Below are 115,343 nucleotides of genomic sequence, written 5' to 3'. Positions count from 1 at the left end.
GCAGGCGGTACGCTGGCCGCGGCCTGCGATGAAGTCTGGGCCTATGGTCTGCGCAACCCCTGGCGCTACAGCTTCGACCGCGAGACCGGCGACCTGTGGATCGGCGATGTCGGCCAGGGCACGCGCGAGGAGATCAACTTCGAGCCCTCGGGCGCGGGCGGCCGCAACTACGGCTGGCGCTGCCGCGAAGGCACGGTCCAGCACGCCAGCTGCAGCGCGCCGCTGGTGGCCTTCACCCCGCCTGCGCTGGACTATGCCCGCAGCTCGCCGCAGTGTTCGGTGACCGGTGGCTTCCGCTACCGCGGCCCCGTGGTGGCGGCGCAGGGGCAGTACTTCTATGGTGACTACTGCAGCGGTGACGTCTGGGTCGCCGCTGAGAATTCCCCGGGCGTGTTCTCGCATCCGCCCAGCCCGCGGCAGAACGTGGCCTTCGGCATCACCAGCTTTGGCGAGGGCGAGGACGGCGAGCTCTACCTGGTGAAGTCCGGCGGCAGCCTCCAGCGCCTGAACGGCGCGCGCGTCGCCCCCGACGAGATTTTCGAGAACGGCTTCGAGGCCACCCGCTGACGCCGGATCTGTCGACCGCCCTCAAGTTCCGGGGGCGGTCGGCCGATATCCTGCCGACGACACCGATCCGGCAGACCCCATGAGCGACATCGCCAGCATTGCCCGCTCCGGCATGGCCGCCGCGCAGACACGCCTGACGGCGGCAGCCAGCAACATCGCCAATCGCGACAGCGCCGACTTCCGCCGCTTCCAGGTCGACAGCCGCGAGCAGCTCGGCGGCGGCGTCAGCGCCGCGCTCGTCCGCGATGCCGAGCCCCAGAGCGGCGACGGCCTGGGCACCGACCTCGTCTACGCGCTCGAAGCGCGACAGGCCTTCCAGGCCAATCTCAAGGTGCTGAAGACGCAGGACCAGCTGCTCGGCAGCCTGCTCGACACCCGCGCCTGAGGGCCTTTCAGCCCTGCTTCCCGGTGCCGGTGTGTCTGGAGTGATGTAGCGGCGAACGATCTGCTTCCGAAGTGCTGGCGCGGGCCCAGATTCCACTGCCGATGCCGCCACGTGCCCGCGGAAGCGCTTATCGACGTCGCATGACGTCGCATGACGTCGCATGGGGCGGGCCCTGGCCCACCGAAGCTCGAAGCCTGCCGCGGTGTATGCGTTAGCACAGATGAGCCGCGCCGTATCCCGTGCATGCGCTGGCTTGCAGGAGACGCCGGCAAACGGGGCGTGACGCATACCCGAACTCATGGTGGGCCAGGGCCCACCCTATGCAAAGCCTACGACGCCGTTTCGACGCCGCCCCTCCGCCGCGCCAGCAGCGCCTGCCGGCCCTGCGCACGGGCGCGGGCACGTTCGGCGGCGGTTTCGGCGGGCTCACTGTTGCCCAGGAAGCGCGCCAGCGATTCCACCGTCGTGTGGCGGAACAGATCGGTCATCTGGATCGGCCTGTCGAAGCGCTGGCGCAGCTCGCCCAGCAGCTGCACCACCAGCAGCGAATGGCCGCCGAGATCGAAGAAATTGTCGCGGCTGCCGACCTGGCTGCGGCCGAGCGCGCGGCACCACAGCTCGGCGACGATGGCCTCGGTGCCGTGGAGTGCAGCGGTCGGACCAACGGTATCAGCATGCGCCGCGGGCGCAGGCAGCGCGCGGCGATCCAGCTTGCCATTGGGCGTGCGCGGCAGTTCGGCAACCCCGACGATCGCGGCCGGGCGCATGAACTCCGGCAGCTGCGCGCCCAGCGCTTCGCGCCGCTGTTCAAGCGCTGGCGCATCCAGACCCGGCGCACGTACGTAGGCGATCAGCCGCTGGTCGCCGGGCCTGTCCTCGCGCAGCACCACGGCGGCTTCGGCGATGCCGGGCAGGGCGCAGAGCCGGGCCTCGATCTCGCCCAGTTCGATGCGATAGCCGCGGATCTTCACCTGCGAATCGACGCGGCCCAGGCACTCGTAGCGGCCGTCCTCGCGCAGGCGGCCGAGGTCGCCCGTGCGGTACATCCATGCCGCTGCCGACAGCGGTCGGAAGGGATCGGGCAGGAAGCGCTCGCGGGTCAGCTCGGGCCGCTGCCAGTAGCCGCCCGTGACGCCACCGCCGCCGATGACCAGCTCACCGGTGAGGCCCGGTGGCAGCGGCTGCTGGCGCGGATCGAGCACATACAGGCTCTGGCCGCGCAGCGGCCGGCCGATCGGCGTGCTGGCCTGAAGCGCATCGGCATCGACGCGATCGGCTGTCGACCACACCGTGGTTTCGGTGGGCCCGTACACATTGCTGATGCAGCGGACGCCGAGCGCGGCGAGCCGCTGGGCCAGTGCGGGCGGCAGCGCTTCGCCGCCGAGCAGCAGATGATCGAGTTTCGCGAGTCCCGCCGCGCAGGCAGGATCCTCGACCAGCATGGCCGCCATCGAGGGCGTGCACTGCAGATGGGTGATGCCCTCGCGGTCGAGCAGGGCGGGCAGGCTGTGGTCTTCGCGTGCGCCTGCGGCCTGGAGACCGCGCTCCGCACTGAGCGCACGCAGGCGGTCGAGGTGGGGCAGGTGGTCCAGCACGGTCTGCGCGTCGATGCCGAAGTCGATCAGGCAGGCGATCTCGTCGACGTCGGCAGCGGCCACGCGTTCGACCATCGCGAGCGCGTCCTCGGGCGTGCCGAACAGGCCGCTCTCGCCGAAGTAGCGCTGGAAGGCGAACTCCAGCAGGGCGTCCATGTCGGCCTCGTTGGCCTCGGCGAAGAAGGCGTCGAGGCTCTTGCCCTGCTCGGCATTCAGCTGTTGCCTGAAGGTCGGGAAGTGCCAGGCGGCGGCCTTCACCAGGGCCATGGCGCTGCGCAGGTAGTCCTTCATCGGACCGCGCACCGCGGCCTCGACGGCCGCGCGGCTGTCGCCGATGAAGCTGTGCAGCATCAGGGTCACGGTGCCGCGCCCGGCGTGCCCGGCCTCGCGGCGGGCGCGGCGGTAGGCGGCGATCTTGGCGCGCACTTCTTCCACCGTCTGGCCGAGCAGGTGGGTGAGCACGTTCGCGCCCAGCCGACCGGCTTCGGCAAAGGTCTCGGGATTGCCGGCGGTGGTCACCCACAGCGGCAGCTCGGCCTGCACCGGCCGCGGCAGCGTGCGCACCTCGACCTCGCCCTGCGGGCCGGGAAAGCGCAGGGTTTCGCCGCGCCACAGGCGCTGCACCTGCTCGGCCGACTCGAACATCACCTGCTTGGCGCGGGCGTGGTTCTCGGGGCGCAGCGCGAAGTCGGGCGCGGCCCAGCCGGCGGCGATCGACAGGCCGACGCGGCCGTTCGAGAGGTTGTCCACCACCGCCCACTCCTCGGCGATGCGAATCGGATGGTGCAGGGGCACCACGCAGCTGCCGGCGCGCAGGGCCACGCGCTCGGTGATGGTGGCCAACGCAGCCGAGGTGACGGCCGGGTTCGGGTAGAGTCCGCCGAAGCTGGCGAAGTGGCGCTCCGGCGTCCATACCGCGCTGAAGCCGTGGGTATCGGCGAAGCGCGCGGCGTCCAGCAGCAGCCGGTACTTGTCGCGGGCCTGCAGCTCGGCCTCGCTGGCGACGTTCCAGAAGAACAGGCCGAACTCAATGGGCTTGGTCTGGGCTGGATGAGCCGCCTGCTGCGATTTCTGCCGGCGTCCATCTGCATAGAGCACCACGCGATAGCCGCGCGCCAGCGTCCACAGCAGCTCCAGCACCGAGATGTCGAAGCTGATGCTGGTCACCGCCAGCCAGGTGCCTGTGCCTTCACCCAGCACCGCATCCATGCCGTCGAAGAAGCGCAGCACGTTCGAGTGGTGAACCATCACGCCCTTGGGTTGGCCGGTGCTGCCCGAGGTGTAGATCAGATAGGCCAGCGCATCGGGAACCGGCGCGCGCGGCGGCAGCTCGGCCTCGGCGCTGTCGGCGTTGATGTCGAGCGTGCTGGCGTGCGCGATCAGCGGCGCGGAGTCGGCGTCGGTCAGCAGCAGGGCGATCTGCGCGTCCTCGGCCATGTAGCGCAGGCGCTCGGCAGGGTAGAGCGGATCCAGCGGCACATAGGCCGCGCCCGTCTTGAGTATCGCGATCAGGCCGACGACCAACTCGACGCCGCGCGGCAGCAGCAGGCCGACGCGGTCGCCGGGCTTGACTTCCGCGGCCGCGAGTCGCCGCGCCAGCCGTGCGGCGCGCGCCTCCAGCTCGGCATAGCTGAGGCGTTGGCCTTCGAAGCACAGGGCCTCACGCTCCGGCGTGGCGGCCGCCTGTGCAGAGAGCAGGGCGTCAATGCGCGTGTGCTGGAGCGGACCCCGCGCGTCGCTGGCATAGGGCTCGCCCTGCGCGAGCTCGAACAGGCGCGCACGCGCTTCGGGCGACAGCAGGCTCAACTGGCCGGCGGCGAGACCCGGCTGCGACTCGGCCTCGGTGTGCTGGGCTTCGATCGCGTCCGCCAGACGACGCAGCGCGGAGGCGCTGAGCTGGCTGCCGTCGCTGGCCAGCGCGAGCTGTCCGTCCTCGGCCCAGAGCAGGGTGAGCGCGGCGGCTGCGGGCGCTGAGCCCGTATCCGAGTCGGCGCGCTCCATGTGCGGATCGATCGACGCGACCCGCTGCAGGCGCAGGGGCAGGCGCTGCGATGGCGCCCGACCACGCAGGCTGGGCTCGCGCGCAAACAGATCGCTGAACACGCCGCCGACGCTGTCTGCGCGCGCAATCGCGGCCTGCAGCTGTTCGGTGAAGTTCGACAGCGGGGCTTGGTAGTCGGGCCGAAGCAGGGCAGGCCACAGTGGCGTCACCAGGCGCGCATCGGGCGCCGGCGTGGTGGCGATGGCCAGGGGCAGGGCATCGACGCAGGCGCAGCGGGTGATCGCCAGCAGGGCTGCAGACACGCCGTCGATGCCGCGGGCGCGCAGGGCGATGCGGCAAGGCTGCGAAGACCAAGCCACGCCTTGATGGCTGCTCGCTGCGGGCGCTGACGCGGTGGCTGAGCCTGAAGCGAGGGGCATAGTCGAAGTCGAAGCTGGAATTGAGCCCGAAGTCGAAGTCGAAGTCGAAGTCGAAGCCGGGACCGTCGCCGGGACCGTAGAGGACGTGGCTTCCGCCGCGAGCGTCGAGGCCACATCCGCAAACGGCAGCCGCAGCGGTTCAATCGCCTGCAGCGTCGCGATCGCCTCACGCTCACCGCGCGCCACGGCGCGCGCATAGGGTGGGCCCTGGCCCACCGTGGCCTGAACATTCCCGGCTGACGATGCCGATGCCGATGAGGGCAAGGACAAGGACGAGGACGTACCGGGGTGGGATTCGGCCCATGGTGGGCCAGGGCCCACCCTATGGGTGGCGGGTGCTGATTCGATGCAGGCCGGAAGATTTGCCGCCAAGGTGAGGAGGTCGATCGGTCCCCCCTCCAGACAGCTCAGCGCCTCGATGCACAGCGCGCCCTCGCTGCAGGCGATCACCAGACCCTGCGCGTCGCAGCGAAGCACGCTGCCTGGCCGCACGCTGCTTGCCCCGAGCCCATCTGATGTTCCGTCGCTTCGGCTCGCCTCACCCAGAGCGCGCGCGCGCCGCACCAGCAGATCGCCTGCCGACAGACGCAGCCGCGGCAGCAGCAGCGGGTTGGCATAGGGCCCGAAGTCCAGCGCCCGCACCTGCCGCTCGAGTTCGGCGGCCGGCGCACGGAAGTCGAGCACGGCCGCAGCCAGCGGCCGCGCATGCGCGCCGAAGTAGCTGCGCTGGCCTAAGTCCTGCGCGATCGGTGTGAGCTGGCCGCTCTCCAGCGCCTCCAGCAGGCGTTCGAAGCCGTTGAGTCCGGCCTCGTAGCAGCGGGTGTTGAGCTCGAAAGCGGTGCTACCCGCGGGGATGTCGAAATGCTCCTGCACCAGCAGCTCGCCGGCGTCGGCGCGCGTGGCCATGCGGTGCCAGCTCACGCCGTGGCGCGACTCGCCGTGCAGCAGCGCCCACGCCGGCGCGTTCAGGCCGGCATAGCGCGGCAGCGGACCGTCGTGGAAATTGATCGCGGCGATCTGCGGGCGCTCAAGCAGCTTGGGCGGCAGCATGCGCAGCCAGGTGATGTTGAGCAGCAGATCGAACTCGCCGAGGTCTTCCGCCGCCAGCGCGTCGTGGTGATCGAACAGCGGCAGATCGTGCTCGCGCGCCCACGCGCGTGGTCGGGCGGCATCGCTGACCACCGCGATCACGCCGTGGCCGCGGGCGCGCAGGCGCTCACCGCATTCGATCATCAGGGACTGCTCGCCCAGCAGGACGCAGCGGAAGCTCGGGCTTGTCGACACGGTGGGGCTCGCTTCGGGTTGGAGGGGCCGCGCTTGCTGGGCAGGGCATCAGCGGACCGACGGCGTGTGCGCGATCGCCGGCCGAGTCGCCCCGGCTCGGCAAGGTTCGGGAGTCGGGCCAACAAGCCGAGGAAATTCAGAGGCTTGCATACCTGCGTCCGAACGCTGCGCGCGATTCGCAGCGCGAACCGCGCCTCGCCCTGTCGCCAGCAAGTGCGAATCTAATCACACTTTCACGCCGTTTTGCCTTAGATTTGTGATGCGCAGCACGTTGCGTCAAGCCCTTGACCCATGAGCGACCTCGATCCCAACGCCCACATCGCCATCGTCGGCCTGGCCTGCGATTTCCCGCAGGCGGCCACGCCCCAGCAGTTCTGGTCCAACCTCATCGAGGGACGCTGTGCGGTCGCCGATCTCGACGAAGCCGCGCTGCGCGCCGCAGGCGCAAGCGAGTCCGATCTCGCCCAGCCGAACTACGTGCGCGCCGGCATCCGGCTGGACGGCCACGATGAATTCGACGCTGCCTTCTTCGGCCTCTCGCCGCGCGAGGCCGCGGTGATGGACCCGCAGCACCGCCGCTTTCTGCAGTGCGCCTGGAACGCGCTGGAAGACGCCGGCTACCGGCCGGATGCGCATGACCGCCAGACCGGCGTGTTCGCGGGTTCGGGCATGCACTGGTATCTGCTGCGCAACCTGATCGGGCACCGCGAGCTGGTCAGCGACATGGGCGAGTTCCTGGTGCGTCACCTGTCGAACGACAAGGATTTCCTGTCGACGCGGGTGTCCTACCAGCTCGATCTGCGTGGGCCCAGCCTGAACGTGCAGACCGCCTGCTCGACCTCGCTGGTGGCGGTGCACCTGGCCTGCCAGAGCCTGCTGGCTGGCGAGTGCGACATGGCGCTGGCCGGCGGCTCGACCATCGAGGTGCCGCAGGGCCAGGGCTATCTGCATCGCGAGGAAGAAGTGCGCTCGCTGGACGGTCGCTGTCGCGCCTTCGACGCCGATTCCAGCGGCACGGTGTTCGGCAGCGGCTGCGGCCTGGTCGTGCTGCGACGCCTGGGCGACGCCCTGCGCGACGGCGACCACATCGTCGCGGTCATCCGCGCCACCGCGATCAACAACGACGGCGCCGGCAAGGCCGGCTACCTCGCGCCCAGCGTCGATGGCCAGGCCGAGGCGATCGCGACGGCGCTGACGCTCGCGGGCGTGGACGCCGACAGCATCGGCCATGTCGAGGCGCACGGCACCGGCACGCGGCTGGGCGATCCGATCGAGGTCGCGGCGCTCAGCCAGGCCTTCGATGGTGCGGCCACGCAGGGCTGCGCGCTGGGCTCGGTCAAGACCAACATCGGCCACCTCGACACCGCCGCCGGCGTCGCCGGCCTGATCAAGACCGCGCTGTGTCTGCAGCACGGCGAGCTGCCGCCCTCGCTGTTCTATCGCCGGCCGAACCCGGAGATCGACTTCGCGCGCAGCCCTTTCTTCGTCGTCTCCGAGCGCCGCGCGTGGCCGAAGACATCGGGCCCGCGCCGGGCCGCGCTGAACTCGCTGGGCGTGGGTGGCACCAATGCCTTCGCGGTGCTGGAGCAGGCGCCGCCTCGCGCGGCCTCTGCGCCGGTGGACAGCGAGGTGCCCGCGACCTTGGTGCTGTCGGCGCGCACGCCCGAAGCCCTGCGTCATCGCGCTGCCGAACTCGCCCAGCATTTGCGCCGGCAGGCGCCGGCCCTCAGCGATGTCGCCTACACCCTGCGCGAGGGCCGCGTGCCGATGGGCCAGCGTCTGGCGCTGTCCGCCCGCACGGCGCTTGAGGCCGCGGATCAGCTGGCGGCGCTCGCCGCCGATGCGCGTGCGATCAGCACTGCGGCCAAGGCGCCGCTGCCGGTCGTGTTCGCTTTCCCGGGCCAGGGCGCGCAGCGCGTCGGCATGGCGCGGGCGGTGGCCGCGCTGGACCCCGGCGTCGCGGCGGCCCTGCAGGACTGCGTCGCGGTGCTGCGCAGCCTTGGCCGCGAGGACGTGATCGAGCTGCTGCTGAGTGCGGAGGACACGCCCGAAAACAGCGCGCGCCTGCGTCGCACCGAACTGACCCAGCCTGTGCTGTTCTGCGTCGAATATGCGCTGGCCCGCGGCCTGCTCGCGCGCGGCCTTGCGCCGGCGGCCCTGGTCGGACATTCGCTGGGCGAGTACGTGGCGGCGACGCTGGCCGGTGTGTTCGCGCTGCCGGCCGCGATCGAACTGGTCTGCACGCGCGGTCGGTTGTGCTCAGAGGCCGGCGCCGGCGCGATGCTGGCGGTCAATGCCGGGATGGACGCCCTGCGCCCGCTGCTCGACGACAGCGTCGACATCGCCGGGCTCAACTCGCCGCAGCAGACCGTGCTGGCCGGCAGCGTCGAAGCGATTGAAGCGATCGCGGTGAAGCTCGAAGCCGCCGGTCACGGCCTGCGAAAACTCCAGACTTCGGGCGCCTTCCATTCGCGCCTGCTGGATCCGCTGCTCGACGCCTTCCGCGTGGCGGTGGCCGCCGCAAGTCCACGTGCGCCGTCAAGCGGCCTGCGCATCGTCTCCAGCCTGAGCGGCGACTGGCTCGGCGCCGAACAGGCCGCCAGCGTCGACTACTGGGTGCAGCACCTGCGTCGCCCGGTGGACTTCATCGCAGCCCTGTCGAGGCTTTCGGAACTGGGCGAGCACGTCCTGCTGGAGCTGGGCCCCGGACGGACGCTGATCCGCTTCGCCGAAGCGGCCGCTCCGCAGACCCGCGGCGTGGCAACGCTGGAAGCGCCGGGCGGCGACGAGGCCTGCGCCTGGTTCGCCCTGCCGGGCGCGCTGTGGGCGCAGGGGCATGTGCTGGATACGCAGCGCTGGCCGCAGCCCTCCGGGCGTCGCCTGCCGCTGCCGACCTATCCCTTCGCGCGGGTGCGGCACTGGATCGAGCCGGCGCGAGCACAGCAGGAACCGCCGCGCGCGGTCGAGACCGGCTTCGGCGACTGGCTGCAGGCGCAGGACTGGCAGAGCGCGCCGCTGTCGACTGCGGACGCGGCGCTCAGCGGCGCGGTGCTGATCCTCGTGGATCGCCACGGCGTCGGTCTCGCCCTGGCCGAGTCGCTGCGCGCGCGGGGGCTGTCGGTGCGCAGCCTGCAGCGCGGCGCCGAGCTGCAGCTTGAAGGCGAGGCCCTGCGGATCGATCCCGAGCAGGATGCGCACTGGCAGGCGCTGGCGGCGCTGCCTGCGCCAGGCCATCTCATCGATCTGTGGTCGCTGGATGCGCTCGATGCGTCCGCGCCTGAACAGCAGCGCCTGTGCTTCCAATGGCCGCTGCGGATGGCGCAGGCGCTCGGCCCCTGGTGCGAGCGCGAGGGCGGATTGCAGCTGCTCGGCGCCAGCGTGCTCGCGCAGGCCGCGGGCGATCCCGCCGCCGTGCAGCCGCTGCAGGCGCTGCGCGCCGGCGTGCTGCGCACCTGGCCGCAGGAAACGAGCGGGCTTCGCGCAGCCTGGATCGACCTCGACGCCTCCCATCTCCGACAGCCGCAGTCCAGCGCGCGTCTGCTGCTGGCGGAGCTTGCCGCAGGCCTGCCGGACGATACGGTCGCGCTGCGCGGTCGGCGTCGGCTGCGGCCGGTGTGGACGCCGTTGCAGCTGCCGCGCGGCGCGCCGCAGGCCGCGTTCAAGGCCGGTGGCCGCTATCTCGTCACCGGCGCGTTTGGCGGTGCCGGACAGGCCCTGGTCGAACATCTCGCGCGCTTGCCCGATGTGCATCTGTGGCTGGTCGCTCGGTCGGCGCTGCCGACCGAGGCCACGCATCCGCGCCAGCGCTGGTTGGCGACGCTGCGCGGCTTCGGCGCGCGCATCGAAGTCTGCGTGGCCGATGTCTGCGACGGCGCGGCCTTCGCCGCCGCTACCGCGCACATCGAGGTGCTGGACGGCGTCTTCCATGCCGCTGGCGTGCTCGACGACGGCCTTATCGCACGCAAGTCGATCGAGGCGGCGCGGCGCGTGCTGGCGCCCAAGCTCGAGGGCGCCCAGGCGGTCGCGGAACTGGCCGAGCGCAGCGGCGCCGGCTTCGCGCTGTACTTCTCTTCGCTCAGCGCACAGATGGGCGCCTCGGGCCAGGTCGACTACACCGCGGCCAATGCCGCACTCGATGCTTTCGCTGCCCGCGCCGATGCGCTGAGCGCGCACACCCGGCACGTGGCGCTGGCCTTCAGCATATGGCGTGAGGCGGGCATGGCCGCGCGTCTGGCCGCCGAGCTGGGGCTGGCGCCAGCACCACTTGCCGATGCGGTACCGACGACGCATCCGCTGCTGTCGCGGCGACTGGATGAAGCCGGCGGTCGCGTGCGCTTTGCCGGCGTGCTGGAGGCTCAAAGCCACTGGGTGCTGGACCAGCACCGGCTGGCCAGCGGCGAGGCCCTGCTGCCGGGCACCGGCTATCTCGACCTGCTGGCCTGGGCGCTGGCCGAATACACCGGTGCCTTCCAGGGCTTCGAGCTGCGCGAGCTGCGCTTTGCTGCCGCCTTCAAGCTCGGGCCTGACGAGCAGCGCCGGCTGGAGCTGAGTCTGCAGCCGCTGGCCGAGTCGGTGTTCGAGGTCTGCATCGAAAGCCAGGGCGCGGCCGCCGACGATCGCATCGAGCACCTGCGCGTGCGCGTCGACTGTGCCGTGCTGGCGGAAGCCCCGGTGCTCCTGCTGGCGCGGCCGCGCAGCGCGCGCGAACCGCGCTACGCGCATCCGCAGCTGCGCTTCGGCCCGCGCTGGGATTGCCTGCAGCGTTTCGAGGTGGGCGAGGGCGAGGCCGAGCTGGAGCTGCGCCGCACGGACGATGCAAGCGGCGAGCTGCACCCCCTGCATCCGGCCCTGTTCGACATGGCGATCGGCGCCGCCCAGGCTGCGCTCGCGCCCGAAGGCATCGATGCCGCGCGCCTGCTGCCCTTCCGCTACGGCAGCCTGCAGGTGTTCGCGCCGCTGCCCGAGCGCGTGGTCAGCCGCCAGCGCGCGCGCGCCGAGGGCGCCGATCTCGTGCTCGACATCGACCTGCTGGATGCGGATGGCCGGCGCGTGCTGGCCCTGCGCGACTTCGTGCTGAAGCCTGCGCGCGCCTTGACGGCAAGCCCTGCGCCCGTCGGGATGAGGAAGCCCGCTGCGGGCAATCGCCTGCTCGAGGTCGGCTTCCGCGAGGGCTTCAGCCATGCCGATGCGCTGGCGGCGATCGAGGCCGTGCTGCGCCAGCCCGGTCCTGCGCAGATCGCGCTGGCGCGTCGCCCCGTCGCCGATCTGGTTGCCGCCACCCGCGCGCCGGTGGTCGAGGACACCGCAAGCCCCGATGCTGCGCTGGCGACTACGCCGGTGCAGCGCCTGCCCGGCGGCACGCCCTTCGTGGCCGCCGAGGGCGAGCTGCAGCAGCAGCTGGTCGCGCTGTGGGAAAGCCTGCTCGACCTGTCCGGCATCGGCAGCGCCGACGACTTCTTCGCGCTCGGCGGCCACAGCCTGCTGCTGACGCGCGCGCTGTCGCGGCTGAAGCGCGAGCGCGGCCTGGTACTGCCCGTCGAGGCGGCTTTCGAGACCCCGACCATCGCCGCCTGGTCGGCGCTGGCGCCAGCGGCTGCCGCACCCGTCGGGCCCGCGCTGAAGCGCGTCGATCGCAGCCGCTTCCGCGCCTGAGCGGCTGCCTGCGTTCCCCACTCCCAATCCTCTTCGATGACCCCCACCATGCCCGAAGCGCCCGCGCTGTACCGTTTCCCCACCACCTTCAGCCAGCGCCAGCTCTGGTACGTGCAGGCCACCGCACCGGGCAACACCGCCTACAACATTCCCTTCGCCTTCACCTTGCGCGGCACGCTCGATGTGGCGGCGCTGGAGCGCGCGGTGGCCGAGCTGGTGGCCCGCCACGACGCCCTGCGCACGGTCTTCGAGGTCCACGGCGAAGAGGTGCGGCAGGTGGTCGACATGGGGCTGGCGGTGCCGATCGAGCACCTCGATCTGAGCGCACTCGCAGCCGATGCGCGCGCGCAGGCGCTGGCCGAGCAGCGCGCGCGCATCGCCTGCCATGCGTTCGATCTCGCGCGCCCGCCGCTGCTCGTGCTGCGCCTGCTCAAGCTGGGCGAGTGCGAGCACGTGCTGTTGCTCTGCGTGCACCACATCGTGATGGATCACCTGTCGGTGCTGGCCTTCGGCCAGGAGCTCGGCGCGCTGTATGCGGACTACCGCTGCGGCCGCACGCCGGCGCCGCCGGCCGAGGGCCTTCAGTATCCGGACTACGCAGTCTGGCAGGCGGAAGCGCTGGACACGCCTGCGATCGAGAGCCGGCTGCCGCACTGGATCGAATCCCTGGCCGGCTTTCCGCATCAGCTGGAGCTGCCCACCGACCGACCGCGTCCGCCCCTGCAGAGCTTCGAGGGCGAGGAGCTGCGCGTGGCCTTCAGCCCTGAGCTGAGCCGTGCGCTGCGGGCGTTCGCGCAGGCCGAGCAGCAGACCCTGTTCACCGTGGTGCTGGCCGGCTTGGGCCTGCTGCTGCGTGGCTACACCGGCCAGGACCGCGTCATTGTCGGCTGCCCGTTCGCCAACCGGGGCGCCGAGGAGCTGGAGCCGGTCATGGGCCTGTTCATGAACCTGCTGCCGGTGGGCCTGGCGATCGATCCGCAGCAGGGCTTCAGTGCATTGGTGCGCGATGCGCGTCGGCAGATGATGAAGGCGCAGGGCGTGCAGGACACGCCCTTCGAGAAGATCGTGCAGGCGCTGGGCGTGCAGCGCGATGCCGCGCGCAATCCGCTGGTGCAGGCCTGGTACACCTTCCAGGACGCGCCGATGGCGCTGGCGCTGGACGGGCTTGAAGTCGACAGCGAGCCGCTGCCCAACGGCGGCGCCAAGCTCGACCTTTCGTTCTGGTTCTGGGACGACGGCGCGCGCATCCAGGGCCTGATCGAGTTCGACAGCGCGCTGTTCGAGCGCGACAGCGTCGAGCGACTCGCGGCGCGTCTTGAGCGCGTGTTGGCCCAGGCCGTGGCCGCGCCGCAGCAGCCGGTCGCGCGGATCAGCCTGATTGCGGAGACCGAGCGTGCGAAGCTCGATGCGATGAGCACGGGGCCGGCGCCGGCTCGCGATTGGCGCAGCCCGCACGCCGCCTTCTTCGAGCGTGCGCAGCGCGAGCCGGATGCCTTGGTGCTGGAGGCCCTCGACGGTCGCCTCAGCGCGGCCCAGCTCGCTGCACGCGCCGATGCGATCGCCGAAGCGCTGGTCGCCCGCGGCATCGGCGCGGGCGATGTCGTCGGCGTGGCTCTGGCGCGGCGCCGCGATCTGCTCGCCGCCCTGCTCGGCATACAGCGTGCAGGTGCCGCCTGGCTGCCACTGGATCCCGATCTGCCAGTCGAGCGCCTCGGCTACATGCGCGAAGACGCCGGCGCGCGCCTCGCGCTGGTGGATGCCGACAGCGCCGGGCTGTTCGATGCCGGCGAATCGCTGTCGGTCGATACGCTGCCGCGCGCGCCCAGTGGCGGTTTCGCACCAGCGCCGGAAGCGCCGGACAGCCTGGCCTATGTCATCTACACCTCGGGCAGCACCGGTCGGCCCAAGGGCGTGCGCATTCCGCGCCGTGCGGTCGGCAATTTCCTTGCCTCGATGGCCGAAGCGCCGGGCTTTGCACCGGGTCAGCGTTTGCTGGCGCTGACCACCTATGCCTTCGACATCAGCGTGCTCGAACTGCTGCTGCCGCTGGCGGCCGGCGGCTGCGTGGTGCTGGGCGAGCGCGCCCTGCTGGAGGCGCCGGGGCGCTTGGCCACGGCCCTGCGCGAGCAGCGCATCGATGTCTTCCAGGCCACGCCTTCGACCTGGCGCCTGCTGCGCGCGGAGGACTGGGCGGGGCAAGCGGATCTGGTGGCGCTCACCGGCGGTGAGGCGCTGACGCCGGAGCTCGCGCAGTGGCTGCGCCCGCGCGTCGGCGCGCTCTGGAACCTGTACGGGCCGACCGAGACGACGGTCTGGTCCAGCCTGCAGCGCATCGAGTCGACCGCGCCTGGGCGCTGCCCGATCGGCCGGCCGATCGCCAGCACCGGCCTGCATGTGGTCGATGCCCAACTTCAGCGGCTGCCCTGTGGCCTGCCGGGCGAGCTGCTGATCACCGGCGCAGGCCTGGCCGAGGGCTATCACGTGCGACCCGAGCTCACGGCCGAGAAGTTCGTGACCCTGCCTGAGACCGGCGAGCGCGCGTACCGCACCGGCGACGTCGCCCTGCGCCTGCCGACCGGCGAACTGCTGCACCTCGGTCGTCGCGACCATCAGGTCAAGCTGCGCGGCTATCGCATCGAACTGGGCGAGATCGAGGCCGCGCTGTGCGCGCACCCGCAGGTGGAATCCGCGGTGGTCGCGGTGCACGGCAGCGAGGACGACCAGCGCCTGCTGGCCTGGGTGGTCGGCACACCGCCGGAGCCCACGGCGGCGGAGCTGCGTGCGCACCTGGCCAGCCGGCTGCCGGCCTACATGCTGCCCCAGCATTTCCTGAGCCTGGCAGCGCTGCCGCTGCTGCCGAACGGCAAGCTGGACCGCGTGCGGCTGCCGCTGCCTTCCGCGCACACGTCCGCAGCGGAGTCGCCGCAGTCGGGCGAGGCCGTCGCGGTGTCGGCGGCCGCGAGCACCGTGCTGGCGCTCGCCCGCGAGCTGCTCGGCAGCAGCGAGGTGCAGCTCGGCGACAACTTCTTCGACGCCGGCGGCCACTCGCTGCTGGCCCTGACCCTGGCCACCCGCATCGAGAAGCAGCTCGGCGTGAAGCTGTCCCTGCTGGCAATCGCGCATGGCAGTCTCGGCGCGCTGGCGGCGCAGATCGAGACTGCGGAGCAGGGTGGGGCAGGTGCAGCTTCAGCAGCAGAGGCGCAGCGTTCCCAGCGCCTGGGCGCGCGCGTGGCGCGATTGTTCGGATTCGGACGTTGAGCTGAGGCCCTGGACGTTCCCGGCCTGCGCCCAGCTCCAGCGAGACCGGTGTCGGCGTACGCTCTTCCCGAATCCCGAATCCCAAATCCCGAATCCCGAATCCCGAATCCCGAATCCCGAATCCCGGCTCTTGCTGCAGGCGACCGCAGCCTGCGCCTTGCGTCAGCTCTGCGGGTCGCGAGCAAGCTCGCTCCTACAAACAGCCAGTCATCGTACGGGTGACGGGGACAGGGGGCGGGGTGAGCGTTCTCTTCCGTGAGCGGCGCACACCGTTCGGCGCTGCGATGCGGCCGGGCTAGACTGTGGGCCGCGCCGATCCGGTCGCAGGCCTGGTGTCGCTCCGGACATGTTTCGCTTCCTACTGTTCGTTTCTCTGCTGCTGCCCTGTCTGCCTGCTTCCGCGCAGTCCTTCTGCGCGCCTCTGCAGGCCGAGCCCATCGCCGGCGCCGTGGTGGTGGGCAACGGCAGCCCCGGCAGCATCAGTGCCGCAGCACTGCAGGCCGCGCTGGATGCCGGCGGCCCGATCCTGCTGGATCAAGGACCGGCGCCCAGCACGGTGCTGCTCAGCCAGACCCTGGTGGCGCGCCGTGCGGTGGTGCTCGACGGCGGCGGCCGGGTGACCCTGTCGGGCGGCAATGCGCGGCGCATCCTCAGCCTGGTCAATCCGGATCCGCGTCCGGATGCGCCGCCGTTCACCGTGACCCTGCAGAACATCGGCCTGCGCGATGCGCGGGTCAGCGACGGCCGCGGCGCGGCGATCTACAAGCAGCACGACTTCGAGTTCCCGCACAAGCTCAGTCTCAAGCTGGTCAACTGCCTGTTCGAGAACAACCACGCGCCGCTGGACGGCACGCCGCAGGACGATGGCGGCGGTGCCTTCTACGGCGAGCTGCTGCAGCGTGTCGAGATCGCCGGCTGCACCTTCCGCGGCAATTCCGGCAGCAATGGCGGCGCGGTCTACTCGCTGGGCAGCCGCGAGCTCACCGTCATCGACAGCCGCTTCGAGGACAATGCCGCGATCGGCAGCGGCGGCAATCCCGGCAACGGCGGCAATGCCGGCGCGCTGGGCGTGGACGGCGCCGACCGCCGCGTCGACATCTGCCGCACGCGCTTCGTGGACAACACCAGCAATGCCTTCGGCGGCGGTTTCTTCAGCGTGATGTACGACGCCAGCAGCCGCACGCGCTTCGAGGACGTCGAGTTCCGCGGCAACGCGCAGCTCGGCGCCGGCCAGCACAGCGGCGGTGCCTACCTGCAGGACGGGCCCTGGGCGATGGAGCGGGTCAGCTTCATCGACAACGAGGCGCGCGGCTTCGGTGGGCTGTTCGTGGCCGGCAACGCGCCGGGCGTGATCCGCAACGGCAGCTTCGTCGGCAATGTCGCCCGCGAGGGCCTGGGCGGTGCGATGGGCCTGTCGAGCACGGCGCCGATCGAGATCATCAACTCCACCATCGCCCACAACCTCGCCACTGCGGCCTTCGCCGGCGGCATCAGCATCGGCAGTCCGAACCAGCTGCGCCTGGCCAATACCGTGTTCGCCTACAACCGCGGCGGCAATGTGTTCGTCAACTGGGCGATGAACAATCCGGCCGCGTTCGATGGTGGCGGCAACCTGCAGTGGCCGCCGCAGCGGCAGTCCGGCAACACCAATGGCGGCGCGGAGACGCCGGTCAGCAGCGGCGCCAGCTTCGCCGATCCCCTGCTGCCGCTGCTGGCGACCGACAACGGCGGCCATGTGCCGACCCTGGCCTTGCCGGAGAACAGCCCGGCGCGCGACAGCGGTGTGTCCAGCGTCGCCGGCTCGGCGACGCCGGTGCCGTCGACTGACGCCCGCGGCGAGCCGCGTTTCGGCGCGGTCGATCGCGGCAGCTTCGAGTTCGGCAACGCGGCGCGGATCTTCGGCAATGGCTTCGAGCCCTGAGGTTCAGGTGTTGAACAGGTATCGCAGACGCTCGGGAGGCAGGGCATGAGCAGGCCGGTGTTTTTTCGCCGATGCCGCGGCCTTCCGCCGCTGGCTGGAAGCGCACGCCGCCAGCGCCAGCGAGCTGCTGGTCGGTTTCCACAAGGTCGACAGCGGCCGCCCGAGCATGACCTGGCCGGAGTCTGTCGACGAGGCCCTGTGCTTTGGCTGGATCGATGGTGTGCGTCGGCGCATCGACGAGTCGAGCTACTCGATACGCTTCACGCCGCGCAAGGCGAACTCGATCTGGAGTGCGGTGAACATCGCCAAGGTCGAGACCCTGCGCGCGCAAGGCCACATGCGTCCCGCCGGCGAGGCCGCCTTCGCCCGCCGCAGCGAGGCACGCTCGGCCGTGTACTCCTTCGAGCAGGCCACGGTCGCCGAGCTCAGCGCCGAGGAACTGCACAGATTCCAGCGCAACCACGCCGCCTGGACCTACTTCGAGTCCACGCCGCCGGGCTATCGCAAGACGCTGCTGCACTGGGTGACGACGGCGAAGAAGGCGGAGACGCGCGCCGAGCGCTTGGCCAAGTTGATCGAGGCCTGCGCCGAAGGGCGAAGGCTGCGCTAGCGTGTTCCAACCGCGTCCTGCGGGCGGAGCGCGATCGGGGCGCTGTGCGCGCCTGTGCGCAGCGCCTTGCCGTATGCGTTCGCGCGCCGCGCGCCGCGAAGGCGAGTTGGCTGCGGATTCCCTTGGCGGCCGGGCGGCTACAGCAGCGCGTGCGGAATATCGTCGTAGCGCTTGGAGTAGCTCAGGCGTTCGGCGCGGCAGAAGCCGCTGCCCATGGTGAAGGTTCGACAGATGCTGGGCCGCTGGCTGTAGATGCTGCAGCACATCTGCATGCGGTCCACCGCCACACACCAGCCGTCCTCGTCGCGCGCCATCACCTCCAGCCCTTCGGGCGTGTGCTCGGTGAGGTGACGCGGCACGATGTCATCCGGCATCACCACCACGGTCAGCCGGCAGCACACGGCTTCGCAGTCGTCGCACTGCACCTTGGGGTCGACCAGATGGTCATCGGGGAGGATTTCGAAAGGCACGCGCGGCTCCGTGGTGGGGTATCGCACCCGGCGCTGGCCGAACACGGCGTGCAGGGTCGCACGTTGAGGCGCCTCGCAGGTGAACGCGGGCCGCGCTTCGGACGGCTCAGCGCGCGGCGACGTCGAGCGCGGCGGACTGCATCGACACCTGCTTGCCGTTCGCCATCTGGCGACCGACTTCGACGAAGCCGAAGCGCGCGTGGAAGGCGGCCGAGACCGGATTCGGCGGATCGAGGTCGTATTCGCAGACCACCGAGTCGAACCCGGCTTCGCGGGCGTAGTCGAACAGCGCCGCGTAGAGCTGACGTCCGCAGCCCTTGCCCTGCGCGGACGCCGCCACCACGACGCGGTCGATGTAGAGGAAGCGTCCACCGCGCGCTTCGAACCAGCGGTAGTTGGGGCTGTCGTAGTGGGCGCCGGGCGCAAACGCGAGCAGGAAGGCGCAGACGCCGGTGTCGTCTTCGATCACCTGATGCCAGGCGGATTCGGCGTGCAGATGCGCGAGTCGAGCCGCATCCAGCGGGCTCAGGAACCGCACCTGCTCGGCGTTCAGCGCGAGCAGGGCGGGGAAATCCTCGTGCGTTGCGGGGCGCAGCCGCACGCAGCGCCTACTTGACCTGCGCGCCGGCCCGGGCGCCGGCATCCACATCAAGCAGGAACAGATCGTCGCCGCCGGTGCCGGCGGACAGGATCATGCCCTCGCTCACACCGAAGCGCATCTTGCGCGGTGCGAGGTTGGCGATGAACACGACGCTGCGGCCGACGAGCTTCTCCGGATCGGCGTAGGCGGCGCGGATGCCGCTGAAGATCTGGCGCTCGCCCAGATCACCGGCGTCGAGCTTGAAGCGCAGCAGCTTGTCGCTGCCGTCGACGAAGCCGCACTCCAGCACCTTGCCGATGCGCAGGTCGAGCTTGGCGAAGTCGTCGATGGAGATGGGATTCGGGATTGGGGATTCGGGATTCGTGGGCGGCGGTGTGGGGGTCGCGGGCGTGGACTCAGCCTTCGCGGGTTCAGCGGCGGGGGCGAGGCTTTCCTTGCTGTTCTCGATCATGGTTTCGATGTGCTTGGGGTCGATGCGGGTGGCGAGCGCGGCATAGGGCGCGATCGCGTGGTGCAGCAGGGGCTGGGCCAGCGCGTCGAAGGCAGCCAGCGGGCTCTGCAGGAAGGTTTCGATCTTGGCCACGGTGGCCGGCAGCACCGGCGCCAGGAAGCCGGCCAGCAGGCGGAACATGTTGATCGCCAGGGTGCAGATGGCGTGGAGCTCGGCCTCGCGGCCGTCCTGCTTGGCCAGCGCCCAGGGCGCTTTTCCGGCAATCAGTTCGTTGGTGGCGTCGGCCTCGGCCATGATCCGGCGCAGCGCGGCGTTGAAGTCGCCGCTGGCGAAGGCGCCGTGCTCGCCCAGGCAGGCCTGCGAGAGTCGATCCCAGGCGCCGAGGTAGTGTTCGAGGTCGGCATCGCTCATCGCCTCGGCCAGCTGGCCGCCGAAGCGCTTCTCGATGAAGCCCGCGCAGCGGCTGGCGATGTTGACGAACTTGCCGACGATATCGGCGTTCACGCGCTGGGCGAAGTCTTCGAGGTTCAGATCGAGATCATCGACGCCGCCCGAGCTCTTGGCGGCGAAGTAGTAGCGCAGGTATTCGGGGTTCAAGCCGGCGTCGAGGTAGGTGCGGGCCTGGATGAAGGTGCCGCGCGACTTCGACATCTTGGCGCCGTTGACGGTCAGGTAGCCGTTGACGTGCAGTCTGTGAGGCGTCAGCAGCCCCGCGCCCTTCAGGGTCGACGGCCAGAACAGGCCGTGGAAGTTGATGATGTCCTTGCCGATGAAGTGGTGCATGCGCACGCCGCTGTCGGCCGCGATCAGGGCGTTGAAGTCCATGCCGCGCTGGTCGCACAGGGCCTTGAAGCTGGCCAGGTAGCCGATCGGCGCGTCCAGCCAGACGTAGAAGAACTTGCCGGGTGCGTCGGGAATGGCGAAGCCGAAGTAGGGCGCGTCGCGCGAGATGTCCCAGTCGCGCAGGCCGCCATCCAGCCACTCGGCCAGCTTGGCGCGCACGCCCGAGTGGGCTACGTCGCCGGCCAGCCATTCGCGCAGGAAGGCCTCGAACTTAGGCAGCTCGAAGAAGTAGTGCTCGCTCTCGCGCAGCTCGGGCACCGCCCCCGAGACCACCGAACGCGGGTTCTTGAGGTCAGTCGGCGCGTAGGTGGCGCCGCAGACCTCGCAGTTGTCGCCGTACTGGTCCTGCGCGCCGCACTTCGGGCAGTCGCCCTTGATGTAGCGGTCGGGCAGGAACATCTGCCGCTCGGGGTCGAACAGCTGCTGGATGCTGCGGCGGGCGATGTAGTCGCCCTTGATGCGGCCGTAGATCATCTCGGCCAGCGCGCGGTTCTCGTCGGAATGCGTGCTGTGGTAGTGGTCGAAGGCCACGCCGAACTCGGCGAAGTCACGCTCGTGGCTCTGCTGGATGCCGCGGATGAAGTCCTCGGGCGCCATGCCGGCCTTCTCGGCGGCCAGCATGATCGGCGTGCCGTGGGCATCGTCGGCGCAGACGAACCAGGCCTCGCGGCCCTGCATGCGCTGCGCGCGCACCCAGATGTCGGCCTGGATGTAGCCGACCAGATGGCCGAGATGCAGGTGGCCATTGGCATAGGGCAGGGCGCAGGTGACGAGCAGTGGGGCGTGGTCGGACATGGATTCGGTGCGGCCAGGACAAACGGCCGCGGATTATCCCATGCGGGGGCGGGGCGCAGAGAAAGGAGGAATGCGGCGGTGTTCCGGGACTGTCGCCCGCAGGCGGGTTCCAACAGGGCGCCGGGCGGCGATTCCACAGCGGGGCCTGTGCTGACGCAGGCTCTTTGCGAATCCCGAGCCCCGGCTCTCGAAGCGATCGCGGCCAGAGCGGAGCCCATGGTGGGCCAGGGCCCACCCTATGCGGGTTCGAGGTTGGGGAGCGAGCAGCGCGCGGCCGCAGCACGGTAGGCGTTGGTGCACGCTCTTCGCGAATCCCGAATCCCGAATCCCGGCTCCGCTCGCAGCGCCCGCAAATCGCCAGAACCCGCGCGTCGCCATGCCACTGCGCAGGCGCGCAATGCAGGCTCCCCCTTCCGCGGAGCGCGCCATGCGACTCGGTTTCAAGATCCCCCTGATCGGCTTCACCATGCTCGTCCTGCTGGTGCCGATCCTGTTGTTGAACGGGCTGGTGTACGAGCGCCAGCAGCGCGCGGCCGAGGTGCGCGCCGAAGTGGCCCAGAGCAGCAGCCGGGCGCAGCGCATCACCGGCCCGCTGCTGCGCATCGAAGTCGAGCGCGCCGTGCCCGAGCGCCGGCTGGTGATGGAAGAGGGCGTACAGCGCGAAGTGGTCGAGACCAAGACCGTGCGCGAGGCGCGCCTGCTGCTGCCGGCGCGGTTGGGCTACGAAGCGGGGTTCACCAGCGAGCGCCGCGGCCGTTCGCTGTTCCTGGCCCTGCTCTACCACCTGAAGCTGAAGGCCGGCGCCGAGTTCGACACCACCGGCCTGCTCGCCGAGGGCGAGCGCGCGATTCGTGCCGATCTGCTGCTGGGCCTGGGCGACAACCGCGGCATTCGCAGCCTCGGTCTGAGCGTCGGTGGCAAACCGCTCAGCGTGGAGCCGGGAGCCCGGCTGCCCTGGCTCGAAGCCGGCGTGCAGGCTTCGCTGCCCTTGGCGGAACTCCAGGCGCAACAGCTCAGCGTGCAGCTCGACGCCGAGATCAGCGGCACCGAGGCGCTCGACTTCGTGCCCGTGGGTGCCGATACCGAAGTGCGTCTCGGCGGCGACTGGCCGCATCCGTCGTTCGGCGGCGACCTGCTGCCGCAGGCGCCCGAGCTGCGTGCGGACGGCTTCAGCGCGCAGTGGAAGGTCTCGCGCCTCGCCAGCCAGGCCCAGCAGGCGGTGCGCCAGTGCGGGCTGGAGGCGACCCACTGCGCGGGGCTGTCCGCGCACGCGTTCGGGCTGCGCCTGGTCGATCCCGTGGACCGGTATCTGATGACCGAGCGGGCCATGAAGTACGCCCTGCTGGTGCTGGTGCTGGTGTTCGGCGCGGTGTTCTTCGTCGAGGTGGTCGGCGGCGACGAGCTGCACCCGCTGCACTACGGCCTGATCGGCCTGGCGCTGGCGATGTTCTTCCTGCTGCTGCTGGCGCTGAGCGAGCACATCGGCTTCGGCCTTGCCTATCTGCTGGCGGCGCTGGCCTGTATCGCGCTGATCGCGGTCTACCTGGCCGGCGTGCTCGAAAGTCGCGCCAAGGGCTGGGCCAGCGCCGGACTGCTGGCCGGCCTGTATGCGTTGCTCTATGCGCTGCTGAAGGCGGAGGACTATGCCCTGCTGGGCGGCGCGCTGGTGCTGTTCGGCTGTCTTGCGGTGTTCATGCTGGCGACGCGGCGGGTGCGCTGGGCGGCGCTGGGCCGGGCGGGCACGCAGCAGCCGTGACGGAAACGGAAAGGGCGGCCCGAGGGCCGCCCTTTCCTTCAGTCGAGATCGCCGCGCAGTGATCAGGCGGGCTTGCGCAGCTTGCTGTGGCGGTAGCCGTAGAAGAGGTAGATCAGCACGCCGAGGAAGGTCCAGCCGACCATCAGGGTCCAGTGGGCCTTGAAGGGCTGCCAGAACAGGTACAGGCAGGCGGCCGCGCCGGCAATGCAGACGAACCAGGCGAAGGGCACGCGGAAGGGGCGGGGCAGATCCGGGCGCGTGCGGCGCAGCACCAGCACGCCGATGCAGACGGTGGCGAAGGCCAGCAGGGTGCCCATCGACACCAGCTCGCCGAGCAGGCCGATCGGCAGGAAGCCGGCGAGGCAGGCGGCGAACACGCCCACAATGATCGTGCCGACGTGCGGGGTCTGGAACTTCGGGTGGACCTTGGCGAAGAACTTCGGCAGCAGGCCGTCCTTCGACATCGAGTAGAAGATGCGCGGCTGGCCCATCAGCATGACCAGGATCACCGAGGACAGGCCGGCGATGGCGCCGATCTCGATCAGCGTCTTCAGCCACAGCAGGCTCGGGTAGGCCTCGAGTGCGGTGGCCACCGGCTTGGGCGTGCCCAGCTCGGTGTAGGGCAGCATGCCGGTCAGCACGCCGGAGACGATGATGTAGATCAGCGTGCAGAAGAACAGCGAGCCGAGGATGCCGATCGGCATGTCGCGCTGCGGGTTCTTTGCCTCGCCGGCGGCGGTCGAGACCGCATCGAAGCCGATGTAGGCGAAGAACACCACCGCCGCACCGCGGACCACGCCGTCCATGCCGAACTGGCCCGGGCCGGTGTTCTCGGGGATGAAGGGGATCCAGTTCTCGGGGTTGATGAACTGCACGCCGAAGGCCACGAACAGCAGGATCACGACGACCTTGATCGCCACGATCACCGCATTGACCCAGGCCGACTGGGTGATGCCGACGTAACAGAGGCCGCTGACCGCGGCGACGATGGCCACGGCCGGCAGGTTCAGGAAGCCGCCGGTGTAGACGATGCTGCCGTTGACCACATTGAGTGGCGCCGAGGCGAGCGCCGCCGGCAGGCCGATGCCCATGCTGGTCAGCAGGCTGTTGAAATAGCCCGACCAGCCCACCGCCACGGTGGAGGCGGCGAACATGTACTCCAACACCAGGTTCCAGCCGATGAACCAGGCCACGCCCTCACCAAGGGTGGCGTAGGCATAGGAGTAAGCGCTGCCCGATACCGGCATCATCGCCGCGAACTCGGCGTAGCACAGGCCGGCGAAGGCGCAGGCGATGCCGGCCAGCACGAAGCTCAGCACGATCGCAGGCCCGGCATGCGCCGCTGCCGCCTGTCCGGTCAGCACGAAGATGCCGGCGCCGATCACCGCGCCGATGCCTAGCATGACCAGCTGGCGCGCGCCGAGCACACGCTTCAACGAGGCCTCGCCTCCCAGCGAGCCCTCGACGGGTTCGCCGGCGTCGACGTGTGGTGCCGGCGCCACGGGTTTGGTTTGCAGCAGTGCCTTCAACATGGGTGCTTCCCCGCAATGGATGTGAGTGGACGGCGGTCCGGTCGCCGTCGATGCCTGCCTTGGCCCTGGATCGGGCACCACACGTGCAGGCACGGCCGGCGCGCATCGTGCGCGCCGGCCGCGTTTCACAGGAGTGCAGGAAGTGCAGGGGCCCCCCGGCCGCCGCGGATTCTAGGGCAAAGACCCGCGCCACCGGCGGGGCCATGCGGCAGGGCGAACCGCACCGCCCGGGTGGGGTGGTGGTGCGTGGGACGGCGCGCGGGATCCTGCGCGCAAGCGCCGACGGCAATCGGTGCATTGCCAGGGCGCTGCGGCGTGACGGGGTGTCGAGCCGCGAGCCGAGCGGACGCGTTGGTGCGCGGACAGGTCCTTGCGGGCGCCTCGGCCGGCGACGCGCCTTCAGTCGCCGAGGCTGCTGCTGGCGTCGCGCTTCTCGCGGGCTTCGAGCGGGGTCTCGCCGTGCTCGATGAACCAGACGTTCTCGGCGATGTTGGTGGCGTGGTCGCCGATGCGCTCGATGTTCTTGGCGATGAACAGCAGGTGCGTGCCGCCGCCGATGTGGCTGCTGTCCTCGGCCATCCAGGCGAGCAGGGCACGGAACAGCTCGGTGTGCAGTCGATCGAGCTCGGCGTCGCGCTCGCGCACGGCGATGGCCAGCGCCACGTCGCGCTGCACGTAGGCGCGCAGCACGTCGCGCAGCTGGCGGATCGCGAAGTCGGCCATGGGCCGCAGACCGGCCGCGGCCGGCACCGCCGGCTGGGTGTTCAGTACGCGGCAGCGCTTGGCGAGGTTGGCGGCGAGGTCGCCGACGCGCTCGATGTCGCTGGCGATGCGCAGGGCCGCCAGCACCTCGCGCAGGTCGCGGGCGACCGGCTGGCGCAGGGCGAGCAGGCGCAGCACGTCGTGGCTGAGCTCGCTCTCGCGGGCGTCGATGCCGGCATCGGCCGCGATCACCCGTTCGGCGGCCGCATCATCGCGCTGCTCCAGCGCACGCAGGGCGGCCTCGAGCTGGGCGGCCGCGGCGGCGCCCATGGCTTCGAGCTCCTGACCCAGCCGGGCCAGCTCGGCGTCGTAGTTCTTGAGGATGTGCGATTCGTGCATGGCGCGCCCCGATCAGCCGAAGCGGCCGGTGATGTAGCCCTCGGTCTGCGGGTTCGAGGGGTTGGTGAAGATGCGCTCGGTCTCGCCGTGCTCGATCAGCTGGCCCAGGTACATGAAGGCGGTGTGGTCGGAGCAGCGTCCGGCCTGCTGCATGTTGTGGGTCACGATGACGATGGTGAACTGCTGCTTGAGCTCGGCGATCAGCTGCTCGATCTTGCCGGTGGCGATCGGGTCGAGCGCCGAGGTCGGCTCGTCCAGCAGGATGACCTCCGGCTTCAGCGCCACCGCCCGGGCGATGCACAGGCGCTGCTGCTGGCCGCCGGACAGGCCCAGGGCGTTCTGCTTGAGCTTGTCCTTGACCTCCTCCCACAGCGCGGCCTGGCGCAGCGCAGCCTCGACGCGGTCGTCGAGCTCGGTGCGCGACAGCGTCTCGTGGTGCTGGATCGCCCAGGCCACGTTCTGGTGGATGCTCATCGGAAACGGCACGGGCTTCTGGAAGACCATGCCGACCTTGCTGCGCAGGCGGTTCAGCGGGTACTTCGGGTCGAGAATGTTCTCGCCGTCGAGGCGCACCTCGCCGCTGGCCACCAGACCCGGATACAGCGAGTAGATCCGGTTCAGGCAGCGCAGCAGGGTCGACTTGCCGCAGCCCGAGGGGCCGATCAGCGCGGTCACCTGCTTCTCCGGGATGGGCAGGTGGATGTCGCGCAGCGCGTGGTAGCCGTTGTAGTGGAAGTTCAGGCCGCGCACGTCCATCTTGAGCGCGGGTGCCGCTGCGGGGCTGTCAGTCATGGCCTTGGGACTTGCGGAGCAGGAAGGTGCGCGCCGCCAGACTCAGCAGCAGCACGAACAGGGTGATGACCAGCGCGCCGGACCAGGCCAGGGCCTGCCAGGCGGGGAAGGGGCTCATCGCGAACTGGAAGACCACCACCGGCACGTTCGCCATGGCGCCGGTCAGGTCGGTGCTCCAGTACTGGTTGGAGAACGCGGTGAACAGCAGCGGCGCGGTCTCGCCGGAGATGCGCGCCAGCGCGAGCAGGACGCCGGTGAGGATGCCCGGCGCGGCGGCGCGGTAGAGCACGTGCACGGTCACCTTCCACTGCGGGATGCCGAGGCTGAGCGCGGCCTCGCGCATCTGCGAGGGCACCAGGCGCAGCATCTCGTCGGTGGTGCGCACCACCACCGGCAGCACGATGAAGGCCAGGGCCAGCGCACCGGCGAGGGCCGAGAAGCGCGTGTGCTGCACGACCAGGGCGTAGACGAACAGGCCGATCACGATCGACGGCGCCGACAGCAGGATGTCGTTGACGAAGCGGATCACCTCGCCCAGCAGACGCTTGTTGACGAACTCGGCGAGGAAGGTGCCGGCGGCGATGCCGACCGGCGCGCCGATCAGGATCGCCAAGAGGCTCATCACCACGCTGCCGAACAGGGCATTGGCCATGCCGCCTTCCTGTCCGGGCGGCGGGGTCATCTGGGTGAACAGATTCAGGTCCAGCGCGGCGATGCCGCGGCCGAGCGTGGTCCACAGGATCCAGACCAGGAAGAACAGGCCGAACAGGGTGGCCGCACCGGCCAGGATCAGGGCCAGGGTGTTCTTGATCCGGCGCCGCAGGTAGAGGGCGTTGGACATCACTGGCCCTCCCGGCGCTTCAGGCTGAGCAGCATGAGCTTGGCGATGCTGAGCACGACGAAGGTGATCAGGAACAGGGTGAAGCCGAGCATCAGCAGCGAGCCCATGTGCAGCGGGTCACGCGCTTCGGCGAACTCGTTGGCGATGGTCGCGGTGATCGAGTTGCCCGGCTCCAGCAGGCTGGCGCTGATGCGGTTGGCGTTGCCGAGCACGAAGGTCACCGCCATGGTCTCACCGAGCGCGCGGCCCAAGCCCAGGAAGATGCCGCCGATCACCGCCGAGCGCGTGTAGGGCAGCACGATGTGCCAGGCGACTTCCCAGGTGGTCGAGCCCAGCGCGTAGGCGGACTCCTTGAGCCGGGTCGGCACGGTCAGGAACACCTCGCGCATCACCGAGCTGATGAAGGGGATGATCATGATCGCCAGCACCAGGCCGGCGGTCAGCGTGCCCAGGCCCAGCGGCGGGCCGGAGAACAGATGCCCGATCAGCGGCAGCTCGCCGAGCGTCGCATCCAGCCAGGGGTTGACGTACTTGGCCATCACCGGCACCAGCACGAACAGGCCCCACATGCCGTAGATGATCGAAGGAATGCCGGCGAGCAGCTCGATGGCCGAAGACACCGGCGCGCGCAGCCAGGGCGGCGCCACTTCGGTCAGGAACAGGGCGATGCCGAAGCTCACCGGCACCGCGATCAGGATCGCGATGCCCGAGGTCACGAGCGTGCCGTAGATCGCCACGCCGGCGCCGAACTGGCGCTCGACGGGGTTCCATTCGGTCGAGGTGAAGAAGCCCGGGCCAAAGGCCTGCAGGGCGTTCAGGCCGCCCCAGAGCATCGAGGCGGCGATGCCGACGAGCGCCAGCAGCACGAAGCCGCCGGCGGCCGCCACGCTCCAGCGGAACAGGCGATCAAAGCGCGCATCCGCGCGGGCGCGCTGCTCGGCAACGTGCCCGGCGGAAGAAGCCAGTGGGGTCTGCATTGGGGTGGGCTCGGGCGACCGCGATCAACCTTCGGCGGCCGGGAACTGCGCCTGCCAGTAGGCCTTGACCTGCTCGGCCAGCGGCTGCGGCAGGGGCACGTAGTCCAGTTCGGTGGCCATCGGCTGGCCGTTTTCCAGCACCCAGCCGAAGAAGTCCAGCACGCCCTTGCGCGCCTCGGGCTTGCCGTTCCTGGGCATCAGCACGAACACCGAGGCCGCGATCGGCCACGAGGCCTCGCCCGGGGCGTTGGTGATCACCAGGTTGAAGTCCTGGGCATTGGCCCAGTCGGCGCTGGCGGCGGCGGCCTGGAAGCTCTGGTCGTTCGGCTGCACGAACTGGCCGGCGGCGTTCTGCATGGCGACATAGACACCGCCGGTCTGCAGGGCATAGCTCAGTTCGACGTAGCCGATCGAGTTCGGCAGCTGCTGGATGAAGGCAGCAACGCCCTCGTTGCCGCGGCCACCCACGCCCTTGGGCCAGGACAGGGCGGTGCCCTCGCCGACCTTGGCCGCCCACTCCGGGCTGACCTTGTTGAGGTAGTTGCTGAAGTTGAAGGTGGTGCCCGAGCCGTCGCTGCGGTAGACGATCTGGATCTCGGCGTCCGGCAGGCTCAGCTCCGGGTTGATCTCGGCGATGCGGGGGTCGTTCCAGCGCGTCACCGTGCCGAGGTAGATGTCGGCCAGCAGCGGGCCGGTGAACTTGATCTGGCCCGGCTGCACGCCGGCGAGGTTGACCACCGGCACCACGCCGCCAATCACGATCGGGAACTGCACGAGGTTCGATTCGGTGAGCTCGGCGGTGGCCAGCGGCTTGTCGCTGGCGCCGAAATCGACGGTGCCGGCCTTGACCTGGGCGATGCCGCCGCCTGAGCCGATCGACTGGTAGTTGACCTGGGCGCCGGTCAGGCGGTTGTGCTCGGCCGACCAGCGCGAGAGCACCGGGAACACGAAGGTCGAGCCGGCACCGGTGATCTGCTGGGCCTTGCTCGCCGGCGCGGCAGCGGGGGCGTCGGCAGCACCGGCGGCAGCGCCGGTGGCCGGCTGCTGGGAGCCGCCGCAGGCGGCGAGCAGGGCGGTGGCCAGGGACAGGGTCAGCAGGCGGGGCAGGGCGTGGCGGCGCATGGGCGGGCTCGTTCAGGTGGTCGGAGAAAAATGCTGCATTTTCGTGACAGCTGTATGACAGCGCCTCGGGCATGGGCCTTGAGGGGCAGGCGCAGCTGCAAAGTGTGCGCTTCGGCGGCGCGCTCGACGACAGCCTGCGCCTGCCGGTGGCTCAGCCCGACGCGGACAGTGCCGCCTTGTGGCGGAAGTTGCACAGATCGCGCACCACGCAGCGCCCGCAGTCCGGCTTCTGCGCCTTGCAGACATAGCGGCCGTGCAGGATCAGCCAGTGGTGGGCGTCCATCAGGAACTCTGCCGGCACGCGCTTCAGCAGGGCGTCCTCGACCGCGCGTACGTCCTTGCCCGGCGCCAGGCCGGTTCGGTTGGCGACGCGGAAGATATGGGTGTCGACCGCCATCGCCGGCTGCCGGAACCAGGTGTTCAGCACCACATTCGCGGTTTTGCGCCCCACCCCCGGCAGCTGCTCGAGGGATTCACGGTCGCCGGGCACTTCGCCGCCGTGGCGTTCGAGCAGAAGCCGGCAGGTGGCGAGGGTGTTGGCGGCTTTCGCCTTGTACAGACCGATCGTCGAAATCCGTTCGCGCAGGCCTTCCTCGCCCAGATCCAGCAGGGCCTGCGGGGTGTTGGCGATGGGAAACAGCTTGCGCGTGGCTTTGTTGACGCTGACGTCGGTGGCCTGGGCCGACAGCAGCACGGCGATCAGCAGCTCGAAGGCCGTGCTGTATTCGAGCTCGGTCTTGGGCTCGGGGTTGAGCTCGCGCAGGCGGCGGAAGAATTCGAAGCGCGCCGCCGGCGCCATCGGCCGGCTGGGCGGGGTGTCGGCGGTCTTGGGCAGGGCGGGTTTCTTCGCGGCCTTCGTCGCGACCTTGGCTTTGCCCGCGCGGGTCGAGGTCTTGTTCGCGGCGGGCGCGCGGGGCTTCGTGCTCGTGGGGCGCAGAGTCATGGGCGGTCGAGGAGTGAGGCAGGTGGGGGAGCTCACGGTGGGCCAGGGCCCACCCTATGCGCGGTCGCGCGGCGGTGCGAGTGGCCGCGTTCGTCGTTGGAGCCAGGCCTGGCGGGCAGCGATCAGCAGGCCGAGCAGGACGAAGGCGCCGGGCGGCAGTGCGGCAATCAGGAACCGATGCGTGCTGAAGTCGAGCTCCAGCCAGGGCAGGCCGAGCAGGCGGCCGGCGTCGGCGAACAGGCTGCCCTGGCCGATCCCTTCGCGCAGCAGGCCGAGCAGCAGCAGCACGCCGAGGAAGCCCAAGCCCATGGCGAAGCCGTCGAGCGCGGCGCGCGCGGGATCGGTGCGGCTGGCCAGCGCCTCGGCACGGCCCAGGATGGCGCAGTTGGTGACGATCAGCGGCAGGAAAATGCCCAGCACCGCGTGCAGGGCCGGCAGGAAGGCGTGCATGGCCAGCTCGATCGAGGTCACCACCGCAGCGATCACCATCACGAAGGCGGGAATGCGCACTTCGGCGCTCGTGAGCCGGCGGATCAGCGCGATCGCGGTGTTGGTGGCGGTGAGCGCAACCAGCGTGGCCAGGCCGAGGCCGAGGGCGTTGACCGCGGTGCTGCTGACCGCCAGCAGCGGGCACAGGCCGAGCAGCTGGACCAGACCCACGTTCTGGCTCCAGAGGCCGGCTTCGAGCGTGGCCGAGGCTTCGGCGCGGTCGGGCAGGTTGAAGCCTGGTGAGTCCACCGGTACGGCGCTGGTGGAGTCCAGCGGTGCAGGAACCGACGGGGCCTGCGCCGAGTGCTTGGCCGCGGGCGAGGCGCCCGATGCAGCGATGGGCGCCGTCACCTGCTGCACCCGCTCAAGGAGCAGAAAGCGCCGCACAGCATTCGTCGTCGTCGCCCCCGCGAAGGCGGGGGCCCAGCGACCTCGCCCCGAAAGCTGGAACTCCGCGTGCGCGTCGATGACGATGCATGTCCAAGGACACCTTCGCCTCGACGCGGAGCTGAGTCGCCTTCAGGCGACACGGACGCAGCGGCTGTGCGATCGACGACAGTCGCCTGCATGTGTCGTCGCCCCCGCGAAGGCGGGGGCCCAGCGACCTCGCCCCGAAAGCTGGATCCCCGCCTACGCGGTGATGACGATGGATGTCCAAGGACGCCTGCGCCTCGACGCGGCGCCAAGTTGCCTTGAGGCGACGTTGACGCAGCAGCTGTGCGCTTGACTTCAATCGCGCGCATCGGGGGCATCCTCGAAGTGCAGGCGTGCGCCGGGCTCGGCGGCCCAGATCGCCGCGCCGTGGCGCTGCAGGAAGGCCAGCGTGCGGCCCAAGCCACGGGCGACCGCGCGCGGGGTGATGGTGGCGCCGCTGAAGCTGTCGAAGTCGCCGCCCTCGCGGCGCACGGTCCAGCGCGGCGGCGGCGTGTTGGCGAGGCTGCGCCCGGCGAAGCCCTCGATCCAGTCGCTGCGCTCGCGTTCGATGGGGTCGCCCAGGCCCGGCGTTTCGGCATGGCGGGTGACGCGCGCGGCGATCACCTCACCCGCGGCATCCACGCCCAGCAGCAGTTCGATGGCGCCGCTGTAGCCCTCGGGCGCCGTGGTCTCCATCGCCAGTGCGCTGGGCGCATCGCCGAGGCGGCCGCGCCACACCTGGACTGGCGTGTCGCGGCCCAGCCACTGCGGGGCGAGCACCCGCACCGAATCCTGGAGCGGATCGTTGTCGTATCGCGCGGGCGGCAGCACTTCGGCCAGGGCAGCACGCTGCAGTTCGGCGCGAACGCGGGCGATTGGCGTCTGGGTCGCGTAGTCGACCACGGTCAGCGCGCCGATCGCGATCAGCGCGCAGGCGCCCAGCAGCAGGGCGGCGCGACGCAGGCCGGCGGCGCTCATCGCGGCGCTCCGTACACCCGCGGCCGGGTGTAGCGGTCGATGAAGGGCGCGGCGCAGTTCATCAGCAGCACGGCAAACGCGATCGCGTCCGGATAGCTGCCCCAGCGGCGGATGGCGAGCGTCAGCACGCCGACGCCGGCGCCGAAGATCAGCCGCCCGCGCGGCGTGCTGCAGCCCGAGACCGGGTCGGTGACGATGAAGAAGGCGGCCAGCACCAGCGCACCCGAGAACACGTGCTGCAGCGGAAACGGATGCAGGTCGGGCTCCATCGCCCAGAACGGCAGGCTGAGCAGGATCACGCTGCCCAGCGTCGCCGCTGGCGTCTGCCAGGGGATCTTGCGGCGGATCAGCAGCCACAGGCCGCCGAGGGCGAAGAAGTTGGCGACCCACTCCCAGCCGCGACCACCGAAGTCGCCGAAGCGCGGATCGCTGCGGATCTCGACCAGCGTCTGGCCTTGCGCAGTGAGCTGGCGCACGGTGTCCAGCGGCGTGGCCATGCTGATCGCATCCCAGCCGGCGCCGGGTGCTGCACCCACAAGAATGATCCGCAGGCTCTCGATCAGGCCCGGCGCCTCGCTGCCCAGGCCGCGCGGCGCGAGCCACTGGCTCAGCTCCAGCGGAAAGCTGACCAGCACCACGGCGTAGCCGACCATGGCCGGATTGAACAGGTTGTAGCCCAGCCCGCCGTAGGCGTGCTTGGCGAGGCCAATGCCGACCGCCATGCCCAGCGCCGACACCCACCACGGCGCCAGCGGCGGCAGGCAGAGCGCGAACAGCACGGCCGCCAGCACCGCGCTGCCATCGCCGAGGAAGGTCAGCAGCGCGCGCCCGCGCAGCTTGAGGCAGGCGGCTTCGACGAGCAGCGCGAACAGCACGGCCAGCGCGATCTGCACCAGCAGGCCGGGGCCGAAGAAGTACACGTAGGCCAGCACGCCTGGGACCAGCGCGATCAGCACTTCCAGCATCAGCGCGCGCACGCTGGCGCGTGGCGGCAGGTGCGGCGCGGGTGCGGTCTCGAAGGTCCTCACGGCGCCTCGTCCTCGCGCGCGGATTCGGCTGGCTTGGCCGAACTGCGCGCCTTGGCCTTGGCGATGGCGGCGGCAATCGCGGCGCGACTGGCGGCCTGCTTGCCGGCTTCAGCGCGGCGTGCGGCGAGCTCTTCCTTCTCGCGTTCAAGTCGGTCTGTGCGAGCTTCGTAGCGCTCGCGCGCCTGCTGCGCCTCCAGCGTCTTGCGTCGGACCAGCTTCAAGCGTGTCTTGCCGGAGCGGAAACCCTGCACCAGCGGGATGTGCGAAGGACAGGCGAAGTCGCAGAGGCCGCACTCGATGCAGGCCTCAAGCCCGAGCCCCGCGGCATCCTCGATGTCGTCCGAGCGCAGGCTCTCGTGCAGGAGCTGAGGCAGCAGGCGCGGTGGGCAGACCTCGGCGCAGTCGCCGCAGCGGATGCAGGGCAGGGGGTCCTCGACGGGGCGTGCGCTCGCCGCATCCAGCACCAGCACGCAGGTGCTGGCCTTGACGATGGGGAAGCCATCGTCGGGCAGGCTGACGCCCATCATGCCGCCGCCCATCACCAGACGCTGCGCGCTGTCGGTGTAGTCGCCGCTCGCAGCAATCACATCGGCGATGGGAGTACCGATCGCCACCCGCCAGTTGGCCGGCACGGCCACGCCGGGGCCGGTGACGCTGACGACGCGCTCGACCAGGGCTTCGCCGTGCACCACCGCGCGCCAGGCGGCGGCCGCGGTGCCGACGTTGTGGACGACGATGCCGAGGTCCTGCGGCAGCCCGCCCAGCGGCACCTCGCGGCCGGTCAGCACCTCGATCAGCTGGCGCTCGCCACCCTGCGGGTAGCGGGTCGGGACCTCGACAAGTTCCAGCGCGTCCGATTCGATGCAAGCGAGTGCGGCAATGAGCGCCTCGCGCGCTGGCGTCATGCTGTCCTCGATCGCGACCCGCACGCGCTGCGCGCCGAGCACATGGCGCAGCAGCAGGCCGCCGCGCAGCACGTCTTCCGCGCACTCGGCCAGCAGGCGCTCATCGCAGGCGATCCAGGGCTCGCATTCGGCGCCGTTCAGGATCAGCGTGTCGCAGGGCTGGGCCAGCTTGTCGGCGGTCGGGAACACCGCGCCGCCCAGGCCCGCCACGCCGGCCTCGACGAGCCTCGTACGCAATTCAGCGGGGCTGCGCTCGGGCCAATCCGCGATCGGCGTAAAGGGCAGGGCGGCCAGCGGATGCTCGGCATCCACGCGCAGCAGGATCGCAAGATCGACCTCGCCGGGCGCATGCGGCAGGCCGCGTGGCTCGATGGCTTCGATCACGCCCGCCGCCGGCGCATTCAGACACGCACCGCCGCGGTCCTCGGGCCGCGCCAGCACCTCGAAGCGGCGCACGCGCTGGCCTGGGACCACGCAGGGCGCAAGCCGGCCGCGCGCGTGCATGCGCAGCGGCAGGCACAGCAGGGCAGGCAGCGGAGCCTGGCGGATCGGCTCGAATGGCAGCCGGCCCTTGCGGCCGTCCAGCGGCAGCCCACCGTGGAAGCGGTAGAGCTGCGCCATGGCTTAAGCGTCGCGCGCCCAGCCCAGCCGCTGGCCGACCCGCACCGGGTTCTCGGGGAACAGGCCGTCGTCCAGCTCGAAGCCCTGCTTGGGCAGGCAGACGATCACCGTCGAGCCCATGTTGAAGCGCGCCATTTCGGCAAAGCGCTCCAGCGTGATGTTCTTCGCGCGCAGGTCGCGGCGAACGATGCCCGAGCCGTAGGGCGGAATCTCGACGCCGCCCCAGACCGTTTCGACGCCGGACACCAGCATGGCGCCAACCATCACCACCGCCATCGGCCCGCGGTCGGTCTCGAAGCGGCAGACCAGGCGTTCGTTGCGGGCGAACAGCCGCGGGATGCCGGCCACCGCGAAAGGCGCGACGCTGAACAGTCGGCCGGGGATGTGCACCGTCTCGATCAATCGCCCGGTCCAGGGCATGTGGGCGCGGTGGTAGTCGCGCGGCGACAGATAGACGGTAATGAACCAGCCGTCGGCAAACGGTGCGGCGGCTTCCTCGCTGCCCAGCAGCTCGGCGGCGGTGAAGCTCTGGCCCTTGGCCTGGAAGATGCGCCCGCGCTCGATCCGGCCGAGCTGGCTGATGCGGCCGTCGGCGGGCATCAGCAGGCTGTCGGCGGCCGGGTCCGGCTGGCGCGCACCGGCCTTCAGGCGACGGGTGAAGAAGGCATTGAAGTGCGGGTAGTCGTCGAGATTGGCCGAATCGGCCTCGTCCCAGTTGACCGCGAAGCGCGTGCTGATCTGGCGGATCAGGAAGTTCTTCCAGGCGCGCAGGCGCACGCGGGTCGCCCACATCACCAGGCGCGACAGGAGACGATGGGGCAGCAGGTACTGCAGCAGCAGGGAGGGCGACATCCGCTCAGCTCCCCGCGACGCGATGTGCCGCCAGCGCACGCAGGTCGGCAGCGATCTTCATCGGGTCCAGCGGCGGCCGCACCAGGCCCACCTGCAGGCCCTCGGGGTTGATGATCGCCACGGACGCGCTGTGGTCGACCGTGTAGCCGCCTTCCTCCAGCGGGCTCTGCATGTAGACCATGCCGAGGCTGCGGGTGAAGGGCTGCAGGGCGCTGTGATCGGCGGTGACGCCGCGGGCGCTGGGGTCGAAGTATTTGGCGTAGTCGCCGGCCAGCTTGGGGCTGTCGCGCTCGGGGTCGACGCTGACGAAGACGATCTGCGGGCGATCGATCTCGGGCAGGTCTTCCATCGCCTTGCGCGCCTTGGCGAGGTCGGCCAGCGTGGTCGGGCAGATGTCCGGGCAGTGGGTGAAGCCGATGAAGACCAGACTCCAGCGGCCCTTGAGGTCGGCCTGGGTGAAGGCGCGGCCGTCCTCGGCGGTCAGGCTGAAGTCCGGAATCTGCTTGAACTGCGGGTACAGCAGGCTGTTCTGCATCTGCGGGAGGTCGGCCGGCGCAAAGAAGCGCTGGCCGGCGTAGAGGCCTACGCCGGCGGCGAGCGCGGCGATCAGCACGGCGATGACGGGCAGCTTGCCGCTGCTGCTGGGGGCGGGCGTATTCATGGAGCGGGAGTATACGGCGGGCTCCGCGGTGGCCGGGCCTGGAACCGCCGATCGACGGCGAAGGCCAGGGCAAAGCGTGGCGCGCGCATCGTCACCCCGGCTTCGCGAAAGCTGCATCCGCGCTTCATGCCCTCGCGCGCACCCTGCGCGCCCCTCACGAGCGTCAAGGTCCATCCATGCAGGGCACGTACGACACCGCGCTGGTGCTGCTGTCGGTTCTGATCGCAGCGCTGGCGAGCTATGTCGCCATCGAATTCGCCGGCCGCGTCGATGGCCCCGCGGGGCGTCGGCGAGGCTGGCTGTTGGCCGGCGCAGTGGCGATGGGCAGCGGCATCTGGTCCATGCATTTCGTCGGCATGACCGCCTTCGAGCTGCCGGTGGCGATCAGTTTTGGTCTGACGTTGACGGTGTTGTCCTGGGTGGCGGCGGTGGCCGTGTCGGCCATCGCCCTGGTGCTGGTGACCGGCAGCGGCCTGAGCGGCGCGCGCATCGCCTATGGCGCACTTGCGATGGGCGCGGGCATCTGCCTGATGCACTACGGCGGCATGTGGGCCATGCGCATGGAGCCGGGCATTGGCTACGACCCGCTGTGGTTCGCCATCTCGGTGCTGATCGCCGTGTCGGCGTCGGCAGCGGCCCTGTTCGTGGTGGCCCAGCTGAAGGTGGTGCAGAGCTGGCGCGATATCGGCCTGCGTCTGGGCGCCGCCGGCATCATGGGCCTGGCCGTCGCCGGCATGCACTACAGCGGCATGGCCGCCGCGCGCTTCGACGCGAACGCCTTCTGCGCCAGCAGCAACGCGCTGAGCGCCGACTTCATGGCGACGCCGGTGGTGATCGTCAGCGTGCTCGGTCTGGTCATCGCCATCGCGTTCGCGGTGGCCGATGCGCGCGAGGTGCTGCGGCGCGAAGGCGAAGCCCGCGCCGAGGCCGCGCGGGTCAAGGACCTCGCTTTCGTCGACGGGCTGACGGGACTGGCCAATCGGCCTCGCCTCAGCCAGTGGGTGAGCGAGCGCCTGGGGCGCGGTGAGCGCTTCACTCTGCTGAGCATTGGCATCGAGCCCGGTGCGGGGCGCGGCGAGCAGGAGCTCAAGGTCCTGGCAGCGGCGCTGCAGCGTGCGCTCGGCAGCGTGGCCCAGCTTGCCCGCAGCGGCGGTGAGCAGATCACCCTGCTGCTGGAGACCGACGATGCCGACGCGCTGCTGGGCTGGAGCCGCGCCGAGCTGCTGCCCCTGCTGGCTCCGCTCGGCGCGGCCGGGCTGCGCTTCGAGTTCGGACTGGCGATGGCGCCCGCCGATGGCAGCAATGCGCAGATGCTGCTCCTGCGCGCAGGCGCGCGCGCCGGGTCGCTCGAGTGGCTGATCGAGCAGGCCGGCGAGGTGGATGGGCTGACGGTTGCTGCCTGAGCATGACGGTGCCCGGGGCCGGCGCAGGCCGAAGCCAAGGGCGCCGCGGAGAGCAGCGGCTATACTCCGCGGCCGATTCCAAGCGCCGTACACGCCATGCCCGCCGAACTCCGCAGCCTCATCGACTTCATCCGCTACGGCGCGACGCGCTTCGGCCAGGCCGGCCTGACGTTTGGCCACAGCTACGACAACGCCCTGGACGAGGCCACCCAGCTGGTGCTGCACGCCCTGCACCTGCCGCATGACCTGTCGCCGGCTTACGGCGCCGCGCGACTGACCGCCGACGAGCGCGATCTGGTGTTGAGCCTGTTCGAGCGCCGCATCCGCGAGCGCATCCCGGCCTGCTACATCACCGGCGAGGCCTGGTTTGCAGGCCTCGCCTTCAAGACCGACCCGCGCGCGCTGGTGCCGCGCTCGCCGATCGCCGAGCTGATCGAGTCCGGCTTCGAGCCCTGGCTGGGCGGCCGCTGGGTGCAGCGCGCGCTGGACCTGTGCACGGGCTCGGGCTGCATCGGCATCGCCACCGCCGTGCACAACCCCGAGTGGCAGGTGGATCTCGTGGACATCAGCGAGGACGCGCTGGACCTCGCGCGCGAGAACATCGCCCGCTTCGAGGTGGGCGAGCGCGTGCGCGCGATCCGCAGCGACCTGTTCGCGGGGCTCGCGGGCGAGCAGTACGACCTGATTGTCAGCAACCCGCCCTATGTCACCCACGCCGAGGTTGACGCGCTGCCGGCCGAGTACGCCCACGAGCCCGAACTCGGCCTGCGCGCCGGCGACGACGGCCTGGACCTCGCGCTCAAGATCCTGCGCGATGCGCCCGCGCACCTGACCGAGAACGGACTGCTGATCGTCGAAGTCGGCGAAAGCGAGCGCGCGCTGGTGCGCCTGCTGCCCGAAGTGCCCTTCGCCTGGGTCGAGTTCAAGGTAGGACAGATGGGCGTATTCGTGGTCGAGCGCGGCGACCTGGTGGCCCACGCCGCTACGATCCGGGCGCTGGCAGACGCGCGCTGAGGCGTGATGGGTTGCAGAACCCCCATAGGGTGGGCCCCGGCCCACCCGAGCACGATTCCGCCTCGGTGCAGGTGACTGTCTCAATTGCTCGCGGGCGATCCCGGATTTCGCCTCGGCGGCTGGTCAGGGTTCATGACTCCTTGCTCGAGGTCGACCTTCAAACCTTGACCGGGGCGCATGGATTGCCACGGTGGGCCGGGCCCCACCCTATGCCCGCTCCGGAAGGAGCGCGCTCTCAATCGTCGGAAGCCTCATGTCCCACAACACCTTCGGCCACCTGCTGCGCGTCACCACCTTCGGCGAGAGCCACGGCCCGGCCATCGGCTGCGTGATCGACGGTCTGCCGCCGGGCATCGCGATCGCGCCCGAGGATTTCCGTCAGGACATCGAGCGCCGCGCCACCGGCAAGTCGCGGCACACCTCGCAGCGCCGCGAGGCCGACGAGGTCGAGATCCTGTCCGGCGTGTTCGAGGGTGTCACCACCGGCACCTCGCTGGCGCTGCTGATCCGCAACGTGGATGCGCGCAGCAAGGACTACGGCAACCTGGTCGATGTGTTCCGGCCGGCGCATGCCGACTACACCTACCTGCAGAAGTACGGCGTTCGCGACCACCGCGGCGGCGGCCGCTCGTCGGCGCGCGAAACCACCGTGCGCGTTGCCGCAGGCGTGATCGCCAAGCGCTGGCTGGCGGATCGTTTCGGCGTGCGCGTGCGCGGCTACGTCTCCAAGCTGGGCTCGCATGTGCCCGCAAAGCTCGACTGGGATGCGGTCGAGGGCAATCCCTTCTTCTGGCCCGATGGCGACTTCGTGCCGACGCTGGAGGCCTACATGGATGCCTTGCGCAAGGCCGGCGATTCGGTGGGCGCGCGCGTCACCGTGGTCGCAGAGGGCGTGCCGCCGGGCTGGGGCGCGCCGCTGTACGCCAAGCTCGATGCCGAGCTGGCCTCGGCCCTGATGGGCATCAATGCGGTCAAGGGGGTGGAGATCGGCGACGGCATGGCGGTCGCGGGCCAACTCGGCACCGAGCACCGCGATGAAATGACGCCGGAAGGTTTTTTGAGCAATCACGCGGGCGGCGTGCTGGGTGGCATCAGCACCGGTCAGGACCTCGTTTGCCATCTGGCGCTGAAGCCCACCTCCAGCCTGCGTCTGCCGGGTCGCAGCGTCGATCGCCACGGCAATGCTGCTGAAGTGGTGACCCATGGTCGCCATGATCCCTGCGTCGGCATCCGCGCCACGCCGATCGCCGAGGCCATGGTGGCCCTGGTGCTGATGGATCAGGCCTTGTTGCATCGCGCGCAGTGTGGCGATGTCGAGCCGCCGCCGCGGGTGCCGGGGCAGGTCGCGGAGTAGCCGCAGCGTTCTTCCCGATTGCGCCCGCAGTTCGCCCGCGGGCGACATGAACATCTGTCAGCGCAGCGCCTGCTGCGTTGCATCAGCCGCCGCGCACGCTAGAGTGCGCGGCCTGTCCCATCATCCCAGACGACGGAATTCCCTCGATGTCCAAGCCCCTGAAGATCGCAATGGTCGGCGCCACCGGCGCTGTCGGTGAGACCCTTCTGGAGATCCTGGCCGAGCGCAAATTCCCGTTCACCGAGCTGATCCCCCTGGCTTCGGAGCGTTCGGCCGGTGATCTGGTCCGCTGCGGCGAGCGCAGCTATACCGTGCGCGATCTGGCCAGCTTCGACTTCGCTGGCGTCGACATCGCCTTCTTCTCGGCCGGCGGCAGCGTCTCCGCCGAGCACGCGCCGCGCGCTGCGGCGGCCGGCGCGGTGGTGATCGACAACACCTCGCACTTCCGTCGCGATGCCGATGTGCCGCTGGTGGTGAGCGAGGTCAATCCCGAGGCGATCGCAAATCGCCCGCGCGGGATCATCGCCAACCCCAATTGCTCGACCATGCAGATGCTGGTGGCGCTGGCGCCGATCCATCGAAAGTACGGCATCACCCGCATCAACGTGGCGACCTACCAGTCGGTGTCTGGCGCAGGCCGCTCCGCGCTGGAGGAACTGGGCAAGCAGACCGCGGCGATGCTGGCCTTCCAGGATCCCGAACCCAAGCGCTTCCCGGTGCAGATCGCCTTCAACCTGATTCCGCACATCGATGACTTTCTGGACAACGGCTACACCAAGGAAGAGATGAAGCTGGTGTGGGAGACGCGCAAGATCCTCGGCGACGACAGCGTCGAGGTGAATCCGACGGCGGTGCGCGTGCCGGTCTTCTTCGGCCACTCCGAGGCCGTGCACATCGAGACCCGCGAAAAGGTCACCGCCGAAGCCGCGCGCGCGTTGCTGGAGCAGAGCCGCGGCGTGGTCGTGGTCGATGAGCGCGCCAAGGGCGGCTATCCGACCCCGGTGACGCACGCGGCCGGCAAGGATCCGGTCTTCGTCGGCCGCATCCGCGAGGACATCAGCCATCCGCGCGGATTGAACCTGTGGATCGTCGCCGACAACATCCGCAAGGGGGCGGCGCTGAATGCCGTTCAGATCGCCGAGCTGCTGCTGGCGGAGCGCGATTGAGTGCGCGGCGGGCGTCGCTCCGGCGCCCAATGTCAAAAAGTGTGATGCAATTCACCCACAGGCCCGCGACGAGGTCTTCCGGCGCGGGCTTAATTGTTGGTGAATTGTCACCGTTGACCTATAGTTAGCGCGCCGTTGTCATGTCGTTTCTAGGTTAGGGCCGTTCAGCCGGAGTTCGGCGGGGGCGGTTCGGGGTGCGTGTCAGGCGCGAACAGCCGGCCCGAACCCCAGTGCGGCATCCACCAGACATCCGCTGCGGATGGGGGACAGAGTCAAATGAACAAAATGCTCAGACTGCCGGTTGCGCTCGCTTTCGCGCTCGGTGCCTCCAATGCCTTCGCGCTCGGCCTGGGCCAGGTGCAGGTCAAGTCCAGCCTGAATCAGCCCTTGCTGGCCGAGATTCCGGTGCTGGAGAACGCGCCCGGCGAAGCTGCGGACCTGCAGATCCGGCTCGCCTCCTCCGAAGCCTTTGCGCGCATCGGCCTGGAGCGCCCCAGCGCCGCGCTGCTGACCTCGCTCAGTTTCGAGATCGTGCAGGGTGCGGCCGGCAAGCCGGTGATCCGCATCACCACGCCCAACCGGGTCAACGATCCCTTCGTCAGCCTGCTGATCGAGGCCGAGTGGGCGCGCGGCAAGCTGCTCCGCGAGTACACCCTGCTGCTGGATCCGCCGGTCGCGGTGCCCTCGCGCGCGACACCTTCCGAAACCCAGGCGCTGCCGCAGGGCGATGTGCGTCCGGCGCCGTCGGAATCGCTGTCGACGCCGCCGCCGATGGCGACGCCGCGCGCTGCGGCGCCCACCGCGGCCCCCAGCTTCGCCCCGGGCGAGAGCTATGGCCCGGTCAACTCGGGCGACTCGCTGTGGAAGATCGCCAGCCAGTCGATTCCCGACAGCTCGGTGAACATCAACCAGATGATGGTGGCGATCCAGCGCGCCAATCCGGATGCCTTCATCGGCGGCAACATCAACCGCCTGCGTACCGGCGCGGTGCTGCGCATTCCCTCGCGGGACGAGATCTCCGCCGTCGGCGCGCGCGAGGCCTCGCAGTTCGTGCGCGAGCAGACCTCGGGCGACACCCCGCTGCAGCCGATCGAGGCCGATCGCAGCGCGGCCCGCCCGGCCAGCACGTCGACGTCTGCGGCGTCGGCGGACTCGCGTCTTGCGATCGTGCCGCCGCGCGGCGACCAGCCGGCCACGGCGGCTCAGAGCGGTGCCGCCTCCGGTGCCGAGGGCCGCGAGCTGCGCGCCGACCTGGCCCGCGCCCGCGAGCAGGGCGAGGCGCTGAGCCAGGAGAACCGCGAGCTCAAGTCGCGCGTGCAGGAACTGGAGAAGATCCGCGGCGACAGCGAACGCCTGCTGGAGCTGCGCAACAGCGAGCTGCAGGCCCTGCAGCAGCGCCTCGCCGAACTTGAGGCCCAGCGCGCCGCCACCGCCGCTACGGAAGCGGCCGCGAGCAGCGCGCCTGCCGCCGCACCGACGGTTGAGGCCCCTGCCGCTGCGCCGAGTTCATCGCTGCCGCCGCTCGACCCGGTTGAGGAGTCCGCCGCGTCCTCGGCAGCGCCAGCGGACGCCGGCGCTGATCTCAGCGACAGCAGCGAGGCTGCGGCCGAGCCTGCCGATGCCGATGCGACGGTTTCCGAGCCGGCCGCCAGCGCGCCCGCAAGCCCGACGCCCGCGCCTGCACAGGCCGAGCCGGCAGCGCCGCCCGCTGCCGACACCCTGCCGCCGCGTCCGCCGCGCCAGGAGTGGTATGAGAACCCGCTGGTGCTGGGGGGCGGTGGCGCGCTCCTGATCGGCCTGCTGGCCCTGCTCGGTCTGCGCGGGCGTGGTCGCAAGAAGGCTGCAGCGGCAGGTGCTGTCGCCAGCTCGCGCTTCGAAGGGACGGATTTCGGCGTCCCGGCAGCCAGCGCCGAGGCCGAGCACGATGCCGCCGCCTACGAGGACGCCGAGGAGCGCGAGCTGCTCGACCGCGTGGCCGAACAGCCCGATGACCTCGAACGCCACATCGATCTGGTTCGCTACTACTACGGCATCAATGACCCGGCGCGCTTCGAGGGCGCGGTCGAGGCCATGTACGCCCAGGTCTACGACCCGGACGACGCGCACTGGCAGCAGGCCCTGCAGATGGGGCGCGAGATCCTGCCGGACCATCCGCTGTTCATGGACCTGCCGGCGCAGGACGCCGCCGTGGGCGGCTGGGAACCCGCAGCCGAGCCCCAGGTGCCGGCCCACGACACGGGCGCTTATCGCGCGGATGCCGCTCTGCCGCCGCAGCCCGGCACGGCCCAGCGCATCGATGACGAACCCGAGTTCCGCATCGACCTCGCCGAGCCCGAGTTCGTGGTGCCGGAAGTGGAGCGCACCGTCGCCGCCGAAGCCCCGGCCTACGCCCCCGCACCCGAGTTCTCGCGCAGCGACGCGGCCGCGACGGCCAGCGATGCCGGCCTGAGCGCCGACGCCATCGAAGCTGCGGCGACCAAGCTCGAGCTGGCCCGCGCCTACCTCGACATGGGCGACGTCGAAGGCGCCCGCGGCATGCTGGAAGAGGTCACCCAGGAAGGCACGTCCGAGCAGCGTCAGGACGCACGTCGCCTGCTCGACGAGATCCGCTGATCGCTCCAAAGCGGTGATTGAACAGGGGCCGGCTTGCCGGCCCTTGTTCGTTTACGGGCTGCGAAACGCGCAGACGCGACCGTTCCCCGTTACCTTTGCGCGCTCAGCGGACGTGAGCTGCCTGGCTTTGAATCCCGAATCCCCACTCCCCAATTCCGAGTCGCCACCCAGCACCCGCTACGCCGCGGCGGTGGAGTACGACGGCGGCGCCTTCCTCGGCTGGCAGCGGCTGTCGCATGGTCGCACCGTGCAGGCCTCGGTCGAGGAGGCGCTGAGCTATGTCTGCGACGCGCCGGTCGAAGTCACCTGCGCGGGACGCACCGACAGCGGCGTGCACGGCCGCGGCCAGATCATCCACTTCGACATCGCCGCCGAGCGCAGCGCGCGCGCGCTGATGATGGGGACCACCTCGCGCCTGCCGCCCGCCGCGGCCCTGCTGTGGGTGCAGCCGGTGGCAGCCGACTTCCATGCGCGCTATTCGGCGCTGGCGCGGCGCTACCGCTATCGCATCCTCAACCGCCCGGTGCGGCCGGCGCTGGACCGCCACCACGCGGCTTGGGAGCGACTTCCGCTGGATGCCGAAGCCATGCACCGCGCCGCCCAGGCCCTGGTCGGTGAGCACGACTTCAGCGCCTTCCGCACCACGGCCTGCCAGGCCAAGCACCCGAACCGCCATCTGCACCGCATCGAAGTGGTGCGCGAGGGCGCCTGGGTCGAGATCCGCGTGCAGGCCAATGCCTTCCTGCATCACATGGTGCGCAACATCGTCGGCAGCCTCCTGCCGATCGGCCGCGGCGAGCGGCCCGAGGCCTGGCTCGGTGAGCTGCTGGCCGGCCGCGATCGCAGCGTGGCCGGCCCCACTGCACAGCCGCAGGGCCTGGTGTTCGAGGGTCCGCTCTATCCGGCGTGCTTCGCGCTACCGCCAGAATTCACATGGTCGGATCTGTCCTGACGCGCCGCTTGGATGCGCGCCTTTGACGTGTCGGCCTGCGCGATGCCTCACACTACGCGCCTGATGACGGATTCGATCCACCAGCGCACGCGCATCAAGTTCTGCGGCATGAAACGCGCCGCCGACGTCCGCGCCGCGGTGCAGCTCGGCGTCGATGCGATCGGTCTGATTGTTGTCCCAGGCGCGAAGCGTGGCCTCGCCATCGATGAGGCAGCGGCGCTGCGACGCGAGGTCCCTGCGCTGGTGACCGCCGTTCTGCTGCTGATGGATGCCGAGCCCGACTTTGCACGCGCGGCCGTCGAGGCCGTCCAGCCCGACCTGCTGCAGTTCCACGGCTCTGAAGAACCGGCCCTCTGCGCCAGCCTGGGCCGGCCGTGGATCAAAGCGGTGCCGATGGGCGGCATCGCTGATCCGCTGGCTTACCAGCGCCGCTATGCGGGGGCATCGGGCTTCGTGTTCGACAGCCACGGCGCGGGCGCGCAGGGCGGCAGTGGGCACGCCTTCGATTGGGCGCGGCTCCCGGTCGAGCGTCCGGCACCCCTGCTGTTGGCGGGCGGGCTGAAGCCGGACAACGTATTCGAGGCCGTGTGCATGGTGCGCCCGCATGCGGTGGATGTATCCAGTGGCATCGAAGATGCGCCGGGCGAGAAAAGCCTTGCGCGCATGCAGGCATTTGTCAGCGAGGTGGAACGTGCAGACCGCGGCCAAGCGAATTGAACCCATCGAAGTCAGCGACTTCTCCCAGTACCCCGACGCTCGCGGCCACTTCGGCCAGTTCGGCGGCAGCTTCGTCAGCGAGACCCTGATCGAGCCCCTGCGCGAGCTCGAAGCCGCCTATGAGCGCTACCGCAAGGACCCGGAGTTCATCGCCGAGCTCGAGTACGACTTGAAGCATTACGTCGGCCGGCCTTCGCCGATCTACTTCGCCGAGCGCCTCACCGCGCATGTGGGTGGGGCCAAGATCCTGCTCAAGCGCGAAGACCTGAACCACACCGGCGCGCACAAGATCAACAACACCATCGGCCAGGCGCTGCTGGCCAGCCGCATGGGCAAGACCCGGATCATCGCCGAGACCGGCGCCGGCCAGCACGGCGTGGCCTCGGCGACGGTGGCTGCGAGGCTGGGCCTGAAGTGCGTGGTCTACATGGGCGCCACCGACATCGAGCGGCAGGCCATCAACGTGTTCCGCATGAAGCTGCTGGGCGCCGAAGTGGTCGGCGTGACCTCGGGCTCGAAGACGCTGAAGGACGCGCTCAACGAGGCGATGCGCGACTGGGTCAGCAATGTGCACGACACCTTCTACATCATCGGCACGGTGGCCGGCCCCAGCCCGTATCCGCGCATGGTCCGCGACTTCAACGCGGTGGTCGGCCGCGAGTCCCGCGCGCAGATGCTGGAGCAGTACGGCCGCCTGCCGGACGCCCTGGTCGCCTGCGTGGGCGGCGGCAGCAATGCGATCGGCCTGTTCCATCCTTTCCTGAACGATCGCGAGGTGCGGATCTTCGGCGCCGAAGCCGCCGGTGACGGCATCGAAACCGGCCGCCATTCCGCCTCGCTGGCCGCCGGCCGCCCCGGCGTGCTGCACGGCAACCGCACCTACCTGCTGTGCGACGACGACGGCCAGATCATCGAGACCCACTCGATCTCGGCCGGCCTCGACTACCCCGGCGTCGGCCCCGAGCATGCCTTCCTGAAAGACAGCGGTCGCGCCGAGTACGAGGGCATCACCGACACCGAGTGCATGGAGGCCTTCCACCTGCTGGCCCGCACCGAGGGCATCCTCGCTGCGCTGGAGTCCAGCCATGCGATCGCGCTGGCGATCAAGAAGGCGAAGCAGATGCCCAAGGACGCCTTGATCCTCTGCAATCTCTCTGGCCGCGGCGACAAGGACATGTACACGATCGCCAAGCGGGAGGGCATTTCGTTGTGATGCCGGGATTGGGGGTTCGGGATTCGGGATTCGCAAGAGCAAGAGCCTTCCTCCTTCCCTGCGTAGCAAGTTGTCACGTATCAACACGAAGCTCTTCTCCCCTCTCCCCTTGTGGGAGAGGGGGCGGGGGAGAGGGGTAGACCGCTCGCCGCAAGCTGTTTCCCCCTCTCCCCAACCTGCCTTCGCTTCGCTCGGGCTATAGAGAGCGTCGGCTGCCACAGGCAGCCGACAAGCGCTCTCCTCCGCTTCCCACGAGGGGAGAGGAGCTCTACTCGATCCATCGAGTTTCGATTGAGGAACGGTATCCGAGCAGATGCTCGAGGCGCCCATCCAGGTGTTCCAAAACCCGCTCTTCAACAAATCCCCAATCCCGGCTCCGCACCACTCGCCCTCTCACTCAATCCCACAAGCCCCATGCCTACCCGCATAGACACCCGCCTCGACCAGCTCGCCGCCGCCAAGCGCACCGGCCTGATCCCTTTCATCACTGCCGGTGATCCCTCCGACGCCGCCACCGTGCCGGTGATGCACGCACTGGTGCGCGCGGGTGCGGATGTGATCGAGCTGGGCGTGCCGTTTTCCGACCCCATGGCCGACGGTCCGGTCATCCAGCAGAGCAGCGAGCGCGCGCTCAGCCGCAAGGTCGGCCTGCGGCGAGTGCTGGCGATGGTGGCCGAATTCCGCCTGCAGGATGCGGACACACCCATCGTGCTCATGGGCTATCTCAATCCGGTCGAGATGTTCGGACTCGAAGCCTTCTCCAAGGCGGCGCGCGAGGCCGGTGTCGACGGCGTGCTGCTGGTCGACTGCCCGCCCGAGGAATCCGCGCCAGTGCGCGAGGCCCTGAACGCCGAGAACCTCGCCCTGGTGCCACTTGCGGCGCCGACCAGTGCGGGCGAGCGTCTCACCACGCTGGCGCAAAGCGCGCAGGGCTATCTGTACTACGTGTCCTTCGCCGGCGTGACCGGCGCCGGCAAGCTCGACACCGCCGAGGTCAAGCAGAAGGTGGCCGCGATCCGCGCGCTCACTGCCAACCGCATCGCGGTGGGCTTCGGCGTGCGTGATGCCGACAGCGCGCGCGCCATCGCCGAGTTCGCCGATGCCGTGGTGATCGGCAGTGCGTTGGTGAGCACGCTCGCGGAGGCCACCGACACGGCAGAGGCCTGCGCGCGCGCCGAAGCCTTCCTGAAGCCGATCCGAGCCGCGCTGGGTTAAGACAACGCTGAAGAATTCAGCGTTGTCGCGCGCCATGGAAGGCGCGCCCGCGGATCGAGCACGCGATGCTCGATCCAGCGTGGCCGAGCGAAGCGAAGGCGTCGCTGCGTAGCGGCCGAACGAGCCCGGACATGTGCCGCATGCGCGACCACTGACCAAGGCCAGGAGGGACTTGATCAGTGTTGCCTGAAATCCCGCTGCCTAGACCAAGGTCCCGGTCGACGCCGCGCCCGGCGCTGCTAAGGTCGTGGGACTGAGCACAGGCGGGGAGGGCGGCAATGGCCATCGACACCCAGCGCGCGTCGGTCGCTGCCGATGCGCCCCACGCCCTGCCCATCGCCCAGCGGATTGACTGGCTGCTGGAACGTGCGGAGCTGCACTCGCAGCACTTCAGCGCGCCCGAAGCGGTGCTCGCCCGCGAGCGCTACCGCGCAGTGCATCCGACCGCGCTGGCGGCCATGAAGTGCATGGATGGCCGTCTGAACCTCGCCTATGCCACCGGCACGCCGATCGGCCTGATCCAACCCTTCCGCAATCTGGGCGGGCGATTCGACCTTGGCTGGCCGCATCTGGGCGAGGTGCTGTCGGCCTGGGTGCTGCGGCAGATCCGCGAAGGCCGGCGCGTGCTCCTGCTGCTCACCTACCATTTCGCCCGCGGCAGCCGTGAGCGTGGCTGTGCCGGCTTTGGCTTCGACACCGAGGCGGCGCATGCGCATGTACAGGCCCTGCGTCGTCAGGTGGAGCAGGTCTTCGGGCAGGGCCACGCCGCCGTCTACCCGCTGGTCTGCGGCTTCGAGACCGACGAGGACGCGCTCCGCCTGCACGCGCCCGGCGGCGAGGTGCTCGACCTCGCACGGCTCGACGACGATGACGCGGCGGCACTGCCGCAGCGGCTGCCCAGCCTGTTCCCGGACATGCCTGCACAGGTGCGCGAGGACCTGCTGCCCCTGCTGCGCGGCAACCTCGGTCATATCGCCGCCGTCCGCGCCAGCCAGCGACGCCCCGAGGTCGAGCACCATGAGTGGGTGCTCTGCGTCGGTCGCGGCTTCGACGTGCTGCACATGCCGAACCACGCCCTGATCGTTGGGCCCTACAGCCCGCGACTGGACCAGTCGATCGAGACGGCCGCCAGCATCATCGAGTCGAACATGCGCAGTGGCCGCATTCCCGACGATGGCTTCCTGCTGCTGGCCTCGGTGCCCTACGAGGAGCCCGGGCCCGACCGCGCCCGCGCCGAGCTCAAGGCGCGCTTCCTGTGTGGGTTCTCGCGCGATCTGGTGTTCGAGCGGCATCCCTGGCTCGCCGAGCGCATGCATGTGCGCACGGCCGTGCTCGACTGGCCGCGCCGTCAGCTGCAGCTGCTGAAGGAATGATGCATCACGAGTGTGCCCGGGCTTGATCTCACTCAGGATCTCGCCGGCACGCCCGCGGCAGACTCTGCGAGCCATCGCGCACCCAGCCCCGACCCATGCCGTCCGAGCCCATCCGCCAGGCCCCTGACCCGCTGTTCCGCCTGCGCGGCGTCGGCCGCGTCTACGGCAGTGGTGCGGGCGCGGTGCATGCATTGCGCGGAGTCGACCTCGATCTGCATGCCGGAGAAGTCGTGGTGGTGCTGGGTCCGTCGGGCTCGGGCAAGAGCACCCTGCTGAACATTCTCGGCGGCCTCGACGCACCGAGCACCGGCAGCGTCGAGTTCGAAGGCCAGCGTCTGGATCATGCCGATGAGCGCGCGCTGGGCGAGTATCGCCGCCGCCACGTCGGCTTCGTCTTCCAGTTCTACAACCTGATTCCCAGCCTCACCGCGGCCGAGAACATCGAGCTGGTCACCGATATCGCCGATGACCCGATGCCGGCGGAAGAAGCCCTCGCCCAGCTCGGCCTGGGCGAACGCGGCAACAGCTTTCCTGCGCAGCTGTCCGGCGGCGAACAGCAGCGGGTGGCGATCGCCCGTGCCCTGGCCAAGCGGCCGCGGGTATTGCTCTGCGACGAGCCGACCGGCGCCCTCGATCTCGCCACCGGGGTGCGGGTGCTGGATGCGCTGATGCAGGCCAACGAACGCAGCGGCAGCCTGAGCCTGATCGTCACCCACAACGCCGACATGGCGCGGCTGGGTGATCGCGTGGTGCGCTTCGCCGACGGCGCGATCCGTTCGATCGAGCGCAATGCCGCGCGCGCCCAGCCCTCGGAGCTGCGCTGGTGAAGCGCCGGCCCCTGCTCAACAAGCTTGGCCGCGACCTGCTGCGGCAGCGGGCGCAGGCTTCGGCGATTGCCGGTTTGCTGGCGCTGGGCGTGGCCCTGCTGGTCACCGCCATCGGCACGCGCGCCGCGCTGGAGCGCGCCCGCGACGACTACTACCTGCAGCAGGGGCTCGCTGATCTGCAGCTGATGCTGGTGCGCGCGCCGCGGGCGATGGCGGAGCGTGCCGCCGCGCTGCCGGGCGTTCAGGCGGTCGAAGCGCGGCTGGCGGTGCCGGCCCTGCTGGCACTGCCCAACGTGGATGGCGCGCTCAGCGCGCGCCTGTACTCGCTGGAGGATCCCGAGCGCGTGCAGGTCAATCGCCCCTGGCGGGTCGAAGGCCGCTGGCCGGAGCCGAATGCGCGGCGGGAGGTGGCGCTGAACGAGGCCTTCGCCCAGGCGCAGGGGCTGGGCATCGGTGATGCGCTCGAACTGACGATTCGCGGCTCGCGCGAGCGGCTGCGGATCGTCGGTATCGCCAACTCGCCGGAGTTCGTGTTCGTGAGCCCGCCCGGCGAATTGCTGCCCCAGCCCGAGCGCCATGCCGTGCTGTGGATGCCGCGGCGCGCGCTGGAGCAGGCGGCGGGGCTCGAAGGCGCCTTCAACGAGCTGCTGTTGCGGCTCGGCGAGGGCGTCGCGCCCGAGGTCGTCGCAGCGCAGCTGGAGCCGCTGTTCGCACGCTACGGCGCGGGTCGAGCACAGGACCGCAGCCGCATTCCGTCCTCGCGCCTGCTGGACGACGAGCTTGAGCAGCTCGGCACCATGGCGCGGATCCTGCCGCCGGCCTTTCTCGCGGTCGCGGCCTTCCTGCTGAACCTCAACCTGACGCGGCTGGTCGAGGCCGAGCGCAGCACCTTGGGGCTGATGAAGGCCTTCGGCCTGCGCGCGAGTGAAGTGGCCGGCGGCTATCTCGGCTTCGCGCTGGTGCTCAGCCTGGTGGGCGTGTTGGCCGGGCTCGCGCTCGGTCGCGTCCTGGGTGAACTGATGTGCGGCCTGTATCTGGAGTTCTATCGGCTGCCCGCGCTGCAGTACCGGCTGCAGCCCGGTCTGGTCATCGCCGCGTTCGCGGTCGGCATCGGTGCCGCTCTGGCCGGCAGCAGCCTCGCCCTGCGCCGGGTGCTGGCGCTGCGGCCGGCCGCAGCCCTCGCGCCGCCACCGCCGCCGAGCTTCCGGCATGGCGCCGGCCCGCTGGAGGCCTTGGCCGCGCGCTTCGATCCGCTGACCCGCGTCGCCCTGCGCCGCGTGCTCGGCTTCCCGCGCCGCAGCCTGATCACCGTCGCCGGCTTCTGTGCAGCGCTGATCCTGCTGGTGCTGTCGATGCAGGCGCCGCTGGCCATCGAGCGCCTGCTCGACATCAGCTTCGGCGCGGCCAAGCGCCAGCAGATCACGCTCAGCCTTGCCGAGAACGCGGGCACCGATGCCCTGCGCGCGCTCGTGCGACTGCCCGGCGTCGAGCGCGCCGAGCCCTTCCTTGGGCTGGATGCCGTGTTCTCCGCTGCCGACCGTTCGGTCAACGAACCGCTGCTGGGTCTGACCGCTCAGCCGCTGCTGGAGCGGCTGGTCGATGCCCAGGGCCAGCCGCGCCTGCTGCGCGATGACGGCCTGCTGATCAGCGGCTCATTGGCCCGCCAACTGGGCGTGAGGGCAGGTGACACCGTCGAGGTGCAGCTCACCGGCGGCCTGCGCCGTCGCTTCGTGCTGCCGGTGGCCGAGGTGGTCGAGGTCACCATCGGCAGCGGCGCCTGGCTTGAGATCGACGCGTTGGCTCGATACTCGGGACAGCCCGGCCGGATCAGCGGCGCGCATCTGCGCCTCCGCGCCGACCAGCGCGTGGCCTTCGATGCCGCCGTGCGGGCCACGCCGATGATCGCCGCCAGCAGCGATGTCGAAGCCGCCTGGGGCGCGATGCAGCGCATGTTCGAACAGGGCAGCGGCACCATGACCACCTTGTTCACCGGCTTCGCGGTGCTGATGGCGGTGGGCATTGCCTACGCCACCAGCACCGTGGTGCTGGGCGAGCAGCGCCGCGATCTCGCCACCCTCTGCGTGCTTGGCTATGGGCGCCGCGAGGCCAGCTATGTGCTGCTCGCCGAGTTGGCATTGCTGTGCCTGATCGCCCTGCCGCTGGGCCTGGTGCTGGGCCACTACGCCGCGCAGGCCTTCCTGCGCGCGATGGCGACCGATGTGTTCCAGTTCCCCCGCCTGTTCGAGCCGAGCCTGCACCTGCGGGCCGGCCTGATCCTGCTGGCCTCGGTGGCCGCCACCGCGCTGTGGGTGCGCCGCGGCGTTGACCGCATCGGCCTTGTTGAAAGCCTGAAAGTCCGGGAGTAGCTGCATGAGCACGAGTGCATCCCGCCGCCGCACCCGCCTCGCCTGGGGCGCGCTGCTGCTCGTCCTGCTGCTGTCGGCGCTGGCTGCGCTGTGGCCGCGCGCACGCGAATTCGAACTGGTCGAGGTCGGCGCGGACACCCTGCGCATCGAGCGCAGCGACCGTGGCGTCACACGGATGCGCGAGCTGCATCCGCTGGCGGCACCCACCGCCGGCGTGCTGGAGCGCATCAGCCTGGAGCCCGGCGACGCGGTGGAAGCAGGCCAGGTGCTGGCGCGGCTGCGGCCGCTGCAGTCGATGCCGCTGGATGCACGCAGTGCAGCGACGGCGCGGGCCGAGCTGGCCGCCGCCGAGGCCGGACTGCGCCAGGCCCAGGCGCACGCGGCGTCCGCACGCGACGCGCGGCAGCGGCTGGAGGCCTCGGGCCAGCGCGGACTGGTCAGCGAGCGTGAGCTCACCGCCGCGCGTGCGCTGGATCGCGAAGCAGCCGCGGCCGTGGGTGCGGCACGCGCCGCCGTCGAGCAGGCACGCAGTCGGCTCGCGCTCACGCTGCCTGACGCCGAAGGCCGCATCGAGCTGCATGCACCCGTGGCGGGCGTGCTGCTGAAACGTCACCTGCAGGGCGAACAGCCGGTCGCCGCCGGCCAGCTGCTGCTGGAGATCGGTGAGCCGTCCTCGATCGAGGTGGTCGGCGATTTCCTCTCGCAGGACGCCGTGCTGTTCGCGCCGGGTGCGCCCGCGCGCATCGAGGGCTGGGGCGGCGCTTCGCTGCCGGCGCGGGTCGAACGCGTCGAGCCGCTGGGCGAGCTCAAGGTTTCGGCGCTGGGGGTCGAGGAGCAGCGGGTGCGGGTGATCCTGCAGCTCAACAGCGTGCCGCCGGGCCTGGGCCACGGCTACCAGGTCGAGGCCTTCGTGCAGGTGCGCGAAGCACGCGATGTGCGGGTGCTGCCGATCGAAGCCCTGCGCCGCGAACAGGCCGGCTGGCGGGTCTGGCGCGTCGAGGACGGCCGCCTGCGCGCGTGTGCCGTCGAGGTCGGCGACAGCGACGGTCGCCTGCGCGAGATCGTCTCCGGGCTTGAGCGCGGCGACCGCGTGCTGCGCTACCCACCGCCGGGCGATCTGGAGGGGCAGCGCGTGCGCATCCAGCCTTGATGTTGCGAGCGAGATCAATCAGCCCTGCCCGAGCTCTTCGAGGATCGGACACTCCGGGCGCTGGTCGCCGTGGCAGTGCCGGGCGAGCTGCTGCAGCGTCTGCTGCATCGCCTGCAGGCTGTGGATCTGCGCCTGCAGCGCGTCGATATGCGCCTGCACCTCGCGCCTCACCTCTGCGCTGCTGCGGCCGGGGTCGTCCCACAGGCCGAGCAGGGTGCGGATGCGCGCCATGTCGAAGCCGAGGCTGCGCGCGCGCTGGATGAAGCGCAGGCGGTGCAGGTCGGCTTCGGAGTACAGCCGATAGTTGGCGAGGCTGCGCTGCGCCGAGGGCATCAGGCCGAGGGCCCCGTAGTGGCGGATGCGCTTGGCGCTGACGCCGCTGGCGGCGGCGGCTTCGCCGATCTCCCGCAGGCCCTCGGCTCTGCCTTTGGCGAGCTCGGGGCGCGACTGCCTGGCGGACATGTGCACTCTCCTTCAGCGGCGCGCGCGCGGCGACCAGCGCCGCAGCAGCAGGGTGTTGCCGACCACGCTGAGGCTGGACAGGGCCATCGCGGCGCCCGCCACCACCGGGTTCAGCAGCCCGGCCGCTGCCAGCGGAATGCCGACCACGTTGTAGACGAAGGCCCAGAACAGGTTCTGGTGGATCTTGCGCGTGGTGCGGCGGGAGATGTCGATGGCATCGGCCACCAGCCGCGGGTCGCTGCGCATCAGGGTGATGCCGGCGGCGTGCATGGCCACGTCGGTGCCGCCGCCCATGGCGAAGCCGACGTCGGCGGCGGCCAGCGCCGGTGCGTCGTTGATGCCGTCGCCGACCATGCCGACGCGGCCTTCCGCGGCCAGTGCGCGCACGCGCTCGGCCTTGTCGGCGGGAAGCACCTCGGCCACTACCTCGGCCTCGGCGATGCCGAGCGCACGCGCCACCGCCAGCGCGGCGCCGCGGTTGTCGCCCGACAGCATCAGCGTGCGCAGTCCCATCGCCTGAAGGGCGCGGATCGCCTCGGCGGCTTCCGCCCGCGGTGGATCGCCGAAGGCCAGCAGACCGCGCAGCTGCCAGCCCTGCGCATGCTCCTGGGCCAGCCAGGACACCGAGTGCCCCTGCGCGGCCTCGGATTCGCCGGCCGCAGCCAGCGCATCGAGCGTGACGCCCAGCTCCTGCATCAGGCGCGTGCTGCCGAGCGCAAAGCGCTGGTTCCCGATGCGGCCTTCGATGCCGCGCCCCTGCAGCGCGCGGATCGTTTCGGCTGCCGGCGGCAGCTCGCCGCGCTGCGCCTGTGCCGTGAGCACGGCGCGCGCCAGCGGGTGCTCGCTACCCTGCTGCAGGCCGGCCGCCTGCTGCAGCAGCGCGCGCTCGTCGCCCTCGGCGGCATGCACGGCCGCCAGCTCGGGCCGGCCAGCGGTGAGCGTGCCGGTCTTGTCGAAGGCGATGGTGCGCAGGCTGCGGGTGGTTTCCAGGGCTTCGGCGTCCTTGATCAGGATGCCGGCGCGCGCGGCCACGCCGGTGCCGGCCATGATCGCGGTCGGCGTGGCCAGGCCCAGCGCGCAGGGACAGGCGATCACCAGCACGGCGACGGCGTTGAGCGTGGCCCGGGTCCAGTCGCCGCTGGCGAAGCCCCAGCCGAGCAGGGTAGCGAGCGCGACCAGCACCACCACCGGCACGAACACTGCGCTGACCTTGTCGACGATGCGCTGGATCGGCGCCTTCTTCGCCTGCGCGTCCTCGACCAGGCGGATGATCCGCGCCAGCGCGGTTTCCGCGCCCACTGCCGTGGTGCGCACCAGCAGGCGGCCCTCGGCGTTGACCGCGCCGCCGGTGACGCGATCACCGGGCTGCTTGGCGACGGGCAGCGATTCGCCGCTGAGCAGGGACTCATCGGCATGGCTGCGGCCCTCGATCACCTCGCCATCGACGGCGATGCGCTCGCCGGGCCGCACCACCACCACGTCGCCGACACCGACCTCACCGATCGGCCGCTCGCGCTCGCTGCCGTCGGCGTCGCGCACGCGTGCGGTGGAGGGGCGCAGGGCCTGCAGCGCGCGGATGGCTTCCGTGGCCTGACGCTTGGCCCGCGCCTCCAGCCACTTGCCCATCAGGATCAAGGTGATGATCACCGCCGAGGCTTCGAAATACAGCGGTGGCTCACCGTGGTGCGGGCGGGTGAACAGCAGGTGGTAGACGCTGAGGCCGTAGCCGGCCGAGGTGCCCAGCGCGACCAGCAGGTCCATGTTGCCGGTGCCGGCGCGCAGCGCGCCCCAGCCCGCGCGATAGAAGCGCGCGCCCAGCCAGAACTGCACCGGCGTCGCCAGCGCGAGCTGCCACCCGCCCGGCAGCGACCAGTGCTGGCCGAAGGGCATGCCCAGCATCGGCAGCACCAGCGGCAGCGAGAGCAGGGCCGCCAGGACCAGATGCCGACGTTCGCGCTCGGCGGCCTGCGTCCGCGAGGGCGAAGCGCCTGGCGTGCCGCGAAGCGCGGCGTTCGAAGCCTCGGTCGCGCGCTGCGCGGGCTCGCCTCGATCCGCCGCCACGGCAGTTGAACCCGCGGCTTCGGCGGCAAGCGGCTCGACCGGCAGCTCGGCCCGGTAGCCCGCCTGCCTCACCGCCGCCAGCAGGGATTCGACGGGCGTACCGGCCAGCACCCGCAGGTGCGCGGTCTCGGTGGCGAGATTGACGCTGGCTTCGAGCACGCCGGGCGTGCGCGACAGCGCCTTCTCGATGCGGCCGATGCAGGAGGCGCAGCTCATCCCCAGCACGCTCAATGCGAGCTCATCGACGGCGGTGGCGTAGCCCGCGCGCCGCAGCGCGTCGACCAGCGCCGGCGCCCCGACGCTGCCGTCGGTTTGGACGCTGGCGCTCTCGGTGGCCAGGTTGACGGTGGCGTCGAGCACGCCCGGCACCGCGGCGAGGGCCTTCTCGACCCTGCCCACGCAGGAGGCGCAGCGCATGCCCTCGATCGACAGTCGCAGCCTGGGGGCGGGCGTGGGGTGGGACGTGCTGTCCATTCGGAGAGTCCTGGAGGGCCTGGGCCGCAGGCTGCAGCTTGCCACCGTGGCAAGGTCAAGCGAGCGGCAGCCGGGTGCATCGGCGGGCGGGTAGAATCCGCCACCCTTTGCCGACGCCGGCCGCACGCGTGAGAGATTTCCGCTACTCCTTCCTGGTCACAGCGATCTGCCTGGGGCTGGCCGCCTGGTGGGGCGCGCATACCGCTGACGGCCTGTGGGCCGCCCTGCTGATCACGGTCATCCTCGGCATCCTCGAAGTCAGCCTGTCCTTCGACAACGCGGTGGTGAACGCGCGCGTGCTGCGCGACATGGACGAGTGGTGGCGGCAGATGTTCCTCACCGTCGGCATCCTGATCGCGGTGTTCGGCATGCGGCTCGTGTTCCCGATCGTGATCGTCGCCGTCGCCACCGGCCTGGGCTCGCTCGAAGTGATCGACATGGCGCTGCAGTCGCCCAAGGAGTACTCGCGGCACCTGATGGAAAGCCATGTGCCGATCGCGGCCTTTGGCGGCATGTTCCTGCTGCTGGTGTTCCTGAACTTCCTGATCGACGCCGACAAGCACACCCACTGGTTCGGCCCACTGGAGCGTCGGCTGTCGGCGGTGGGGCGCGCCGACTCGGTCAATGTCGGCCTCGCCATCCTCGCCCTGCTGACCCTGCAGGGCTTCCTGCCGGCGGAGTCGCGCATGGATGCGCTGGTCGCCGGTGCCTGGGGCATCCTGCTCTACGTCGGCGTAGGCAGCCTCGATGTGTTCTTCGAGAATCCCGAGGAGGGCGAAGCGGCCGTGCAGACCGTGCGCCGTTCGGGGGCTGCCGGCTTCATCTACCTCGAAGTGCTCGACGCCTCGTTCTCGTTCGACGGCGTGATCGGCGCGTTCGCGATCACCCAGGACGTGGTGATCATCATGCTGGGGCTCGCGATCGGCGCGATGTTCGTGCGTTCGATGACCGTGCACCTGGTCAACCGCGGCACGCTCGACAAGTTCATCTATCTCGAACACGGCGCGCACTACGCGATCGGCATCCTCGCGGTGCTGATGCTGGTCAGCACCTTCCACCACATCCCCGAGGTGTTCACCGGCCTGGCCGGCGTGGTGCTGATCGCGCTGTCGATCTGGTCCTCGATCCTGCATCGACGGCGCGAGGCGGCGTCGGCCTGAGGCGACCGTCTTCAGGCTGTGCCCTCGGCGGCGCGCGCAGCGCCGCGGCAGCCCCCGCTGCTACAGCAGGATCAGGGTGCCGAGGCCGAGGAAGGCGAAGAAGCCGAACACGTCGGTGACCGTGGTCAGGAAGATGCTGCTGGCCAGCGCGGGATCGAAGCCGAGACGCTTCAGGGTCAGCGGCACGGCGACACCGGCGAGGCTGGCTGCAGTCAGGTTGATGACCAGCGCGGCGAAGATCACGCCTGACAGTGCAGCGTCGCCGAACCACAGCCAGACTGCGCCGCCCAGGACGAGTCCCAGCGCCAGGCCGTTGAGCAGGGCGACGCGGACTTCCTTCCAGACCAGGGTGCGCACGTTGCTGGCGCCGACCTGGCCGAGTGCAAGGCCGCGGATCATCAGCGCCAGCACCTGGGTGCCGGCATTGCCGCCCATGCCGGCGACGATCGGCATCAGCACGGCCAGCGCCACGACCTTCTCGATGGTCTCCTCGAAGCGGCCGACCACGCTGGCCGCCAGGAAGGCCGTGAGCAGGTTGATGCCCAGCCAGATCATGCGCCGCGGGGCCGCGCGCAGGACCGGGCTGAACATGTCCTCGTCCTCGTCGAGGCCGGCCGCCGACAGGGCCTGGTGCTCGGCCTGCTCGCGGATGATGTCGACCACGTCGTCGATGGTGATGCGGCCGACCAGGATGTTGTTCTCATCGACCACCGGGGCCGAGATCCAGTCGTGGTCCTCGAACTGGCGGGCGACCTCGGCGGTCAGCGTGTCCACCGGAATCGCCGGATGGTCGTCCTCGTCCATCAGCTGGTTGATCGGCCGCGAGGGTTCCGACAGCAGCAGCGCGGTGAGCGGAATGCGGCCCAGGTACTGGTGGCGGCGGCTGACCACGTAGAGGTGGTCGGTGTTGTCGGGCATCTCGCCGCGCAGGCGCAGGTAGCGCAGCACCACGTCGATGCTGACGTCGGCGCGCACGGTGATGACGTCCGGGTTCATCAGGCGGCCGGCGCTGTCCTCGGGATACGAGAGCACCTGCTCAAGGCGCTCGCGGTTCTCCCGGTCCATCGACTTCAGGACCTCGTCGATGACCTGGTCCGGCAGGTCCTCCATCAGATCGGCGAGGTCGTCGATGTCCAGCGACTCGGCGGCCGCGACGATCTCGTCGGGGTCCATGGCCGCAAGCAGGCTCTCGCGCACCTCGTCGCCGACGTGGACCAGCACCTCGCCGTCGTCCTCGGCGTCGACCAGCCCCCAGACGATGATGCGCTTGTCCGGCGGCAGCGACTCCAGCAGGTTGCCGATCTCGGCCGGGGTCAGGGTGTTGACCATCCGCCGCACGGGACCGAGGCGGCCGGAATCCAGCGCCTCCGAGAGCAGCCTCAGCTGGCGTGCGGCTTTGTCCTGGCGGCTGTTCTCTGCCATGGCGGGCCTTCAGCGGGAGGAAGCGGGCGCGCTGCGAAACGCGGCGATGTTCAGACGGCCAGTGTCGATTCGCTTGCGGGCCGAGGACGAACGGTGTGAGGAGCGAGGCCGAGGCATGAGGCCGGAAACTGCGAGAGCCGGAAGGACAGCCCCGAGCGACGCCGCAGTGCGCGTCGTCGCCCCCGCGGAGGCGGGGGCCCAGACATCCTCGCCGCGCACGCCGAGGCACTGGATCCCCGCATGCGCGGGGATGACGAACCCAGAACGCCGCAAATCATGCCAGCCACCGTACGCGAGCATGGAAGGAGCTTCGGTTCCGCTCGATCCTCTGCGTTGGAGCCTCACCCTCAAGCCGCTTCGAACCGATTGGCTGCCACATTCTTGCGCACCTTCGCCGGGTCCCAGATGCGCCCGTTCATGGCGATGTAGACGCCCGGCGGCAGGCACTGCACGGCGCCGACCGCGGTGCCGATGTTGAACTCGGCGTCCGAACCGCGGAAGCGCGCCGGGTTCAGCGCGCCGGTCATGACGATGGTCTTGTCCGGGATGTCGGCCAGCACGCGGCCGGTCTCGACCATGCTGTCGGTGCCGTGGGTGACCAGCACGTGCTTCGCCGGCTGCGCGAGGATGGTCTGCTTGACCAGGGCGCGGTCCTCGTTGGTGAGGTGCAGGCTGTCCTTGCGCAGGATCGGGATCACCGAGAAGCGGAAGGTCACGCCCAGCTCTTCGAGGATGCGGCCGATCTGCGGGTCGCCGATCTGGTAGTCCGACTTGTCGTCGAAGTAGATCTTGTCGATCGTGCCGCCGGTGGTGACGATGCAGAGCTGGTCCATGGCGAGGCCGTATGACGCGGGGAGGCCGCGAATTATACGGGCTGGCCTCAGGCTCCTGCCTCTTCGCTCGCGGCGTTCACCAGCTTGCGCCAGTAGATGCGCCGCGACAGGCCGTGCCAGGCCGCGGCACAGCAGACGCCCGCGGCGAGTGCCGCTTCGATCAGCCCCGGCCACAGCGCGGCGGGCACGGTCCAGGCCTCCATCACCCCGTGGGTGAAGTGGAACATGGCGATGAAGCCGGCCCAGAACAGGGCCTTCTTCATCTGCGCCAGCGCGCACAGCGCCGGAATCAGCAGCGGCAGGCCGAGGAAGGCCAGCGGCAGCCAGGGGCTGACCCGCGCCGGCGGCAGCAGCACCAGATACCAGGCCAGCTGCAGGGCGATCAGCGCCCACAGCAGCACCACGCCGATGCGCCAGGCGCTGCGGCCGATGTGGTCGGGCACCGGGCTCGCGTTCTCATCGAACAGGTTGGGGTTGGCGGATTCCAAGGTCATGCGCCGGCTCCGAGCTTGTGCGCGATCAGGGCCACGCGCCGCCCGAGTGCGCGCGCCAGCTGGCGCTCGTCCTCGCTGGGCTGGGTGTGTCCTTCGTGGCCGGTCCAGTGGCTGGCGCCGTAGGGCGTGCCGCCTGTTGTCGTGGTGCTGAGCGCGGCTTCGGTGAAGGGGATGCCGGTGATCAGCATGCCGTGGTGCAGCAGCGGGACCAGCATGCTCAGCAGGGTCGATTCCTGGCCGCCGTGCATCGAGGCGGTCGAGGTGAACACCGCGGCCGGCTTGCCGACGAGCGTGCCCGAGGCCCATTCCGCGCCCAGCGAATCGAGGAAGTGCTTGAGCGGTGCCGCCATGTTGCCGAAGCGGGTGGGGCTGCCGAGGATCAGGCCTGCGCAGTCGGCGAGATCGCTGCGCTCGACGTAGGGCGCGCCGTCTTCGGGTTCGGGCGGGGCGGCCGTCTGCGTGACCGGTGCGACTGGCGGCACCGTGCGCAGGCGCGCGGCCATGCCCGGTACTTCATCGACGCCGCGGGCGATCTGCCGCGCCAGCTGGGCCACGCTGCCGCTGCGGCTGTAGTAGAGGATCAGGATGTCGGGCATGGGCTTTTGTTATCGGTGTGATGCATCAGGGCCGGGTGATGCCGCGAAGATGCAGCTGCGAATCTTCCGTCATCCGACATCAATGCGGAGCGAGCATGTGGCCTCGAAGCGCGGCTTGGGGGCGGTGGAGCGCGGCCGAAGCTGCCGGTGGGCCTTGAGCGCACGGCGGGCGCAGCCCCCCATCCGTGTGGGCCGGCGTTGGAGGACATCGCGACTCGATGTGCAACCAGCGAAGTGAGGCAGGCGCTGGGCTCATGGTGGGCCAGGGCCCACCCTATGGTCTGCGGAAGATCGGATGGGCATTGCCGGCCCAGAATGTGGGCAAACCGGGATGTTCGATGCCCTCCCACATCACCGCGATTCATAGGGTGGGCCCCGGCCCACCATAGGCGTGGATGCCACGCACGCATGGACCAGGCGAGGTTGCAGACCACGGTGGGCCAGGGCCCGCCCTATGACTCGTCGCGCTGCGCCGGCAGCAGTGCCGCCGCGGCGACCGCGCTGGCGCTGATCGCCATCAGCACGCTGCCCAGGAACGGGCCGACGAAGTAGAACAGCAGCAGCGTGTCCAACCCCAGCCACACCACCAGGGCGATGCGCGGGCCGCGGCCGAACAGGCGCGGCGCCAGCGCGCAGGCCGCGCACAGCAGCGAGGCGATCAGCAGGTGCACGGCGTACAGGATCCAGGCCCCGCGCAGCACGTCGAAGCTGGGCAGGGGCTGCTCCGCGCCGACCGCGCTCAAGTCGATCAGGCCCTGGTCCAGTCGCGGATAGGCGAGCAGATGGAAGCCGGCCTGGGCCGCCAGCAGCACGCAGGCCACGGCCAGCAGCCAGAGTTCAGGGCGCAATCGACGCGTCGGCGTGTTCGCGTTCATCAGGGGCGCTCCTCGAAGCCATCGCTGAAACGGCCGCTCAGGGTACACGCGGTGGCCTGCGGCACGCGCTGCGGAAACGGCGTGTTGTCGATGCCGATCGCCCGCACCTCGTCGATTTCCCAGCCCGGCGCGGATACCGCCGCATCGGTGGCGACCAGGAAGCGCAGGCGCACCTGCTGGCCTTCAAGGCTGCGCCCGAAGTCGATGCGATGCGGGGTGAAGGTATTCGGCCAGCCAGGACTGTTGCCGACGAAGGCCGCGCGCCCGGCCAGCGGGTTGTCGCAGCAGTCGGACAGTTCGCCGCCGTAGGCCGGACTGAGCGCGCCACGCGTCGACACGTCCTGCCAGGTCTGGCCCTCGTCGAGGCTCAGTTCGATGACGCCGCCGTCGTAGGCGGTGCTGTTGTCAGCCTCGAAGCTGTAGCGCGCGCTGAACTCGATGCTGAAGTCGGTGCTGGTGCTGACCACCAGCGTCGGCGATTCCACCCAGGCCTGGCCCTCGGTGCCGAAGTCCGGCCCGTGCAGCACCCATTCGAGGGCGTCGAGCGCGCGCCGCCGCCAGCCGACGAGCTGCGGGTCCAGGCCTTCGTCCTGTGCCGGCGTCCACACCAGGCGCGGGCTGTCGAAGCCGTCGCTGCGGCTGACGAAATCGCGCAGGTCGAAGTCCACCGCGAAGGCCTCACTGCGCGCTTCGCCGGTGGCGAATCCGATCGCCGGATCATCGGGCACCGCCTCGACGGTGATCGCCTGCAGGCCGCTGCCGCGATCAAGCGCGACCGCGAACTCGACCTGCACCTGCTGCTGCGGCCGGGTGGGCGGCAGCGGCCGCTGGGTGCCCTCGGTGAACACCAGCCGGCTCGCGCCTGCGCTGACCACGACGTCGCTCGCGGCCAGCGACTGCGTGCCCGAATTGCGCAGGGTGAGGCGCAGGCTGCCGGTTTCGCCGGGGTCCAGCACGCCGTCGCCATCGCAGCTGTCGGCCTCCAGCAGTTCGATGGCGTCGACCTTGAGATCGCCGCCGTCGATCCGGCTGGGCTGCACCCCCTGCAGGGTCAGGCTCAGGCGGCTCGGCGCCCTTGCGCGCAGGCCGGCGCCGCGGGCCGCAAAGGTCGCGCCGCAGATGCGCAGGTCGTCGAGATCGGAGGCCGCCATCACCATCAGCAGTGCGTCGCGCGCCTCGGTGTAGGTGGGCGCGTTCGGCGTGAGCTTGTAGGCGGCAACGAGATATTCGCTCATGCGTCGCTGCGCTTCGAAGAAGTCGTAGCGAGGATTGGGCGGCAGCGTTTCGCGCAGCAGCCCGGCATAGCAGTCCCAGAGCATGCTGGCCCAGACCTCGCCAGCGTTGTGCACCGAGGAGTTGTCGCTGGAGAGCTCGGCCGGCGTGCGTGGCGCGCTGCCCGGCAGCTGGGCGTTGCTGGCGATGTGCTGGAACTCGAGTGGGTTGATCGCGCGGCGGGTCGAATAGGGAAATCGGCGGATGCCGAAGTAGCTGGCATCGGGGCTGAAGCTCGGCATGCGTCCGGCGCTGACGAAGTTCATCACCCCATAGCTGCCGGCGAAGTCGGTGCCTGCTGCGGTCAGCGCATCCTCGGCGCGCACCAGCAGCAGCAGGGCGTGGAAGTCGGCCCAGCCTTCGCCCATCGCGCGCGACTGGTGGTTGGACAGGCCCGCGCCATCGCCGATCAGGCGGCTGCTGATGAAGTGGCCCCACTCGTGGGCGACGATGGCTGCGTCCATGGCCGCATCGCGATCCGGCAGGCGCTCGGCGCGAAGGGTGACATTCACAGGCGCCTGTGCCAGCTGTCCGATCAGCGCAAGTCCATCCGCCCGGCTCAGGCCCTGCGCCGGAATGTTCACGCCCTGCGCATCGCCCGCCATGCTCGGCCAGCCCGCGGGTTCGCTGTCGTAGATCAGCGCGGCCGCAGCACCCGCCGCCTGCGCATTGAGCGCTTTCTGTGCAAAGGTGCAGCTGCCGCGTTCCATCAGCACGGCTTGGCCGGCATGGCTGCCCTGCAGCGGCTCGCAGCCGTCCCGCGGCTCGCCGCTGCCGTCGTCAGCCAGCGCCAGCGCCGCGGTGAGCTGATAGTCCTGCGGCCCGAACCGCGCGGTCTGCACGCGCAGCGGCGTCTGCGCGGCCACCTGCAGCGCGGCGACTTGCGGTCCGCGGAAGCGGAACAGCTGCAGCCTTGGGGACGCGCCATCGGCCGGCGTGACCATGTTGGCGTTGTCCACGCCCGAGAAGTCCAGGGTTTCCACCCGCATCTCGTCGAACTCCAGGCCGCCGCGCTCGAAGTTCGACATCTGCGCATTGCCGGCGGCTTCGTCGAAGCCGGCGGGGTAGAACCAGTCGTGCAGGTAGTTGGTGAGGTAGAAGGCGTTGACGACGCCCGCCTCGATCTGCGGCTTGTCGAAGTCCGGCGGCAGCTGCAGCGAGTAGCCCGGCGCGAAGCTCAGCGGGCCGCTGAGCTGGGCGCGGATGTCGCCTTCGCTGAAGCCGTCCGGTGGATTGAGGTCGGCGTAGGCGTCGACGTTGTTGCCGCGGGTCTCGAAGTCGCGAACGCGCAGCCAGGGGTCGCTGAACTCGAAGCCCGGCCAGACGCTGGACAGCGGCGCCTGCGCCAGCTCGACGCGGACCGGCTCGATCAGTGCCGGTGAGAAACCATCGGGCAGGGCGGTGGGGTGCGGCGTGTCGGCGCGGCCCTGCGGCCCCGGCTGCGGTCGCTTGTCGCCCGTGGTTTCGGCATAGGCCTGCCAGAGGAAGCTGGCGTGTGCCGACAGCGACTGGCGCAGATGCAGGGCGCCGTCGGCGGCATCGACAATCGCAGCGTGATGTTCGCTGCGCAGCGGTCCCTGCGCGGGCAGCACGGCGGTCTCGACGTACCAGGCCGGGCGCAGCTGTCCGCGGTGACGGAACCAGACCGGCTTGGTGCGTGCCGGCTCGGTGAGCTCAGCGCCGCTCGGTCCGCGCCGCAGCATCAGCGCCAGCTCCAGGCGCTGGAAGGCGCCGCGGCCGCGGCTTGGCTCGGCCACTGGCTGCCACGCCCCGGACAGCTGGGCCGGATCGAAGCCCCATGGCCCAAGTGCGCGTGCAGCGGCCTCGCTGGCCTGCAGCGTCCAGTTCGCGGGTGCGCGCGATCGATCACCCGAACCGCCGCGGCCGCCGCCGGTGCTGGCGCGCACGCGGCCCTCGGCATCGATCAGCAGGCTGACGCGCTCGCCGAAGATCTCGATGCCCTCAAGATAGGGTGCGAAGCGCAGCAGCCAGGCGCCGCTGCGCAGGCGCTGGGCGTCGATGCGCCGCAGCTGGTCGGCGCCCGGAACCGCGGTGATCGCCGCGGAGGATCCCAGGAAGCCCAGCGCGATCGAGGTCGCAGCCTCGGCGCTGGTAGGCGCAGCGCTGCGCTGATCGACGCGCCAGGGCAGGGCCTGCAGGCGCAGGTCGGCATCCGCCTGCACGGCGATGTCAGGCTTGACTGCAGCGGCGGTGGCAGATGCGGCCGTTGCTCCCGCTGCGCCTGCAGCTGCCAGCGCTAGCCAGAGGCCATGGGCGAGTCGACGGGCGGCGACGCGAGGGCTCGAAAGCGATGCGGGCATCTGCAGGATCCGAGGGCCACGGGGAGCGAAGCGGAACGATGCCATGTTCCATCGCCCTGCGTGCTGGCCGTGTCAGCGTCGGCCCGCGACCCTGCGATCCACTGACTTGGAGGCCGGCCTTGCCCCGCCCGCACTACAGCGCGAAGCGCAGACTCAACCCGAACGCACGCGGGTCGCCGAGCTGGGCGCCGTAATGGCCGGCGCCCTGGCCTGCCGGTGCGGCCTGCAGCAGCTCGACATAGTCGCGATCCAGGGCGTTGCGTGCCCACAGGTAGGCCGACCAGCCGCTGTCCGCGGCGAAGCCGACCCGCAGGTTCAGCAGGCTGTAGCCCGGCACATTGAGGAATTCCGACGGCGTCGCGCTGGAGGAAAAGCCGCTGCGCGCGAACAGATCCGCGCCGGTGAACCAGGCGCCGGCCTCACCGAGGAATCGACCGCGGCCGCGGTACTCGCCGCCGAGGGAGCCCGACCACTTCGAGATGCCCGGCAGCCGCAGCCCCGACACGTCCACCTGCGGCAGTCCCGAGGGCGCCGTGTAGCCGGTCAGTTCGAGCGGCAGCGGCGCGTTCGGGAAGGACACATAGCGGCCGTCGGTGTAGGCGAGCGCGGTGTACAGCGACAGGGCTTCGCCGATCTCCCAGCTGCCGTCGAATTCGAGGCCGCGCACGCGCACCTTGTCGGCACTGGCGATCACCGGTCGCGGGTTGCCGACCACCAGCACCTGGGTCTGATAGTTCTCGACGTCGGTGTTGTAGGCGCTCAGATTGGCCTTGACCCCCGGCAGCGGGCTGCTCTTCAGGCCGATCTCGATGTGGCGCACGTCTTCGGGGGGAATCTCGATCGCCGGGCCGCCGCCCAGGTTGATGCCGATCGACTTGAACGCGGTCGCGAAGCTGGCGTAGTAGTTGAGGCTCTCGCTCGACCTGTAGGCCAGGGTCAGCTGGCCCGAGACGTTGGTGTCGTCGTCTTCGCGCTGTGCCGTCTGGTTGCTGTAGGCCGCGGCCGGCGGCGTCGGAGAGCCGGCGGGAAGCACGGGGATGTTGACGGCGCGCTGCTGAAAGTCGACTTCCTTTCTGTCGTAGTTGAGGCGCAGCCCGGGCAGCAGATGCAGGCGCTCGCTGATCGCCCAGTCGAGCTGGCTGAACACGGCCGCGCTGACGGTGTCGAGCTGCGAGGTGATCTCGCTGCGCTGTCCGGCGAAGTAGTTGCCGACCACCGATCCGCCGGGGCCCCAGAGCGCGATGTTGGGGCTGCCATTGGGGCCCGGCGAGGGGTTCCAGACGAAGCGGAAGTAGTCGGCGCCGACCTCTTCGGTGTGCACCGGGTCGGTGTTGAGCTTCTGGGCGAAGCCGTACACCCCGAAGACCGCGCTCAGCCCCGACGACAGATCGCCCGCCCAGCGGATCTCCTGCGTCCACTGCTCGTGCTTGGACGGCGCCTGCGACAGCGTGCCGATCTGCAGTGCGGTGTAGTCGCGATCGTTGGACGGGTCCCAGTTCCAGAAGCGCCAGGCGGTGGTCGAGGTCAGCGTGCCCGACCACAGCTGGCTGTCGATGTTGAGCGAGGCGCCACCGATCTCGTTGCCGGAACGCCAGGGCGTGCCGGTATCGATCACCCGGTCGAAAGGGCGGACCTCGCGCGTGGCCGGATCCACATTCGGGGGCACATAGCCCAGCTCGGAGAGGATGCCCCAGAAGTGTCGACGCGGATTGGCGTTGGGATTGGCCGGAATGCCGTACAGCCCGGAGGCGTAGCCCGGCGTGCCGCGCCAGGTGGGTGCCACGCCGGCCAGCACCTGCGCATAGCCTTCGGGGCGCTGCCGGGTGAAGTCGAAGGCCAGCAGGGCCTCGGTGTTGTCGGTGGGCTGGAACAGCAGCTGGCCGCGGCCGCCGAGGTTGTTCAGTTCATTCACATCCCGCTGGGTGGCGACGTTGCGGACCACGCCATCGCGCTGGGTGCCCGAGAACGACAGCCGCCCGGCAAGGTTCTCGCCCAGCGGCCCGGACAGCGAGGCCTTGCTCTGCAGGAAGCCCTCGTTGCCGATGCCGAGTTCGACGTCGATCTCGCGGGTGAAGCTCGGCTTGCGCGTGGTGACCAGGATCGCGCCGGCGGTGGTGTTCTTGCCGAACAGCGTGCCCTGGGGGCCGCGCAGGACCTCGATGCGCTCGACATCGATGAAGTCCAGCGTGGTCGAGGCCGGGCGCGCGTAGAGCACGCCATCGACATAAAACCCGACGCCGGATTCGATGCCGTCATTGGTCAGGCCGTAGGGCTGGCCCAGGCCGCGGATATTGACCGCGGTATTGCGCGGGTTGCTGGAGTAGAACTGCAGGGTCGGCACGATGTTCTGCAGGCGGCTGACGTTGTAGGCGCCGGTCCGGGTCAGGGTTTCGCCGCTCAGCACGCTGAGCGGAATCGGCACGTCCTGCGCGGCCTCCTCGCGACGGCGCGCACCGGTGACCGCGACCGCGTCCAGGGTCTTCGCTGTCGATGCGGCAGCAGCAGTACCGGTGGAGGCCTCAACGCCGGTGGAGGCCGAAGGGGTCAGCGCCGCCTCTGCGATCGGCGAGGCGGCAAACGCGGTGGCGGGCGCCATGCCGAGCAGGGCGCCGGCAAGCATCGCCTGGATCGAATGGGCGAGCGGGTGGATGCGGTTCATGGGATGTCCGTGGCGCAGGGAAGGGGCGTGTTCGCGCGAGCGTCTTCGTCTTCGCCATCGGATCGATGGCCTGCGTAGAAGCCCGCGAGCCATGAGCCTGTCGATGCGCCATCGCAGGCGCGAATGGCGTTTGGTCGCGCTACCGGACAGTCAGGAACAAGCCACGGCGCGGTGCGCGTCGCCCGTTCGTGGGGCGTTTGCTTGCGAGTCCTGCGCGGGCGTCAGAGGCGGTCGGACGCAAGGTTTGCACGTCGTGTTCGCGCGCGAGGTGCGCGGAGAGCGCTGGCGTGTGCAGCCCTTGCGACGCGTGGCGCGTTGCGCTGGCTTTGCTCGGCGACGCGCGCGGCTGATGCGCCCGGTGACTGGGGCTTCGGTCGAGGCATGGCGTCGTTCGAAGCTGCAGCTGCGCGACACGCGCACCTACAACCGCGAGTGACGCCGTGCGCCAGCAGAATCCGGCGCGTCGGCTCGCGTGGGGTGCGCCTGCGGCGCACCGCTTTGGCGGGTGATTCCGGGCACCTGCAGTTCACGGCCCGTGAGTGTTGTGTTGTGCGACGCGCCGATGCGACGAAGCAGAAGGTGCGCGACACGTGCACCCTACGATGGCGAGTGACGCCGTGCGTCTGCAGATCCCGGCGCGTCGGTTCGCGTAGGGCGCGCCTGCGGCGCACCGCTTTGGAGGATCGAGCCGTTCGCCTGCCGCGCACCGCTCCGCGGCGCGCTGGTGTGTGGGCCGCCTGCGAGTGCCGTCACCCGCGCCTCGCCGCGCTCAGATCGCGTGCAGCAGCGGCCGCTGTCGCGAGGATTCTTCCAGCGCCGCTGCCGCGAGCTCGGTGGCCAGCGCCTTGGCCGCGGCGCGCAGCTCGGGCACGGCGGTCATTTCCCAGTACTCGCCGCGCAGCAGCGGGCCGAGCGCGTACAGGCCCTCGGCGCGACGGTTCAGGCGGTTGAGCAGGCCGAAGCCGCCGTCGCACTTGAAGCCGAGGCCCAGTGGATCCGCGCTGAGCCAGCCATCATCGTGCAGCTGCCGAACCAGTGGCTCGGGCGTATTGGCGACATCGGTATCGAGCCCGGTCGCACGGATCAGCACGTCGCAGGCGTGGGCCGTCGAGGCCTCGGCGCCGCGCGTCCGCAGTCGCACGTGAACACGCCCGCTCTTCAGTTCGGCGCTCTCCAGTCGCGCTGCCTCCACCTGCAGCCAGCCGCTGCGCTGCCAGTCCTGCAGCTTGACGTGGCTCTGCAGGGGCAGGCGATGGCGATGCACTTCCCAGTAGCTGCGCAGGTGGCGCATGAAGCGCGCGCGTTCGCTCTGGCCCAGGCCGCGCCACAGGCGCGTCAGATGCGGGCGCAGCGCATCCAGCACCGGCCGCCAGTCGCTGGCCTGCGCGCAGGCGGTGCGCAGTGCGCGCACCAGGCCGCGCAGGTCCGGGCTGTGGATCTGCGCCAGCAGTGCTGCGTCCAGCGTCGCGGGTGCGGCCCGGCGCAGGGTCTGCGGCTGCGGCAGCAGTCCATGGCGACTGATGGCGCGGACGCGGCCGCGGTGGCCGCGCGCCTGCAGGGTCTGCAGCAGGTCGAAGCAGGTCAGCCCGGTGCCGACGATCAGCACCTCGGCGTCGGCCGCCACGCCGTCGAGGGCATTGGGCGCCCACGGATCTTCGACATAGGCGTGGCTGCGCCGCAGGGCCGCGGCCAGCCCGGGCAGCGGCTGCGGCGGCAGGCTGCCCAGCGCCAGCACGACGCGGTCGGCGTGCAGCCGGCGCTCGCCGTCCAGCGCGATGCGAAAGCCGGCGCCGGTGGGCGTCAGCGATTGCGCGGTGGCGCGCACGCACTCGATCGCGAAGGGCGCGCGCAACAGCGCCTCGTTCATGCGCTGGTAGAGGTAGTCGCCGTAGAGGCTGCGCGGCAGGAAGGCCTCGCGGTTGCTGCCGCCCAGTTCCAGCCAGTCGGCGAAGTCGCCCGGTGCATCGGGCTTCAGCCCCATGTCGGCGGCGCGCACGTTGAGCAGGTGCAGATCGCCCGAGGTCGCGTAGGCGCGGCCGCGCGCGAAATCCGGGCCGCTGCCGACCAGGCTGACGCGACCGAGCGGCGCGCGCTGTTCGATCAGCTGGTAGAGCAGGGCGATGCCGGAAAGGCCGGCGCCGACGATGGCGAGATGCATGGGATGTCCCTGCGGTGGCTCAGGCGTGAAGGGTTTCGTGGTGTTCCACAGCTGCATCGACGATGCGGAAGGCGCCGTCGCTGCACAGCTCGAAGTCGTGCTGCGGGGGTGACTCCAGCGGCAGCAGATGCAGGCTGACGCAGACCTCGTCGCCCTCGTTGCTGCAGCGGTGGATGTCCTCGTGGAAGCGTGGCGACACCTGTGCATCGCCGGCATGCAGGGCGTCGCGCGCCAGCAGGCAGAGCAGCACACGCTCGTCGGCCAGCGGCGTGGATTCGAAATGCTCGACCGTCAGCGCGCCGCGCCAGATCGCCTCGTGCGCCGGGCGACCGCCGTGGGTGTGCAGGCTGCTGCGCTGGCCCGGGGCCCAGACCATGGCCAGCAGGCGCCAGCCCTGGCGCATGTCCCGTTCGAGCTCCACGCGCCGGTAGCCATCGGGGTCGGAATGGCCGAGGGCCGCCGGCAGCGGGCTGTCGATGCAGAAGTCGATCAGCGCGCGGCTGAGCTGCTGATCGCGCATGGGGGACGCGGGCTCCAGCCAGGCTGCGCGGATGCGCGCGATCAGGCTGGCAAACGCAACTTCGTGGCTCAGATTGTTCGCGGTCGGCGCGAGCGTGGCGCTGCGGAATTCGGGCTGCAGTCTGCGGCTCATCGGCGTGCTCCTGTGGGGTGGCGCGTGCTGACGCTAGTCCCGGCCGGGTTAGCCCGGCGTTTGCCTGCGGTTAAAGTTCTATCATTTGAGTAGGATATTAGGCCAGTGCCTGAGGCGGTCGCAGCGAGCAAGTAACAAGTGTTTTCAAAACAGTGGGTTAGGCTGGAAATCTCAGACCAGCAGGGATTCCTGTCCCAGGCGCGCGCGGCTGGCGAGCTCGGCCAGGCTGCGCCGATCCAGCACTTCGCACATCGCCACCCGCACGTCCGCCATCAGATCGCGGATCGCGCAGTTGCCGGGGTCGGGGCAGTCCTCGCAGGGTGCGTAGGCGCTGACGCTGGCGCAGCGCAGCGGGGCGATCGGTCCATCGATGCAGCGGATCACGTCGCCGAGCAGGATCTCCTCCGCCGGTCGCGCAAGGCTGTGGCCGCCCAGCAGTCCGCGTTTGCTTTGTACATAACCCGCGTGCCGCAGTTCGACCAGGATCGCTTCGAGGAACTTCTCGGGCACCATGGCTTCGGCAGCCAGCACCCTCGCCGGCGTCAGGCCGCGCCCGGGTTCGGCCAGGGTGCAGAGGGCGCGCAGGGCGTACTTGGCCTTCATGGAGAGCATGGCGTGGTCCAGCGATCGACAGCCCGCGCAGGGTACTCCCGCCGGGTGAGGAAATTGAAGCGCGGGATCACCGTCTCGTGAGCGCGGCGCTTGTCCTGAGCCTGCTCGTCGCCGCGCTGGTGTTCGCGGCGATGGCCAGCGACCGTGTGGCGCCGCACCGTGCGGCGCTGGCCGGTGCGGCGGTGCTGCTGCTCGGTGGCGCACTCGATGGCCCGGGCCTGATGGGCGTGATCGGCAGCCCCGGCCTGATCATCATCACCGGCATGATGCTGGTGGCCGCGGCGCTGGAGCACACCGGCCTGATCGACCGCTTCGTGCGCCGCCTGAAGGCCCAGGTCGGCCGCCATCCGCGGCGCGCCTGGGTGCATCTGTACGCGGGCGTGCTGCTGGGTTCCGCGGTGCTGGCGAACACGCCGATGGTGGTGCTGGCCGCGCCTGCGGTGGTCGCGCTGGCGCGGCAGAGCGGGATTTCCGTCAAGCCCGTGCTGCTGCCGATCGTCTTCCTGGCCAGCCTCGGCGGCTGTCTCAGCCTGGTCGGTTCCTCGGTCAACCTGATCGCTAGCGAGAGTCTTCTGCAGGCCGGTCTCGGCGGCTTCGGACTGTTCGAGTTCAGTCTGCTCGGCCTGCTGTGCGCCGCCGGCGGCGTGGGCATTCTCGCGCTGTTCGGGCCGCGCCTGATGCCAGTCGGCGACGCGCCCAGCGCCCAGCTCTACGAGCCGGAACGCCTGATGCTGGGCGAGCACGCGATCACGGCCGGTGATCCGCTGGTCGGCACTGCCGCGCTGGAGTTCCTGCAGAGGCATGCCGGCGTGAGCATCCTCGACTGCCGGCGCGACGCCGATACGCAGTCCGCGACCGAGGAGTCTGGCCGCACCAGCCTGATCGCCGATCTGCGCCTGCGTGCGGGCGACCGCCTGCTGCTGGAGGCACCGGCGCGCTGGTGGATTGCGCAGGCCGATCTGCGCCAGGCCGATCGGGCCGTGGCTCCGATCGATGTCGAAGTCTGGGTGCCGCCGCAGTCGCGCTGGCTGGGGCTGCCGCTGGCGGGGCTGCGGCTGGATCGCATCCATGGGATCGAAGTGCTGGGGCTCGCGGCAGCGCAGGGGCGAGCGCACTGGGCCAAGCACCGGATACAGATTGGTGACCGCCTGCTGCTGCGTGGGTCGCGCCCCGAGCTGGAGCGCCTGCTCGCCAGCGAGGCCGCGCTGGGTCCGCTGCAGGTCGAGCGTGCCGGCCATGCCACGCACCGGCAGTGGGTGGCCTGGCTGGCGCTGGCCGCGGCCGCGCTGCCGGCGATCGGCTGGCTGAGCCTGCCGCAGGCGGCGGTGCTGGCCGCGCTGATCGTCATGCTGGGCGGCGCGATCTCGCGCACCCAGCCGCTCAATCGACCGTCCCTTCGAACGCTCGGACTGGTGTTCGGCATGCTGGCGATCGGCGAGGCCCTGGTCGGCAGCGGCGCGGTCGGGCTGTTGGCCGATGCGCTGGAGGGCAGTGCCGGGCGGGTCGAGCCCTGGCTGCTGCTGGGCCTGACCCTGCTCATCGCGACGCTCGCGACCGAGGTGCTGACCAATGGTGCGGCCGTGGCCCTGCTGGCGCCAGTGGTGATTCCGCTGTGCCTGCATCTGGGGCTGGACCCACGGCCCTTCGTCGTCGCAGTGCTGTTCGGCGCCAGCGCCTCGTTCGCCTCGCCGCTGGCCTACCAGACCAACACCTATGTGCACCAGATCGGCGGCTATCGATTTGCCGATTTCCTGCGCGTGGGCGTGCCGCTCAAGCTGATCGTCTGCCTGCTGTGCTGGTACGCGATCCCAAGGATGTGGCCACTGCAGGCGGCGGCCTGAGCTTTAGTCAGCCGAGTCGATCGGCTGCGTAGGGTGCGCCTGTGGCGCACCAAGGCCGGCGACGACGGCGGCGGGTCCACGCGAGCGCGCAGGAATCACCCACACGAATCCGCGAGGAACCCATAAAGTGTTGCGGAAAGCGCGATCAGGCAAACACCTGCCAGCGCGTGCAGCGCAGATGCAGGGCGGCACCCGGCGGCGGCAGCTGGCCGGCCGGCAGGTCCAGCTCCAGCGCCTGGCCGCTGCGCGCGAGCTTCAGTCGCAGGCGGCTGCGCGGCCCGCTGCTGTGCTGTTCGACCAGCTCCACCGGCACCGCATCGCTTGCGGCTTCGGTATGCAGCTCAAGATGCTCGGGCCGCAGATGCAGCCGCACCTCGCCATTGGCCTGCGTCTGCGCGGCGCCGATGTCGATGCCATCCAGCAGCAGCCGCCCGGCGCGGGCCTCGGCCTGCAGGCGCGCGCCTTCGCCAAGGAACTCGAAGACAAACGGCGACGCCGGCTCACGGTAGGCGTGCTCGGGCGTGTCGATCTGTTCGATCCGGCCCCCCTGCATCAGCACCACGCGATCGGCGAGCTCAAGCGCCTCGTCCTGGTCGTGGGTGACGAACACGGTGGTGACGCCGGTCTCGCGGTGCAGCTCGCGCAGCCAGCGCCGCAGATCCTTGCGCACGCGGGCGTCCAGCGCGCCGAAGGGCTCGTCGAGCAGCAGCACGCGCGGCTCGATGGCCAGCGCGCGCGCCAGCGCCACCCGCTGTCGCTGGCCGCCGGAAAGTTGGCTGGGGTAACGATCGCCGAGGCCCGGCAGCTGGACCAGCTCCAGCAGGTGCTCGACGCGCGCGCGGATGGCCGCCGCTGCCGGCCGCTCGCTGCGCGGCCGCACGCTCAGGCCGAAGGCGATGTTGTCGGCGACGCGCATGTGCTTGAACAGGGCGTAGTGCTGGAACACGAAGCCGACGCGGCGCGCCTGCACGCTCAGGTGCGAGGCATCGCGCTCGCCGAACTTCAGCCGCCCGCGGTCGGCCTGCTCCAGCCCGGCGATGATCCGCAGCAGGCTGGTCTTGCCGGAGCCGGACGGCCCGAGCAGGGCGATGAGTTCGCCAGGTTCCACCTTCAGATGGACGTCGCTGAGCGCCTGGAAATCGCCGAAGCGCTTGCTGATGCCTTCGAGGCTCAGGGCTTCGCCGCGCGCGGAGTGGGTGGTCATGGCAGGGGGAATCCGGAAAGGGTCAGTGCCGGCGGTTGGCGGCCAGCTCGTCGCCGTGCCGCCATTCGAGGAAGGTCTTGACGGCGAGCGTCAGCAGGGCCAGCAGGGCCAGCACTGCCGCCAGCGCGAAGGCCGCGCTGAAGGCGTACTCGTTGTAGAGAATCTCGACCTGCAGGGGCAGGGTGTTAGTCTCGCCGCGGATGTGGCCCGAGACCACGCTGACCGCGCCGAACTCGCCCATCGCCCGTGCATTGCACAGCAGCACGCCGTAGAGCAGGGCCCAGCGGACGTTCGGCAGGGTGACTTTCCAGAAGGTCTGCCAGCCGCTGGCGCCCAGGCTGAGCGCGGCCTCCTCGGCGTCCTTGCCCTGTTCCTCCATCAGCGGGATGAGTTCCCGCGCAACGAAGGGAAAGGTCACGAAGACCGTGGCCAGCACCAGGCCGGGCAGGGAGAACAGCACCTTGATCCCGTACTCGGCCAGCCAGGGCCCCAGGCCCCAGCCCTGCGCGCCGAAGATCAGCACGAACACCAGGCCGGCGACCACCGGCGACACCGAGAAGGGCAGGTCGATCAGGCTCTGCAGCAGGCTGCGGCCGCGGAAGCGGTGCTTGGCGATCAGCCAGGCGGCGGCCAGGCCGAACACCGTGTTGAGCGGCACCGCGATCGCCGCCACGGTCAGCGTGAGGCGGATCGCATGCCAGGCGTCGGGGTCCTCGAAGCTGGCGAGAAACGTCGGCAGGCCGTGGCGCAGGGCTTCGGCGAAGACTGCGATGAGGGGCAGCAGGATCAGCCCGATGAGCAGCAACAGGGCGAGCGCGATGAGCAGGGCGCGGACCAGGCGCGCGCCGACCTCGGCGGGTCTCGGTGCGCGCACAGTCTCTCGCAGCAGGGCGGTGGGCGGATGCATCAGCGCGGTCTCAGCGTCCACGGCGGCTCACCCGAGTCTGCAGCAGATTGACGACCAGCAGGATGGCGAAGCTCAGCAGCAGCATCGCGCAGGCAAGGGCCGCAGCGCCTGCGTAGTCGAACTCCTCCAGCCGGATCACGATCAGCAAGGGCGCGATCTCCGAGACATGCGGCAGGTTGCCGGCGATGAAGATCACCGAGCCGTATTCGCCGACCCCGCGCGCGAAGGCCAGCGCGAAGCCGCCGATCGCCGCCGGCAGCACGCTCGGCAGGATCACCTTCACCGCGGTCTGCCAAGCATTGGCGCCCAGCGTGGCGGCGGCTTCCTCCAGCTCGCGTTCCGCCTCGGCCAGCACCGGCTGCACCGTGCGCACCACGAAGGGCAGGCCGACGAAAATGAGCGCCAGCAGGATGCCCAGCGGGCTGTAGGCCACCCGGATGCCCAGGGGCTCCAGCCACTGGCCGATCCAGCCGTTGGGCGCGTACAGCGCGGTCAGCGCGATGCCGGCGACTGCCGTTGGCAGGGCGAAGGGCAGGTCGACCAGCGCATCGAAAATGCGCCGACCGGGAAAGCGGTAGCGCTCCAGCACCCAGGCGATCAGCAGGCCTGCTACCGTGCTGATCGCCGCGGCCAGCAGGGCCGTGCCGAAGCTCAGCTTGAGCGCAGCCAGCGTGCGCGCATCCGACAGCTTGGCGATGAAGCCCTCCAGCCCGAGGCCGGCGGCTTTCAGGAACACCGCCGACAGCGGGATCAGCACGATCAGGCTGAGCCAGACCGTTGTGTAGCCCAGGCTCAGGCCAAAGCCGGGCAGGGCCCGGCGCGGCTTGAGGCGGGGCAGCGTCAGCGCCTCACTGGCCATACAGCTGGTCGAACACGCCGCCCTCGGCGAAGTGGATCGCCTGCGCCTGCTGCCAGCCGCCGAACTCGGCCTCGATCGTGACCAGTTCGGTCTGCACGAAGCGGGCGAGGTCTTCGGCGGCCGCGTGCTCGGGCAGACGCGGACGGTAGTAGTGCCTGGCCGCCAGCGCCTGCGCGGCCGGCGAGTACAGGTGCTGCAGATAGGCCTCGGCGAGGGCGCGGGTGCCGCGGCGGTCGACGTTGCGATCGACCACGGCGACCGGCGGTTCGGCGAGGATCGACAGGCTGGGCACCACGATCTCGAGTCCAGCATTCGGGAACTCGCGCAGGGCGAGGAAGGCCTCGTTCTCCCAGGTCAGCAGCACGTCGCCGATGCCGCGCTGGGCGAAGGTGGTGACCGCGCCGCGGGCGCCGGTGTCGAGCACCGGCACGTTCTTGAACAGTCGGGCGATGTAGTCGCGGGTCTGCGCTTCATCTCCGCCGTACCGGCGCTGCGCCCAGGCCCAGGCGGCCAGGTAGTTCCAGCGCGCGCCGCCCGAGGTCTTGGGGTTGGGGGTGATGACGCCGAGGCTGGCCTGCACCAGGTCGCCCCAGTCGCGGATGCCCTTGGGGTTGCCGCGGCGGACCAGGAACACGATCGTCGAGGTGTAGGGCGCGCTGTTGTGCGGCAGGCGCTGCTGCCAGTCGGGCGCCAGCAGCCGGCCGTGTTCGACCAGCGCATCGATGTCGTAGGCCAGGGCCAGGGTGACCACATCGGCCTCCAGCCCATCGATGACCGAGCGTGCCTGCTTGCCCGAGCCGCCGTGGCTGGTCTGGATGCGCGGCGCGCCGTGGCCCTGCGCCTGCCAGTACTGCCCGAATTCGGCGTTGTATTCGCGGTAGAACTCGCGTGTGGGGTCGTAGGAGACGTTGAGCAGAGTCTGCGCTTGGACGCAGCCGGCCACGAGCAGCAGGGCGATCGCGATCAGCAGGCGTGGCATCGGACTTCCCCCGTGGGTTCACCGGTGAGGACTCTGGCGCGACATGGCGGCGGCGCGGTCAGCCAAGCACGCGCGGTGGCCCGAAGGCTAAGGAAGATTCTTGGCATGGGGCCCTCCAACGCGTCGTGGTGCGCTAGCGTCCAGCCGCTGCAGGCTCTTGGGAAAGGTCTTTGGCGACCGCCTAAGGCACTGCGGGTCATAAGCCTACTTTCAGGGTAGGAAATTGGCGAGCGCCACGATGGCGGCATGCAGTCTGCATGGCGGTGCATCGGCCAAGGTAGGATTGACGACGTTCGCCGCATTCTCACACTCGAGATCGCAGCGGCAGCCGTAGCATTCAGGGGGAAATGATGGCGACAGCACCGCGCAAGACCGCCTTGGGCGCCGAGGAACTGGAACGCCGCAGCCTGGGACTGGGCGTCATCGAGCGGCGTCTGCCGATCCTCATCGATGGCAACCGCGGCGTCGCCGACCTGCAGGCCATGATGGGCAAGACCGAGATCGGTCCGCTGCTGGATCACCTGGTCGAGGTCGGCTGCGTGCTCTGGCCGGGCCGCGAGGGGGCCTCAGCCAAACCCGCAGCGCCGGCTCCCATGCCGCCTTCCGCAGCCGATCCCGCCGCCGCGCAGGCGCCGACCGATCTGCCCGAGCGCAGCTCCAAGGAGCGCGAGATGGCGCGCAACTTCATGATCAACACCCTGCTGACCTTCATCGGGCCCTATGCGAACCCGGAGCTGATGAAGCGCCTGCAGTCGGCGCCGGACAGCGCCACCCTGCGCCTGCTCTATCCGGAGTGGCGCAGCCTGATGGATGCGCCGCGCGCTGCGGGCAAGCGCATCAATGAGCTCGATGCCGAGCTCAAGAAGGTGCTGTAACGCGACACGCGGTGGGCTGCGCGCTCAAGGCGCAGCGAGATGGCCCGTCGGCTCACACCTCGATGACGGGAGGCGGCGATGGCGGCATGGCTGGATTGCTGGTCTCCGCTTCGCGGACACCGAACACGTCGCGCCAGGCGAAGTAGAGCACCGCTGCGATCAGCGGCGTGAACACCGAGCCGACCACCAGCACGCCCAGCACCGGCACCAGACTGCCCAACACGACGGCCGCGGTGAAGCGCGCGAAGAACAGCACGATCACGGTCAGCAGGAACGCGCCGAGGTTGGCCGCCGTCGCCTGCGCGCTTTCGCGCAGCGCGGTGAAGGGCTCGATACCGTCGAACATCACCCGCGGCACGGCGAAGAACAGCAGGGCCGCGGTGGCCAGCGCGAGCGGCACCAGCAGAACGAGCAGCGCCACCACCCCGCCGACGCCAAACAGCGTGGTCAGGTTGACCTCGCTGGGGTCGAGCGGCTTGCCGCCCGCTGCGAGCAGCGCTGCGCCGCCGAAGCTGAGTGCCACCATCACCATCACCACGATCATGGCGAACATCAGGCCCAGGTTGGGCAGGCACAGTGCGATCAGCGGCCCCACCTTGCCCGGCTGGCGAAATCCCTCCAGCAGTTGATTGAAGTCGGCCTGGCCGCCCGCGTCCTGGGTGCGTGCAGCCAACGCGATGCCGGCATACAGCACAGGTCCGATGATGAGCAGCGCCATCGCCCCAAGAAAGGGCACGAGGGCGATCACGGTCATCGCGAGACCCATCAGCAGGAACGGGGCGGGATTGGCCATCAGCAGCCGCATCGCGCCGCGGATCCATTCCACCGCCTGGGCGGGTTCGACGCGCTTGAAGTGCATTCCTTGACTCCGGAGGTGGAAGAGAGGCGACCGCCGCTCAGGCGTGGCGCTGGCGCGCATGCCGCACGAAGCGGCGCAGCACCTCGCGCGCCTTGGGCGCGGGGCGCACCTCGCGGGCGAGGCCGTGCGGGCAGCTGCCCTCGCGGCGCAGGTCCTCGCCGCGGGCGCGGATGTAGCCGCGCATCATCTGCGCGCTGAACTCGGGATGGAACTGCACGCCCCAGGTCTGCGATCCGATGCGGAAGGCCTGGCAGTCGTCGCGCTCGGACTGGGCGAGGACCACGGCGTCCTTCGGCGGTGCCAGCACGGTCTGCAGGTGGGTGGTGTGCGCCGGCAGCTCGCTCGGCAATGTGCTGAACAGCGGATCGCGCCCGGCCTCGGGCGTGAGCCGCACCGGCACCGTGCCCATCTCGCGGCCGCGCGGGTTGTAGCCGACCTCACCGCCAAAGGCGTGCGCCAGCAGCTGGTGGCCGTAGCAGATGCCGAACAGCGGCAGGCCGTGGGATTCGGCCTCGCGCAGCCACTCGGCGCTGCGCTCGCTCCAGGGCAGACGCTCGGTGACCATCGCCGCCGAGCCGGTGACGAACACGCCGGCGTAGCGCCGCGGGTCGGGCAGGTGGGCGTCGTCCAGCACCGGACAGACGGCGGTGTCGCGGGCGCTCAGGCCCGCAGCCACGCGGATCCAGTGGGTGAAAGGCCCGAGCCGGCGCAGCGAGGGCACCGGGCGGCCGGTTTCAAGAATCAGGAAGGGCAGGTGGCTCATGTCTCGGGCGGCAGGACGGTCTGGGCTTCTTCGATGGTGGTGAGGCCGGCGGCGACGTGGGCCGCGGCCGCGCAGCGCAGCGGGCTCATGCCGCTGTCCATGGCGGCATGTGTGAACTCGCCGAGGTCCATGCCGGGCTTGACCCGGCCCAGCAGCTCGGGCGAGAGCACCAGCATCTCGTACAGGCCGATGCGGCCGAGATAACCGGTGTTGCGGCATTCGAGGCAGCCGACCGGCGCGCAGCCCATGGCCGGCTGCGGCAGCGCGTGCTTGCCGACCAGGCCGCGCCAAGCGGCGCCGTCGATCGGCGCCTCGCGCTTGCAGTGCGCGCACAGGGTGCGCACCAGGCGCTGCGCCAGCACGCCGTTCAAGGTGGACTGGATCAGGTAGTGCGGCACGCCGAGGTCGAGCAGTCGGGTGATCGCCGAACAGGCGTCGTTGGTGTGCAGGGTCGACAGCACCAGATGGCCGGTCAGCGAGGCCTGCACCGCCATCTGCGCGGTCTCAAGATCGCGGATCTCGCCGATCATGATGATGTCCGGGTCCTGCCGCAGCAGGGTGCGCACGCCCGAGGCGAAGTCGAGGTCGATGGCCTGGTGCACCTGCATCTGGTTGAACTCGGGCGCGATCATCTCGATCGGGTCCTCGACCGTACAGACGTTGACGTCCGGCGTGGCCAGCCGCTTCAGGGTCGAGTACAGGGTGGTGGTCTTGCCCGAGCCGGTGGGGCCGGTGACCAGCACGATGCCGTGCGGGCGGGTGGTGAGGTCGCTCCAGGCCTCGGCTTCATCGGCGGAGAAGCCCAGCGCCTCGACGGGTTTGAGCGCGGTGTCGGGGTCGAAGATGCGCATCACGCACTTCTCGCCAAACGCCGTGGGCATGGTCGACAGGCGCATTTCGACCTCGCGCCCGCCCGGCGAGCGGGTCTTGATGCGGCCGTCCTGCGGGCGTCGCTTCTCGGCCACGTCCATGCGGCCCAGCACCTTGATCCGGCTGACCACCGCGATCATCACCGGGGTCGGCAGCTCGAACACCTTGTGCAGCACGCCGTCGATGCGGAAGCGCACCCGCGACAGATCGCGGCGGGGTTCGAGGTGGATGTCGGAGGCGCGCTGCTCGTAGGCGTACTGCAGCAGCCAGTCGACGATGTGGACGATGTGGCGGTCGTCGGCGCCGACTTCGCCGCTGGCGCCCAGCTCGACCAGCTGCTCGAAGCTGGGCAGGCCGGTCTGCGCCTGCTCCTCGTTGGCGTTCTTGGCCTTGCGCACCGAGCGGGTGACGCCGAAGAACTCCATCGTGTAGCGGTGGATGTCCAGCGGGTTGGCGACCCGCAGCTCGATCTCGCGGCGCAGGATGTGGCGGATGTCGTCCAGCCAGCGGGTGTCGCGCGGCTCGCTGGTGGCGATCACCACCCGCTCGGGCGAGACCTCGACCGGCAGGATGCGGAAGCGCTGCGCATAGGCGTGCGAGAACAGGCTCGTCACCGCCGGCACGTCGACCTTGGTGGGGTCGATGCGCAGATAGGGCACCTGGCTGGCTTCCGCGAGCCAGCTGGTCAGGCGCTCCAGGCTCAGTTCGGTGCCGGCCTTTTCGTGGCTGGCCAGCTTCAGGTTGGCCAGCAGCACCAGCGGATGCACCTCGATCTGCGGCTTGCCCGACTTCGCCGCGCCGCGGGCGCGCAGGGCTTCCTTGGCCTCGACCAGGCCGTCCTCCTGCAGCAGCGGCAGGACGACATCCAGCGAAAGCCGGCCGTTCGGCAGGCGCGGGCTGTCGGGGCGTGTCGAGGCGGGGCGGCGGACGTGGCTCATGCGGGCTTGGCTTCCCTTGCCGGCGGCCTCTCGGGCCGCGAAATGCAGGCCGCTATACTAGCGCGCTTGACCATGCCGCCCCGGTGAACCATGACGGCCAACGCCGCGAATCTGCTCACATTCCAGGAACTGATCCTGCGCCTCAACGCCTATTGGGCCCAGCAGGGCTGCGTGCTGATCCAGCCGCTGGACCTTGAGGTCGGCGCCGGCACCTTCCATCCGGCCACCTTCCTGCGCGCGCTCGGCCCCGAGCCCTGGAACGCGGCGTACGTGCAGCCCTCGCGCCGCCCCACCGACGGCCGCTACGGCGAGAACCCGAACCGTCTGCAGCATTACTACCAGTACCAGGTGGTGATGAAGCCCAACCCCGACAATATCGTCGAGCTCTATTTCGATTCGCTGAAGGCGCTGGGCGTCGACCCGCTGGTGCACGACTTGCGCCTGGTCGAGGACAACTGGGAGTCGCCCACGCTCGGCGCCTGGGGCCTGGGCTGGGAGGTCTGGCTCAATGGAATGGAAGTCACCCAGTTCACCTACTTCCAGCAGGCCGGCGGCCTGGAGTGCCGCCCGGTCACCGGCGAGATCACCTACGGGCTTGAGCGCCTGTGCATGTACCTGCAGAACTGCGACAACGTCTACGACCTGATCTGGACCTATGGGCCTGACGGCACCCCGGTCACCTATGGCGATGTGTTCCTGCAGAACGAGCGCGAGCAGAGCGCCTACAACTTCGAGCACGCCAACGTCGAGGAACTCTTTCACCGCTTCGACGCCTGCGAGGCCGAGGCCCTGAAGCTGGTCGAGCTGGGCCTGCCGCTGCCGGCCTATGACCAGGTCTGCAAGGCCAGCCACAGCTTCAACCTGCTGGACGCGCGCCGCGCGATCAGCGTCACCGAGCGCCAGCGCTACATCCTGCGCGTGCGCAATCTGTCCAAGGCGGTGGCCGAGAGCTACCACGCCCAGCGCGAGAAGCTGGGTTTCCCCGTGCTGAAGGACGAGGCCGAGCGGGCGAAGCTCGGGCTTGCGCCGCTGGCCGCGAACGGCAAGGAGGCCGCGTGATGAGCACCGCATCGCTGCTGATCGAACTCGGCACCGAAGAGCTGCCGGTCAAGGCCCTGCCCGAACTGGCCGCGGCCTTTGCCGACGGCGTGGTCGCCGGCCTGGCCAAGCGCGGCGTGAGTCATGGCGCGGTGCGCAGCCTGTACAGCGCGCGGCGCCTTGCCGTGCTGATCGAAGACGTCGCCAGCGAGCAGCCCGAGCAGCGCTCGGAGGTGCTCGGGCCGTATCTCAACATCGGCCTTGATGCGGACGGCAATGCGACGCCGGCGCTGAAGGGCTTCGCGCAGAAGAACGGGGTCGAGTGGACCGCGCTGGAACGCATCACCGACGGCAAGGGCGAGCGCTTCGTCGCCCGCTCGGTCAAGCCGGGTGCGCGCACCGCGAACCTGCTCAATGAAGTGCTGGCCGACACGCTGAAGGCCATGCCGATCCCCAAGCCGATGCGCTGGGGCGGCCACGACTACGGCTTCGCCCGGCCCGCGCACTGGCTGATCGTGCTGCTGGGCGGCGACATCGTCGAAGCCTCGACGCTGGGGCTCACCTCCGACCGCATGAGCCGCGGCCACCGCTTCCACCACGCCAAGCCGGTGTGGATCGCCAAGCCCGAGGACTACATCGACAGCCTCCGCGCCGCCAAGGTGCTGGTCGATGCCGACGAGCGCCGCGCGCGCATCCGCGCGCTGGTGAACGAGGCGGCACAGGCCGTCGGTGGCGTGGCGCGGATCGACGCCGGTATCCTCGAAGAGGTGCAGTGCCTGAACGAATGGCCGCAGCCGATCACCTGCAGCTTCGAGCGCGAGTTCCTGCGCGTGCCACAGGAGGCCCTGATCGCCACGATGGAGGCCAACCAGAAGTTCTTTCCGGTGCTGGACGCCGAAGGTCGGCTCACCGAGCACTTCATCGGCATCGCCAATATCGAGTCGAAGGATCCGAGTGAAGTCCGCAAGGGCTATGAGCGCGTGATCCGCCCGCGCTTCGCCGACGCCAAGTTCTTCTTCGACGAGGACCTGAAGCAGGGTCTGGCGTCGATGAACGAGGGGCTTAGATCCGTCACCTACCAGCAGAAGCTGGGCAGCTATGCCGACAAGGTTGCGCGCATCGCCGCACTCGCGCGCGCACTGGCGCCGGCGTTTGGCGTCGATGCCGAGCTGGCCGCGCGCGCTGCGGGCTACTGCAAAGCGGATCTGCAGTCGCGCATGGTCGGCGAGTTCCCCGAGCTGCAGGGCATCGCCGGCCGCTACTACGCGGCGGCGGCCGGTGAGCCTGTGGAACTGGCGGCCGCGCTGGACGAGGTCTACATGCCGCGCTTCGCCGGCGATGCGATCGCGTCCTCCAAGCTGGGCCAGCTGCTGGCCGTTGCCGAACGTCTGGACACGCTGGCGGGTGGGTTTGCTGCGGGGCTGAAGCCGACCGGCAACAAGGATCCGTTTGCGCTGCGCAGGAATGCGCTGGGCTTGGCGCGGACGTTGATTGAGGGTGCAGCGAACATCGAGATCGGCCGCGCGCTCGATAACGCAGTGATGGGCGCGCGCTTCTCGATCGCACTAGTTAAGGCTCAGAAGGATTTCGTCGTTCGCATGAGTGCGATGATTGCGCTCTCCCGGATTCATGGCTCCAGCAACGATGGAGACGTCGCAGGGTTGGGCGAAGACGAAATACAAGTGCCAAGAAACACCAAGGCTGACGTAGAAGAACTCCGCGACTTCATCTTCGACCGCCTCCGCGGCTACTACGCCGACCAGGGTGTGCCGTCGCAGCAGTTCGAAGCCGTGCTGGAGTTGAAGCCCGCCTCGCTGACCGACTTCGACGCGCGGCTCAAGGCCATCGCCGAATTCGCCCGGCTGCCCGAAGCCGCCGCGCTGGCCGCGGCCAACAAGCGCATCCGCAATATCCTGCGCAAGAGCGAGGACGTGCTGCCCGAGCAGATCGACGCGTCGCTCTTCGAGGGCCACGCCGAAAGCGGCCTGCACGGCGCCATCGAAGCCGCCATCGCCGCCACCGACCCGCTGCTGGCGAACCGCGACTACGTCGGCGTGCTGATGCGCCTCGCCCAGCTGCGGCCCAAGGTCGACGGCTTCTTCGAGGCGGTGATGGTGATGGCCGAAGACCCCAAGGTCCGCGGCAACCGCCTCGCCCTGTTGAAGCGCCTCTCCGACCGCTTCCTCGCCGTCGCCGACGTCTCGCAGCTGGCGGCGGGGTAGTGCAGCAGCCCATAGGGTGGGCCCTGGCCCACCGGAGCCCGACGCTCGCCCCGGTCACGGTGCGGGCCTCGTTTGAGCCCCTCTCCCCTCGGGAGCGGTTCGGGGGCGCTAATCGGCTGCCAGTGGCAGCCGATGCCCCCGGGAGCCCGAGCGAAGCTTGCTTCAAGCCCCTCTCCCCTCGGGAGAGGGGTTGGGGTGAGGGCCGGGCGGAGCGCAGGCTCCAAGCCTCGCCAAGCATCACGACTCGGCTTTGGCTCCAGCCTTTGCGGGCAGGAGCCCGCGCTCTTCCCGGGGCCCCTGGGGAGCGGCGGGAGGCCGTGGAACCGCCCGCAGGGTCGCCGGCAAGGATGCCGGCGATGTTCGTGACAGTGCAGGGATGCGCTGTCCACGAACACCCACGGGCTCACGCGTACCCGGAGCGCAGGGATGCGCGTAGGGCGCGGACGAGGGGTGGCCTTTCTCTTGCCTACTTCTCTTTGGGCACGCAAAGAGAAGTAGGTCGGGCAGCCCGAAGGGCTGACCGAAAGCTCTTGCTCTTTGCTTCGATCGACAGAGCGACCCGGCGAAACCGGGGCAAGAATGGAGCTCACGGTGGGCCAGGGCCCACCCTATGGCGATTGCGGGGAGAGGTGGCCTGCAATGCCGACGGGAAGCTCTCGTTCTTCGCTTCCAGCACTCGCGTGACGGAGCGAAACCGGGGCGAGTATGGAGCTCATGGTGGGCCAGGGCCCACCCTATGGGCGTTGCGGAGCGTGCCGACCCTAGAGGCGAGCCAGACGCTCTCGCTGCGATCGAGCCGCAAGGCAGCGACCCCATGACCGACCGCCTCCACGACACGCTGAAGTCGGTTTTCGGCCACAGCCAGTTCCGCGGCCCGCAGCAGGCGATCGTCGAGCATCTGGTCGGCGGTAACGACTGCCTGGTGCTGATGCCCACCGGCGGCGGCAAGTCGCTGTGCTACCAGCTGCCGGCCTTGTTGCGGGACGGTGTCGGCGTGGTGATCTCGCCGCTGATCGCGCTGATGCAGGACCAGGTCGAAGCCCTGCGCCAGCTCGGCGTGCGCGCGGCGTTTCTGAATTCGAGTCTCGATGCCGACACCGCTGCCGGCGTCGAGATGGATCTGCTGAACGGCGATCTCGATCTGCTCTATGTAGCGCCGGAGCGCCTGCTCACGGGCCGTTTCCTGAGCCTGCTGGCACGAGTCAAGGTCGGCCTGTTCGCCATCGACGAAGCGCACTGCGTCTCGCAGTGGGGCCACGATTTCCGCCCCGAGTACCGCGAGCTCAACCTGCTGCACGAGCGCTGGCCGGACGTGCCGCGGATCGCGCTGACCGCCACCGCCGACCCGCCGACCCAGCGCGAGATCGTGGAGCGTCTGGGCCTGAATGATGCCAAGCAGTTCGTCACCAGCTTCGACCGCGCCAACATCCGCTATCGCATCGCCTACAAGCAGAACGCCAAGCGCCAGCTGAGCGACTTCCTCGATCGTCATCGCGGCGAGACCGGCATCGTCTACGCGATGACCCGCAAGCGCGTGGAGGAAACCGCCGAGGCCCTGCAGCAGCTCGGCCACACGGCCTTGCCCTACCATGCGGGCATCGACGCCTCGATCCGCGCGACGAATCTGCGCCGCTTCCTGCGCGAGGACGGCGTCGTGATGGTGGCGACGATCGCGTTCGGCATGGGCATCGACAAGCCGGACGTGCGCTTTGTCGCCCACATCGACCTGCCGCGCTCGATGGAGGGCTACTACCAGGAGACCGGTCGCGCCGGTCGTGACGGCGCGCCGGCCGAGGCCTGGCTGCTCTACGGCCTGGGCGATGTGGTCAACCAGGCGCAGATGATCGAGCGCTCGGAGTCCTCGGACGATCGCAAGCGCGTCGAGCGCCGCAAGCTGGATCAGCTGCTGGGCTTCTGTGAATCGGTGCGCTGCCGCCGGCAGGTGCTGCTGGAGGGTTTCGGCGAGGTGTATCCGAAGCCTTGTGGCAACTGCGACAACTGCCTGGAGCCGGCCGATACCTGGGATGGTTCCGTCGCCGTACAAAAGGCGCTGTCCTGCATCTACCGCACCGGCCAGCGCTTCGGCGTGGTGCATCTGATCGACGTGCTGCGCGGCGCCGACCACGAGCGCATCCGCCAGCATGGGCACGACAGGCTCACGGTCTATGGCCTGGGTCGCGAGCTCGACGAGTCGACCTGGCGCAGCGTGTACCGGCAGATCCTCGCCGGTGGACTCGCGGTGATCGACATCGATGGCTATGGCGCCCTGCGTCTCACCGAGGCCAGTCGCGCGGTGCTGAGAGGCGAGCAGCCGGTGCGTCTGCGTCGCGATCCCGAGATCATCAAGGGCAAGCGCGGACCGAAGCCCGGTGGCGCGCGCAAACCCGTCATCGAGTTTGCCGACCCCGACACCGAGTCGCGCTTCCTTGCCCTGCGCGAGCTGCGCGCGCGCTTGGCGAAGGAGCAGAACGTGCCGGCCTACGTGATCTTCCACGACAGCACCCTGCAGGCGATCGCCGAAGCCGACCCGCAGGATCTGGACGAGCTGGGCGAGATTCCGGGCTTGGGTGCACGCAAGCTGGACCGCTACGGCGAGGCGGTGCTGGAGGCCTTGGGGGAGCTGTAGGCGGGCAGCGTGTGGCGAGATGCGCCCCCCTCTCCGCAACCCCTCTCCCTCCAGGGGAGAGGGGCTTTAAGCTGAAGCGGCCGACGTTGACGCCGACGCCCACGTCGATCATCAGCCTGTCAAGGCTGTCCCCAATCTCCAATCCCCGCTCCGAATGCCCACACTCCACTTCCGCTTCGCTGAAGAACCCGACGCCCCCGCCATCGCTGACCTCGTCGAGAGCGGCTACCGAGGCGAGCGCAGCCGTGCGGGCTGGACTACAGAGGCCGATTTGCTGGATGGCCAGCGCATCGATGTCGAGGGCGTGCTGGCGGTGATCCGTGATCCAGACAGCCGCGTGCTGCTGGCCGTGCGCGAGGGTAAGGATGAGAGTGGTGTCGAGCTGCTCGGCTGTGCGCAGCTGGAGCGCACGCCCGACTACGCCTACTTCGGCATGTTCTCGGTGCGTCCGGGGCTGCAGAACAGCGGTATTGGCCGTGCCGTGCTGGCCGAGGCAGAGCGCATCGCCCGCGAGGACTGGGCGCTGCCGGCGATGCGCATGAGCGTGATCATGCAGCGCGCGGAACTGATCGCCTGGTACGAGCGCCGCGGCTATGCGCGCACCGGCGAGTACCTGCCGTTCCCTTACGGCGATGAGCGTTTCGGCAAGCCAAGGCGCGAGGATCTGAAGTTCGAGGTGCTGGTGAAGCGCCTGTAGCGCAACATCGGGTGCGTGCTCGCTGCTGCCCGTCAGCGTTCGCGCGCCGGGCGTCGGGCGCCTGGATGAAGCCGTACGCTGGCGACCCCATGGATCGTCGCCCCGCGATGGCCGGCTGCAGGGTCGTGCACCCGCCCAGTGTCGCTCGCCGCAGTCGCAGGAGTCCTGGATCCCGTCCCCGCCTTCGCGAAGACAGGCCTTTCTCGGAGTGACGGACCCGTGTTTCTTCAAGAACACCCGCGCTGCGAAGTGGGTCGGCGCAGTCCTCAAGCGTCCCAGAGCTTCTCCAGGCCCGGCAGCAGTCCCTGGTAGCGCTCGGTCGACAGCGATTCGGCGATGGCGAAGCCGGGCGTGGCGGTATCGCGCTCCGGGCGCGTGACTTCCGCCTTGCCGTAGCGGTCTATCAGGCAGCGCACTCGCGGCTTGCCGGCGCTGGCGCCACGTCGGAACACCACGGCGACCTCGTTGTTCTCCAAGCGCACCAGGCCACCCGGCGGATAGATTCCGATCTCGCGCACGAACAGGGCTGCCAGATGCTCGTCCACGCGGGTGCCACGCTCAAGGAAGATCGCGCGCATCGCCTCGGTGGCGGCGATGGCGCCGCGGTAGGCGCGCGGTCGGATCATCGCGCAATAGGTGTCGACAAGGGCCAGCAGGCGGGCCCCCACGCTGATCGCATCGCCGCGTTCGCCGCCGGGGTAGCCACTGCCGTCCAGGCGTTCATGGTGCTGGCGCACGGCCTGCAGCCATAAGGCATCGGCGATCCCGGTCGCTTCGAGCGCCTGCGCGCTGCGCTCCGGATGGGTGCGGATCAGCTCGCGCTGCGCGGGTGTCAGTTCCGCGCGCTGGTCGTTGAGCACGCGGGCCAGTGGCGCCAGCGCACAGTCGAAGCTCAGCGCAGCGCCGAGCAGTGACTGCAGTTCGACCTCGTCCAGTGCAAGCGTCTGCGCCATCAGGCCGATCAGCAGGGCGGCATGGATGGGGCGCGCGGCCTGGCCGTCTTCGCGTGCGCTGAGCTGCATGTAGGCGAGCGCAGCGTCGGCGTCCTGCCGCAGGTAGCGCAACAGCGGTTCGCGGAGCTCGCACAGGCGCTGGCCGGCGTCGCCGGGGTCGGACTGCAGCAGGCGGGGTAGCACCGCGCGCAGCTCGTCACGCAGGCGCAGGATGCCGGGGCCTACACGGGTGGGCCAAGCGCGCGGGCCGCTGGCCGCAAGCCCGCTGGCGGCGAGACCTGCTGGCGGAGAGGCGAGGCCGCCGCTGCTGCTGCGGCGCTGCGTTTCGGCCTCGCGCACGTAGCCGCGCGCCACCAGCGATTCGCACTGCGCGTCGCTGCGCAGCACATGGCCTGCTTCCAGCAGCAGCTTGCCCTCACGGTCATACACGGCCTGCGCCAGCGGGCTGCCGACCTGCAGTTCATGGCGACTCAGGGGACGCATGGGTGTCACGGTTCTCCTGCGTGGGCTTTGCGGACCGGGGTTCGGGTAAGGTCGGCGGGCAAATGCCAGGGGCACGCATGCAAGACCTGATCCGAAACCTGGGCCGCCATCGGCCTCCACCGATTACCGCCATCGCGGGTCATGCACTTGCGCGCCGTAGGCGATCGCCGTGGGGCACCCCCTCGGCGGCGGATCTCGACGAAGCGCAGGTCGCGGCGCGCCGGGGCAGAAGATGAGCGGGCGCTCATTGGCCGCGGCCCTGCGCTCCCGCCTGCATCTGCAGCTGGCCGCGCTGGAGCGCGCCGGCGTGCCGCCGCGGCAGGCGCTGCAGGCACTGGAATGCGGCGGCGAGGCCAAGGCCCGCATCACCCGCGCGCGCCAGCTGCTGGAGGCTGGGCAGGGCTGGGCGATCGCCGGTCGCGTGGCCGGTCTGTTCACGGTGATGGAGGCCGCGGTCATTGCCGCCGCGGCGGAAGGCGGCAGCCCGGCGCGCGCGCATCAGCGTCTGGGCGAACAGGCGGCGTTCGAGGACCGACAGCTGAAGCGGATGCGCGGGCGCCTGCTGCTGCCGGCCTTCGTGGCCTTCGCCGCACTGGTGATCCTGCCGCTGCCGGCCCTGGTGGCCGGCAGCCTCGGTCCGGGCATCTATCTGCTGCGTCTGCTGCTCATCGTCGGCGGCGTGCTCGGCCTGCTCGCGCTGGGCCGCGAGCTGCTGCGTCGGCAGGCGGCTGCCGAGGACTGGCCCGGGCGCGCTGTGATGGAGTCGCTCGCGCTCGGCCTGCCGGTGTTCGGCCCCTTGCTCGCGCGCCAGCAGGTGCAGCGCTTCATCGAGTATCTCGCCCTGCTGCTCGACTGCGGCCTGCCGGCCGCCGAGGCGGTGCGCCACGCGGCCTCAACGCTGCGCCTGCAGTGCATCCGCGTGGATTTCGAAGCTTCAGTGGCGGCCCTGCAGGCTGGGCACAGCCTGCAGGCGGTCGCCGGCGGATGGCGCTTTGTCGCCGATCCGACCCTGGTCGGCATGATCGGCACCGGCGAGGGCAGCGGACGCCTGCCCGAGCTGCTCGCGCGCTATGCGAAAGCGGAAGCCGACGCGCTGGATTCACGCATCGACTCGCTGGCGACCTGGCTGCCGCGCCTGGTCTACCTGCTGCTGGCGGTGCTGCTGGCCTGGCAGTTGATCGGCGGGTTCGCGGCGCTGATCCGTCGCGACCTGGGGTGAATCAGCGGCGCAGGGCGCGTTTTGCCGACCTGAAAGACACCTCCCCCTGGACGAAGCCACAATCCATACGCGCATAGGGTGCGCCTGTGGCGCACCACCCAGCGCAGTCCGATCGCGGCAAGGAGGCAAACACTCTCGGCGCAGATGCGACGGCAGTACTGCGACCACCCGATCTCGGGCTCGATCGAGGCATCGCGTCGGTCGCCGGGGTTGGTGCGCGACACGCGCACCCTACAAGCACGAGAGACGCAGCTCCCCGGGCCGAAGCCTCAAGCCATACGCGCATAGGGTGCGCCTGTGGCGCACCACCCAGCGCAGTCCGATCGCGGCAAGGAGGCAAACACTCTCGGCGCAGATGCGACGGCAGTACTGCGACCACCCGATCTCGGGCTCGATCGAGGCATCGCGTCGGTCGCCGGGGTTGGTGCGCGACACGCGCACCCTACAAGCACGAAAGACGCAGCTCCCGAGATCGAAGCCTCAATCCATGCGCGCATAGGCTGCGCCTGTGGCGCACGGCTTGCTTGCAAATGAGGAAGCGAAACCTGACTGGCAAGTCTGTGCGCCCGCCGGGTCCAAGCCGCGCGCTCGGCGATCAACCCGCGAACTTCTGCGACAGCACGAACAGCACCAGCAGCGGCGCGACCACGCGCACGCTCCATCGCCAGGCGGTGTAGAGGCCGTCGCTGAGCTGCGGCAGCTCCTTGCGGGTGAGCTTGGCATCGAGCACCCAGCCGGCATACAGCGACACCAGCAGACCGCCGAGCGGCAGCATCACGTCGGAGGCGACGAATTCGATCGCGCCCTGCAGGTCGCGGCCGCCGATGCGGACCTCGCTCCAGACGTTGAAGCCCAGCAGGGACAGCAGGCCGATCGCCCAGACCAGCACACCCGCGAGGATCGACGCGCTGCGACGGGTCAGCGGCGTGCGCTCCACCAGGTAGGCCGTCGGCGGCTCCAGCAAAGAGATCGACGAAGTCCAGGCCGCGAACATCAGCAGCAGGAAGAAGGCGAGGCCGTAGAGCGCGCCGCCCCACATGTCGCTGAAGGCCATCGGCAGGACGGTGAAGATCAGGCCCGGGCCGCCGCCGGCCGGGTCGAGGTTGAAGGCGAACACGATCGGAAAGATCGCGAGTCCCGCCAGCAGGGCCACGGCGGTGTCCATCAGCGCGATCGATACGCCGGCCTGAGGAATCGAGACATCGCGCGGCAGGTAGGCGCCGTAGGCCATCATGCCGGCGAGGCCCAGGCTCAGCGAGAAGAAGGCCTGGCCCAGCGCCGCCAGCACCACGTTCTCGTTGATCTTGCTGAAGTCCGGCGTGAACAGGAACTCCACCGCCGCACCGAAGTGGCCTGTGCGCACGCCGTAGATGACCAGCAGGATCAGCATCAGGAACAGCGCCGGCATCAGCAGCTTCACCGCCCGCTCCAGACCCTTCTCGACGCCGAGCGCAACCACGCCGATGGTCAGCACCATGAACACCGAGTGCCAGAACAGCAGGGTCTTGGCGTCACCCAGCAGGCCGCCGAAGGTGGCCGGGCCGTCCTCGATGCCGGCACCGCCGAACAGCTGCACGAGGTACAGCCAGCCGTAGTGCATCGTCCAGCCGGCGACCACGCTGTAGAAGCTGAGGATCAGGATGGCCGAGGCCATGCCCATCATGCCGATGACCGACCAGGCTTTGGAATGGCCGGTCTCGCGGGCGAGGTTCAGCAGGGTGTTGATCGGGCTCTGCCGGCCGTGGCGACCGATCAGCACCTCGGCAAACAGGATCGGCAGGCCGATCAGAGCAATGCAGGCGAGGTAGACCAGCACGAAGGCGCCGCCGCCGTTGTCCGAGGCGAGGTAGGGGAAGCGCCAGATGTTGCCGAGCCCCACGGCCGAGCCCGCCGCGGCCAGGATGAAGGCCGTGCGCGAAGACCACATGCCGTGTACCGATTGCTTGTCCATCCACTGAACTCCACGAAGCTTTAGAGACGGCGCCGATGCGCCGACGGGGTTGGGACGTCGCAGCTCAGGCCGTGGCCCGGACCCGCGCGATCTTGTAGCCGAAGTAGGCCAGCACGCCGGCCAGCACCGGGCTGATCAGGTTGAAGAACACGTAGGGCAGGTAGTCGATCGTGCTCACGCCCAGGGTGACCGCCATATAGGCGCCGCAGGTGTTCCACGGCACCAGCGGCGAGGTCAGGGTGCCGCCGTCCTCCAGCGCGCGCGAGAGATTCTCGGGGGCCAGGCCGCGCTTCTCGTACTCCGGCTTGAACAGGCGGCCGGTCAGCACGATCGCCATGTACTGGTCGGCGGCGACGAGGTTGCAGCCGAGCGCGGTCGCGATGGTGGCGGTGATCAGGCTGCCGGTGCTGCGGGCCAGCGCCAGCACGCCGCGGATCAGGCGCTCCAGCAGGCCGACCGACTCCATCACCGCGCCGAAGGCCATGGCGCAGAGGATCAGCCAGACGGTATTGAGCATGCTGGACATGCCGCCGCGGCTGATCAGCTCGTTGACCGCTTCATTGCCGGTGTCGGCGCTGTAGCCGGTGGCCAGCGCCTTCCAGGCGCCGGACAGCAGGGCCCACGGGCGGGTGAGTTCATCAGAGCCCGCCAGCGCGACCACGCGGTCAGGCTGGAACAGCACGGCGAAGACCGCACCCAGCAGGGCGCCGATCAGGATGGTCGGATAGGCGGGAAAGCGCTTGACCGCCAGCGCGAACACCACCACCAGCGGGATCAGCAGGTGCAGGCCGAGGTTGAAGTGGCTCCCCATGATGCCGGCGAGGTCGCCGAAATCGGCGCCGCCCGCACTCGTGCTGGCGCCGAGGCCGACTACGGCGAAGGCGATCATCGCGATCACGAAGGCCGGCACCGTGGTCCAGGCCATGTGCCGGACGTGGGTGAACAGCTCACCGCCGGCCGCGGCAGGCGCGAGGTTGGTGGTGTCGGACAGCGGCGACATCTTGTCGCCGAAGTAAGCGCCTGAGATCACCGCGCCAGCGGTGATGGCGGGCGACATGTCGAGGCCCGAGGCCACGCCCATGAGCGCGACGCCGAGCGTGCCGGCAACGGTCCAGGAGCTGCCGATGGCGAGCGCCACGATCGCGCAGATGAGGCAGGCGGCCGGGTAGAAGAAGCTCGGGTCCATCAGCTTCAGGCCGTAGACGATCAGCGCCGGCACCGTGCCCGAGAGAATCCAGGTGCCAATCAAGGCGCCGACGGCGAGCAGGATCAGCAGGGCCGGCGTGGCGAGCGCGATGCCGCGGGTGATCGCGGCCTGGATGTCGTCCCAGCGCAGGCCGTTGTAGATGCCGATGATCCCGGCGACACCGCCAGCCAGCAGCAGGGCGATCTGGTTGGCGCCGTAGGAAGAATCCGCGCCGTAGAGGTAGACCGAGCTGGCCAGCCCGGCGACCAGGAAAACCAGCGGCAGCAGTGCCTGCAGCAGGCTCGGATCGCGCCGCGGCGCGGTGGCGGTGTCGGACATTCCCATCCCCGTTGTGCTGTTCAATCGGCGGCTGCGCTCAGCATCCCGCTGTGCGCGCCCTCATGGTCCGTGTGCGTCTGGCTGCGCCCCATCGAACCCGCCGACCCCACCCCCGTGGGACGGCGGAGTGTAGCAGCGGCGTCTTGCGACGCCGCTGCCGGGATTCGGGATTGGGGATTCGGGATTCGCAGGAGCGCGCTGTCGCGAGATTCGCTGCTTCGCAATAGCCCAGAACGAAGCCGCGGGCCGAGCCCCTCTCCCCTGGAGGGAGAGGGGTTGGGGAGAGGGGGCGAATCACGCCGCGCGCTCAGCCATCCTCGGCTTCAGCGCGCGGTGCTCGGCCCTTCAACGATTCTCCATTCCCGATTCGCGATTCCCGGCCTTGTGCCTCTCAAACCACCCCAGCGTATTCAGCACCTGCGCCAGCATCTGGCTGGGTCGCGCATTGATGCCGTGGCCGGCACCCGGGATGCGCAGCATCGCCGCCGGCACGCCGCGCAGCTTGAGCGCCTGGTAGTACTGCTCGGTTTCGGAGATCGGCGTGCGGTAGTCGTCCTCGCCGGTGACCAGCATCGTCGGCGTCTTGACCTTACCCACCAGCGACAGCGGCGAGCGGTTCCAGTAGTGCATGGGGTCTTCCCAGGGCATCGACGGGAACCAGTACTGCGAGAACAGCGGATAGAAGTCGGCGGTGAGCACGAAGCTCGCCCAGTTGATCACTGGCTTGGCGACCACGGCGGCGCGGAAGCGGTCGGTCTTGCCGATGATCCAGGCGGTCAGCACGCCGCCGCCCGAGCCGCCGGTGACGTAGAGCTGGTCCGGATCGACATAGCCGCGCGCGATCACCGCATCGACCGCGCTGATCAGGTCGTCGTAGTCCTGGCTCGGATAGTTGTGGTGGATGTGGTCGGCGAAGGCCTGGCCATAGCTGGTGCTGCCGCGCGGGTTGGAGTACAGCACCACGTAGCCGGCGCTGGCGTAGAGCTGGATCTCCGGCGCGAAGCGCGGGCCGTAGTTGGCGTAAGGGCCGCCGTGGATCTCCAGCAGCAGCGGGTATTTCTTCGTCGGGTCGAAGCCCGGCGGCAGCGCGATCCAGCTCTGGATGTCGAGGCCGTCGTGGCTGGACTGGGTCCAGATCTCCTCGATCCGCGCCAGCTCGCGCTGCGGCAGCAGGTCCGAGTTGAGATCGGTCAGCGCGCGCGCGCGGCCGCGCTCGACCAGGCCGACTTCGGCCGGCGCCAGAGCGGTGCCGAGCGTGTAGGCCACGCGCTCGCCGGCCACCGAGAAGCTGCCGCCCGGGTAGGGGCGGCCCATCGCGGTGCCGCCGAGATCGCGCGCCAGCACTTCGATGCGCTCGCTGCGCGGGTCGATGCGGGCGACGTGGGTTTCGCCGTGACGGTCGTAGCTGAAGACGATGCGGCCGCGGCCGTCCCAGCTGGGGCTGTCGATGGCGTGGTCGAAGTCGGCCGCCAGACGCCGGCTCTCGCCGCTGCCGAGCTCCAACACGTACAGGCCGGTCTGGGTGTAGCCGCGGCGCTGGTCGTCGAAGCCGATATAGGCGACGCGTTTGCCGTCCGGCGACAGCGCCGGCTGCATGTCCGGGCCTTTGCGCGCGGTCAGCGCGGTGGCCGTGCCGGTGGCGAGATCCACGCGGTAGAGCTCGCTCTCCATGGGGTCCAGCGCCGCGTTCTCGGCGTAGTTGGCCGAGACCAGCAGGGTATTGCCATCCAGCCAGCGTGGGGTGCCTCGGTGGTTGACCTTGCCTTGCGTGACCTGACGCGGCGTACCGCCTTCGGCCGGCAGCACGAATACGTGGGTGTAGGCCGGCTCGGTGTAGCCGCGGCCGTCGGCGCGGTAGCCGATGTCCTCGATCAGCTTGGCGGCCGGCGCCCAGTTGGCGCCCTCGGGCTTGGGCGGCAGCTTGGCCAGCGGCTGGGTCGGTGCAGGCACCGCCATGCTGAAAGCCAGCCAGCGGCCGTCCGGTGACCATGAAAGCCCCGAGGGACCGCGTTCCAGCTGGCTGATCTCCGAGGTGGCGCCGGTGTCCATCCAGCGCACCCAGATCTGCGACTTGCCCTCGCGCGCGCTGACCCAGGCGATGCGGTCGCCGTTGGGCGACCAGATCGCCGCACCGTCACCGCTGCGGCCGGTGGTGAGCGGGCGGTGGGTATTGCGCTCCAGGTCCAGCAGCCAGAGGTGGCCGCGGCGGCGGTCGTTCTGCTTGTCGAAGTGGTTGCGCAGGTAGACCACCTGGCGCGCATCGGGCGACAGCTCGGGCTGGCTCGCCCACTCCAGATCGAAGACGTCCGGCGGCATCAGCGGCGGACGCTCTTCCGCGCAGGCAGGCAGGGCCAGCGCCAGCCCGACCACGCCACCGACGAGGACGGCAGCGCTGCGGGCGAGCAGGACGACCAGCGGGTGGCTGGGCGCGGGCGGACAGGGCAGGGGGGCGTTGGACATCATGGGCTCCGGTACGGCAGCCGACAGGGTAGGCAGGCCGCGGCTCGGCCGAACGTGCGGATAGTCCTGTCGGCCCGCGCGGGCCCATCCGCTATCCTCCGGCGTCTTCCGCGCGGAGCACGCCCATGCAGCAGCCCCACGGCATCCACACGCTGGACACCGGCTTCCATCGGCCGAACTTCGATGCCGCCTATCTGATCGTCGAGAACGGCCGCGGCGCCTTCGTCGACTGCGGCCTCAACGCCTCGGTGCCGGCGCTGCTGCAGGGTCTGGCCGCAGCGGGGCTTGCGCCGGCCGATGTCGACTGGCTGATCCTCACCCATGTGCATCTGGATCATGCCGGCGGCGCCGGCCAGCTGATGCAGGCGCTGCCGAACGCGAGGCTGGTGGTGCACCCGCGCGGCGCCCGCCACATGATCGACCCCAGCCAGCTGATCGCCGGCGCCAGCGCGGTCTACGGCGAGGACGAGGTCGCGCGCACCTATGGGCGGATCCTGCCGGTCGATGCGGCGCGCGTGGTCGAGGCGCAGGACGGCCATCGCATCGACCTCGCCGGCCGCGAGCTGCTGTGCCTGGACGCGCCGGGCCATGCGCGCCACCACATCGTGATCTGGGATGCGGCGAGCCGCAGCTTCTTCACCGGCGACACCTTCGGCCTCAGCTACCGCGAATTCGACAGCGCGGCCGGCGCCTTCATCCTGCCGACCACCACGCCGGTGCAGTTCGAGCCCGAGGCGCTGAAGGCCTCGATCGCGCGCATGCTCGACTTCGATCCCGAGGCCATGTACCTCACCCACTACGGCCGCGTGGCGCCGCCCGCCGCGCTGGCGCAGGCCCTGTTCGCGCAGATCGACGCGATGGTGGCGATCGCGCGGGCGCAGGCCGGGCTCGCGAGTGAGGCGCGGCACGCCGCGATCTGCGCCGACCTGGCCGAGCTCTATGCCACCCGCGCCGCCGCCCACGGCTGCCGGCAGAGCCGCGCCGAAGTCATCGCGCTGCTGGGCATGGACATCGAGCTGAACGCGCAGGGTCTGGGCGTCTGGTTGGATCGCGAGGCGCGCGCATGAGCGGCGTGCTGTACCTGGCCTCGAAGTCACCGCGCCGGCGCGAGCTGCTGGGACAGCTCGGCATCGCCCACGTGGTGCTGGAAATCGAGATTCCGGAAGAACGTGCACCCGGCGAGCCGGCGCTCGACTACGTGCAGCGCCTTGCCCGCGAGAAAGCCGAGGCAGGCTGGAACCGCGTCGGCCACCAGCCCTTTGCGCGCGTGCTCGCGGCCGACACCGAGGTGATTCTCGACGACGAGGTGTTCGGCAAGCCGCGCGATGCGCTGGATGCCGCCGCGATGCTGCGGCGCCTGTCGGGTCGTCGCCACCAGGCCGTCTCGGCGATCTGCCTCGCCGACGCGCAGGGCAGCCGCGAGGCCCTGTGCATCACCGAGGTCGAGTTCGACACGCTCGACGAGGCGCGCATCGCCGCCTACATCGACAGCGGCGAATGCTTCGGCAAGGCCGGCGCCTACGCCATCCAGGGCCGCGCCGCCGCCTTCATCCGCCGCATCGAGGGCAGCTACAGCGGGGTGATGGGGCTGCCGTTGTTCGAGCTGGCGAGGATGGTTTGAGAGCGTTTCGCCGCGGCGTCGCGGTGCAGGTATTCTCGAAGATACCTCGACTCGTCGTCCCCGCGGAGGCGGGGATCCAGTGGTCTTGCGACTGGGGCAGGCTGGGACTGGGCCCCCGCCTTCGCGGGGGCGACGAGCAATCTGTTCGCGAGCGTACTGTTTCGAGCGAGCTGAGACTCGGCTAGTTCGGGCGCCTGAGCGTTTCGATCACCTTGGATGAGTTCGTTGCTCGCCTTGTTTCTGTGGAAGCCTGCTTGCGGGTGACTCGAGGTCGATACATGGCCTGGCACTGAACTTCGCGAAGATGCTCGCTAACTCAACAGCAGCAGTTCGTTATAGGGAGTTCCGGATCCGCAGAAGTGCCCGCGCTGCCCTTTCGATTCCCGATTCCCGATTCCGGATTCCGAATTCCCTATTCCCGGCTCAAATCCACCCACACCAGCCGGTGATCGCTGGCCGTCACCCAGTCGCTGCCCGGCGCGCCGCGCTTGGGCCAGAACACGCCGGCGTCCAGCACCTTGAAGCCCTTCGAGGGCAGCACGTAGTCGACGCGCATGGTGCCGCGCTTCGGGCTGAACTGGGCGGTTTCCGTGTGCGGGTCGCCGCGCTGGGCCAGCTCGGCGCCGTTGCCGGGTTGGAAGGTCAGTGAGGCCTCGAAGCTGCCTTCGCTGCGCGGCGCCGGTTCGGCCTGCACGCGCGGGTGTTCGAGAAGGGCCTGGATGGCGCCGGGCAGGCTGTCGCCTTCGACCGGGTCGGCGTTGAGATCACCGGCGATGACGAAACGCGCATCGGCCGGCAGCGGGCCGCGTCGGCCCTGGTCATCGACCATCCAGTCGGCGCCGTCGAGGTAGTCGCGCCACAGCTTCAGCTCGTCGTGGTTGCGAACCTTGTTGCGGCCCTCCGGCCCGTCGAAGGCCGGTGGCGTGGGGTGCGCAGCGAGCAGGTGGATGCGCCCCAGCGGCGTATCGATGGGCAGGTCCCAGTGCGACTTCGAGGACAGGCGCAGCTGCGCCCAGACCTCGGCTGGATACCAGGGCGCATCGGCACCCGGCAGACGCGGCTGCAGGGCGCCCGGCAGATCCGACCAGCGCAGATGCTGGAACGTGCGCGTCGCTTCGGCATCGATCGGATAGCGCGACAGCACGAGCATGCCGTACTGGCCCGGGTGGCGGCCAAAGCCCCAGGCGTCGCCGGGGTCGCCGAGCTGGCCGTTCTGGTCGAGGTCCAGCCCGCTCGGCTCGCCGGTGTTGACCGGCGCGTGGAAGGCGTAGGGATAGTCGAGCGGCGCGAGCCCGGACTGGCTGACGCCGAGATAGCGCTCGCGGAACAGCCGCGCCGTCTCGCCGGCCTCGTCGCGGTCCAGCTCGTTGAGCAGCACGATGTCCGGCCGCACGGTCTGGAGGACCGCCGCCAGCTTGCGCGCCTGGGCGTCTTCGCCGCGCAGGCGCTCCAGCACCGCGCCGGGCTGGTCATCGGTCAGGGCCAGGTTGTAGGTGGCGATGCGCAGTTTCACCGGCTCGGGTGCTCCAGAAGTGCAGGCGGTCAGGCTCAGGGCGAGGCCCAGCAGCAGGGCGCCGGTGCGAATCAGGGCGTGCATGCGGGCGTCCGCGATTCAAGGGCCCGGCAGCATAGCGGCAGCGGATGACGGCTGCAGGCCGTCCTCACGCCCGCGTGCTAGCATTCGCCGGCCACGCGGGAGAGATCGGCCGGCCTTCAGGTCGGACGGCGCCGAAGGAGCAACCGCCCCGGAAACTCTCAGGCAAAAGGACCGGGTGGCCCGGCTGAGGCGTCTGCTTGCAGGCCCGTCTGCCGCGCGCAGCACGCATCTGGAGAGAGGCCCGGCGCCGTCTGTAATGCGCTGTGGGCCCGCCGACGGGATAACGCTCTCAGGCGAACAGACAGATGGGGCGCCCACGCCGGACGGGTTGTCGTCCGGTTGCCGAGCGCCGCCCCGTGTCCGACACCCGCATGCCCATTACGCCCGTCCACGCGCGCCCCGCGCGCAGCCGGCTGTGCGTGTGCCTGCGGCACGGGACGGTGCCGATCGATTGCCCCTCGCCCCAGGTGCCCGCGCCATGAGCTCCACCTCCCATCTGCGTCAGCCCCACGTCGCCCGCGAATTCGCCGACCGCCACATCGGCCCTTCGCCCCAGGAAATCCGCGAGATGCTCGAAGCCGTCGGCTGCGACAGCCTGGAGCAGCTGATGGCCCAGACCCTGCCGGCCTCGATCCGCCAGCAGCATCCGCTGCGCGGCATGGAGCCGGCGCTGTCCGAAGTCGAGGCGCTGGCCCGCCTGCGCCAGATCGCCGGCCGCAACCAGGTGTTCACCTCGCTGATCGGGCAGGGCTACCACGGCACGCTGACGCCGCCGGTCATCCTCCGCAACATCCTCGAGAACCCGGCCTGGTACACGGCGTATACGCCCTACCAGCCGGAGATCAGCCAGGGCCGGCTGGAGGCCCTGCTCAACTTCCAGACGCTCATCACCGAGCTCACCGGCCTTGACGTGGCCAACGCCTCGCTGCTGGACGAGGCCACTGCCGCCGCCGAGGCCATGGCCGTGGCCCAGCGCGTCTCGAAGTCGAAGTCCAAGGCCTTCTTTGTCGATGCGAACTGCCACCCGCAGAGCATCGCGGTCATGCGCACCCGCGCCGAGCCGCTGGGCTGGCAGCTGATCGTCGGCAACCCCGAGACCGATCTCGACGCCAGCGCCGTGTTCGGCGCGATCCTGCAGTACCCGGACACCTACGGCGCCCTGCGCGATCCGCGCGCGGTGATCACCAAGCTGCATGCCGCTGGCGCGATCGCGGTGATGGCCGCCGACCCGCTGGCGCTTACTCTGTTGACGCCGCCGGGCGAGCTCGGTGCCGACATCGCCATCGGCAGCACCCAGCGCTTCGGCGTGCCGATGGGCTACGGCGGCCCGCACGCCGCCTACATGGCGGTGCGCGATGCGATCAAGCGTTCGATCCCGGGCCGTCTGATCGGCGTATCGGTCGACTCGCGCGGCGCGCCGGCCTATCGCCTGGCCCTGCAGACCCGCGAGCAGCACATCCGCCGCGACAAGGCGACCTCGAACATCTGCACCGCCCAGGTGCTGCTGGCGGTGGTGGCTTCCATGTATGCCGTCTACCACGGCCCGGAAGGCCTGCAGCGCATCGCGCACCAGGTGCATCGCCGCACCGCGACCCTGGCTGAGGGCCTGCGTCGGCTCGGCTTCAAGCCCGAGCAGGAGGCCTTCTTCGACGCGATCACGGTGGATGTCGGCAGCCAGCGCGCGGCCATCGTCGAGCACGCGCTCGCGGCCCAGATCAACCTGCGCCTGATCGGTGAGACGCGCCTGGGCATTGCGTTGGACGAGACCACCACGCCCGAGACTGTGGAGAAGGTCTGGACGATTTTTGGTCGCGCGCTGAACTATGCGGCGATCGAGGAGAACGCGGCCTCCGCCATCCCCGAGGCCCTGCAGCGCCGCGGCGCCTGCCTCAAGCATCCGGTGTTCAGCAAGTACCGCTCGGAGACCGAACTCCTGCGCTACATGCGCAAGCTGGCCGACCGCGATCTGGCGCTGGACCGCGCGATGATCCCGCTCGGCAGCTGCACCATGAAGCTCAATGCCACCGCAGAGATGATCCCGATCACCTGGCCGGAGTTCGGCGCCCTGCATCCGTTCGCGCCGGCCGAGCAGGCGCACGGCTACCGCGAGCTGTTCGAGGATCTCAAGCGCTGGCTGGTCGAGATCACCGGCTACGACGCGATCAGCCTGCAGCCGAACTCGGGCGCGCAGGGCGAGTACGCGGGCCTCTTGGCGATCCGCGGCTACCACCTCTCGCGCGGCGACACCCATCGCACGGTCTGCCTGATTCCTTCGTCCGCGCACGGCACCAACCCGGCTTCGGCGCAGATGGTCGGCATGGACGTGGTGGTGGTCGAGTGCGACCGCGAAGGCAATGTCGACGTCGACGACCTGCGCGCGAAGGCCGAGAAGCACAGCGCCCATCTGGCCGCGCTGATGGTGACGTATCCGTCGACCCACGGCGTGTTCGAGGAGCGCATCCGCGAGATCTGCGAGATCGTCCATGCGCACGGCGGCCAGGTGTACCTGGACGGCGCCAACATGAATGCGCAGGTCGGGCTGTCGCGCCCCGGTGACTACGGCGCCGACGTCAGCCACCTCAATCTGCACAAGACCTTCTGCATCCCGCACGGTGGCGGCGGCCCGGGCATGGGGCCGATCGGCGTCAAGGCGCATCTGATTCCGTTCCTGCCGGGGCATCCGGAGCTGGACGGCGGCAAGGCGCCGGTGGGGCCGGTCTCGGCCGCGCCGTTTGGTTCCTCCTCGATCCTGCCGATCAGCTACGCCTACATCCTGATGATGGGCGGCGAGGGCCTGAAGAAGGCCACCGAGGTCGCGATCCTTTCGGCCAACTACATCGCTGATCGCCTGCAGCCGCATTTCCCGACCCTGTACCGCAACCACAACGGCCGCGTCGCGCACGAGTGCATCATCGATCCGCGCCCGCTCAAGGACCTCTGCGGCGTCAGCGTGGACGACATCGCCAAGCGCCTGATCGATTACGGCTTCCACGCCCCGACCATGAGCTTCCCGGTGGCTGGCACGCTGATGATCGAGCCGACCGAGTCCGAGGCGAAGGCCGAGATCGATCGCTTCTGCGAGGCGATGATCGCCATCCGCCGCGAGATCGCCGAGGTCGAGGCCGGTCGTTTCGCCATCGAACAGAGCCCGCTGCGCCACGCCCCGCACACCGTGCATGACCTGGTCGACGCCGACTGGTCGCGCCCGTACTCGCGCGAGGAAGCGGTGTTCCCGGCCGGCGTGTCGCGCACCGACAAGTACTGGTGCCCGGTCGGCCGCGTGGACAATGTCTACGGCGACCGCAACCTGATGTGCACCTGCCCGAGCCCTGAGGAGTATCGGGACGAGGCGGCCTGAACAGGCCACAGGCCTGCGCCTCTTGAATGAGGGGCGCAGGCCGGACGGCAGTGCGAGCGGCGATTCAGGACAGCTTCGTCAGCACGATGTCTGACTGGGACTATCGAAACCATCCGCAGCGCAGCCATGGGCTGCGCGGATTGCGCAGCAGCTCCTCGACGATACGCACCATCCCCTCGAAATCCGGATCGTCGACGCCGCCCCAGAGTGCACGGCCCAGCAGGTAGCTGGTGGCGAACTCGCGCCAGGACTTGAACGTCCGCTGCGAAACGAAGGCCGCCATCCGGATCATCGTCATCGCTTCAGCGCGGTTGAAGTAGCCCGCGCCAAAGGCGACGCGGCTGACAACCACTGCCCGGCCCAGGTCGTAGGCGCGTGTACCGCGCTCCACATCGGCCTGGGTGACCAGGTAGCCCAGGGCCTCAAGGCGCGCGATCGCTTCCGGATGATGGGCGATGAATTCCGCCAGCTCGGGGTTGTGCTCCAGGTCGTCGACGAAGACCTGTTCCAGATGTTCGCGGCTCGCGTCAGGGTCGCCGTCGGCGGCCGCCTCGATGAGCAGGTCGAAGGTGGCGGAATGGCCCTCCATCAACAGCGACTGTACGGCCTCCCGCGCCTGCGCGGCGCTCCTTGTATTCCAGGAGCCCGCCAGCCACTCCCGCATCTCGGCGCGCGACTTGTGCGGGTCCAGCGTGTTGACGGGAAACGCGTTGTTCACCCCGAGCACGGCGCCTACCGCGAGCTCGCGCACGAGGTCGGGGTTCTCCGGCACGTCCGGTGCCTCGGGAAACCAGGCCTGCCAGCGCTCGTCCGAGCGTTGCCAGCGCCTTCGCGCAGACCAGGCGGCGGTGGCGGCAAGCGCCAGACCGACGCCGATGCCGGCAATGATCTGCACGAGCTGTTGATCTTGCATTGCATCTGTCTCAGGCGGGCGATGGGTCGGGTGCCGACCTTTCCAGTATCGATGATCCGCGTCCTGCTGAGGACAGTGACACTTGGGGCCGCGCGCGCTCGGCATGCACCATCCCAGCGCGCTCGACAGCGCGCGCGACCCCAACGCCGGACGTCTCAGACTGTTCCCCCTCCCCATTCACTGACCTCCTGGCCCGAACCTTCCCCTTGCGACGCGCAAGGTATTGGGCGGAAGCTGACATGCTGCTGCCAGCTGCCGAACCAGAGTGCGAATGACCTCAGACCCCTTCGCCGACCCCGCCGCGGTCGCGCGCTACATCGAGGAAACGCCGCGGCGCGTGCCGGGCTTTGCCGATCTGCACCGCATGGTCGTGCAGCTGCTGTCCGAGCGGGCGCCGGCAGAGGCCCGCATCCTGGTGCTGGGCGCGGGCGGCGGGCTAGAGCTGAAGGCCTTTGCCGAAGCCCATCCGGCCTGGTCCCTGGTCGGCGTCGACCCGTCGCAGCCCATGCTTGACCTGGCCAGCAAGGTGCTCGGCCCGCTCGCCGCGCGAGTGGAGCTGGTCCACGGTGTCATCGACGACGCGCCCGGTGGCCCTTTCGATGGCGCCACCTGCTTGCTGACGCTGCACTTCCTGGGCATCAAGGAGCGGCTCGCCGTGTTGCGCGGGTTGCGCCAGCGACTCAATCCCGGCGCGCCCTTGCTCATCGCCCACCACGGCGACCCAGGCGCTGGCAAGGTTGAAGACTGGTTGGCCCGGTCCGTGCGATTTGCCGCAGGCCCGCAGGGCGATGCAACTGCAGCTTCCGAGTCAGCCCAGCGCATGGTCGATCGCCTCGCCCTTCTCAACGCTGACGAGGAAGCGAAGCTGCTGTGCGAGGCCGGCTTCATGGAGCCGGCGATGTTCTACGCCGCGCTCTCCTTCCAGGGCTGGGTGGCCTACGCAGGGCCGTAGCAGGGCGGGTCTGTTGGCGCTGCACCGGCCGGCGCTCGACGCACGTGTCCGCATCGGCATACCCGCCGGTACGGGCCTTGTGCTTTGGGTTCCAGCAAGCCTCTGCACGCGATCTCCACTATCATTCGCGGTTCTTGAATGGCTCAGCCCCCGAGCCAAGAAGCCCCGCCATGTCGACTGCCGATCGCACCCTGCTGGATCCCATCCTTGACGCACTGAACAGGAGGCTGCCGGCACCCCGGCAGGGTGATGCCGCCGCACTGGCGCGACGCTTCTTCGGGCGCATGCCCGAGGACGAGCTGGCGGCACGGTCGCCCGAGCTGTGGGCCGCGCTGGTGGCGGACCTGCTGGAGTTCATGCGCGAGCGCCGCCCCGGCGCGCCCAAGCTGCGCATCTTCAACACCCAGGCCAGCGAGGGCTGGGACAGCGCGCATACGGTGGTGCAGATCGTCAACGACGACATGCCCTTCCTGGTCGACTCGGTCAGCATGGCCGTAGCCGCCTGCGAGCTGCAGCTGCACGCGATCATCCATCCGGTGCTGCAGGTGCAGCGCGATCCAGGTGGCCACGTGCTGGGCCTGGGCGAGCGCGGCGCCGACGAGTCGGTGATGCATCTGGAGATCGACCGCCTCGCCGAACCCGAAGACCTGCGCCGCGTGCAGGAGACCATCCTCAACGCCCTGGCCGACGTGCGCAGCTGCGTGCGCGACTGGTCGCCGATGCGCGAGCGCATGCTCGCCACCATCGCCGCGATGGACGCGCGGCCCATGCCGATCAGCGAGGAGGGCCGGCGCGAGGCGCAGGAGTTCCTGCGCTGGGCCGCCGACGACCACTTCACCTTCCTCGGCTACCGCGAATACCGCCGCGACGATTCCACCGGCGAAGACCTGCTGTACGCGGTGCAGGGCACCGGGCTCGGCATCCTCTCGGGCAAGGACGCCACCGCCAAGCCGCGGCCGCTGAAGACCCTGGCCGCCACCCACATGCCGCAGTCCGGCGCGGTCGGTGCGCTGATCCTCACCAAGACCAATGCGCGCAGCTCGGTGCACCGTCCGGGCTACATGGACTACATCGGCGTGCTGGTGTTCGACGAGAGCGGCCGCGCCGTCGCCGAGCACCGCTTCCTCGGCCTCTACACCTCCAGCGCCTACGCCTCGCGGCCGTGGACCATCCCGCTGGTGCGGCAGCGCTACGAGCACGTGATGCGCGAGTCGGGCCTGGCGCCGAACAGCCACAGCGGCAAGTCGCTGCGCCACATCCTCGAATCGCTGCCGCGCGACGAGCTGTTCCAGTCCGGTGAGGACGAGCTCTACCAGACCGCGCTGGGCATCCTGGCCCTGCAGGAGCGCGCACGTGCGCGCCTCTTCCTGCGCCGCGACCGCTATGGGCGCTTCTATTCGGCGCTGATCTACATCCCGCGCGACCGCTACAACACCGATGTGCGCCTGCGCACCGAGGCCCTGCTGCGCGAAGCCCTGCACGGCGAGCGGCTCGACACCAACGTGCAGATGGGCGATTCGCCGCTGGCCCAGCTGCACATGATCGTGCGCCCGCGCGCGGGCGAATCGGTCGAGGTCGATGTCGCCGCCGTGGAGGCACGGCTGGCGCAGATCGTGCGCAACTGGCACGACGAGCTGCGCGATCTGCTGGTGCAGTCGCACGGCGAAGAGCGCGGCCTGAAGCTCACCCAGCGCTACGGCAAGGCCCTGCCGGTGGGCTACATCGAGCAGGCCTCGCCCGAGGTCGCCGCCGCCGACGTCGAGCAGGCCGCGGCCCTGCATGGTCCTGAGGACCTGCGTCTGCGCCTGTACCGCAGCAGCCGCGAAACCGGTTCGCGCCTGCGCTTCAAGCTGTTCCGCTACGGCAGCCCGATCGTGCTGTCGGATGCGCTGCCGATGATGGAGAACATGGGCCTGCGCATCCTCTCCGAGCACCCCTTCGAGATGGAGGTCGCCTCCGAGTCGATCTACATCCAGGACTTCGAGGTCGTCAGCGGGCAGGAGCAGGTCGGCTTCGGCAGCCTCGACGTCGAAGCCCTGCGCGGCCGCTTCGAGGACGCCTTCGAGCACATCTGGCGTGGCCAGGCCGAAAGCGACGGCTTCAACGCCCTGATCCTGAGCGCCGGGCTCGACTGGCGCCAGGTGTCCATGCTGCGCGGCTACTGCAAGTACCTGCTGCAGGCGCAGGCGCCGTTCTCGCAGGCCTACATGGAGGCCACGCTCAACCGCTACCCGCTGATCGCGCGCGTGCTGGTCGAGTACTTCCACGCCCTGTTCGATCCCTCGCGCCTCACCGAGAGCGAGGCCGAGCGCAGTGAAGGTGCAACGGCCCTGCGAGCCGGTCTGCTGAATGTCGCCGGCAATGATCCGGGCGAGGCCGTGCTGGCGCAGATCGACGCCGTGGCGCAGGCGCGCGGGCTGGATTCCGGTGCCCTGGTCGACGTCTGCGACGACGCGCTTGGCGTGCTGCTGGAGGGCGTCTCCAGCCTCGACGAGGACCGCATCCTGCGCAGCTTCCTCGGCGTGATGCAGGCGACCCTGCGTACCAGCTATTTCCAGCGCCCGGGCGGCCGGCATCGCGACTACATCAGCTTCAAGTTCGACCCCAATGCGGTGCCCGAGCTGCCGAAGCCGCGGCCCTATCGCGAGATCTTCGTCTATGGCCCGCGCGTCGAGGGCGTGCACCTGCGCTACGGGCCGGTGGCCCGCGGCGGCCTGCGCTGGTCGGACCGCCGCGAGGACTTCCGCACCGAGGTGCTGGGCCTGGTGAAGGCGCAGATGGTGAAGAACACCGTCATCGTGCCGGTGGGCTCGAAGGGCGGCTTCGTGGTCAAGCGCCCGCCCGCGGGCGGCGACCGCGACGCCCAGCTGGCCGAGGGCATCGCCTGCTACAAGCGCTTCATCAACGGCCTGCTCGACATCACCGACAACCTGGTGGACGGCCAGGTCGTACCGCCGGTGGACGTGGTGCGCCACGACGGCGACGACCCCTACCTGGTGGTCGCGGCCGACAAGGGCACGGCCACGTTCTCCGACATCGCCAACGGCATTTCGGCCGAGCACGGCTTCTGGATGGGCGACGCCTTCGCCTCGGGCGGCTCGGTGGGCTACGACCACAAGGGCATGGGCATCACCGCCAAGGGCGGCTGGGAGTCGGTCAAGCGCCACTTCCGCGCCATGGGCCGCGATTCGCAGGGCGAGGATTTCAGCTGCGTCGGCATCGGCGACATGTCGGGCGACGTGTTCGGCAACGGCATGCTGCTGTCGAAGCACATCCGCCTGGTGGCCGCCTTCGACCATCGCCACGTGTTCCTCGATCCGAACCCCGATGCGGCGCGCAGCTACGTCGAGCGCGAGCGCCTGTTCAAGCTGCCGCGTTCGTCCTGGGAGGACTACGACAAGTCGCTGATCAGCGCCGGTGGCGGCGTCTACGCGCGCAGCCTGAAGTCGATCCCGATCAGCCCGCAGGTGCGCGAAGTGCTGGGTCTGGGCGAGGGCGTGAGCGCGCTGTCGCCGAACGACCTGCTCACCGCGATCCTGAAGGCGCCGGTCGACCTGCTGTGGAACGGCGGCATCGGCACCTACGTCAAGGCCAGCAGCGAGACGCATGCGGAAGTCGGCGACCGCGCCAACAACGCGATCCGCGTCAACGGCAATGAGCTGCGCTGCCGCGTGGTGGGCGAGGGCGGCAACCTCGGCATGACCCAGAAGGGCCGCATCGAGGCGGCGCTGAACGGCGTGCTGCTCAACACCGACTTCATCGACAACTCGGCCGGCGTCGACACCTCGGACCACGAGGTCAACATCAAGATCCTGCTGAACGATGCGGTGACCCGCGGCGAGCTGTCGACGCCGGACCGCAACGTGCTGCTGGCCGAGATGACCGGCGAGGTCGAGCAGCTGGTGCTGAACGACAACTACCGGCAGAACCAGGCCATCAGCATGATGGAGCGGATGAGCGTCTACCGCCTGGGCTCGAAGCAGCACTTCATCCGCACGCTGGAAGGCCAGGGCCTGCTGGATCGCCAGCTGGAGTACCTGCCGTCCGACGCCGAGTTCAGCGAGCGCAAGGCGCGCGGCCTGGGCCTGACCCGCCCGGAGCTGTCGATCCTGCTGTCGTACTCGAAGATCGTCGCCTTCCAGCAGCTGCTGGAGTCCGACGTGCCGGAGGATCCGTACCTGTCGAAGGAGCTGGTGCGCTACTTTCCGCAGGCCCTGCAGGAGCGCTATGCCGAGCACATGCAGCGCCACCGCCTGCGCCGCGAGATCATCGCCACCGCGGTGACCAACTCGATGGTCAACCGCATGGGCGCGACCTTCCTGATGCGCATGCAGGAGGACACTGGCCGCAGCCCGGCGCAGATCGCCAAGGCCTACAGCATCGCCCGCGAAGTGCTGGATGCGCGTGGCCTGTGGGCGGACATCGATGCACTGGACCTCGCGGTGCCGGAGTCGGCGCAGATCGACGCCCTGCTGGAGATCTGGGCGCTGCTGCGCTCGATGACGCGCTGGCTGCTGAACCGCCCCGGCGACCGCTTCGACATCGCCGAGGCCGTGGGTCGCTATCACCCCGGCATCGAGGCCCTGCGCGGCGCGCTGCCGGAGATCCTGTCCGAGACCGACCGCAGCCGCTTCGCCGAGGCCTGCGCGCGCTGGCAGGAGGCCGGTCTGCCGCAGGCGCTGGCGCAGCAGCTGGCGACGCTGTCGATGCTGTATTCGGCGCTGGACGTGGTCGAAGTCGCCAGCGTGCACAGCCTGCCGGTCACCGACGTGGCGCGCGTGTACTCCGGACTTGGCGAGGCCTTGCACCTGCAGTGGCTGCTGCAGAAGATCGAGGAGCTGCCGGTCGAAGGCCGCTGGCATGCGCTGGCACGCGGCTCGATGCGCGACGAGATGCAGCAGCAGCAGGGTGCGCTGGTCGCCCAGGTGCTGCGCCACGGCAAGGGCGACGTCGGCAAGCGCCTGGCGTCCTGGCTGGGGCGCGACGACACCGCGCTGAAGTTCACCTTGAGCATGTTCGCCGACATGCGGACCCAGCTGGCGATGGACTATCCCACCGTCTCGGTGGCGGTGCGTCGCCTGGCCCAGCTGGCAGCGGCCGGCAGCGCCTGAGTCCACGCCGTCCCGAAGCAGGCGGCATCGATGCGAACCTTCGCTCGATGCCGCCTGCACGCGGACATCGCCCTGTGGCATGGTGAAGGTGAACCCCGGCCTCGTCGTTCGGGGCTCGCCCGAAGGCCCCTCGCAGACCGAAACGACAGGACTCCGCCATGCGCATCGCCGTGCTCGCCAGTCGCACCCCCGAGGCCCAGGCCGCACGGGCCGAGTTGGAAGCCCTGCATGCGCCGGTCGAGCTCGACCAGTGCGAAGCCGTGGTCGCGATCGGCGGCGACGGCTTCATGCTGCAGACCCTGCACCGGACGCAGTCGCTCGGCGTGCCGGTGTTCGGCATGAAGACCGGCAGCGTGGGTTTCCTGATGAACGCCTGGCGCGCCGAGGGCCTGGTCGAGCGTATCCAGGCGGCGCAGGCGGCGGTGCTGCGGCCGCTGGAGATGCTGGCGATTTCCGAATCCGGCAGCAGCACCGGCGCGCTTGCATTCAACGAGGTCTCGCTGCTGCGCCAGACCAAGCAGGCCGCCAAGATCCGCATCCGCCTGAACACTGCGGTGCGCCTCGATGAGCTGGTCTGCGACGGCATCATGATCGCCACGCCGGCCGGCTCGACCGCCTACAACCTGTCGGCGCACGGGCCGATCCTGCCGCTGGACAGCTCGGTGCTGGCGCTGACCCCGATCAGCCCCTTCCGGCCGCGGCGCTGGCGCGGCGCCATCCTGCGCTCCGACGCCGAAGTGAGCTTCGAGATCCTCGATCACTACAAGCGGCCGGTCAGCGCCACGGCGGATTCCACCGAGATCCGCGACGTGGTCGAGGTGCGCGTGCGGCAGAGCCCGGAGCGCACCGTGCAGCTGCTGTTCGACCCCGAGCACAACCTGGAGGAGCGCATCCTGGCCGAGCAGTTCGAAGCCTGAGCCCATGCGCTTCGCGGTCAGCATCGTCAGCCCACCCGGCTACACCCATCAGCGCGCTTTCGCCGAAGTCGCCGAAACCCTGCACCACGCCCTGCTCGCGCTGGGCCACGATTCGGTGCTGTCGACCCGGCTGGACAATCGTCGCCGCCGCCACATCGTGTTCGGTCCGCACCTGCTGCCGCGCGCGCCGCAGCCCCTGCCGCCCGACAGCATCCTCTACAACCTGGAGCAGCTCGGCCGCGGCGGCCACTGGGATACGCCGGCCTACCGTGCGCTGCTGCGCGCGCATACGGTCTGGGACTACGCGCCGTCGAACATCGAAGCGCTGGCGCGCGACGGCATCGCCGCCGAGCACCTGCCGATCGGCTGGATGCCGCAGATGCGGCGCATTGCCGAAGCGCCGCTGCGCGAAGTCGACCTGTTGTTCTACGGCAGCCTGTTCGAGCGCCGCGAGCCGGTGCTGAAGGCGCTGCAGGCCAGCGGGCGCACGGTCAGGATCCTGTTCAACGTCTACGGCGCCGAGCGCGACGATTGGATCGCTCGCAGCCGCGTGGTGCTCAACTTTCACGGCTACGAGGCCTGCCTGTTCGAAGCGGTGCGGGTGTCCTGGCTGCTCGGCAATGGCGCCTGCGTGCTGGCCGAGTACGGTGCCGATGCCGCGCTGGAGCACGACTATCGCGAGGCCGTGGAGTTCGTCGCATACGAGCAGCTGGTCGAGGCCTGCCTGCGTCTGCTCGACAGCCCCGAGCGCCAGCAGCAGCTGCGCGAAGCCGGGCCGGCCCTGATGCAGCGCCTGGACCTGCGGCCCGCGCTGCGGCGCTGTCTGGACAGGCTGACGCCGTGAGCGCCACCATGGCTGCTGGCGCCGAAACACGCCTGCGTGGCCCGAGTGGCATCGCGGGCGCGGCGTGCGGCGCGCCCGCGCTGTGGCTGAGAGCTACCAAGCATGGCGTTGCGGTGCAGGTGCTCTCGAAGAAGCCTGGATTCGTCATCCCCGCGCAGCCGGGGATCCAGTGATCGTGCGACTGGGTCAGGCTGGGACTGGGCCCCCGCCTTCGCGGGGGCGACGATTCATCGGGTCGCGAGCGTTCTGTTTCTTGAGAGATGAGCCCATCTCTTTCTTCACCCGCTGGCCCGAGGAGCACGCATGCGGGTGTGTCTGAACATGATCGTGCGCGACGAGGCGGCGGTGATCGAGCGCTGCCTGGCTTCGGTGCGTCCGCATATCGACGCCTGGGTGATCGTCGACACCGGTTCGGTCGACGACACGCCGGAGCGTGTGCAGCGCGCCCTGCAGGGGCTGCCGGGCGAGCTGCACCATCGCCCTTGGCGCGACTTCGCCCACAACCGCAACGAGGCGCTGCAGCTGGCACGTGGCCGCGGCGACTGGCTGCTGTTCATCGACGCCGACGAGTCCCTGGGCTGCGCGCCCGGCGCGGTCTGGCCTGGCCTGCAGGGCCCTGCGCAGATGCTGGAAACGCGCTTCGCCAACCTGCGCTACGACCGCCTGGCCCTGGTTGACGCGCGCCAGCCATCCGCCTGGCGCGGAGTGCTGCACGAGTACCTTGAGCTGGACCCGCCCGGACCGTATCCGCGCGTGCCGGGTTTCTGGATCGACGTCACCACCGAGGGCGCGCGCTCGCGCGACCCGCGCAAGTTCCACAAGGATGCCGCCCTGCTGCAGGCGGCCCTGCAGCGCGAGCCCGGCAACGCGCGCTACCAGTTCTACCTGGCCCAGAGCTGGCGCGATGCTGGCGAATGGGCGCAGGCGCGCGCGGCCTACCGGCAGCGTGCGGCGATGGGCGGCTGGGAGGAGGAAGTCTGGTACAGCCGCTTCGAGGCTGCGCGCATGGACGAGCTGCTTGGCGAACCGGCCGCGCAGGTCATCGATGCCTACCTCGCCGCCCATGACCAGCGTCCGCAGCGCGCCGAGCCGCTGGTGGCGCTGGCAAGCTATCTGCGCGGCCAGCAGCGCTGGGCCAGCGCCCGCGTCTTCGCCGAACGCGCCGCGCAGCTGCCGCTCGCGACCGATCAACTGTTCGTCGACGCCGCCGCCCACGGCTGGCGCGCCCGCGATGAGTGGGCGCTGGCCTGCTACTACACCGGCGACCGCGCGCTCGCGGGTCGACTCTGGCGCGCACTGCTGGAAGAGCAGAGCCTGCCGGCAGCCGAGCGCCTGCGCATCGAGGCCAACCTTGGCTTTGTTGATGCAGGTGGAAGCACTCCAGCGCAGGGATGATGCGCCGCGCGATGCGCTGCGGCCGCCAATCGGTCACTCTCGCGCTCGGCCGCAGGACGCGGCCGTCTGATCCGTCGGGGGGCGGAATCCATGGGCAACAACCTGATCTTCAGCGCCGGCCTGCCGATCGCACTCGCCATCGTCATGATCGGCCTCGGCCTGCACCTGGGCGTCGCCGACTTCAAGCGCGTCGCCACCGCGCCGCGCGCGGTGATCGTGGCCCTGGCCGTGCAGACCGGCGTGCTGCCGGCGCTCGCCTTCGGCCTGGTGTTCGCCTTCGCGCTGCCGCCTGAACTCGGCCTCGGCCTGGTCCTGCTGGCAGCCTCGCCCGGCGGCGTCACCGCGAACCTGTTCTCGCATCTGGCGCGCGGCGATGTCGCGCTCAACATCACGCTCACCGCGATCAACAGCGCGCTCTGCCTGATCACTCTTCCGCTGTGGACCGCGCTGGGCCTCGCCTGGCTGATCGGCAGCGAGCAGGCGGTGCCGCCGCCGACGCAGAAGATCATCGAGGTCGGCCTGCTGGTGCTGCTGCCGGTGCTGATCGGCATGGGCCTGCGCGCCTGGAAGCCGGACCTCGCCCATCGGCTCGACAAGCCGGTGCGCATCCTCTCGACCCTGATCCTGGTGGCGCTGATCGCCGCTGCCGTGGTGATCGAGCGCAGGACGCTGGCCACCCATGCACTCGCGCTCGGCGGCGTGGTGCTGTTGTTCAACCTCGCCAGCCTGCTGTCCGGCTACTGGGCCGGGCGCCTCGCCAGGCTGGGCGTGCCCCAGGCCACCGCCATCGCCTTCGAGATCGGCATCCACAACGGCACCCTGGCGATCTTCGTTGCCCTCAGCGTGCTGCAGATGCCGGCAGCCTCGGTGGCGCCAGCGCTGTACTCGCTGGCCATGTACGTCACCGGCGGTGCCTTCGCCTGGTGGATCCTGCGACAGCGTCGCGGATCCACGAAGTGAGCATATCGGCACCGTCCTCGAGTCCGCAGCATCCGGATCGCGCTGATGCCCTCAACGATTCCATTCGCTCACGACAATGGCGAAACCGGCCGCGCAGAGGGCCCAGCAAAGCCCAAGCGTCAACAAAGCTGCGGGCCCCCACAGCATGAAGCAGGATGGGCAGGCATCGACCAACATCAGCACGACAGGCACGCCGACTGCTGTCGCCGCGATGGAGGCAAACTGCAGCGTCACCCCTGTCTGGTAGCGCGTGATCGGCGCCGCCTTCATGCCGGTGGGTTGCGGCGCGGCTGAGACCTTGGGTTCAAGGAAAAAGCTGATCGGCGTGCTGAGCAGTGCTGGACAGATGAACAGCGTGCCGAATATCCACGAAAGCAGCGTTGTCCACGTATCGGCGGAGACCATGCCTGCGATCCGTCAGTCGGTTTCGGCAGAGTGTGCCAGACGGACTCTGTTCGCCCGCACGTCATTCAAGGAGGGAACATCATGGCTTCGCACCGGGTATTTGCGATGCGCTTCGCCGATGTGTATCCGCTGTATGTCAAGAAGGCCGAGCGGAAAGGGCGCACGCGCGCCGAAGTGGATCAGATCATCCGCTGGCTCACTGGCTACGACGAGGCTGGACTGCAGCGTCAGCTTGAGTGCGGCGCTGACTTCAGAACTTTCTTCGCCGAGGCTCCGGACCTGCACCCGAACGCGCCTCTGATCAAAGGCGTGGTCTGCGGCGTGCGGGTCGAAGAGGTCGAAGACCCGCTGATGCAGAAGATCCGCTGGTTGGACAAGCTCATCGACGAGCTGGCGAAGGGCAGGGCGATGGAGAAGATCCTGCGCGGGTAGTCGCCTCGCCCGCTCCACGGCCTGCTGGCATCGCCTGCTTGATGGCTTCTCAGCCCCGCGTTGCGGATCAGGTGCTCCGAAGAAATGTGGTTTCACCGGCTCGCGCTGTGATTCACCCGCTCGTGCTCTGTGTAGGAGCCTGCTCGCAGGCGACCGCAGCCTCCGCGCCTCGCCTTCGTTGCGGATCGCGAGCAAGCTCGCTCCTACAAACAGCCAGTACGCGGTGCCCCGATTTGCGTCGTGCGGTCAACCGAGTGTTTTGCTCCAATCTCCGTGATTCAACGGACTGC

Annotated in this window: 83 protein-coding genes and 2 riboswitches (1 of these 85 running past the window's edge); of the genes, 40 read left to right on the top strand and 43 right to left on the bottom strand. The window is 69.9% G+C overall.

Going from position 1 to position 115,343, the window contains the following annotated elements; all coding sequences use genetic code 11:
- Together Q0654_RS11660 and Q0654_RS11655 are read left to right on the top strand one after the other, a co-directional pair.
- A protein-coding gene (locus Q0654_RS11660) for a PQQ-dependent sugar dehydrogenase (RefSeq protein WP_298853993.1) crosses the window boundary here: on the top strand, positions 1–567 show its 3' end. 810 nt of this gene lie to the left of the window's left edge; 567 of the gene's 1,377 nt are visible here — the last part of the coding sequence; its start codon lies off the left edge, out of view; the stop codon is at positions 565–567.
- 79 nt (positions 568–646) lie between these two features.
- Entirely contained in the window at positions 647–952 is a 306-nt protein-coding gene (locus Q0654_RS11655; RefSeq protein ID WP_298853991.1) for a flagellar basal body protein, read from the top strand.
- A 329-nt stretch (positions 953–1,281) separates the two neighbouring features.
- On the opposite strand, the gene Q0654_RS11650 is transcribed toward Q0654_RS11655, so the two are convergent.
- Positions 1,282–6,252, bottom strand: a complete 4,971-nt coding sequence (locus tag Q0654_RS11650) for a MupA/Atu3671 family FMN-dependent luciferase-like monooxygenase (protein ID WP_298853989.1) — start codon at positions 6,250–6,252, stop codon at positions 1,282–1,284.
- Between the two features lie 291 nt (positions 6,253–6,543).
- Between Q0654_RS11650 and Q0654_RS11645 the strand changes: the two genes are divergently transcribed.
- The 4 genes from Q0654_RS11645 (at position 6,544) to Q0654_RS11630 (ending at position 17,693) form a co-directional block, all read left to right on the top strand.
- Complete coding sequence (locus Q0654_RS11645; RefSeq protein WP_298853987.1) at positions 6,544–11,904, top strand: type I polyketide synthase; 5,361 nt, start codon at positions 6,544–6,546, stop codon at positions 11,902–11,904.
- 48 nt (positions 11,905–11,952) lie between these two features.
- On the top strand, positions 11,953–15,162 hold the full coding sequence (locus Q0654_RS11640) for an amino acid adenylation domain-containing protein (RefSeq protein WP_298853985.1): 3,210 nt from the start codon (positions 11,953–11,955) through the stop codon (positions 15,160–15,162).
- Positions 15,163–15,508: 346 nt separating this feature from the next.
- Positions 15,509–17,083 carry a choice-of-anchor Q domain-containing protein gene (locus Q0654_RS11635; RefSeq protein WP_298853983.1) on the top strand — a complete coding sequence of 525 codons (1,575 nt, stop codon included), beginning with the start codon at positions 15,509–15,511 and terminating at the stop codon, positions 17,081–17,083.
- Positions 17,084–17,249: 166 nt separating this feature from the next.
- Positions 17,250–17,693, top strand: a complete 444-nt coding sequence (locus Q0654_RS11630) for a YdeI/OmpD-associated family protein (protein ID WP_298853981.1) — start codon at positions 17,250–17,252, stop codon at positions 17,691–17,693.
- A gap of 137 nt (positions 17,694–17,830) precedes the next feature.
- On the opposite strand, the gene Q0654_RS11625 is transcribed toward Q0654_RS11630, so the two are convergent.
- The 3 genes from Q0654_RS11625 to metG form a co-directional block, all read right to left on the bottom strand.
- On the bottom strand, positions 17,831–18,163 hold the full coding sequence (locus Q0654_RS11625) for a YkgJ family cysteine cluster protein (protein ID WP_298853979.1): 333 nt from the start codon (positions 18,161–18,163) through the stop codon (positions 17,831–17,833).
- Positions 18,164–18,269: 106 nt separating this feature from the next.
- Positions 18,270–18,764 (bottom strand): GNAT family N-acetyltransferase, encoded by a 495-nt coding sequence (locus Q0654_RS11620; protein WP_298853977.1) that lies wholly within the window; start codon positions 18,762–18,764, stop codon positions 18,270–18,272.
- Positions 18,765–18,771: 7 nt separating this feature from the next.
- The gene (metG, locus tag Q0654_RS11615) at positions 18,772–20,853 is read right to left on the bottom strand and encodes a methionine--tRNA ligase (RefSeq protein ID WP_298853975.1); all 2,082 of its coding nucleotides are present in this window, start codon (positions 20,851–20,853) and stop codon (positions 18,772–18,774) included.
- A 427-nt stretch (positions 20,854–21,280) separates the two neighbouring features.
- Here metG and creD point away from each other — a divergent pair, with 427 nt between their 5' ends.
- Positions 21,281–22,609, top strand: coding sequence for a cell envelope integrity protein CreD (gene creD / locus Q0654_RS11610; protein ID WP_298853973.1), 1,329 nt, complete (start codon positions 21,281–21,283; stop codon positions 22,607–22,609).
- Between the two features lie 62 nt (positions 22,610–22,671).
- Here the strand turns inward: creD and Q0654_RS11605 are convergent, their stop codons facing one another.
- The 13 genes from Q0654_RS11605 to Q0654_RS11545 all read right to left on the bottom strand — a co-directional run bounded on the left by Q0654_RS11605 (position 22,672) and on the right by Q0654_RS11545 (position 35,865).
- Positions 22,672–24,141 carry an amino acid permease gene (locus Q0654_RS11605; RefSeq protein ID WP_298853970.1) on the bottom strand — a complete coding sequence of 490 codons (1,470 nt, stop codon included), beginning with the start codon at positions 24,139–24,141 and terminating at the stop codon, positions 22,672–22,674.
- Positions 24,142–24,540: 399 nt separating this feature from the next.
- Positions 24,541–25,242, bottom strand: a complete 702-nt coding sequence (phoU, locus tag Q0654_RS11600) for a phosphate signaling complex protein PhoU (protein ID WP_298853968.1) — start codon at positions 25,240–25,242, stop codon at positions 24,541–24,543.
- Positions 25,243–25,254: 12 nt separating this feature from the next.
- Positions 25,255–26,034 (bottom strand): phosphate ABC transporter ATP-binding protein PstB, encoded by a 780-nt coding sequence (gene pstB, locus Q0654_RS11595; protein ID WP_298853966.1) that lies wholly within the window; start codon positions 26,032–26,034, stop codon positions 25,255–25,257.
- Entirely contained in the window at positions 26,027–26,875 is an 849-nt protein-coding gene (gene pstA / locus Q0654_RS11590) for a phosphate ABC transporter permease PstA (protein WP_298853964.1), read from the bottom strand. Before pstA ends, pstB begins: the two co-directional genes overlap by 8 nt.
- Positions 26,875–27,852 (bottom strand): phosphate ABC transporter permease subunit PstC, encoded by a 978-nt coding sequence (pstC, locus tag Q0654_RS11585; RefSeq protein ID WP_298853962.1) that lies wholly within the window; start codon positions 27,850–27,852, stop codon positions 26,875–26,877. Before pstC ends, pstA begins: the two co-directional genes overlap by 1 nt.
- Positions 27,853–27,876: 24 nt before the next feature.
- Positions 27,877–28,974, bottom strand: coding sequence for a phosphate ABC transporter substrate-binding protein PstS (pstS, locus tag Q0654_RS11580; RefSeq protein ID WP_298853960.1), 1,098 nt, complete (start codon positions 28,972–28,974; stop codon positions 27,877–27,879).
- A 151-nt stretch (positions 28,975–29,125) separates the two neighbouring features.
- Positions 29,126–29,773, bottom strand: a complete 648-nt coding sequence (gene nth, locus Q0654_RS11575; RefSeq protein WP_298854082.1) for an endonuclease III — start codon at positions 29,771–29,773, stop codon at positions 29,126–29,128.
- Between the two features lie 198 nt (positions 29,774–29,971).
- Complete coding sequence (gene rsxE / locus Q0654_RS11570) at positions 29,972–30,757, bottom strand: electron transport complex subunit RsxE (RefSeq protein WP_298853958.1); 786 nt, start codon at positions 30,755–30,757, stop codon at positions 29,972–29,974.
- A 378-nt stretch (positions 30,758–31,135) separates the two neighbouring features.
- Complete coding sequence (gene rsxG / locus Q0654_RS11565) at positions 31,136–31,798, bottom strand: electron transport complex subunit RsxG (RefSeq protein WP_298853957.1); 663 nt, start codon at positions 31,796–31,798, stop codon at positions 31,136–31,138.
- Positions 31,795–32,826: an RnfABCDGE type electron transport complex subunit D gene (locus Q0654_RS11560; protein ID WP_298853955.1), complete on the bottom strand. Its 1,032-nt coding sequence runs from the start codon at positions 32,824–32,826 to the stop codon at positions 31,795–31,797. Before Q0654_RS11560 ends, rsxG begins: the two co-directional genes overlap by 4 nt.
- Positions 32,823–34,352 (bottom strand): electron transport complex subunit RsxC, encoded by a 1,530-nt coding sequence (gene rsxC, locus Q0654_RS11555; RefSeq protein ID WP_298853953.1) that lies wholly within the window; start codon positions 34,350–34,352, stop codon positions 32,823–32,825. Before rsxC ends, Q0654_RS11560 begins: the two co-directional genes overlap by 4 nt.
- 3 nt (positions 34,353–34,355) lie before the next feature.
- Positions 34,356–35,204, bottom strand: a complete 849-nt coding sequence (asd, locus tag Q0654_RS11550; protein WP_298853951.1) for an archaetidylserine decarboxylase — start codon at positions 35,202–35,204, stop codon at positions 34,356–34,358.
- Positions 35,205–35,208: 4 nt separating this feature from the next.
- Positions 35,209–35,865 carry an SCO family protein gene (locus Q0654_RS11545; RefSeq protein WP_298853950.1) on the bottom strand — a complete coding sequence of 219 codons (657 nt, stop codon included), beginning with the start codon at positions 35,863–35,865 and terminating at the stop codon, positions 35,209–35,211.
- A 176-nt stretch (positions 35,866–36,041) separates the two neighbouring features.
- Here Q0654_RS11545 and Q0654_RS11540 point away from each other — a divergent pair, with 176 nt between their 5' ends.
- The 13 genes from Q0654_RS11540 (at position 36,042) to Q0654_RS11480 (ending at position 53,228) form a co-directional block, all read left to right on the top strand.
- Positions 36,042–37,268: an MHYT domain-containing protein gene (locus Q0654_RS11540; RefSeq protein WP_298853948.1), complete on the top strand. Its 1,227-nt coding sequence runs from the start codon at positions 36,042–36,044 to the stop codon at positions 37,266–37,268.
- Between the two features lie 96 nt (positions 37,269–37,364).
- Positions 37,365–38,282: a 50S ribosomal protein L3 N(5)-glutamine methyltransferase gene (gene prmB, locus Q0654_RS11535; protein ID WP_298853947.1), complete on the top strand. Its 918-nt coding sequence runs from the start codon at positions 37,365–37,367 to the stop codon at positions 38,280–38,282.
- Positions 38,283–38,535: 253 nt separating this feature from the next.
- Positions 38,536–39,636 carry a chorismate synthase gene (gene aroC, locus Q0654_RS11530; protein WP_298853945.1) on the top strand — a complete coding sequence of 367 codons (1,101 nt, stop codon included), beginning with the start codon at positions 38,536–38,538 and terminating at the stop codon, positions 39,634–39,636.
- A 146-nt stretch (positions 39,637–39,782) separates the two neighbouring features.
- Positions 39,783–40,802 (top strand): aspartate-semialdehyde dehydrogenase, encoded by a 1,020-nt coding sequence (locus Q0654_RS11525; RefSeq protein WP_298853943.1) that lies wholly within the window; start codon positions 39,783–39,785, stop codon positions 40,800–40,802.
- Between the two features lie 276 nt (positions 40,803–41,078).
- Positions 41,079–43,415, top strand: a complete 2,337-nt coding sequence (locus Q0654_RS11520) for a FimV/HubP family polar landmark protein (RefSeq protein ID WP_298853940.1) — start codon at positions 41,079–41,081, stop codon at positions 43,413–43,415.
- A 121-nt stretch (positions 43,416–43,536) separates the two neighbouring features.
- Positions 43,537–44,367 carry a tRNA pseudouridine(38-40) synthase TruA gene (gene truA / locus Q0654_RS11515; protein WP_298854080.1) on the top strand — a complete coding sequence of 277 codons (831 nt, stop codon included), beginning with the start codon at positions 43,537–43,539 and terminating at the stop codon, positions 44,365–44,367.
- Positions 44,368–44,430: 63 nt separating this feature from the next.
- Entirely contained in the window at positions 44,431–45,084 is a 654-nt protein-coding gene (locus tag Q0654_RS11510; protein ID WP_343230137.1) for a phosphoribosylanthranilate isomerase, read from the top strand.
- A complete protein-coding gene (gene trpB / locus Q0654_RS11505) occupies positions 45,080–46,297 on the top strand; it encodes a tryptophan synthase subunit beta (RefSeq protein WP_298854078.1) in 1,218 nt (405 codons plus the stop codon). Before Q0654_RS11510 ends, trpB begins: the two co-directional genes overlap by 5 nt.
- A 414-nt stretch (positions 46,298–46,711) precedes the next feature.
- Positions 46,712–47,512 (top strand): tryptophan synthase subunit alpha, encoded by an 801-nt coding sequence (gene trpA, locus Q0654_RS11500; protein ID WP_298853935.1) that lies wholly within the window; start codon positions 46,712–46,714, stop codon positions 47,510–47,512.
- A gap of 278 nt (positions 47,513–47,790) precedes the next feature.
- Positions 47,791–48,885: a carboxysome shell carbonic anhydrase domain-containg protein gene (locus Q0654_RS11495; RefSeq protein ID WP_298853932.1), complete on the top strand. Its 1,095-nt coding sequence runs from the start codon at positions 47,791–47,793 to the stop codon at positions 48,883–48,885.
- Positions 48,886–48,980: 95 nt separating this feature from the next.
- The gene (locus Q0654_RS11490) at positions 48,981–49,712 is read left to right on the top strand and encodes an ABC transporter ATP-binding protein (protein WP_298853930.1); all 732 of its coding nucleotides are present in this window, start codon (positions 48,981–48,983) and stop codon (positions 49,710–49,712) included.
- Positions 49,709–52,078, top strand: coding sequence for an FtsX-like permease family protein (locus tag Q0654_RS11485; RefSeq protein WP_298853928.1), 2,370 nt, complete (start codon positions 49,709–49,711; stop codon positions 52,076–52,078). The genes Q0654_RS11490 and Q0654_RS11485 overlap by 4 nt, the downstream gene beginning before the upstream one ends.
- 4 nt (positions 52,079–52,082) lie before the next feature.
- A complete protein-coding gene (locus Q0654_RS11480; RefSeq protein WP_298853925.1) occupies positions 52,083–53,228 on the top strand; it encodes an efflux RND transporter periplasmic adaptor subunit in 1,146 nt (381 codons plus the stop codon).
- A gap of 18 nt (positions 53,229–53,246) precedes the next feature.
- On the opposite strand, the gene Q0654_RS11475 is transcribed toward Q0654_RS11480, so the two are convergent.
- A complete protein-coding gene (locus Q0654_RS11475; protein ID WP_298853923.1) occupies positions 53,247–53,690 on the bottom strand; it encodes a MerR family DNA-binding protein in 444 nt (147 codons plus the stop codon).
- Between the two features lie 12 nt (positions 53,691–53,702).
- Positions 53,703–56,225 (bottom strand): heavy metal translocating P-type ATPase, encoded by a 2,523-nt coding sequence (locus Q0654_RS11470; RefSeq protein WP_298853920.1) that lies wholly within the window; start codon positions 56,223–56,225, stop codon positions 53,703–53,705.
- 128 nt (positions 56,226–56,353) lie between these two features.
- Here Q0654_RS11470 and Q0654_RS11465 point away from each other — a divergent pair, with 128 nt between their 5' ends.
- Positions 56,354–57,385, top strand: a complete 1,032-nt coding sequence (locus tag Q0654_RS11465; protein ID WP_298853918.1) for a DUF475 domain-containing protein — start codon at positions 56,354–56,356, stop codon at positions 57,383–57,385.
- 60 nt (positions 57,386–57,445) lie between these two features.
- Here Q0654_RS11465 and mgtE read toward each other — a convergent pair whose 3' ends face one another.
- The 7 genes from mgtE to Q0654_RS11430 all read right to left on the bottom strand — a co-directional run bounded on the left by mgtE (position 57,446) and on the right by Q0654_RS11430 (position 67,857).
- Positions 57,446–58,807 (bottom strand): magnesium transporter, encoded by a 1,362-nt coding sequence (mgtE, locus tag Q0654_RS11460; protein ID WP_298853916.1) that lies wholly within the window; start codon positions 58,805–58,807, stop codon positions 57,446–57,448.
- A 347-nt stretch (positions 58,808–59,154) separates the two neighbouring features.
- Entirely contained in the window at positions 59,155–59,640 is a 486-nt protein-coding gene (locus Q0654_RS11455) for an asparaginase domain-containing protein (RefSeq protein WP_298853915.1), read from the bottom strand.
- Positions 59,641–59,687: 47 nt separating this feature from the next.
- Positions 59,688–60,134 (bottom strand): DUF2069 domain-containing protein, encoded by a 447-nt coding sequence (locus Q0654_RS11450; RefSeq protein ID WP_298853912.1) that lies wholly within the window; start codon positions 60,132–60,134, stop codon positions 59,688–59,690.
- Positions 60,131–60,730, bottom strand: a complete 600-nt coding sequence (gene wrbA / locus Q0654_RS11445) for an NAD(P)H:quinone oxidoreductase (protein WP_298853911.1) — start codon at positions 60,728–60,730, stop codon at positions 60,131–60,133. Before wrbA ends, Q0654_RS11450 begins: the two co-directional genes overlap by 4 nt.
- Before the next feature lie 452 nt (positions 60,731–61,182).
- The gene (locus Q0654_RS11440) at positions 61,183–61,605 is read right to left on the bottom strand and encodes a hypothetical protein (protein ID WP_298853909.1); all 423 of its coding nucleotides are present in this window, start codon (positions 61,603–61,605) and stop codon (positions 61,183–61,185) included.
- Positions 61,605–65,198 carry a M36 family metallopeptidase gene (locus tag Q0654_RS11435; protein WP_298853907.1) on the bottom strand — a complete coding sequence of 1,198 codons (3,594 nt, stop codon included), beginning with the start codon at positions 65,196–65,198 and terminating at the stop codon, positions 61,605–61,607. The genes Q0654_RS11440 and Q0654_RS11435 overlap by 1 nt, the downstream gene beginning before the upstream one ends.
- A gap of 133 nt (positions 65,199–65,331) precedes the next feature.
- Positions 65,332–67,857 (bottom strand): TonB-dependent receptor, encoded by a 2,526-nt coding sequence (locus tag Q0654_RS11430; RefSeq protein WP_298853905.1) that lies wholly within the window; start codon positions 67,855–67,857, stop codon positions 65,332–65,334.
- A gap of 91 nt (positions 67,858–67,948) precedes the next feature.
- Between Q0654_RS11430 and Q0654_RS11425 the strand changes: the two genes are divergently transcribed.
- Entirely contained in the window at positions 67,949–68,293 is a 345-nt protein-coding gene (locus Q0654_RS11425) for a hypothetical protein (RefSeq protein ID WP_298853903.1), read from the top strand.
- 333 nt (positions 68,294–68,626) lie between these two features.
- Here the strand turns inward: Q0654_RS11425 and Q0654_RS11420 are convergent, their stop codons facing one another.
- From Q0654_RS11420 to Q0654_RS11410, 3 genes are all read right to left on the bottom strand, one after another.
- Positions 68,627–70,015: an FAD/NAD(P)-binding protein gene (locus tag Q0654_RS11420; protein WP_298853901.1), complete on the bottom strand. Its 1,389-nt coding sequence runs from the start codon at positions 70,013–70,015 to the stop codon at positions 68,627–68,629.
- 19 nt (positions 70,016–70,034) lie between these two features.
- On the bottom strand, positions 70,035–70,667 hold the full coding sequence (locus Q0654_RS11415) for a cysteine dioxygenase family protein (RefSeq protein ID WP_298853899.1): 633 nt from the start codon (positions 70,665–70,667) through the stop codon (positions 70,035–70,037).
- A gap of 171 nt (positions 70,668–70,838) precedes the next feature.
- Complete coding sequence (locus Q0654_RS11410; RefSeq protein ID WP_298853897.1) at positions 70,839–71,279, bottom strand: Rrf2 family transcriptional regulator; 441 nt, start codon at positions 71,277–71,279, stop codon at positions 70,839–70,841.
- Between the two features lie 77 nt (positions 71,280–71,356).
- Between Q0654_RS11410 and Q0654_RS11405 the strand changes: the two genes are divergently transcribed.
- Positions 71,357–73,120: an SLC13 family permease gene (locus tag Q0654_RS11405; protein WP_298853895.1), complete on the top strand. Its 1,764-nt coding sequence runs from the start codon at positions 71,357–71,359 to the stop codon at positions 73,118–73,120.
- A gap of 145 nt (positions 73,121–73,265) precedes the next feature.
- Here the strand turns inward: Q0654_RS11405 and Q0654_RS11400 are convergent, their stop codons facing one another.
- Genes Q0654_RS11400 through Q0654_RS11385 form a run of 4 tightly spaced genes read right to left on the bottom strand, consistent with a single transcriptional unit; the run spans position 73,266 to position 77,069 of the window.
- Positions 73,266–74,324: a sulfate/molybdate ABC transporter ATP-binding protein gene (locus tag Q0654_RS11400; RefSeq protein WP_298853893.1), complete on the bottom strand. Its 1,059-nt coding sequence runs from the start codon at positions 74,322–74,324 to the stop codon at positions 73,266–73,268.
- Positions 74,325–74,346: 22 nt separating this feature from the next.
- The gene (gene cysW / locus Q0654_RS11395; RefSeq protein WP_298854077.1) at positions 74,347–75,231 is read right to left on the bottom strand and encodes a sulfate ABC transporter permease subunit CysW; all 885 of its coding nucleotides are present in this window, start codon (positions 75,229–75,231) and stop codon (positions 74,347–74,349) included.
- Positions 75,232–75,241: 10 nt separating this feature from the next.
- Complete coding sequence (cysT, locus tag Q0654_RS11390) at positions 75,242–76,090, bottom strand: sulfate ABC transporter permease subunit CysT (RefSeq protein ID WP_298853891.1); 849 nt, start codon at positions 76,088–76,090, stop codon at positions 75,242–75,244.
- Positions 76,080–77,069 (bottom strand): sulfate ABC transporter substrate-binding protein, encoded by a 990-nt coding sequence (locus Q0654_RS11385; RefSeq protein WP_298853889.1) that lies wholly within the window; start codon positions 77,067–77,069, stop codon positions 76,080–76,082. The genes cysT and Q0654_RS11385 overlap by 11 nt, the downstream gene beginning before the upstream one ends.
- 350 nt (positions 77,070–77,419) lie before the next feature.
- Between Q0654_RS11385 and Q0654_RS11380 the strand changes: the two genes are divergently transcribed.
- Positions 77,420–77,944 carry a hypothetical protein gene (locus Q0654_RS11380; protein WP_298853886.1) on the top strand — a complete coding sequence of 175 codons (525 nt, stop codon included), beginning with the start codon at positions 77,420–77,422 and terminating at the stop codon, positions 77,942–77,944.
- 52 nt (positions 77,945–77,996) lie between these two features.
- Here Q0654_RS11380 and Q0654_RS11375 read toward each other — a convergent pair whose 3' ends face one another.
- Genes Q0654_RS11375 through Q0654_RS11365 form a run of 3 tightly spaced genes read right to left on the bottom strand, consistent with a single transcriptional unit; the run spans position 77,997 to position 81,374 of the window.
- Entirely contained in the window at positions 77,997–78,803 is an 807-nt protein-coding gene (locus Q0654_RS11375) for a BPSS1780 family membrane protein (RefSeq protein WP_298853884.1), read from the bottom strand.
- Positions 78,804–78,840: 37 nt separating this feature from the next.
- Entirely contained in the window at positions 78,841–79,566 is a 726-nt protein-coding gene (locus Q0654_RS11370) for a glutamine amidotransferase (RefSeq protein ID WP_298853882.1), read from the bottom strand.
- Positions 79,563–81,374 (bottom strand): GspE/PulE family protein, encoded by a 1,812-nt coding sequence (locus Q0654_RS11365; protein ID WP_298853880.1) that lies wholly within the window; start codon positions 81,372–81,374, stop codon positions 79,563–79,565. Before Q0654_RS11365 ends, Q0654_RS11370 begins: the two co-directional genes overlap by 4 nt.
- Positions 81,375–81,464: 90 nt before the next feature.
- Between Q0654_RS11365 and glyQ the strand changes: the two genes are divergently transcribed.
- The 4 genes from glyQ (at position 81,465) to Q0654_RS11345 (ending at position 87,957) form a co-directional block, all read left to right on the top strand.
- Positions 81,465–82,433 (top strand): glycine--tRNA ligase subunit alpha, encoded by a 969-nt coding sequence (glyQ, locus tag Q0654_RS11360; protein WP_298853878.1) that lies wholly within the window; start codon positions 81,465–81,467, stop codon positions 82,431–82,433.
- The gene (gene glyS, locus Q0654_RS11355; protein ID WP_298853876.1) at positions 82,433–84,634 is read left to right on the top strand and encodes a glycine--tRNA ligase subunit beta; all 2,202 of its coding nucleotides are present in this window, start codon (positions 82,433–82,435) and stop codon (positions 84,632–84,634) included. The genes glyQ and glyS overlap by 1 nt, the downstream gene beginning before the upstream one ends.
- Before the next feature lie 814 nt (positions 84,635–85,448).
- On the top strand, positions 85,449–87,260 hold the full coding sequence (gene recQ / locus Q0654_RS11350) for a DNA helicase RecQ (RefSeq protein ID WP_298853874.1): 1,812 nt from the start codon (positions 85,449–85,451) through the stop codon (positions 87,258–87,260).
- A gap of 154 nt (positions 87,261–87,414) precedes the next feature.
- Positions 87,415–87,957: a GNAT family N-acetyltransferase gene (locus Q0654_RS11345; protein WP_298853872.1), complete on the top strand. Its 543-nt coding sequence runs from the start codon at positions 87,415–87,417 to the stop codon at positions 87,955–87,957.
- A 266-nt stretch (positions 87,958–88,223) separates the two neighbouring features.
- On the opposite strand, the gene Q0654_RS11340 is transcribed toward Q0654_RS11345, so the two are convergent.
- Positions 88,224–89,393: an HD domain-containing phosphohydrolase gene (locus Q0654_RS11340; RefSeq protein ID WP_298853870.1), complete on the bottom strand. Its 1,170-nt coding sequence runs from the start codon at positions 89,391–89,393 to the stop codon at positions 88,224–88,226.
- Between the two features lie 232 nt (positions 89,394–89,625).
- On the opposite strand from Q0654_RS11340, the gene Q0654_RS11335 reads away from it, so the two are divergent.
- Complete coding sequence (locus Q0654_RS11335) at positions 89,626–90,612, top strand: type II secretion system F family protein (RefSeq protein WP_298853868.1); 987 nt, start codon at positions 89,626–89,628, stop codon at positions 90,610–90,612.
- 595 nt (positions 90,613–91,207) lie between these two features.
- On the opposite strand, the gene Q0654_RS11330 is transcribed toward Q0654_RS11335, so the two are convergent.
- From Q0654_RS11330 to Q0654_RS11320, 3 genes are all read right to left on the bottom strand, one after another.
- A complete protein-coding gene (locus Q0654_RS11330; protein ID WP_298853866.1) occupies positions 91,208–92,563 on the bottom strand; it encodes a sodium-dependent transporter in 1,356 nt (451 codons plus the stop codon).
- Between the two features lie 64 nt (positions 92,564–92,627).
- Positions 92,628–94,088 carry a Na+/H+ antiporter NhaC gene (gene nhaC / locus Q0654_RS11325; RefSeq protein ID WP_298853863.1) on the bottom strand — a complete coding sequence of 487 codons (1,461 nt, stop codon included), beginning with the start codon at positions 94,086–94,088 and terminating at the stop codon, positions 92,628–92,630.
- A 345-nt stretch (positions 94,089–94,433) separates the two neighbouring features.
- Entirely contained in the window at positions 94,434–96,548 is a 2,115-nt protein-coding gene (locus tag Q0654_RS11320; RefSeq protein ID WP_298853862.1) for a S9 family peptidase, read from the bottom strand.
- A 125-nt stretch (positions 96,549–96,673) separates the two neighbouring features.
- Here Q0654_RS11320 and Q0654_RS11315 point away from each other — a divergent pair, with 125 nt between their 5' ends.
- Together Q0654_RS11315 and Q0654_RS11310 are read left to right on the top strand one after the other, a co-directional pair.
- Positions 96,674–97,615: an MBL fold metallo-hydrolase gene (locus Q0654_RS11315; RefSeq protein ID WP_298853861.1), complete on the top strand. Its 942-nt coding sequence runs from the start codon at positions 96,674–96,676 to the stop codon at positions 97,613–97,615.
- A gap of 5 nt (positions 97,616–97,620) precedes the next feature.
- Positions 97,621–98,169: a Maf family protein gene (locus Q0654_RS11310; protein ID WP_298854076.1), complete on the top strand. Its 549-nt coding sequence runs from the start codon at positions 97,621–97,623 to the stop codon at positions 98,167–98,169.
- A gap of 412 nt (positions 98,170–98,581) precedes the next feature.
- Here the strand turns inward: Q0654_RS11310 and Q0654_RS11305 are convergent, their stop codons facing one another.
- Positions 98,582–99,766, bottom strand: coding sequence for an endonuclease/exonuclease/phosphatase family protein (locus tag Q0654_RS11305; protein WP_298853860.1), 1,185 nt, complete (start codon positions 99,764–99,766; stop codon positions 98,582–98,584).
- A gap of 86 nt (positions 99,767–99,852) precedes the next feature.
- Positions 99,853–99,950, top strand: a riboswitch (glycine riboswitch).
- 35 nt (positions 99,951–99,985) lie between these two features.
- Positions 99,986–100,081, top strand: a riboswitch (glycine riboswitch).
- A 163-nt stretch (positions 100,082–100,244) separates the two neighbouring features.
- Here Q0654_RS11305 and gcvP point away from each other — a divergent pair.
- Positions 100,245–103,124, top strand: a complete 2,880-nt coding sequence (gene gcvP, locus Q0654_RS11300) for an aminomethyl-transferring glycine dehydrogenase (protein ID WP_298853859.1) — start codon at positions 100,245–100,247, stop codon at positions 103,122–103,124.
- A gap of 100 nt (positions 103,125–103,224) precedes the next feature.
- Here the strand turns inward: gcvP and Q0654_RS11295 are convergent, their stop codons facing one another.
- Entirely contained in the window at positions 103,225–104,019 is a 795-nt protein-coding gene (locus tag Q0654_RS11295; protein ID WP_298853857.1) for a DUF1266 domain-containing protein, read from the bottom strand.
- Between the two features lie 289 nt (positions 104,020–104,308).
- Here Q0654_RS11295 and Q0654_RS11290 point away from each other — a divergent pair, with 289 nt between their 5' ends.
- The 7 genes from Q0654_RS11290 (at position 104,309) to Q0654_RS11260 (ending at position 114,216) form a co-directional block, all read left to right on the top strand.
- On the top strand, positions 104,309–104,989 hold the full coding sequence (locus tag Q0654_RS11290; RefSeq protein WP_298853855.1) for a class I SAM-dependent methyltransferase: 681 nt from the start codon (positions 104,309–104,311) through the stop codon (positions 104,987–104,989).
- Positions 104,990–105,159: 170 nt separating this feature from the next.
- Positions 105,160–110,100 carry an NAD-glutamate dehydrogenase domain-containing protein gene (locus Q0654_RS11285; protein ID WP_298853852.1) on the top strand — a complete coding sequence of 1,647 codons (4,941 nt, stop codon included), beginning with the start codon at positions 105,160–105,162 and terminating at the stop codon, positions 110,098–110,100.
- A 158-nt stretch (positions 110,101–110,258) separates the two neighbouring features.
- Positions 110,259–111,017 carry an NAD kinase gene (locus Q0654_RS11280; RefSeq protein ID WP_298853850.1) on the top strand — a complete coding sequence of 253 codons (759 nt, stop codon included), beginning with the start codon at positions 110,259–110,261 and terminating at the stop codon, positions 111,015–111,017.
- Between the two features lie 4 nt (positions 111,018–111,021).
- A complete protein-coding gene (locus Q0654_RS11275) occupies positions 111,022–111,861 on the top strand; it encodes a hypothetical protein (protein WP_298853849.1) in 840 nt (279 codons plus the stop codon).
- Complete coding sequence (locus tag Q0654_RS11270) at positions 111,858–112,034, top strand: hypothetical protein (protein ID WP_298853847.1); 177 nt, start codon at positions 111,858–111,860, stop codon at positions 112,032–112,034. Before Q0654_RS11275 ends, Q0654_RS11270 begins: the two co-directional genes overlap by 4 nt.
- 130 nt (positions 112,035–112,164) lie before the next feature.
- Positions 112,165–113,256: a glycosyltransferase gene (locus Q0654_RS11265; protein WP_298853846.1), complete on the top strand. Its 1,092-nt coding sequence runs from the start codon at positions 112,165–112,167 to the stop codon at positions 113,254–113,256.
- 90 nt (positions 113,257–113,346) lie between these two features.
- On the top strand, positions 113,347–114,216 hold the full coding sequence (locus tag Q0654_RS11260; protein ID WP_298853845.1) for a bile acid:sodium symporter family protein: 870 nt from the start codon (positions 113,347–113,349) through the stop codon (positions 114,214–114,216).
- Between the two features lie 51 nt (positions 114,217–114,267).
- On the opposite strand, the gene Q0654_RS11255 is transcribed toward Q0654_RS11260, so the two are convergent.
- Positions 114,268–114,621 (bottom strand): hypothetical protein, encoded by a 354-nt coding sequence (locus Q0654_RS11255; RefSeq protein WP_298853844.1) that lies wholly within the window; start codon positions 114,619–114,621, stop codon positions 114,268–114,270.
- Positions 114,622–114,702: 81 nt separating this feature from the next.
- On the opposite strand from Q0654_RS11255, the gene Q0654_RS11250 reads away from it, so the two are divergent.
- The gene (locus tag Q0654_RS11250) at positions 114,703–115,053 is read left to right on the top strand and encodes a DUF2200 domain-containing protein (protein ID WP_298853843.1); all 351 of its coding nucleotides are present in this window, start codon (positions 114,703–114,705) and stop codon (positions 115,051–115,053) included.
- Positions 115,054–115,343 lie beyond the last annotated feature (290 nt).

The sequence above is a fragment of the uncultured Aquimonas sp. genome, from assembly GCF_937888285.1.
Classification (GTDB): domain Bacteria; phylum Pseudomonadota; class Gammaproteobacteria; order Xanthomonadales; family Xanthomonadaceae; genus Aquimonas.
This window is presented reverse-complemented; position numbering and strand designations above follow the sequence as displayed.

Coding starts and splice junctions, on each gene's coding strand:
- Q0654_RS11425 (WP_298853903.1), top strand. CDS start 67,949: ATGAGCCTGTCGATGCGCCATCGCAGGCGCGAATGGCGTTTGGTCGCG.
- glyS (WP_298853876.1), top strand. CDS start 82,433: ATGAGCACCGCATCGCTGCTGATCGAACTCGGCACCGAAGAGCTGCCG.
- Q0654_RS11365 (WP_298853880.1), bottom strand. CDS start 81,374: ATGAGCCACGTCCGCCGCCCCGCCTCGACACGCCCCGACAGCCCGCGC.
- Q0654_RS11475 (WP_298853923.1), bottom strand. CDS start 53,690: ATGTCCGCCAGGCAGTCGCGCCCCGAGCTCGCCAAAGGCAGAGCCGAG.
- Q0654_RS11540 (WP_298853948.1), top strand. CDS start 36,042: ATGCAGGGCACGTACGACACCGCGCTGGTGCTGCTGTCGGTTCTGATC.
- Q0654_RS11400 (WP_298853893.1), bottom strand. CDS start 74,324: ATGACCACCCACTCCGCGCGCGGCGAAGCCCTGAGCCTCGAAGGCATC.
- glyQ (WP_298853878.1), top strand. CDS start 81,465: ATGACGGCCAACGCCGCGAATCTGCTCACATTCCAGGAACTGATCCTG.
- Q0654_RS11250 (WP_298853843.1), top strand. CDS start 114,703: ATGGCTTCGCACCGGGTATTTGCGATGCGCTTCGCCGATGTGTATCCG.
- Q0654_RS11370 (WP_298853882.1), bottom strand. CDS start 79,566: ATGAGCCACCTGCCCTTCCTGATTCTTGAAACCGGCCGCCCGGTGCCC.
- Q0654_RS11490 (WP_298853930.1), top strand. CDS start 48,981: ATGCCGTCCGAGCCCATCCGCCAGGCCCCTGACCCGCTGTTCCGCCTG.
- aroC (WP_298853945.1), top strand. CDS start 38,536: ATGTCCCACAACACCTTCGGCCACCTGCTGCGCGTCACCACCTTCGGC.
- Q0654_RS11520 (WP_298853940.1), top strand. CDS start 41,079: ATGAACAAAATGCTCAGACTGCCGGTTGCGCTCGCTTTCGCGCTCGGT.
- Q0654_RS11345 (WP_298853872.1), top strand. CDS start 87,415: ATGCCCACACTCCACTTCCGCTTCGCTGAAGAACCCGACGCCCCCGCC.
- Q0654_RS11455 (WP_298853915.1), bottom strand. CDS start 59,640: ATGGACCAGCTCTGCATCGTCACCACCGGCGGCACGATCGACAAGATC.
- Q0654_RS11290 (WP_298853855.1), top strand. CDS start 104,309: ATGACCTCAGACCCCTTCGCCGACCCCGCCGCGGTCGCGCGCTACATC.
- Q0654_RS11320 (WP_298853862.1), bottom strand. CDS start 96,548: ATGTCCAACGCCCCCCTGCCCTGTCCGCCCGCGCCCAGCCACCCGCTG.
- pstA (WP_298853964.1), bottom strand. CDS start 26,875: ATGTCCAACGCCCTCTACCTGCGGCGCCGGATCAAGAACACCCTGGCC.
- Q0654_RS11385 (WP_298853889.1), bottom strand. CDS start 77,069: ATGCCACGCCTGCTGATCGCGATCGCCCTGCTGCTCGTGGCCGGCTGC.
- trpA (WP_298853935.1), top strand. CDS start 46,712: ATGCCTACCCGCATAGACACCCGCCTCGACCAGCTCGCCGCCGCCAAG.
- cysT (WP_298853891.1), bottom strand. CDS start 76,090: ATGGCCAGTGAGGCGCTGACGCTGCCCCGCCTCAAGCCGCGCCGGGCC.
- Q0654_RS11275 (WP_298853849.1), top strand. CDS start 111,022: ATGCGCTTCGCGGTCAGCATCGTCAGCCCACCCGGCTACACCCATCAG.
- Q0654_RS11525 (WP_298853943.1), top strand. CDS start 39,783: ATGTCCAAGCCCCTGAAGATCGCAATGGTCGGCGCCACCGGCGCTGTC.
- Q0654_RS11605 (WP_298853970.1), bottom strand. CDS start 24,141: ATGTTGAAGGCACTGCTGCAAACCAAACCCGTGGCGCCGGCACCACAC.
- pstB (WP_298853966.1), bottom strand. CDS start 26,034: ATGACTGACAGCCCCGCAGCGGCACCCGCGCTCAAGATGGACGTGCGC.
- rsxC (WP_298853953.1), bottom strand. CDS start 34,352: ATGGCGCAGCTCTACCGCTTCCACGGTGGGCTGCCGCTGGACGGCCGC.
- Q0654_RS11630 (WP_298853981.1), top strand. CDS start 17,250: ATGACCTGGCCGGAGTCTGTCGACGAGGCCCTGTGCTTTGGCTGGATC.
- Q0654_RS11420 (WP_298853901.1), bottom strand. CDS start 70,015: ATGCATCTCGCCATCGTCGGCGCCGGCCTTTCCGGCATCGCCCTGCTC.
- Q0654_RS11645 (WP_298853987.1), top strand. CDS start 6,544: ATGAGCGACCTCGATCCCAACGCCCACATCGCCATCGTCGGCCTGGCC.
- Q0654_RS11435 (WP_298853907.1), bottom strand. CDS start 65,198: ATGCCCGCATCGCTTTCGAGCCCTCGCGTCGCCGCCCGTCGACTCGCC.
- Q0654_RS11255 (WP_298853844.1), bottom strand. CDS start 114,621: ATGGTCTCCGCCGATACGTGGACAACGCTGCTTTCGTGGATATTCGGC.
- wrbA (WP_298853911.1), bottom strand. CDS start 60,730: ATGCCCGACATCCTGATCCTCTACTACAGCCGCAGCGGCAGCGTGGCC.
- mgtE (WP_298853916.1), bottom strand. CDS start 58,807: ATGGCAGAGAACAGCCGCCAGGACAAAGCCGCACGCCAGCTGAGGCTG.
- Q0654_RS11470 (WP_298853920.1), bottom strand. CDS start 56,225: ATGGACAGCACGTCCCACCCCACGCCCGCCCCCAGGCTGCGACTGTCG.
- Q0654_RS11280 (WP_298853850.1), top strand. CDS start 110,259: ATGCGCATCGCCGTGCTCGCCAGTCGCACCCCCGAGGCCCAGGCCGCA.
- Q0654_RS11375 (WP_298853884.1), bottom strand. CDS start 78,803: ATGCACTTCAAGCGCGTCGAACCCGCCCAGGCGGTGGAATGGATCCGC.
- Q0654_RS11655 (WP_298853991.1), top strand. CDS start 647: ATGAGCGACATCGCCAGCATTGCCCGCTCCGGCATGGCCGCCGCGCAG.
- asd (WP_298853951.1), bottom strand. CDS start 35,204: ATGTCGCCCTCCCTGCTGCTGCAGTACCTGCTGCCCCATCGTCTCCTG.
- nth (WP_298854082.1), bottom strand. CDS start 29,773: ATGGCGCCGGCGGCGCGCTTCGAATTCTTCCGCCGCCTGCGCGAGCTC.
- Q0654_RS11315 (WP_298853861.1), top strand. CDS start 96,674: ATGCAGCAGCCCCACGGCATCCACACGCTGGACACCGGCTTCCATCGG.
- Q0654_RS11495 (WP_298853932.1), top strand. CDS start 47,791: ATGGCCATCGACACCCAGCGCGCGTCGGTCGCTGCCGATGCGCCCCAC.
- Q0654_RS11305 (WP_298853860.1), bottom strand. CDS start 99,766: ATGCACGCCCTGATTCGCACCGGCGCCCTGCTGCTGGGCCTCGCCCTG.
- pstC (WP_298853962.1), bottom strand. CDS start 27,852: ATGCAGACCCCACTGGCTTCTTCCGCCGGGCACGTTGCCGAGCAGCGC.
- Q0654_RS11640 (WP_298853985.1), top strand. CDS start 11,953: ATGCCCGAAGCGCCCGCGCTGTACCGTTTCCCCACCACCTTCAGCCAG.
- Q0654_RS11480 (WP_298853925.1), top strand. CDS start 52,083: ATGAGCACGAGTGCATCCCGCCGCCGCACCCGCCTCGCCTGGGGCGCG.
- Q0654_RS11545 (WP_298853950.1), bottom strand. CDS start 35,865: ATGAATACGCCCGCCCCCAGCAGCAGCGGCAAGCTGCCCGTCATCGCC.
- Q0654_RS11265 (WP_298853846.1), top strand. CDS start 112,165: ATGCGGGTGTGTCTGAACATGATCGTGCGCGACGAGGCGGCGGTGATC.
- Q0654_RS11335 (WP_298853868.1), top strand. CDS start 89,626: ATGAGCGGGCGCTCATTGGCCGCGGCCCTGCGCTCCCGCCTGCATCTG.
- Q0654_RS11430 (WP_298853905.1), bottom strand. CDS start 67,857: ATGAACCGCATCCACCCGCTCGCCCATTCGATCCAGGCGATGCTTGCC.
- pstS (WP_298853960.1), bottom strand. CDS start 28,974: ATGCGCCGCCACGCCCTGCCCCGCCTGCTGACCCTGTCCCTGGCCACC.
- Q0654_RS11440 (WP_298853909.1), bottom strand. CDS start 61,605: ATGAACGCGAACACGCCGACGCGTCGATTGCGCCCTGAACTCTGGCTG.
- Q0654_RS11340 (WP_298853870.1), bottom strand. CDS start 89,393: ATGCGTCCCCTGAGTCGCCATGAACTGCAGGTCGGCAGCCCGCTGGCG.
- rsxG (WP_298853957.1), bottom strand. CDS start 31,798: ATGAGCGCCGCCGGCCTGCGTCGCGCCGCCCTGCTGCTGGGCGCCTGC.
- Q0654_RS11285 (WP_298853852.1), top strand. CDS start 105,160: ATGTCGACTGCCGATCGCACCCTGCTGGATCCCATCCTTGACGCACTG.
- creD (WP_298853973.1), top strand. CDS start 21,281: ATGCGACTCGGTTTCAAGATCCCCCTGATCGGCTTCACCATGCTCGTC.
- gcvP (WP_298853859.1), top strand. CDS start 100,245: ATGAGCTCCACCTCCCATCTGCGTCAGCCCCACGTCGCCCGCGAATTC.
- prmB (WP_298853947.1), top strand. CDS start 37,365: ATGCCCGCCGAACTCCGCAGCCTCATCGACTTCATCCGCTACGGCGCG.
- Q0654_RS11510 (WP_343230137.1), top strand. CDS start 44,431: ATGACGGATTCGATCCACCAGCGCACGCGCATCAAGTTCTGCGGCATG.
- Q0654_RS11450 (WP_298853912.1), bottom strand. CDS start 60,134: ATGACCTTGGAATCCGCCAACCCCAACCTGTTCGATGAGAACGCGAGC.
- cysW (WP_298854077.1), bottom strand. CDS start 75,231: ATGCATCCGCCCACCGCCCTGCTGCGAGAGACTGTGCGCGCACCGAGA.
- Q0654_RS11380 (WP_298853886.1), top strand. CDS start 77,420: ATGGCGACAGCACCGCGCAAGACCGCCTTGGGCGCCGAGGAACTGGAA.
- Q0654_RS11635 (WP_298853983.1), top strand. CDS start 15,509: ATGTTTCGCTTCCTACTGTTCGTTTCTCTGCTGCTGCCCTGTCTGCCT.
- Q0654_RS11415 (WP_298853899.1), bottom strand. CDS start 70,667: ATGAGCCGCAGACTGCAGCCCGAATTCCGCAGCGCCACGCTCGCGCCG.
- recQ (WP_298853874.1), top strand. CDS start 85,449: ATGACCGACCGCCTCCACGACACGCTGAAGTCGGTTTTCGGCCACAGC.
- nhaC (WP_298853863.1), bottom strand. CDS start 94,088: ATGTCCGACACCGCCACCGCGCCGCGGCGCGATCCGAGCCTGCTGCAG.
- Q0654_RS11330 (WP_298853866.1), bottom strand. CDS start 92,563: ATGGACAAGCAATCGGTACACGGCATGTGGTCTTCGCGCACGGCCTTC.
- metG (WP_298853975.1), bottom strand. CDS start 20,853: ATGTCCGACCACGCCCCACTGCTCGTCACCTGCGCCCTGCCCTATGCC.
- phoU (WP_298853968.1), bottom strand. CDS start 25,242: ATGCACGAATCGCACATCCTCAAGAACTACGACGCCGAGCTGGCCCGG.
- Q0654_RS11410 (WP_298853897.1), bottom strand. CDS start 71,279: ATGCTCTCCATGAAGGCCAAGTACGCCCTGCGCGCCCTCTGCACCCTG.
- Q0654_RS11260 (WP_298853845.1), top strand. CDS start 113,347: ATGGGCAACAACCTGATCTTCAGCGCCGGCCTGCCGATCGCACTCGCC.